Below are 111813 nucleotides of genomic sequence, written 5' to 3'. Positions count from 1 at the left end.
GATCGTCAAGGGCGAGGATAACTTCGAGGCGGGCGTGCCGGAATCGTTCAACGTTCTGGTGAAAGAAGTCCGCGGCCTCGGCCTGAACATGGAACTCCTGGATGCGGAGGTTGAGGAGTAAGGGCTTCGCGCCCTTCTCCCGCTCCCCCCTTCCGCAAGATTTGAGGTATCAAAATGAACCAGGAAATCACCAACAACCCGTTCAACCCGCTGACCCCGCCGAAGGTCTTTGATGAAATCAAAGTCTCGCTGGCCAGCCCGGAACGGATCCTGTCTTGGTCCTACGGCGAAATCAAAAAGCCCGAGACCATCAACTACCGGACCTTCAAGCCGGAGCGCGACGGCCTGTTCTGCGCCCGCATCTTCGGCCCGATCAAAGACTACGAATGCCTGTGCGGCAAATACAAGCGGATGAAGTACCGCGGCGTCGTCTGTGAAAAATGCGGCGTCGAGGTCACCCTGCAGAAAGTGCGCCGCGAGCGCATGGGTCACATCGAGCTGGCAGCACCTGTCGCGCACATCTGGTTTCTGAAGTCGCTGCCCAGCCGCATCGGCCTGATGCTGGACATGACCCTGCGCGATCTCGAGCGGGTTCTGTACTTCGAAAACTACGTCGTTATCGAGCCGGGCCTCACGGATCTGACCTATGGTCAGATGATGACCGAAGAAGAGTTCATGGACGCCCAGGACGCCTATGGCATGGACGCCTTCACCGCCAATATCGGCGCTGAAGCGATCCGTGACATGCTGGCCCAGATCGACCTGGAATCGGAAGCCGAAACGCTGCGCGCCGAACTGGCCGAAGCGACCGGCGAACTGAAGCCCAAGAAGATCATCAAGCGTCTGAAAGTCGTGGAATCCTTCCTGGAATCGGGCAACCGTCCGGAATGGATGATCATGACCGTGATCCCGGTCATTCCGCCGGAACTGCGCCCGCTGGTTCCGCTGGACGGCGGCCGCTTTGCGACCTCCGACCTCAACGACCTGTACCGCCGCGTGATCAACCGGAACAACCGCCTGAAGCGGCTGATCGAACTGCGCGCGCCGGACATCATCGTCCGCAACGAAAAGCGGATGCTGCAGGAATCCGTGGACGCGCTGTTCGACAACGGCCGCCGCGGCCGCGTCATCACCGGCGCCAACAAGCGCCCGCTGAAGTCGCTCTCCGACATGCTGAAAGGCAAGCAGGGCCGCTTCCGCCAGAACCTTCTGGGTAAACGCGTCGACTTCTCCGGCCGTTCGGTGATCGTGACCGGTCCTGAGCTGAAGCTGCACCAGTGCGGCCTGCCCAAGAAGATGGCGCTCGAGCTGTTCAAGCCGTTCATCTACTCGCGTCTGGAGGCCAAGGGCCTGTCCTCGACCGTGAAGCAGGCGAAGAAGCTGGTCGAAAAAGAGCGTCCCGAAGTGTGGGATATCCTGGACGAGGTGATCCGCGAGCACCCGGTGATGCTGAACCGCGCACCGACGCTGCACCGTCTGGGTATCCAGGCGTTCGAACCCACGCTGATCGAAGGCAAGGCCATCCAGCTGCACCCGCTGGTCTGCTCGGCGTTCAACGCGGACTTCGACGGCGACCAGATGGCTGTGCACGTCCCGCTGAGCCTTGAGGCCCAGCTGGAAGCGCGCGTCCTGATGATGTCCACGAACAACGTTCTGTCGCCCGCCAACGGCGCGCCGATCATCGTTCCCTCGCAGGATATGATCCTGGGTCTCTACTATGTGACCCTGGAACGCGAAGGTATGCCCGGCGAAGGCAAGATCTTTGGCACCATCGACGAGGTTCAGCACGCGCTGGACGCCGGCGAAGTGCACCTGCACACCAAGATCACCGCGCGGATCACCCAGATCGACGAGGAAGGCAACGAGGTTCTCAAGCGTTATGAGACCACCCCGGGCCGTGTCCGCCTGGGCGCGCTGCTGCCGAAAAACGCCAAGGCGCCGTTCGAGCTGGTCAACCGCCTCCTGCGGAAGAAAGAAGTTCAGCAGGTCATCGACACCGTCTACCGCTACTGCGGCCAGAAAGAGTCGGTCATCTTCTGCGACCAGATCATGACCATGGGCTTCCGCGAGGCGTTCAAGGCCGGCATCTCCTTCGGCAAGGACGACATGGTGATCCCCGACACCAAGTGGACCATCGTCGATGACACCCGCGAGCAGGTGAAAGACTTCGAACAGCAGTACATGGACGGCCTGATTACTCAGGGCGAAAAGTACAACAAGGTTGTCGATGCCTGGTCGAAGTGCAACGACAAGGTCACCGAGGCGATGATGAACACCATCTCCGCCGACAAGCGGGATGAGAATGGCGCCGTGATGGAACCGAACTCGGTTTACATGATGGCCCACTCCGGTGCGCGTGGCTCGGTTACGCAGATGAAGCAGCTGGGCGGTATGCGCGGCCTGATGGCCAAGCCGAACGGCGACATCATCGAGACCCCGATCATCTCGAACTTTAAAGAAGGCCTGACCGTTCTCGAGTACTTCAACTCGACCCACGGTGCCCGTAAGGGTCTGTCGGATACCGCGCTGAAGACGGCGAACTCGGGTTACCTGACCCGCCGTCTGGTGGACGTGGCGCAGGACTGCATCGTTCGCGAGATCGATTGCGGCACGGATCGCGCGATCACCGCGGAAGCGGCTGTGAACGACGGCGAGGTCGTGGCGTCTCTGGGCGAGCGCATCCTGGGCCGTGTGGCTGCGGATGACATCCTGCGCCCCGGCACCGAGGAAGTCATCGTGGCCGCGGGCCAGCTGATCGACGAGCGGATGGCGGACGCAGTGGAAGAGGCCGGCGTGCAGTCGACCCGCATCCGCTCGCCGCTGACCTGCGAAAGCGAAGAGGGCGTCTGCGCCATGTGCTACGGCCGTGACCTGGCCCGCGGCACCCGCGTGAACACCGGCGAGGCCGTCGGCATCATCGCGGCGCAGTCGATCGGTGAACCCGGCACCCAGCTGACCATGCGGACCTTTCACATCGGCGGCGTTGCCCAGGGCGGCCAGCAGTCGTTCCTGGAAGCCAGCCAGGAAGGCAAGATCGTCTTCGAGATGCCGCAGACCCTGGAGAACGCCAACGGCGAAACTCTGGTTGTCGGCCGCAACATGAAGCTGATCATCCAGGACGAGCACGGCGAAGAGCGCGCCAGCCACAAGCTGGGCTACGGCTCCAAGCTGTTCGTCAAGGAAGGCCAGCAGGTCAAGCGCGGCGACAAGCTGTTCGAATGGGACCCCTACACCCTGCCGATCATCGCCGAGAAGCCGGGTACCGCCAAGTATGTCGACCTGGTCTCGGGCCTGGCTGTCCGCGACGAGACCGACGAAGCCACCGGCATGACCCAGAAGATCGTGATCGACTGGCGTGCGGCTCCGAAGGGCTCCGAACTGAAGCCGGAGATCATCCTGGTCGACGAGGGCGGCGAGCCGGTGCGCAGCGATGCGGGCAACCCGCTGACCTACCCGATGTCCGTGGACGCCATCCTGTCGGTCGAAGACGGCCAGCAGATCATGGCAGGCGACGTCGTTGCGCGTATCCCGCGTGAAGGCGCCAAGACCAAGGACATCACCGGTGGTCTGCCGCGCGTTGCGGAACTGTTCGAAGCCCGCCGTCCGAAGGATCACGCGATCATCGCCGAAATCGATGGTTACGTGCGCTTCGGCCGCGACTACAAGAACAAGCGCCGCATCTCGATCGAGCCGAGCGACGAGTCGATGGAGCCCGTCGAATACATGGTGCCCAAGGGCAAGCACATTCCGGTTCAGGAAGGTGATTTTGTCCAGAAGGGCGACTACATCATGGACGGCAACCCGGCGCCGCATGACATCCTGTCCATCATGGGTGTCGAGGCACTGGCGAACTACATGATCGACGAGGTCCAGGACGTCTACCGCCTGCAGGGTGTGAAGATCAACGACAAGCACATCGAGGTGATCGTTCGCCAGATGCTGCAGAAGTGGGAGATCTCCGACTCCGGCGACACCACGCTGCTGAAAGGCGAGCACGTGGACAAGCAGGAGTTCGACGCTGCCAACGACAAGGCGATTGCCCGCGGCAAGCGCCCGGCGCAGGGCGAACCGATCCTGCTCGGCATCACCAAGGCGTCGCTGCAGACCCGCTCCTTCATCTCGGCGGCCTCCTTCCAGGAGACCACCCGCGTCCTCACCGAGGCCTCGGTGCAGGGCAAGAGGGACAAGCTGGTCGGCCTCAAGGAGAACGTCATCGTGGGCCGCCTGATCCCGGCCGGCACCGGCGGCGCCACCCAGCGGGTGCGCCAGATCGCCCAGAGCCGCGACAACGTGGTGCTGGAAGCCCGCCGCGAAGAAGCCGAAGCCGCTGCAGCCCTGGCTGCTCCGGTGATGGACGAGGACGCGATGGGCGGCGACGACCTGGATATCCTGGTCGAAACCCCGGAAAGCCGCGACTAAGCCGCGTCATAAGACAGACTGAAAAGCCCCCGCATCCCCGATGCGGGGGCTTTTTCCTGTCCGCGTCCGGGGGTATCTGTTGCCGGGGCAGGGAGGGCGCAGAAATGGACAGCACGCGGCAGGCAACGTTTAAGGCGCGGCGATGACCCCCAATCAGACCGGGGCGCTGCTGATGACCGCGGCGATGGCGGCCTATACCTTCAACGATGCGCTGATAAAGCTGATCGGCGGGGCGCTGCCGCTGCCGCAGATCCTGACCATCCGCGGCATCGCCGCCAGTATCCTGATCTGTCTCCTGGCCCTGCGGCTGGGCGGTCTGCGCCTGCGGCTGCCGGGCCGGGCCTGGGGCATGATCGCACTCCGCTGCGCCTCCGAGGTGGCGGCCACCTATCTGTTCCTGACCGCGCTGATGGTGATGCCGATTGCCAATGTCACGGCGGTTCTGCAGGTGCTGCCGCTGACCGTGACCCTGGGCGCCGCGCTGGTCCTGGCGGAGCCGGTGGGCTGGCGCCGGCTGGCGGCGATTGCCGCCGGCTTTGCGGGGATGCTGCTGATCGTGCGCCCGGGCCCGGACGGGTTCAGCGAGGGCAGCCTTTATGCGCTGGCGTCGGTCGCCTGCATCACCGCCCGCGACCTCGTCACCCGCCGGATGCCGCCCGAGGTGCCGTCGATGACGGTAACCCTCTCCGCTTCGCTGTCGGTGCTGGCCTTCGGGCTGGCGTCCTCCGCCGCGGTGGACTGGCAGCCGATGGGCAGCCGTGAATGGCTGGCCCTGCTGGGCGCGGCGCTGTTCATCTTTGCCGGTTACCTGTGCTCGGTGATGACCATGCGGGTGGGCGAGATCGCGGCAATCGCGCCGTTCCGCTACAGCGGGCTTCTCTGGGCGCTGATCCTGGGCTGGCTGGTGTTCGGCGAATGGCCGGATCTGCTGACAACCGCCGGCGCCGCCATCGTGGCCGCGGCCGGCATCTTCACGCTCTACCGGGAACGCCGGCAGGCCCGCCGGCTGCGCGGCTAGGCGGCCCGGTCTTTGCCAAAGACGTCCCTGACCCGGGCCTCCCGGACCGCAAAGCGCGCTTCGAAGGCCCCCGCCAGCTCCGGCGTCAGCGGCTCCAGCGCCGGGCCGCCTGCCATATCGCGCGAGTCGTTGAACCGGTTGCGGGTGCGCACGAACATCGGCGCGTCGGTCACCGTGACGGTCGGCATGAAGCGGTTGATCTTGTGGTGGGCGAAATTCATGACCGTCAGCGGGCAGCCGCCGCGCACATACATGCCCAGGGCGGCCACCACATAGGGAAAAACGTCCTCCGCCGCGCGGATCCCCTGCGGCCCGGCCTCCGCCAGATAGCCGCGGTTGAAGTCGAACGCCACGCTGCGGTTCTTCCGCAGCAGTCCCTGGCAATCCCCGGCTGCCGCACGCAGCCGTTCGGTGAAATCCACCGAAACGGCATCGTCGTCATCATGGCGGAACTGCAGGCAAGGCTGGTCCGGATCGCGGCGGGCGCTGTTGAGGATCTCTTTCATCACCTCGCGGTGGCGGCGCGGCGGCTCCGCGCGGATCTGGACCTGCGGCATGTCCGCGGTCAGGTCGTGCAGCCGGTCCCGATGGATGCGCGGCAGGCTGTCGCCGGTGACCACGATCAGCGTGAAATCCTGGTCGGTCTGCTCCCGCAGGCAGGGCAGGGCGATGGTTTCCAGCAGCCGGAAACGCTCCTCCATCCGCTCGGCGTCATACAGATAGGCGATGCGCTGTTCGATTGTTTCATGTTCCACCTGAAACCCGCCGATCGCCGGGTAAGAGAACCGGCACAGCCCGATGACCTGCATTCTGAAATCCGTTCGTGACAATGGCGCTGGCGGCAACTATGGCGGGCGCGCGGTACCCTGGCAAGCGCCCGCGCGGCAGCCGCCCCGCTGCGGGCAGGCCGGGACAGGCCGGGGCAGGGGCCTTCCGCCCGGCTGCTGTTGACAACCTGCGCGACTCCCCATATATGCCCGGCTATCCGGCACCCGGAGCATGTCTCCACAAGCCGAATTCAAAATTGCAGTGGCTCAAGGCCTGGGCACTTTTATCACCCTGGCCCTCTGTAAACTCACCGCGTCGTCTCACCTCGGTACGGGAGCGATTGCGGTTTTTGCGCTTGTGGACGCATAAGTGCAGCGAAATCACCCGCACGCGCCGGCGTGCATGACAAGTTGCTAAACGGGGAATACCTGAATGCCAACGATCCAGCAGCTGATCCGCAAGCCGCGTCAGCCGAAACGCAAAGTTTCGAAGTCCCAGCACCTCGAGCAGTGCCCGCAGAAGCGCGGCGTCTGCACCCGCGTGTACACCACCACTCCGAAGAAGCCGAACTCCGCTATGCGGAAAGTTGCGAAGGTCCGCCTGACCAACGGTTTCGAAGTGATCTCCTACATCCCCGGTGAAAGCCACAACCTTCAGGAACACTCTGTGGTTCTGATCCGCGGCGGCCGGGTAAAAGACCTTCCGGGTGTCCGTTACCACATCCTGCGCGGTGTTCTGGATACCCAGGGCGTCAAAGACCGTAAGCAGCGCCGCTCGAAGTACGGCGCGAAGCGTCCTAAGTAAGAAGGAGAGAGCGAGATGTCCCGTCGTCACGCCGCAGAGAAGCGCGAAGTCCTGCCCGACGCCAAGTTCGGCGACCGCGTTCTGACCAAATTCATGAACAACCTGATGATCGACGGCAAGAAGTCGGTCGCAGAGCGTATTGTCTACAACGCGTTTGACCGCGTTGAGAGCAAGATCAAGCGCGCTCCGGTTGAAGTCTTCCACGAAGCGCTGGACAACATCAAACCGTCCGTCGAGGTCCGCTCCCGCCGTGTTGGTGGTGCGACCTACCAGGTTCCGGTTGAAGTCCGCCCCGAGCGCCGCGAAGCGCTGGCCATCCGCTGGCTGATCGCTGCTGCACGCAACCGCAACGAAAACACCATGGAAGAGCGCCTCGCAGGCGAGCTGATGGACGCCGTCCAGTCCCGTGGCACCGCGGTCAAGAAGCGCGAAGACACCCACAAGATGGCCGAGGCGAACAAAGCCTTCAGCCACTATCGCTGGTAAGCTAGAGGACCTAGACCTATGGCACGCGAATATCCCCTCGAACTGTACCGTAACTTCGGTATCATGGCGCACATCGACGCAGGTAAAACCACCTGCTCCGAGCGCATCCTGTATTACACCGGCAAATCCCACAACATCGGTGAGGTGCACGACGGTGCAGCCACCATGGACTGGATGGAGCAGGAGCAGGAACGCGGCATCACCATCACTTCGGCTGCGACCACCACCTTCTGGGAACGCACCGAGGACGGTCAGAACGCCGACACCCCGAAGCACCGCCTGAACATCATCGACACCCCCGGCCACGTTGACTTCACCATCGAAGTCGAGCGTTCGCTGGCGGTTCTCGACGGTGCCGTCTGCGTTCTCGACGCAAACGCCGGTGTTGAGCCCCAGACCGAAACCGTGTGGCGTCAGGCTGACCGCTACAAGGTTCCGCGCATGGTGTTCGTCAACAAGATGGACAAGATCGGCGCCGACTTCTTCAACTGCGTTCGCATGATCGAAGACCGCACCGGCGCCCGCGCCGTTCCCGTCGGTATTCCGATCGGCGCAGAGAACGAGCTGGAAGGCCTGATCGACCTGGTCACCATGAAAGAGTGGCTGTGGAAGGGTGAAGACCTTGGCGCCTCCTGGGAGCAGGTCGAAATCCGCGACAGCCTGAAAGACCTGGCTGACGAATGGCGCGGCAAGATGATCGAAGCGGCCGTCGAAGAAGACGACGACGCCATGGAAGCCTATCTGGAAGGCGAAGAGCCCGACGTGCCGACCCTGCGCAAACTGCTGCGCAAGGGCACCCTGGCGCTGCACTTCGTTCCGGTCCTGGGCGGTTCCGCGTTCAAGAACAAAGGTGTGCAGCCGCTGCTGAACGCCGTGATCGACTACCTGCCCAGCCCGCTGGACGTTGTCGACTACATGGGCTTCAAGCCGGGCGACGAAAACGAAGAGCGTAACATCGCCCGCCGCGCGGACGACAACATGCCCTTCGCGGGCCTGGCGTTCAAAATCATGAACGACCCGTTCGTCGGCTCCCTGACCTTCACCCGGATCTACTCCGGCGTGATGAACAAGGGCGACACCCTGCTGAACTCGACCAAGGGCAAGAAAGAGCGCGTTGGCCGGATGATGATGATGCACTCGAACAACCGTGAGGAAATCACGGAAGCGTTCGCAGGCGACATCATCGCGCTGGCAGGCCTGAAGGACACCACCACCGGTGACACCCTCTGCGCCGTCAACGACCCGGTCGTTCTGGAAACCATGACCTTCCCGGATCCGGTGATCGAGATCGCGGTTGAGCCGAAAACCAAGGCCGACCAGGAGAAGATGTCCCAGGGTCTGGCCCGTCTGGCCGCCGAAGACCCGTCCTTCCGCGTCGAAACCGACATCGAGTCCGGTCAGACCATCATGAAGGGCATGGGCGAACTTCACCTGGACATCCTGGTGGACCGCCTCAAGCGCGAGTTCAAGGTCGAGGCGAACATCGGTGCGCCGCAGGTGGCCTACCGCGAGACCATCTCCAAAGAGGTCGAGCATTCCTACACCCACAAGAAACAGTCGGGTGGTTCGGGCCAGTTCGCCGAGGTGAAACTGATCATCTCTCCGACCGAGCCGGGCGAAGGCTACTCCTTCGAATCCCGTATCGTCGGCGGTGCGGTGCCGAAGGAATACATCCCGGGTGTCGAAAAAGGCATCAAGTCGGTCATGGACTCCGGTCCGCTGGCAGGCTTCCCGGTGATCGACTTCAAGGTTGCCCTGGTCGACGGTAAGTTCCACGACGTGGACTCCAGCGTTCTGGCCTTCGAAATCGCCGCCCGCATGGGTATGCGCGAAGGCATGCGCAAAGCTGGCGCGAAACTGCTCGAGCCGGTGATGAAGGTTGAGGTGATCACCCCGGAAGAATACACCGGCGGCATCATCGGCGACCTGACCTCCCGCCGCGGCCAGGTGTCCGGCCAGGAGAACCGCGGCAACGCCATCGCCATCGACGCCTTCGTGCCGCTGGCCAACATGTTCGGCTACATCAACACTCTGCGCTCGATGAGCTCGGGCCGCGCCCAGTTCACCATGCAGTTCGATCACTACGATCCGGTGCCGCAGAACATCTCGGAAGAGATCCAGGCGAAATACGCGTAAGCGTCAGAAAATAAGGGGGCTCGCAGGTGGTGCGGGCCTCCCTCCAAGCAAAAGGAGGCCATCATGGCTAAGGAAAAGTTTGAACGTAATAAACCGCACGTCAACATCGGCACCATCGGCCACGTTGACCACGGCAAGACCACGCTGACCGCAGCGATCACCAAATACTTCGGTGACTTCAAAGCCTACGACCAGATCGACGGCGCACCGGAAGAAAAAGCGCGCGGCATCACCATCTCCACCGCGCACGTGGAATATGAGACCGAAGCGCGCCACTATGCGCACGTCGACTGCCCCGGCCACGCCGACTACGTGAAGAACATGATCACCGGTGCTGCCCAGATGGACGGCGCGATCCTGGTTGTGAACGCCGCTGACGGCCCGATGCCGCAGACCCGCGAGCACATCCTGCTGGGCCGCCAGGTTGGCATCCCGAAGATGGTCGTGTTCATGAACAAGGTTGACCAGGTCGACGACGAAGAGCTGCTGGAGCTCGTCGAAATGGAAATCCGCGAGCTGCTGTCGTCCTACGACTACCCGGGCGACGATATCCCGATCATCGCGGGCTCCGCGCTGGCGGCGATGGAAGGCCGTGATCCGGAAATCGGCGAAGAGAAGATCAAGGCGCTGATGGCGGCTGTCGACGAGTACATCGACACCCCGGCACGTGCGGTTGACCAGCCGTTCCTGATGCCGATCGAAGACGTGTTCTCGATCTCCGGCCGCGGCACCGTTGTGACCGGCCGTGTGGAGCGTGGCGTGATCAACGTGGGCGACTCGATCGAGATCGTCGGCATCCGCGACACCCAGACCACCACCTGCACCGGTGTGGAAATGTTCCGCAAGCTGCTGGACCGCGGTGAAGCGGGCGACAACATCGGCGCGCTGCTGCGCGGCATCGACCGTGAAGGCGTTGAGCGCGGCCAGGTTCTGTGCGCGCCGAAATCGGTGAAGCCGCACACCAAGTTCGAAGCCGAAGCCTATATCCTGACCAAGGAAGAAGGCGGCCGCCACACCCCGTTCTTCGCGAACTACCGTCCGCAGTTCTACTTCCGCACCACCGACGTGACCGGCACCGTGACCCTGCCGGAAGGCACCGAGATGGTGATGCCGGGCGACAACCTGAAGTTCGGCGTTGAGCTGATCGCGCCGATCGCGATGGAAGACGGCCTGCGCTTCGCCATCCGCGAAGGCGGCCGCACCGTCGGCGCCGGCGTCGTGTCGAAGATCATCGAGTAATTCGCGTCAGCGAATGTTCGAACGGAAAGGGCGCCCTTGCGGCGCCCTTTTTGTTTGAACGCGATGATCCCGAGACGCGCGCACTAAGACTGTTTCCAAAATCATTGAATAATGATTTTGAAACGGTGGGCGGCAGGCGGTTTTCGCTAGGAAACCGCTGAGAGCCCACACGGTTCTGATTACAGAAAGGGCCGCTCGATTGAGCGGCCCTTTTTCTGTGTGGCGCACGGCTCCTGTAGGGGGGCAATCTGCCCACCCTTTTGGAACACTGGACACGCCCACCACCTTGCCTCTTCCCGTAACCTCAGAACAGGGCAGGGACCGGCCAGGGGCCGGAGGCCGTCTTGCAAAAGCTCCAGTGGAGCTTTTGAGGCCGCAGGGAGCGCCAGCTCCGGGTGCGATGCTAATCGCGCCCGCCCTCCGGGCTGGCCGGGCGCGGCCCGAACGCGCGGCGTCCGGGCGGTCTTATCCAGTTTTGGCTTGAATAGTTGCGGTGAATCCCATGACGTTTCACCGGTCAACCTAGCCGGGGAAATCGGATGAATGAAATTACAGTAGGCCTTCTCAGCCTAGTCGTTTCGACCGTTACAGCCATCGTTGCGGTGCCTGCAAACAAAAGAGGCTAAAGAACAGTTGCTTCTCAGGATGCTGAATAGTTGGTTAACTCCAGCTAACCCTGAGTACCAAGCGGCTGTCTCCTCCATAGAGGTAGTTTTCTCTGACAGCCCGAATGTCTTGAGGAAGCGGGATTCTCTGATCGCACATGTAAGTAATGAAGCTGCGGAGCGACAAAACAGCCGCATTTTCGCCCATGCGGCGAGAGAAAAGCAGGCAGAGTTGCTTGCGGCTATGGGCGAAGCATCAGGCATCAAGATGGATGACAAACAACTCTTGCAGGCCGCGTACCTGACGAAGGCATTTGTCCGGCGGGAGGAGTTGCTGCATGAGGCTTTCGCGTCGTGGCCGCGTATCGCGCGATCACTAGAAGAGGCGAATGCAAATACTCAAAGGATTATTGCGGCAGCGAGCGCCGAAGCGGGAAAGAACAATTAACTTCTTGTTCCCAGATGCTATCGAAATTCTGTTCCTTGCTCCCCGACATTCCCTAGCAAGTGTCGGGCAGGCAATCTACCCGCCGTAAGGTACCCTTAACCTCCCCTAACAACCCCCAAACCCGCCGTACGCCCTGAACGCAACCGTTTCGTGGCGAAACCCCTTGCCACTAGGGCCCGCAGGGCGTATAGGGCGCAAGTTCGCTGATGCGAATAGGGGCGGGATGATTCCCGCCTTTTGGGTTCGAAGAGGGATTGCGGTGAGCGCGGGCCCTCCTCTCAACCCCAACGCCTAGAATAAGGCTATACGATGCAAAGCCAAAACATCCGTATCCGGCTGAAGGCATTTGACTACCGCGTGCTGGATGCCAGCACCCAGGAAATCGTCAACACTGCCAAGCGGACCGGCGCCCAAGTGCGCGGCCCGATCCCGCTGCCGAACAAGATCGAGAAATTCACTGTTCTGCGTGGCCCCCACGTTGACAAGAAATCCCGCGACCAGTTCGAGATCCGCACCCACAAGCGCCTTCTCGATATTGTCGACCCGACCCCGCAGACCGTGGACGCGCTGATGAAGCTCGACCTGGCCGCCGGCGTTGACGTCGAAATCAAGCTGCAGTCGTAAGATCGGAGGGTATAGATTATGCGTTCCGGTATTATCGCAAAGAAAGTCGGCATGACCCGGCTGTTCATGGAAGACGGCAAGCAGATCCCGGTGACCGTTCTCCACCTGGACGGCCTGCAGGTTGTTGCGCAGCGCACCGAAGACAAAGACGGCTACACCGCCGTTCAGCTGGGTGCAGGCACCGCCAAGGCAAAGCGCACCTCGCAAGCCATGCGCGGCCATTTCGCAGCAGCCAAGGTTGAGCCCAAGCGCAAGCTGGTTGAATTCCGCGTCCCCGCTGACGCGCTGATCGAAGTCGGTGCCGAAATCTCGGCCGAACACTTCCTGGCTGGCCAGAAAGTGGACGTGACCGGCACCTCGATCGGTAAAGGTTTCGCCGGTGCCATGAAGCGGCACAACTTCGGCGGCCTGCGCGCCTCGCACGGTGTGTCGATCTCGCACCGTTCGCACGGTTCGACCGGTCAGTGTCAGGACCCGGGCAAGGTCTTCAAAGGCAAGAAAATGGCCGGCCACATGGGCGCAGCCCGCGTGACCACCCAGAACCTGGAAGTGGTGAAAACCGACGCCGAGCGCGGCCTGGTATTCATCAAGGGCGCCGTTCCGGGCCCGAAATCCGGCTGGGTTACCGTCAAGGATGCCGTGAAGAAGAAAGCCCCCGAGGGTCTGCCTTTCCCGGCCGCTCTGAAAACTGCGGAAGCTTCCGCGGAAGGTGGTGAAGCATGAAACTTGACGTGATCAAACTCGACGGCGGCAAGGCTGGCGACATCGAGCTGTCCGAAGACCTGTTCGGCCTGGAGCCGCGTGCGGACATCCTGCACCGCGTGGTCCGCTGGCAGCGCAACAACGCGCAGCAGGGCACCCACAAGGTGAAGACCCGCTCGGAGACCTCCTACTCGACCAAGAAGATCTACCGCCAGAAGGGCACCGGCGGCGCACGCCACGGTGACCGCAACGCGCCGATCTTCCGCAAGGGCGGTATCTACAAGGGCCCCGTTGTCCGGTCGCACGGCCACGAGCTGACCAAGAAGTTCCGCAAGCTGGGCCTGCGCCACGCGCTGTCCGCCAAAGCCAAAGCGGGCGAGCTGGTCATCATCGAGGACGCGGCTGCCGAAGGCAAGACCGCAGCTCTGGCCAAGCAGGTGAAAAACCTGGGCTGGAAGCGCGCGCTGATCATCGACGGCGCATCGGTCAACGAAGGCTTCCTGCAAGCGTCGCGCAACATCGAAGGTCTGGACATCCTGCCGACCATCGGTGCCAACGTCTATGACATCCTGAAGCGTGACACCCTGGTGATCACCAAGGCAGGTGTCGAAGCACTGGAGGCTCGTCTGAAATGAGCGTGAAGGCAGAACACTACGACGTGATCCGCAAGCCGATCATCACCGAGAAATCCACCATGGCGTCCGAAAACGGCGCAGTGGTGTTCGAAGTGGCAATCGACTCCAACAAGCCGATGATCAAGGAAGCTGTCGAAGCTCTCTTTGGCGTCAAGGTGAAAGCGGTCAACACCACCGTCACCAAGGGTAAGGTCAAGCGTTTCCGCGGCCAGATCGGCCGCCGCAAGGACGTGAAAAAAGCCTATGTGACCCTGGAAGAAGGCAACACCATCGACGTGTCCACCGGACTCTGAGATTTGCCTTTTTGACAAGATTGAGAGGCCCTCGCGCAAGCGGGGGCCTTTTTCGTTGGGACAGGGGGCTTGTGGGGCTTGTGGGGCATGGCGGGGTCCTTTGGAACAGCTCGGCCTCAAGGTTATAGCCGCTGCCGGTTAAGATCCGCGAAGCCCTGCGTGCGGTGGGTGCGCAACGGCCATCAAAGCACTGAGCTGCGATCTCGCTCCCAGGCGCGGGATCAAGGCCGCAGGCCGCCGCGCCAGCGTCATGCTGAAAGCATGCCTCCGGCATGACCCGCCCCCATGGGGCGGCGCTACTTGGCGGGTGGTGTGCCTGTCGGTGAGCTTCTACGGATTTGGCCGGGATAAACTGACAAACGCCATGGTGAGAGCGCCACCCCTCGAGACAGCGCTGGCGCGCCTCTTGAAAACAGGACGACGTGAACAGGCGCAACCTTGTTCTGTCGGGGAAACGCGGAAGTTCTTAAGCCAGAACATAATTTTGACCATGTTCATAAGTAGTTGGAGAATTGTTTCTGAAGAGTTTTGGAACCTGGATATGAAAAAAAGTTATGTGCCAAAATTGGGTGGCGAATTAGGGATCACGGTTGAGTGGAGATCGTTGGATGAGCGGCCTGATGACATGTTGGCTTTGAATCTGCCTGCTATCGATCGAAAGCTAGCGGGGCTAGTTTCACACGAGTTGGGCGTTGATTTTGAAGAAATGTACCGGTTTCTTAATGGCTTCACGCAGTGTAACGCTGATGTCGATTGGCGACATGGCCTATCTGGATTGTATGACCGGAATTTTGACTTGCTGTCGATGTCGGAGGTCCTTTGCCTTCATCCGGATATGATTTTGCAAGGTCTGATTAACAATGCGTGCATCGGATATTTCCCTCGCAAAACGTTTGTTACAATCGGGCCATACTTTATGGATGAAAACATTGAGGGCGCTTACACCGAAGGTGAGCTCGTCTGTACGTATTTAGCTTTGCAGTTTGTAGGCTGCACCGACGAAGAAGTGCCACGTTACGGGGGGTACTTTGAAATCAGTCGAGAATTGCAAGCTGTTCGTGTAAGTTATCAGGCTGCTCTGGAACGCTATCAGCAAGAAAGGGAAGCTGTTGGGCGTTTGGAGGCAGACATAAGGAAGTATGACGACGAAGATACGCGAAGAGGCATGAAGAAGCCCCGCTGGCGTGATTATCTCTATGCAGTAGAGTAAGGCGCAGCGATGAACTACAACTCTGTCGAATGGCAGTACCCATAACTTGTAGGGTCTTAAGCTAATCGCTCGCTGCAATGATGACAGAAAAGCAGCTAGACTCCCCCAAACACCTCTGCTAAGTCGCACCAATCCTGCAGACCCCGGATTCGTTCCGGGGTCGTTACGTTTGTCAGGATGTTCGAACCTGGGGACCTTCGGGGCCCTATAACTCAGGCACCTCCGGGGGCCTTAAACATAGCGGGTCCAAAGACAAGAACCTAAGGGCCTGCACGCTAAACGGAAGACAGAAAGCATGGCACTCAAGTCGTATAAACCGACGACGCCGGGCCAGCGTGGGCTGGTTCTGATCGACCGTTCGGAGCTTTGGAAAGGGCGTCCGGTCAAATCCCTCACTGAGGGCCTGACCAAAACGGGCGGCCGGAACAACACCGGACGTATCACAATGCGCCGCATGGGTGGCGGTGCAAAGCGCCTGTACCGGATCGTGGACTTCAAACGGAACAAGTTTGATGTCGCCGCAACCGTCGAGCGCATCGAATATGACCCCAACCGGACGGCCTTCATCGCCCTGGTGAAGTATGACGACGGCGAGCTGGCCTACATCCTGGCCCCGCAGCGTCTGGCTGTCGGCGACAAGGTCATCGCCTCCGCAAAGGCAGACATCAAGCCGGGCAACGCAATGCCGTTCTCGGGCATGCCGATCGGTACCATCGTTCACAACATCGAAATGAAGCCCGGCAAAGGCGGCCAGATCGCCCGTGCAGCCGGTACTTACGCTCAGTTCGTTGGCCGTGACGGTGGTTACGCCCAGATCCGCCTGTCCTCGGGCGAACTGCGCCTGGTGCGTCAGGAATGCATGGCCACCGTCGGTGCAGTGTCGAACCCGGACAACTCGAACCAGAACTTCGGTAAAGCCGGCCGTATGCGCCACAAGGGCAAGCGTCCTTCCGTGCGTGGTGTCGTGATGAACCCGATCGACCACCCCCACGGCGGTGGTGAAGGCCGGACCTCCGGCGGGCGCCACCCGGTGACCCCCTGGGGCAAACCGACCAAGGGCAAACGGACCCGCAACAAAAACAAGGCGTCGCAGAAGCTTATCGTCCGCTCGCGCCACGCCAAGAAGAAAGGCCGCTAATCCATGGCACGTTCCGTATGGAAGGGCCCCTTCGTTGATGCTTACGTCCTGAAAAAGGCCGAAGCAGCGCGTGAATCGGGCCGCAATGAAGTGATCAAGATCTGGTCGCGCCGTTCCACCATCCTGCCGCAGTTCGTCGGCCTGACCTTTGGTGTGTACAACGGCCAGAAGCATATCCCCGTCAACGTCTCGGAAGACATGATCGGTCAGAAGTTCGGTGAATACTCGCCGACCCGCACCTATTATGGCCACGCCGCAGACAAAAAAGCGAAGCGGAAGTAAGTCATGGGCAAGGAAAAGAACCCCCGCCGCGTGGCAGACAACGAAGCAATGGCAAAACTGCGCATGCTCCGTACCTCGCCGCAGAAACTGAACCTGGTGGCGCAGATGATCCGCGGCAAGAAAGTCGAAAAGGCGCTGACCGACCTGACCTTCTCCAACAAGCGGATTGCGCAGGACGTGAAGAAATGCCTTCAGTCCGCCATTGCGAACGCTGAGAACAACCACAACCTGGACGTCGATGAACTGATCGTCGCCGAGGCATGGGTTGGCAAGAACCTGACCATGAAGCGCGGCCGTCCGCGTGCCCGTGGCCGGTTCGGCAAAATCCTGAAGCCGTTCGCGGAGATCACCATCAAGGTGCGTCAAGTTGAGGAGCAAGCCTAATGGGTCAGAAAGTCAATCCGATCGGCATGCGCCTTCAGGTGAACCGCACCTGGGACAGCCGCTGGTACGCCGACACCAAAGACTACGGTGATCTGCTGCTCGAGGACATCAAAATCCGCGAGTTCATCAAGGAAGAGTGCAAGCAGGCAGGCATTGCGCGCGTGATCATCGAGCGCCCGCACAAGAAATGCCGCGTCACCATCCACACCGCCCGTCCGGGCGTCATCATCGGCAAGAAAGGCGCGGACATCGAAGTCCTGCGCAAGAAGCTGGCCAAGATGACCGACTCCGAGCTGCACCTCAACATCGTTGAAGTGCGCAAGCCGGAACTGGACGCCCAGCTGGTCGGCGAGTCCATCGCCCAGCAGCTGGAGCGCCGTGTGTCCTTCCGCCGCGCCATGAAGCGTGCGGTTCAGAACGCCATGCGCATGGGCGCCCTGGGTATCCGGGTGAACGTCGCAGGCCGTCTGGGCGGAGCGGAAATCGCGCGTACCGAATGGTACCGTGAGGGCCGCGTGCCGCTGCACACCCTGCGTGCCGACATCGATTACGCACACTCCGAAGCGATGACCCCCTACGGGATCATCGGGATCAAGGTCTGGATCTTCAAAGGCGAGATCATGGAGCACGATCCTTCGGCGCGTGACCGTAAAGCACAAGAAATCCAGGACGGCCCTGCACCCCGTGGTGCCGGTGGCGGCCGTCGCTAAGGAGGATTTGAGATGCTTCAGCCAAAGCGCACTAAATTCCGCAAGATGCATAAGGGCCGGATTCACGGTCTGGCAAAAGGCGGTTCCGACCTGAACTTCGGCACCTATGGCCTGAAGGCAACCCAGCCTGAGCGTGTGACTGCACGCCAGATCGAGGCTGCCCGCCGCGCCATGACCCGCCATATGAAACGTCAGGGCCGTGTTTGGATCCGTATCTTCCCGGACACTCCGGTGACCTCGAAGCCGACCGAAGTCCGTATGGGTAAAGGTAAAGGCTCCGTGGACTACTGGGCAGCCAAGGTTAAGCCTGGCCGCGTGATGTTCGAGATCGACGGCGTCAGCGACGAAGTCGCCCGCGAGGCCCTGCGCCTGGCGGCGATGAAGCTGCCGGTCAAGACCCGCGTCGTGGTCCGCGAAGACTGGTAAGTCTGGCGACTGCCAAGAAATGAAAGCCCCCGCCGGGAGACCGGCGGGGGTTTTTTCGTTGCGGGGGGCTGTGTCGGGGCAGGGGGCCGGGTTTGCCGCGCGGGTTTGGCTGCCTTGCGGCCCCTTGCCGCAAAGCCTTGCCTGATGCACACTTGCACGCGGAGGAGGGATGCCTGTTTCACCGCCGGGTCCAGCGCCGGGTTTCCGGGCAAGCGGGCCGGCGCGGTGCCATGCTTTGGGAGGAGTGTGTCATGACATCCAAGACCGCAGCGCCCCCGCCGCCGGACAAGCTGCAGCCGCCGCCGCAATTCGTGCCAAAGGTCAACAAGGTGACTGCGGGCGATATCGCCGCGGCGCTGAAGGCCGGGGTTTCCGATTTCCGCGCGCACCCCTTCATGAGCGGCTTCTTCGGCCTGTTCTATGCGGTTTTCGGAATCCTGTTTGTCTGGTGCCTGGTCTGGCTCGGCGCGATCTGGATGATCATTCCCGCCGCGGTGGGCTTTCCGCTGGTCGCGCCCTTCGCCGCCGCCGGGCTTTATGAAATGTCGCGCCGGCGGCAGAGGGGAGAAAGCTTCAGCTGGTCCGGTATCCTCACCGTGGCGGCCGATCAGCGCAACCGCGAGCTGGGCTGGATGGCCTTTGTCACCCTGTTCATTTTCTGGGTGTGGATTTACCAGGTCCGGCTGTGGCTGGCGATCCTCCTCAAGGATGCGTCCTTCTCGGATTTCGACGGGTTCATGAACACCGTTTTCTTCACGCCGCAGGGCTGGGCCTTTCTTGCGGTCGGCACCTGCGTGGGCGCCTTCCTGTCGGCAGTCCTGTTCTCGGTGACCGTTGTCGCCATGCCGATGCTGCTGGACCGGGAGACCAATTTCGTGTCTGCGATGATCACCTCCATTCGCGTGGTCACGGAAAACCCGTTGGTCATGCTAGGCTGGGCGGCGATCATTTCAGCCGCCATGCTGGTGTCGCTGGTTCCGGCGTTTCTGGGGCTGATCTTCACCCTGCCCATCCTTGGCCATACCACATGGCATCTCTACCGCCGGGCCGTGCCGCCAGTGGAGGGGTGACCTGTCCAGCCACCCCCTTGCGCGGGCGTTCTATGCGGCCTGTGCAGCGGGTGCGCGTTCCGGTGCCCTGTCCGCACCGGCAGGGGCCGCTGGCTCCAGCCGGAAGCCGGAAATCGCCCGCGCCAGGTTGCCCGCCTCGTCGCGCAGCATCTGGCCGGCCGCTGCGGTTTCCTCCAGCATGGCGGCGCTGCGCTGGGAATCCTTGTCCAGCGCCTCGATCGCCGCGCTGACTTCGGAAATGCCGTTGGCCTGCTCGGTGGTGTTCTCGGCGATCTCGTTCACCTTTTCGGCGGCCCGGGTCACGGTCTCCAGGATCGCGGCCAGCGCTTTGCCTGCCTCATCCACCAGTTCGACGCCGCCGGTCACCTCGCTTTGACTGCTGCTGATCAATGCGCTGATTTCCTGCGCCGCGCTTGAAGACCGCTGCGCCAGCGCCCGCACTTCCGAGGCGACGACCGCAAAGCCGCGCCCGGCTTCGCCCGCGCGCGCGGCCTCCACCCCGGCGTTCAGCGCCAGCAGGTTGGTCTGGAAGGCCACATCGTCGATCAGGCCGGTGATCTTGGAAATCGCGTCCGAGGATTCCTTGATGCGCTGCATGGCGGCGACCGTCTTGTCCGCGACCTCCCGGGTGGCTTCCGCCTTGGTCTGGGCGTCGTTGACGAACTGGCGGGCGTCCTGGGCGCTGGCGGCGGTATCGTGGACCGTGTCGCGGACCGTTTGCAGCGCCGCCGCGGTTTGTTCCAGCGCGGCGGCAGAGGATTCGCCGCGGTGCGAGGCATCGGCGACCGCCGCAGCGATCTCCTGCGAGGTCTCGTTCAGCATCCTGCCGCTGCCGGCCAGCTGCCCGACCACATCCTCAAGGCTGCACGCCAGGTTGTCGATGGCCCCGGCGATATTCTTGAACACGCCCTTCTGGCCTGCCGGCATCCGCCGGGTCAGGTCGCCCTCGGCAAGCGCGTCCAGCACCTTGAGAACATCGCCCAGGCCCTTGCCGGCCACTTCCCCGATGGCGTTCACGCCGCGGCCCAGGCTGCCGTCCTGGCCGCCGTCGCCGGTGTCAGCGATCCGGCGCGAGAAATCGCCCTCGCCGCAGGCGGCGATCACTTCCGTTATCTCCCGGGTGAGCTGCTGCTTGGCGGCCTCTGCCTTGCGGAAGGCGCCGGCGGCCTGGGCAATCGCGGCAATCTCGCGGATGCCGGATTTCGGGATCTCCGGGGTGAAGTCGTTCTGCATCATCTTCTTGAGCACGGTATCGGTCTGCTTAAGCGGCCGGGCGATGCTGCGGGCCAGGAGCAGGGCCACCGCGACAAACAGGAGCGAACCGCCGATGCCCGCCCGCAGCGCGTTGGTCTGCGCCTCGGCGCTGACCGTTTCGCCGCTGGCCCACGCCTCATCCCGCAGGGCGCGCACCTCCTCGTGGATGGCGGCCAGCAGCGGTTCGGCATCCGCATAATGGCCCGACACCTGCTTGCGCAGCTGCTGTTCGTTCAGCGATTCCCCGGCATAGGCGGCAAAGGACGCCTGGTAGGCGCCGATCAGGCCCAGGATTTCCTTCTGCTGGGCGGCGCTGGTGTAATAGCTCGCCGGGAAGGCGCGGAACTCTTCCACGCGGGCGTTCAGCCGGTCCAGGTATTTCGGCGCCTGGCGCATGATGAAGTCCTTCTCGTGCCGCCGCATCATCAGCATTTTCACCTGCATGACCGGCTGATCCAGCGCTTCCAGAGTGGCCTCGGCATTCTTGACCGACGTGCGCAGCTCTCCCTCCAGGCCGCTGTTCTCGTCCAGCCCCAGCCGCCTGTTGCTGCCGGCCAGCGCGATAAAGCTGGCCTCATAGGCGTCAATCGCGGCGCCGATGTCCTTGAGCTGCAGGGCGGCGCCGGACAATTCGGCCACCGCCGGCATCTGACGGCCAAGAGAGCCGTAAGTCTCCTTAATCCGGGTCATCGTTGAGGCGTGGCGGGACAGGTATTTTTCATCCCGGCGCAGCAGGAAATCCTTTTCGGCGCGCCGGGCCTTCAGGAACTCAAGCTCGATCTTGTCGAGGTTCAGATAGATCTCCTCAATCCCGGCAACGCGCCGCTGCATGTCATCGCGCACGGAATGCGAATAGAGCAGCAGGCTGACCAGTGCGGCCATCAGGCCGCCTGCGAGAACGATGATGGAGAGGATGGCCGTGCTGACGGTAAGTTTTGATTTCATAGGACCTGGACCATTTCACTGAGACCTCTTGCAGAGGCGTTTTTGGTCCAAAATGGACTTCATTCGTTAAATCAGCGTGAGCTTCCGCAGGGTAACTTTCACTATTTCAACATGCTGGCGGGTTTGCGGGCCGGGTTAAAACCGGCGGCTGCCGCGCGCCAGGCTCTCGCGCTTGGCTGCGGGTTGCGGTAAGACGCAGCCATGGCCCAGATTGAATCGCTCTTTGTGACCCGCCTTTACCGCGCGCAGCTGTCCGAATTCGGACCATCGGTTGACGCGCAGGAACTGGAAAACTCCTGCCTTGTCATCGCCGGCGATGATGATGCCGGGCAGGACTGGTGCGAGGAGAACGGCTATCCCGGCTATACCTCCTATGCCTCGCTGACGGATCTGCCCTGGCGGTTCCCGATCTTCGCCGATCTGGTGAAGTCGCTGGACCAGCACGTCGCGGCCTTTGCCGAGGATCTGGAGCTGGACCTGGACGGGCGTGCGCTGGTGCTGGAGGATCTGTGGATCAACATCCTGCCGGAAGGCGGCACCCATGCCAGCCACATTCATCCGCATTCGGTGATTTCCGGAACCACCTATGTGTCGATGCCGGACGGCGCCAGCGCGCTGAAGCTGGAGGATCCGCGCCACGCGATGATGATGGCGCACCCGCCGCGCCTGAAGGATTGCCGCCAGGAGCTGAAGACCTTTGTCTATCAGGCCCCCGCCGTTGGCGACGTGCTGCTTTGGGAAAGCTTCATCCGCCACGAGGTGCCTTTGAACATGGCAGAGGAAGAGCGGATTTCTGTGAGCTTCAATTACAAGTGGGAGTGAGCCCGCGGACCGCTCCGCTGCGCTGGGGCGCCGGCGCGGCACAGGCCGCCTGACCTGAACGCGCCGTGCCCGCCAAGGGCGCTTGTCTGACCCAAACCGACTGGAACCCGAAATGCACCCCAAGATCCGAAGCGCGCTTCATGCCATCGGCCTCCACGTGAGCAGTGCGTCCAAGTACAAGGCCCAGCAGAATGAGCTGGAGGAATGCCGCCGCAAGGCCGCTGAGGGCGAAGCGTTCCGGGATTTCCTGCTGGCCAATCTCAACGGCACCAGCGGCGGCTGGCAGTCCCAGGCCAGCCAGGATGTTTTTGCCCTGGTCGCCAATGGCTTTAAGCGGGGCGGGTATTTCGTCGAGTTCGGGGCCACCAACGGCAAATCCATCAGCAACACCTATGTGCTGGAAAAGGAGTTCGGCTGGACCGGCATCGTGGCTGAGCCCGCGAAGTGCTGGCACGAGGATCTGCGCCGGAACCGGTCCTGCGAGGTGGAGTACGATTGCGTCTGGAAGGAAACCGGGGCCGAGCTGGAGTTCAAGGAGACTGGCGCGGCCGAGCTGTCGACGATCTCGGACTTCAGCGAAGCCGACCTGCACTCCAGAAGCCGGCGCAAGGCGGTAAGCTATACCGTCAAGACCGTTTCGCTGCTGGACATGCTCGCCCGGCACGGCGCCCCGCGGGAGATTGATTTCCTGTCGGTCGATACCGAGGGCAGCGAGCTGGACATTCTGCAGGCATTCGATTTCAGCAAGCACCGGTTCAACGCCATCACGGTGGAGCATAATTACACCGAGCAGAGGGCAGCGATCCGGGCGCTGCTGGAGCAGAACGGCTACAGGAACGTGGCCGCCGGGGCGTCCGGCTATGACGACTGGTTCGTGCCGGACGACAGCCCGGTGAAGGCAGGCTGACCAGCCAGGGCCGCAGCCGCCAGAAGGGGCAGCCTGCCCGCGGCCCGCGCCCGGCACGGCGGCCAATCTTTCCCTTGCCCCCGCAGCCCGTCTCCATTATAGGGACCCATCGCCTGTCCCCAATCCGCTTCGGATCCGGGTCGGGTGATTCTTTTTTCCGCGCCTTCCTGCGCGGTTTGACATAACCCACCAGGTTTAAAGGTGACCCATCGGGGCCTTCTGGTGCTTTGGACAAGGAACAAAGGCGATGAACGCCAATGATCTGCGCGAGAAGACCGTGGATGAACTCCGCGATATGCTCGCATCCCTGAAAAAAGAGAGCTTCAACCTGCGCTTTCAGCAGGCAGCCGGTCAGCTGGAAAACACTGCCGGCATCAAAGCGGCCCGCCGCAATGCTGCCAAAGTGAAGACCATCCTGAACGAAAAAGCTGCAGCAGCAGCCGAATAAGGAGCGACACAATGCCCAAACGTATCCTGCAAGGCGTTGTGACCAGCGACGCAAACGCCCAGACCGTCACCGTCTCGGTTGAACGCCGCTTCACGCACCCGGTTCTGAAGAAAACCATCCGTAAGTCCAAGAAATACCGGGCTCACGATGAAAAGAACGCTTTCAAGGTCGGCGATACTGTCCGCATCATCGAATGCGCGCCGAAATCGAAAACGAAACGCTGGGAAGTTCTGGAAGCCTAAGAGTCTCATCCGAGACTCCTGGCGACTGGGCTGAACAGCAAAGTCGAAACCCTGGGGGATCACAGCACGCATCGCTGCCCCAAAGGTCGGGAGAAACCACATGATCCAGATGCAAACAAATCTGGATGTAGCTGACAACTCAGGCGCACGCCGAGTTCAGTGCATCAAGGTTCTGGGTGGCTCCAAGCGTAAATACGCATCCGTTGGCGACATTATCGTCGTCTCGGTCAAGGAAGCCATCCCGCGCGGCCGCGTGAAAAAAGGCGACGTCCGTAAGGCCGTTGTCGTGCGCACCGCCAAAGAAGTCCGCCGCGAAGACGGCACCGCGATCCGTTTTGACCGGAACGCAGCCGTTATCCTGAACAACAACAACGAGCCGGTCGGTACCCGTATCTTTGGCCCGGTTGTTCGTGAACTGCGCGCGAAGAACTTCATGAAGATCATCTCGCTGGCTCCGGAGGTGCTGTAATCATGGCTGCGAAACTCCGTAAAGGCGACAAGGTCGTCGTGCTGGCAGGCCGCGACAAGGGCAAGGAAGGCACCATTGCCTCCGTTGACCCGAAAGCAGGCAAAGCCATCGTCGAAGGCGTGAACATGGCGATCCGCCACACCCGCCAGACCCAGAACAGCCAGGGCGGCCGCCTGTCCAAGGCACTGCCGATCGACCTGTCGAACCTGGCACTGCTGGACAGCAACGGCAAAGCAACCCGCGTCGGCTTCCGCGAGGAAGACGGCAAGAAGGTGCGCTTCGCCAAGACCACCGGGGAGACTGTCTGATGCTTGACGCTGCAACCTACACCCCGCGTCTGAAAGCCCTCTACAAAGAGACCATCCGTGGCGCTCTGAAAGAGGAATTCGGCTACAAGAACGACATGATGCTCCCCAAGCTGGAGAAAATCGTTCTGAACATCGGCTGCGGCCGCGCTGCTGTCAAAGACAGCAAGAAAGCCAAATCCGCTCAGGCCGACCTGACCGCAATCGCGGGCCAGAAGGCTGTCACCACCGTGGCCAAGAACTCCATCGCCGGCTTCCGCGTTCGCGAAGGCATGCCGATGGGCGCCAAGGTGACCCTGCGCGGCGACCGGATGTACGAATTCCTGGATCGTCTGATCACCATTGCGATGCCTCGTATCCGCGACTTCCGCGGCGTTTCGGGCACCTCGTTTGACGGCCGCGGCAACTATGCCATGGGCCTGAAAGAGCACATCGTGTTCCCGGAGATCGACTTCGACAAGATCGACGAAGCCTGGGGCATGGACATCGTGATCGCCACCACCGCGAAAACCGACGCGGAAGCAAAGGCGCTGTTGAAAGCTTTCAACATGCCCTTCAACAGCTAAGCGCGGGAAGGAAGAGACCATGGCTAAGAAAAGCATGATCGAACGCGAAAAGAAGCGCGAGCGCCTGGTGGCACAATACGCCGCAAAGCGTGCCGAGCTGAAAGAAATCGCAAACGACGAATCCCGCCCGATGGAAGAGCGCTTCAAGGCGCGTCTGAAACTGGCGAAACTGCCGCGCAACTCGGCTCCGACCCGTTTGCACAACCGTTGCCAGCTGACCGGCCGTCCCCACGCTTACTACCGTAAGCTGAAGGTAAGCCGTATCATGCTGCGGGAACTGGGCTCCAACGGCCAGATCCCCGGTCTGGTGAAATCGAGCTGGTAAGGGAGAGAGTGATATGAACGATCCTATCGGCGATATGCTCACCCGTATCCGTAACTCTCAGATGCGCGGCAAATCCACCGTCATGACCCCGGCGTCCAAGCTGCGGGCATGGGTGCTGGATGTGCTGGCGGACGAGGGCTACATCCGCGGTTATGAGAAAACCACTGGTGAAAATGGCCACCCGGCCATCGAAATCAGCCTGAAGTACTTCGACGGCGAACCTGTCATTCGCGAGCTCAAGCGGGTCTCCAAGCCCGGCCGCCGCGTTTACATGGGCGTCAATGACATCCCGTCGGTCCGCCAGGGCCTGGGCGTGTCGATTGTCTCCACCCCCAAGGGTGTGATGTCGGACGCAAACGCACGCGCAGCCAACGTTGGCGGCGAAGTGCTTTGCACCGTCTTCTAAGGAGGCCTCGCAATGTCCCGTATTGGTAAGAAACCGGTCGAACTGCCCAGCGGCGTCACCGCCTCTGTGTCCGGCCAGACCATCGAAGTGAAAGGCCCGAAAGGCGCCCGGACCTTCACCGCAACCGACGACGTCACCCTGTCCGTGAACGACAACGTTGTCACCATCGAGCCGCGCGGCAAGTCCAAGCGTGCCCGTCAGCAGTGGGGCATGTCCCGCACTCAGGTGGCAAACCTCGTGACCGGCGTGACCCAGGGCTTCAAGAAAGAACTGGAGATCCAGGGTGTGGGTTACCGGGCTCAGATGCAGGGCAACACCCTGAAGCTGAACCTGGGCTACAGCCACGACGTCGACTTCGTTGCTCCGGAAGGTGTCACCATCACCGCGCCGAAGCAGACCGAAATCGTTGTGGAAGGTATCGACCAGCAGCAGGTGGGCGAAGTGGCGGCGAAAATCCGCGACTGGCGCCGTCCCGAGCCGTACAAAGGCAAGGGCATCCGCTACAAGGGCGAGTTCATCTTCCGCAAGGAAGGCAAGAAGAAGTAAGGACCAGCAAAATGGCAAACAGCAAACGTACCCTGTTTCTGAAGCGCCGGCTGCGCGTCCGGAACAAGCTTCGCAAAGTGAACGCAGGCCGTCCGCGTCTGTCCGTGCACCGTTCGAACAAGAACATCTCTGTTCAGCTGATCGACGACCTGCGCGGCGTGACTCTGGCAGCCGCGTCGACCCTGGAAAAAGATCTGGGCGTTGTCGGCAAGAACAACGTCGAAGCAGCGGCCAAAGTTGGCGCAGCAATCGCCGAGCGCGCAAAAGCGGCTGGCGTGAGCGAAGCCTACTTCGACCGCGGCGGCTTCCTGTTCCACGGCAAGGTGAAGGCTCTGGCCGACGCTGCGCGTGAAGGCGGCCTGAAGATCTAAATCCCATGCGGGCGGCCTCTTGGGGCCGCCCCGATGATCCGGGAGACCGGCCCTTGGGCCGGATCTCACCAAGGATCGGATAAACCGGCGCCTAGCGCCGCACTGAAAGGAATGCCTGATGGCAGAACGTGAAAACCGCCGCGGCCCGCGCCGCGAGCGTGAAGAGACACCGGAATTCGCAGATCGCCTGGTCGCGATCAACCGCGTGTCGAAAACCGTCAAGGGCGGTAAGCGCTTTGGCTTTGCAGCCCTGGTTGTCGTTGGCGACCAGAAAGGCCGCGTCGGCTTTGGCAAGGGCAAGGCGAAAGAAGTGCCCGAGGCGATCCGCAAGGCGACCGAGCAGGCGAAGCGCCAGATGATCCGCGTGCCGCTGAAAGAGGGCCGTACCCTGCACCACGACATGGCTGGCCGTCACGGCGCAGGCAAAGTTGTGATGCGCACCGCGCCGGAAGGTACCGGTATCATCGCAGGTGGTCCGATGCGTGCCGTGTTCGAGATGCTGGGCATCAAGGACGTGGTTTCCAAGTCGATCGGTTCGCAGAACCCCTACAACATGATCCGCGCCACCCTGAACGGCCTGCAGAAAGAGCAGAGCCCGCGTGCGGTGGCTCAGCGCCGCGGCAAAAAAGTTGCTGACATCCTGTCCAAGCGGGAAGATGCACCGGCAGCCGCCGAAGCTGAAGCGTAAGGAGTAGAGAGACATGGCAAAAACCATCGTCGTCAAGCAGATCGGCTCGCCGATCCGCCGCCCCGCCAAACAGCGCGCAACCCTGGTTGGCCTGGGCCTGAACAAGATGCACAAGACCCGTGAGCTGGAGGACACTCCTTCGGTCCGCGGCATGGTCGAATCGATCCCGCACCTGGTTCAGATCATCGAAGAGCGCGGCTAAGCCCTTTTCGGTATCAGACTTTGGAAAACGCCTCCGGTTCGCCGGGGGCGTTTTTCGTTTTCAGGGTGCCGCGGCAGGCCGGGTTTGTCCGGTCCGAGGCAACGCGGGCGTGTTGTGCCGCGGCCTTTGCATGGTATGCGTTTGCGGATGCGATCTGGCAAAGGCAACGAACCAGCAATGACCGACCCCTCCCGCGATGCCCCGATGACACCCGCCCGCACCGCCATTGGGGTGGTGGCGGGCCTGCTGTTTCTGCTGACCGGCGCTCTTGGCCTGTCCGGGCGCAGCGATTGGAACCCGCTTGCCACCGTCCCGGAGCAGACGGCGGAGACCATCGCGGCGTCAGCGGTGACGGTCTATGTGTCGTTGCGGGCAATCAACGCCGCGCTGTCCACGGCGCAGGAGATCGAGGTGGGCGCGTCGGTTGTCGGGCAGGCGAGTCTGCAGCCGCTGAAGGTGCTGGAGCCCGTTGATGACACGGTGGAACGCGTGGCCGATGCCGTGTTCCTCGTCGCGGCTGGTGCCGCGCTGGCCGCCGTGGGTCTCGCGCCGGTGGTGTCGGTTGGCCTCGTTGTGCTCGGCGCCGCGCTGCTGGGCCGGGTCTCCCTCGGCCGCAGTCCCGTTCTTTCCAGGACAATGAAACCGCTCTGCGATAAGGGGATCGCCCTGGGCATTGCGGTCGGCTTTGCCATCCCCTCTGTGTTCGTGCTGGCTGTGTGGGTCGGGGAGCAGGCCACCGCAGCGCAGATGACCGCTGCCATGGCTGAGCTTGATGCCGTCGCGCAGGAGGCGAATTTCCTGATCGGCGCTGAGGCGGATGAGGCGGAGGCCGTGTCGCCGGCAGTGGAGGGCGATGCAGGGGTATTGGGGTGGCTGAGCAGCCGGATCAGCGAGGCCGGCGACAGCGTGAGCGGTGTTTTTGAGCAGAGCGGCCGGTATCTCGACGCCGCGCAGGTCTTTGTGGAGGAAGCCGACACGATCCTGCGCTCCTCCTTGACCATCATCGGCATCTTCACGCTCCGGATGCTTGTGTTGCCGGTTTTCCTGCTGTGGGGCGCCTTGTCGCTGCTCAGGACCGTCTTGCGCCCTTCGGGGGACGGGTGACCCCCTCAGCGCCCCTGACGTAAGAGGCGCCTAGCCTTCTTGGCGGACCGGCCCGCGGTCCGGACGCCCCCTGCGTCTGCAATGGATTGGCCGGGGCAGGGCGGTAATCCGCGCCCAAGGCCCCCTTGCAATGCCTGCATAGCGGGCAGTCCCATCTGGCAATTGTTATCGCCAACGGCGCTTCCTATCTCTGGGCTGTCACAGAAAAGACCAGACAACGGACCGCCGGGAATAGGCCCGGCCCAAGAGACAAGGAACACCAAGATGGCACATGTTATTTCTGCCGCCGCGCCGCTCAGCCTGACCGCCCGCATCCGCCGCACCGTCGAGGGCGTGCTGGAAGCCTGGGCGCTGCACCGCGAATACCAGCGCACCTATAATGAACTGGACTCGCTGACCGATCACGAGCTGGCCGACATCGGCGTGCGCCGCAGCGATATCGCTGACATCGCGCAGCAGCACGTTTACGGCAAATAATTCTCCCGCCCGGGCGCTCTTCTCCTCCTCTTTTAGCCCGGGCCAAAGCGCCTCTGCCCCGTCCGGGGCGGGGGCGTTTTCTTTTGCCAAGCGGGCAGGACCGCTTTTTCGGGCCTGCTATGCGGCGGCTGCATATCCGCCAGACCAAAGCAGCCGTTGTGCCCGCGCGGATGCGTCCTTATGTCCCGTTCACTTCAAACGAACAGATCAAGCACCGCACCGGGAGCCCGTCCCGGCACCGATGTGAAGGAACAAGAATAATGGCTTATTCGACACTCTCCGCCCCTGCCTCCGCCGGCCTCTCCACCCGCCTGCGCGGCATCGCAACCGGCCTGCTGCAGAACTGGAAGCTGCGCCGCGAATACCGGCAGACCGTCCACGCCCTGCGCGCTCTGTCCGCCCGCGACCTGGCCGACATCGGCCTGAGCCGCTGCGCCATCCCCGGCGCCGCCCGCGAGCACGTCTACGGCAAGTGATCTCCACGGCCGGCGGCGGATCCTCCTCCCTCTCCACCGCCTGGCCCAAAAGCGCCCCTGCCATACCGGCGGGGGCGTTTTTGTTTTCTGCACAGAGAAGGCCGCGGCCCTTCGCGGCTTCAGTCCCTGAAGCCGCCGTTGCGCAACCGCCGCACGCACCGCCTACGGCGCTTTAACCCGTCTGTGGCAGTATCATCCCCGGTCATGATCACCCGCCGGGCCTGACACCCCCGGCACCTTGGAACAGGGCTCCGGTCTGGCACCCGGAGCGCGCAGACGCGTTTTCGCATGGGGGCAACCCCATCCCATCTCCACCCCGGCGGCGCCGCCACCCTTTAACGGACGGCCAGCAGCGGAACGGACACAGAGAGACAGACGGAACAGTGAGCAACCGGCAGGGCAGGGGCCTTGGCGGGCGTCCCCGTGTTCTGTTGAACATGGCCTGGCCCGCGGGGCTTGATCCCATCCCCCATCCCGTCTATAGGCACCCGGTGGCGTTCTGCGCCACGGAATCACCAATCAAGAAAAGCCGCGGTCGGGCCATCACGCTTCGGGGCCCGCATCCGGCAAGGAGAAGCGACATGAAACTTCACGAACTGCGCGACAATCCCGGCGCTGCCAAGAAACGCACCCGTGTGGCCCGTGGCCCGGGTTCCGGCAAAGGCAAAATGGGCGGCCGTGGTATCAAGGGTCAGAAATCCCGTTCGGGCGTCTCGATCAATGGCTACGAAGGCGGCCAGATGCCGCTGTACCAGCGTCTGCCCAAGCGCGGCTTCAACAAGCCGAACCGCAAGGCATACGCCGTTGTGAACCTGGGCTTGATCCAGAAGTTCATCGACGCAGGCAAGCTGGACGCAGCCGAAATCACCGAGGATTCGCTGGTCGCATCCGGCCTGGTGCGCCGCAAACTGGACGGCATCCGCGTTCTGGCCAAAGGCGAACTGACCGCCAAAGCCACCATCGCGGTCACCGGCGCGTCGAAAGCCGCTGTTGAGGCCGTTGAAAAAGCTGGCGGCGCTCTGACTGTGGCAACTGCAGCCGCCGCAGAGTAACGGCTTGTGAGCGGCGCCAATGCCGCATACATAGGCCTAAGTTTTCCTAGAACGCCGCCCGAGCCGGAAAACGGTTCCGGGCGGCGTTTCGCTAAAGAAGAGACCTTTTCATGGTATCAGCAGCAGAACAAATGGCGGCGAACACCAGCTGGGCTGCCCTTGGCAAGGCCACGGATCTGCGCAACCGCATCCTGTTCACCATCGGCCTTTTGATTGTCTACCGCCTGGGCACCTTCATTCCGGTTCCCGGCATCGACGCAGCCGCCCTGCGCCAGTTCATGGAGCAGGCAGGCCAGGGCATCGGCGGCATGGTGTCGATGTTCACCGGCGGCGCGCTTGGCCGGATGGGGATTTTTGCCCTTGGCATCATGCCCTACATCTCCGCCTCCATTATCGTTCAGCTTCTGACCTCGATGGTGCCCTCGCTTGAGCAGCTCAAGAAAGAGGGCGAGCAGGGCCGCAAGAAGATCAACCAGTACACCCGCTACGGCACTGTGCTGCTGGCGACCGCGCAGGCCTACGGCCTTGCTGTGTCGCTGGAGCAGGGCGACCTGGCGACCGATCCGGGCATGTATTTCCGCATGGCCTGCATGATCACCCTGGTCGGCGGCACCATGTTCCTGATGTGGCTGGGCGAGCAGATCACCCAGCGCGGCATCGGCAACGGCATCTCTCTGATCATCTTCGTCGGCATCATCGCCGAGGTTCCGGCAGCGATTGCCCAGTTCTTTGCTTCCGGCCGTTCCGGCGCGATCAGCCCGGCGGTGATCATCGGTGTGATCCTGATGGTTGTCGCTGTGATCATGTTCGTGGTGTTCATGGAACGCGCGCTGCGCAAGATCCACATCCAGTATCCGCGCCGCCAGGTCGGCATGAAGGTCTATGACGGCGGCTCGTCGCATCTGCCGGTGAAGGTGAACCCGGCGGGCGTGATCCCGGCGATCTTCGCCTCCTCGCTGCTGCTGCTGCCGACCACCATCTCGGCGTTCTCCTCGGGCGCGGCCACCGGCCCGGTGATGTCCTGGCTGCTGGCGAACTTCGGCCCCGGCCAGCCGCTGTACCTGTTGTTCTTCGTCGCGATGATCGTGTTCTTTGCCTATTTCTACACCTTCAACGTCTCCTTCAAACCGGACGACGTGGCGAATAACCTGAAGAACCAGAACGGCTTTGTCCCCGGCATCCGCCCCGGCAAGAAGACCGCAGAATACATCGAATATGTGGTCAACCGGATCCTGGTTCTGGGCTCGGCCTATCTGGCGCTGGTCTGCCTGCTGCCGGAGGTCCTCCGCGGCCAATTCGCCATCCCGGTATATTTTGGCGGCACGTCCGTTCTGATTGTGGTATCCGTCACCATGGACACAATCCAGCAGGTGCAAAGCCACCTCCTCGCGCATCAGTATGAGGGCCTTATCGAGAAGAGCCAGCTGCGCGGGCGCAACAAGAAACGGACAAAACGGGGACCCTCTCGCCGATGACGAACATTATACTCCTTGGCCCGCCTGGGGCGGGCAAAGGTACGCAGGCGCGCTACCTTGTGGAAAGCCGCGGCATGGTGCAGCTCAGCACCGGTGACATGCTGCGGGAGGCCCAGACCTCGGGCACCGAGATGGGCAAGAAGGTTGCCGCCATCATGGCCGAGGGCAAGCTGGTCACCGACCAGATCGTGATCGGCCTGATCCGCGAGAAGCTGCAGGGCGGCGCCGAGGGCGGCTTTATCTTCGACGGCTTCCCGCGCACCCTGGCCCAGGCCGACGCACTGGCCAAGCTGCTCGATGAGATGGACCTGAAGCTTGACGCGGTGATCGAGATGCAGGTGGATGACGAGGCGCTGGTCGCCCGCATCACCGGCCGCTCCACCTGCGGCGGCTGCGGCGAGGTCTACCACGACCAGACCAAACCCTGGCCCGCGGACGGCAAATGCGCCAACTGCGGCTCCACCGAGGTCAAGCGCCGGGCGGACGACAATGAGGACAGCCTCAAGACCCGCCTGATGGAATACTACAAGAAAACCTCGCCGCTGATCGGCTACTACTACGCCAAGGGCAATCTGCAGCGCATCGACGGCCTCGCCTCGATCGAGGAGGTGCGCAAGAACATGGCCTGGATCATGGGTGAGTAAGCTCCCCCGTTTACCGGATTGAAGTGCCCCGTGCTGCATAAGCGCGGGGCACTTTCATTTCCAGGGGCTCCCATGACCGCTCAATTCCCAAAAGTTCTGGCCGTGCTGGCAGCTGCTGCCCCGGCCGGTCCGCTGTCCGCTCAGCAGCTTTATCTTGATGACGCCGCTGCCTGCGACCGGGTGCTGATGAGCGAAGACGGGATGCTGGATTACGCCGCAGAGGGCGGATTGATCCTGGACAGCAACGGCTTTAACTCGATGGAATACTTCTGCAGCTTCCAGCCGCCCATCCGGTTCGGTCAGCGCGCCTACAGCGCAACCGACCACGCGGGCCGGTGCGAACTGCCCGGCCCGCAGTATTTTCCGCAGCTGTTCACGATTGTCATGGACCCGGAGGAACCCGGCACGGTATCCATCTGGATGGGCGAGCCGGAGCCGCTTCGGTTCTTCGCTTGCAGCAGCTGACGGGGCAGGGGCCGGCGTGCCCCGGGGTTTTCGCAGATCACGGGTTGACCCCCGCAGCAATTCCACATAGGCAAGCCCATCCCTTCTGGGAATGATTCCCGGCGGATGGATTCGTCTGTCTGCTATATCACCTCGAAATGCTGGACCCTCTGGCCACACTGCCACGGTCAAGTGTTGTGAAAAAAGGTTCCGGCGTTACGGAACCGCAACGAAAAGGAAAGTGACACGTGGCACGTATTGCCGGCGTTAACATCCCGACTGCAAAGCGGGTTCCCATCGCCCTCACCTATATCACCGGTATCGGCAACACCTCGGCGAAAGCAATCTGCGACGCCGTTGGCATCGACCCGACCCGCCGGGTGAACGAACTGTCCGACGCTGAAGTTCTGGCCGTGCGCGAGCACATCGACGCCAACTACACCGTCGAAGGCGACCTGCGCCGTGAAGTGCAGATGAACATCAAGCGCCTGATGGACCTCGGCTGCTACCGTGGCCTGCGCCACCGCCGCAACCTGCCGGTCCGCGGTCAGCGTACCCATACCAACGCCCGCACCCGCAAGGGCCCGGCGAAGCCGATCGCCGGCAAGAAGAAGTAAGGGAGGCTTGATCAATGGCACGCGATAAATCCCGCATTAAGCGTAAAGAGCGCAAGAACATCGCCACCGGCGTTGCTCACGTGAACTCTTCGTTCAACAACACCAAAATCCTGATCTCCGACGTGCAGGGCAACGCGATCTCCTGGTCGTCGGCCGGCACCATGGGCTTCAAAGGCTCGCGGAAATCGACCCCCTATGCCGCTCAGATGGCTGCAGAAGATGCAGGCAAGAAGGCACAGGAACACGGTGTGAAGACTCTGGAAGTCGAAGTTCAGGGCCCCGGTTCGGGCCGTGAATCTGCGCTGCGCGCACTGGCCGCTGTCGGCTTCAACATCACCTCGATCCGTGATGTGACCCCGATCGCGCACAACGGCTGCCGCCCGCCGAAGCGCCGCCGCGTCTAATCCGCATTTTTTGCTGGGGCCCCGCTTGATTCGCAGGGCCCCAGTGCGTCATTTAAACCTCGGGCGTCCTTGGCCTTCCGGACATGGGGCAAGGACAGGAATGGAGGGAACGCATGATCCACAAGAACTGGGCAGAGCTGATCAAGCCGGCACAGCTGGAAGTGAAGCCGGGCAACGATCCTGCACGCCAGGCAACCGTTGTCGCAGAGCCGCTGGAACGCGGTTTCGGCCTGACCCTGGGCAACGCGCTGCGCCGCGTGCTGATGAGCTCGCTGCAAGGCGCCGCCATCACCAGCGTGCAGATCGACAACGTGCTGCACGAGTTTTCCAGCGTCGCAGGTGTGCGTGAAGACGTCACCGATATCATCCTTAACCTCAAGCAGGTCTCCCTGCGCATGGAAGTCGAAGGCCCCAAGCGCCTGTCGATCAATGCCAAGGGCCCGGCCGTCGTCACCGCAGGCGACATTGCCGAGACCGCCGGCATCGAGGTTCTGAACCGCGATCACGTGATCTGCCACCTGGACGACGGCGCCGACCTGTTCATGGAACTGACCGTGAACACCGGCAAGGGCTATGTCTCGGCAGACAAGAACAAGCCGGAAGACGCACCGATCGGCCTGATCCCGATCGACGCGATCTACTCGCCGGTCAAGAAGGTCTCCTATGACGTTCAGCCGACCCGTGAGGGCCAGGTGCTGGACTATGACAAGCTGACCATGAAGGTGGAAACCGACGGCTCCATCACCCCCGATGACGCCGTGGCCTTTGCCGCCCGCATCCTGCAGGACCAGCTGGGCATCTTCGTCAACTTCGACGAGCCGGAATCGGCCGGCCGCCAGGACGAGGACGATGGTCTGGAGTTCAACCCGCTTCTGCTGAAGAAAGTGGACGAGCTGGAACTGTCGGTGCGTTCGGCAAACTGCCTGAAGAACGACAACATCGTCTATATCGGCGACCTGATCCAGAAGACCGAAGCGGAGATGCTGCGCACCCCGAACTTCGGCCGCAAGTCGCTGAACGAGATCAAGGAAGTGCTGTCGGGCATGGGCCTGCACCTTGGCATGGACGTCGAGGACTGGCCGCCGGACAACATCGAAGATCTGGCGAAAAAATTCGAAGACAGCTTCTAAGGCATGTCTTTGAGGGGAGGGCCAAGGTCCTCCCCGATACATTCCCGGGTTTGGCCGGGGACAATCGGGCACCTGCCCCAAGGAGAGCAGCTGACACGCATCAGCCGCCTGACAAAGTAAAACGCAAGATAAGGAACTGAAAAATGCGTCACGCACGTGGTTACCGCCGCCTGAACCGTACTCATGAGCACCGCAAGGCCCTGTTCTCCAACATGGCCGGCTCGCTGATCGAGCACGAGCAGATCAAGACCACCCTGCCCAAAGCAAAAGAACTGCGCCCGATCGTTGAAAAACTGATCACTCTGGCGAAGCGCGGCGATCTGCACGCCCGCCGTCAGGCAGCTTCCAAGCTGAAAGAGGACAAGGACGTCGCGAAACTGTTCGAGGTTCTGGGCCCGCGCTACAAGGACCGTCAGGGCGGCTATGTCCGTGTCCTGAAGGCCGGCTTCCGCTATGGCGACATGGCTCCGATGGCGATCATCGAGTTCGTCGACCGCGACGTTTCCGCCAAAGGCGCCGCCGACAAGGCCCGCCTGGCAGCAGAAGAAGCGGCCGCCGACGCTGACGAATAAGACGCGCTGACCCTTTCGGGTTTGACTGTCTGGCCCCCGCTCCCCCGGAGCGGGGGTTTTTCGTGACGCGACGACAATCTGCGGATGTTTTGGATTCATTTTTTGTGCGAAAGAGAATCGTAATTTTATTCTGATTTCACTGCCGTATCCCTTTAGTTCCGGATCGGTCGTGATGAAAAAGAAGAACCCTCCCGCAGCCAGGCGGTTTTCCCTGGCAAACCTCAGTACGAAGACGAAAATCGTTTCGGTGGCCCTGTTTCCGCTGCTGCTGGTGCTTGGCGTCGGTGTGATGGCTGTTCTGGACCTGGGCCGCATGGAGAAGACCTCCAAGGCAGTCGATCACACCGGCCGGATCCTGAGCGAGTCGCAATCGCTGGCGGTGGCTGCGCTGGACATGGAGTCCGGGCTGCGCGGCTACCTGCTGGCGGGGCGGGAAGAGTTTCTGGCGCCCTATGAGGCAGGCCAGGCCGACCTGGCAGAGGCGCTGACGGCGCTGAAGGGTTTGGCGTCGGATGATCCCGAAATGCTGGCGGATTTGCAGGAGGCAGAGGAGATCCTGACCGGCTGGCAGGAGAATGTGGCCGCCGGCGCCATCGAGCTGCGCCGCGAAATCGGCGACGCCATGAGCATGAACGACATGGCCGATGCGGTGAAGAAGTCCAAGGGCCGGATCCTGTTTGACGAGTTCCGCGCCGAGGTCGGCAAGATCATCGAGGACGAGGAGGTGGAGCTTGCCAACCGCCGCAACATCTTCTCCTCGCTGGTCAATGCCGGGATTGCCGATCCGGATTATCTGGGCGCCTCGCTGGAGGAAGTGGAGAAGGCCCATGAGGTGATCAGCACCGCCAAGGACCTGCTGGCCGCCGCCGTCGACATGGAAACCGGCGTGCGCGGCTTCCTGCTGGCGGGCGACCGGGCGTTTCTGGACCCCTACATGGAGGGCAACGAGCGCTTTAACGAGATCCTGGCGGACTTGCGTTTGGCTTTCAGCGACAAGCTGATGCAGACCAACCGCCTGAACACGGTGGCCGAGATCATCGGCAACTGGCGCAATGACGTGGTGGTGCCGATGCTGCAGCTGCGCCGGTTGATCGGCAGCGCCGCCACCATGGATGACATGGCCGACCGGGTGGCCGAGGGGCAGGGCAAGGCGTATTTCGACCGATTCCGCGAAACCCTGGCTTCGCTGCAGGCCCGCGGCACCGAAACCATGGCCGCCCGCCGCGCCGCCAGCGACCGCATCGCGGAGCACACCCGGATCTTGATCCCCGCCGCAATCGGCGCGGCGATCTTGATCGGCGCGGTGATGGCGCTGGTCACCAGCTCCGGCATCGCCTCCGGCATCCGCCGCATCGTGGTGTCGATGCGCGGTCTGGCAGAGGGCGACAACGCCGTCGAGATCCACGGCCAGCACCGGGGCGACGAAATCGGCGACATGGCCCGCGCGCTGGAGAAGTTCCGCGACGAGCTGGTGCGGATGCAGGAAGCCGAACAGCAGAAGGCGCAAAGCAAGGACGCGGAGCTGGCCGGCGTGGTGCAGGAGCTGAGCGAGCGCCTGTCGCGGCTGTCGCACGGCGACCTGACCATCCGCATCGAAGAGCCCTTCCCGGAGGAATACGAGCAGCTGCGGGCAGACTTCAACGGTTCCATCGACAACCTCACCGCCACCGTGCAGGAGGTGATCGGCGCCTCGGCCAGCATCCGCAATGGTGCCGCCGAGATCAGCCAGGCCTCCGACGACCTGTCGCACCGCACCGAAAGCCAGGCCGCGACGCTGGAGGAGACTGCCGCCGCCATCGACGAGCTGACCGCCAGCGTGCGCTCGGCCGCGGAAGGCGCGCGCAACGTCGAGACCACGGTGCGGGAGGCCCGACAGGAGGCCGAAAGCAGCGGCGAGGTGGTGCAGGATGCGGTGACCGCGATGAGCGGCATCGAGGACAGCTCCAACAAGATCTCGCAGATCATCTCGGTGATCGACGACATCGCCTTCCAGACCAACCTGCTGGCGCTGAACGCCGGCGTGGAGGCCGCCCGCGCGGGCGAGGCGGGCCGCGGCTTTGCGGTGGTTGCCTCGGAAGTGCGCGCCCTGGCGCAGCGCTCCTCGGATGCCGCGATGGAGATCAAGACGCTGATCGGCGACAGCTCGCGCCAGGTGGCGGAGGGCGTGGATCTGGTCGGCCGCGCCGGCCAGGCGCTGCGCTCCATCGCCGGCCGGGTCAGCCATATCTCGCAGCTGGTGTCGGAGATCGCCGAAGGCGCGGCGGAGCAATCCACCGGCCTGCTTGAGATCAACACCGGCGTCACCCAGCTGGACCAGGTGACCCAGCAGAACGCGGCGATGGTGGAACAGGCCACCGCCGCGGGCCACATGCTGAACACCGATGCGATCAAGCTGGCCGAGCTGGTGGCGCGCTTCCAGGTCGACGGCAGCGCCGCCGCGCCTGCCGCCCCGGCGGCGCCCGCGCCCTCTGCCCACGGCGGCGATGACTGGGAGATCGAGGCCAGCCCGCTGCCCGCCGCAGCGATGCCTGCGGCAGAGGGCAATGCCGCCCGCGATCTGTGGCAGGATTTCTGACCCGCCCCAGCCCGTAAAGCAGGCCCTCCCGCGCGGAGGGCCTGCTGCCATTTTCCGGGGTGACAGGGGGGCGAATCTCCGCTAGCGTCCGGCCCATGACCCGCACCTACGCCGCATTCTGGTATTTCTTTTATCCGCGCCACATGGCGGACGGAGGGGTCAGCGCATTCTGAACACCAGGATCGGAACGCACCAGGATACCACCAACCGCCCGCAGCCCGCAGGCGGTTTTTTTGTATCCGCCGCAGCGCCCAGGGCCCCCGCCAAGGAAGCAGACCCATGACGCCCCAAACCGAAAACCTCCGCATCACCGGTATGCAGGAACTGATCTCGCCCGAGGATCTTGCAGCACAGCTGCCCTCGGCGGCAGCGGTAACAGACACCGTTCTGGCCAGCCGCACCGCCATTCAGGATGTGCTGCACGGCCGCAGCGACCGGGTGATCGCCATCGTCGGCCCCTGCTCGGTGCATGATCCCAAGGCGGCGATGGACTATGCCCGCCGCCTGGCGCCGCTGCGCGGCCGGCTCGCCGGCGAGCTGGAGATCGTGATGCGGGTCTACTTCGAGAAACCCCGCACCATCAGCGGCTGGAAAGGGCTGATCAACGATCCCGGCCTCGACGGCTCCTTCCGCATCAACGAGGGGCTGGGGCTGGCGCGCCGCCTGTGCCTGGACATCAACGCCCTGGGGCTGCCGGTCGGCACCGAGTTCCTGGACACTGCGGTGCCGCAGTACATCTCCGACCTGGTCGCCTGGGCCGCCATCGGGGCCCGCACCACCGAAAGCCAGATCCACCGCGAGATGGCCTCCGGCCTCAGTTGCCCGGTGGGCTTCAAGAACGGCACCCGCGGCAATGTGCAGATCGCGGTGGACGCGGTGCGCTCGGCCGCCCATCCGCATCATTTCATGGCGCTGGCGAAATCGGGCCGCGCGGCGATTGCGGCCACCAGCGGCAACCCCGACGGCCACTTGATCCTGCGCGGCGGCGGCGGCACCAATTATGACGCGGCTTCGGTCGATGCGGCCTGCAAGCTGGCGGAAAAGGACGGCATCCGCGGCCATGTGATGATCGACGCCAGCCACGCCAACAGCGGCAAGGACCCGATGCGCCAGCCCGCCGTGCTGCGCGATGTGGCGGGCCAGATCGCCGCGGGCGACAGCCGCATCACCGGCGTGATGGTCGAAAGCCACCTGGTGGCGGGCCGTCAGGACCTGGGCACGGGGGAGCTGACCTACGGCCAGTCCATCACCGACGGCTGCCTGGGCTGGGAGGACACCGTGGCGGAGCTGGAGCATCTGGCCGCAGCGGTTGCCAAGCGCCGCGCGGTGGCCGCGCAGCGGGAGCTGGCCGAAGCCTGAGGCCCGCCGCAAGAGAACGCGCCGTGCGGCGCGTGCCTCCGGCGGGGAGTATTTCGGGAAAGAGGAAGGGCCGGCGCCTTGTGCGGCCGCCCGCTTCTCCTGGCCGGAAATATCCCGGGGTGAATTGGCCGTCCGGCCAAGAGGGGCAGCGCCCCTGCTTCCCCTGGCCTGCGGGGCAGCGCGCCCGCGCTCCGCTGCGGCCCGGTCCGCCTCCCGCCTTGCAATCCGCGCGCGCACTCCGCATATCCTTCGGGCAACATCTGCTGGAGTCCACATGATCCGTCCCGCGCTTACTGCCCTTGCCATCATTCTTGCCCTGCCTGCCGCCGCTGAAACCCGGGTGCCGCAAAGCCAGGCGGAGATCGCGCTGGGGTTTGCGCCGCTGGTCAAGGAGGCGGCGCCGGCGGTGGTGAATATCTACGCCAAGGTGGTGCGCCAGGTGCAGCAGCGCCGCCGCTCGCCGTTCATGAACGATCCGTTCTTCGATGACTTCTTCCGCGGCTTTGCCGAGCCGCAGCCGCGGGTGGAAAATTCGCTCGGCTCAGGCGTGATCCTGTCGGCGGACGGCATCGTGGTCTCCAACTACCACGTCGTCGGCAGCGCCACGGAAATCCGCGTGGTGACGGCGGACCGGCGCGAATACAATGCGCGGGTGATCCTGGGCGACAAGGCCAGCGACCTGGCAATCCTGCAGCTGGAAGAGGCCGAAGGCTTGCCGCATCTGGACCTGCGCAACAGCGACGAGGTGCAGGTGGGTGAGCTGGCGCTGGCGATCGGCAACCCGTTCGGGGTCGGCCAGACCGTCAGCAGCGGCATCATCTCGGGGCTGGCGCGCACCGGCATGGGGGCGGGCGACGGTTTTGGCTACTACATCCAGACCGACGCGCCGATCAACCCAGGCAACTCCGGCGGCGCGCTGATCGACGTCAATGGCGACCTCATTGGCATCAATACCCGCATCCTGTCGCGCTCCGGCGGCTCCAACGGCATCGGCTTTGCGATTCCCGCCAACCTGGTGAAGGAATTCGTCGCCCAGGCCCGCAGCGGCGCGGAAGAGTTCCAGCGACCCTGGGCGGGCATGGCGGGCCAGCCGGTGGACGCGGATCTGGCGGCCTCTCTCGGGATGGACCTGCCGGAGGGCATGGTGGTCTCGGATCTGCACGCCGAGAGTCCATTTGCAAAGGCAGGGTTCAGGCCGGGCGACGTGATCACCCATGTGGACGGCGAGGTGGTGAATTCGCCCTCGGAAATGGTGTTCCGCATGTCGGTGGCAGGGCTTGGCGATATGTCGGTCATCACCCGCCTGCGCGGCGGCGAACGGGAGGAGATCGAGGTGCCGATGATCGTGGCGCCCGACCAGCCGCCCGCCAACCCGGTGCAGCTGGATGACAAGACCGCGCTGCCCGGGCTGACCGTGGCGCGGATCAATCCGCAGGTGATTGCCCGCCTCGGCCTGCCCCTGTCGGCGGAGGGCGTGGTGGTCACCGACCCCGGCCCCTATGCCGGGCGCGGCGGGGTGCAGGCGGGCGACCAGCTGCTGGCAGTGAATGGCCAGGCAGTGGCCAGCACCGATGACGTTTATGCAATTCTTGCAGGCAGCGGCCGCTGGATCCAGCTGGACCTGAACCGGCACGGCCGCCGCATGGCGCTGAGGTTCCGGCTCTGATGGCGGATCTGTTCGGCAGCCCCGCGTCTGCGGACGCCGCTGCGCAGCAGCCCGCGCCGAACCGGCCGCTGGCCGACCGGCTGCGGCCGCAGTCCCTGGGCGAGGTGATCGGCCAGGCCCAGGTGCTGGGACCGGAGGCGCCCTTGGGGGTGATGCTGGCGTCCGGCTCGCTGTCGTCGCTGATCTTCTGGGGGCCGCCGGGGGTGGGCAAGACCACGATCGCGCGGCTGCTGGCCAAGGAGACCGACCTGCATTTCGTGCAGATCTCGGCAATCTTCACCGGGGTGCCGGATCTGCGCAAGGTGTTCGAGGCCGCCAAGATCCGCCGCCAGAACGGGCAGGGGACGCTGCTGTTCGTGGATGAGATCCACCGTTTCAACAAGGCCCAGCAGGACGGCTTCCTTCCGCATATGGAGGATGGCACCATCCTGCTGGTGGGGGCGACGACGGAAAACCCCTCGTTCGAGCTGAATGCCGCTGTGCTGAGCCGCAGCCAGGTGCTGGTGCTGGAGCGGCTGTCGCTCGCGGATCTCGAACGCCTGACCCAGCGTGCCGAGAAGGAGCTGGGCCGCGCGCTGCCGCTGTCGGGGGATGCCCGCGATGCGCTGCATGAGATGGCGGACGGCGACGGCCGGGCGCTGCTGAACCTCATCGAGCAGGTCGCTGCGTGGAAGGTGGAGGCACCGCTTGGGCGCGAGGCGCTGTCAAACCGGCTGATGCGCCGGGCGGCCAAGTTCGACAAGTCCGGCGACGAGCATTACAACCTGATCTCCGCCTTGCATAAGTCCATCCGCGGCTCCGATCCGGATGCGGCGCTCTACTGGCTGGCGCGGATGCTGGAGGGCGGTGAGGATCCCCGTTTTCTGGCCCGGCGGCTGACGATGATGTCGACCGAGGACATCGGCATGGCCGACCCGCAGGCCAATACCGTCTGCCTCAATGCCTGGCAGACCTATGAGCGGCTTGGCAGCCCGGAGGGTGAGCTGGCGCTTGCCAATGCTGCGGTCTACCTGGCGCTGGCGCCGAAATCCAACGCGGTTTACGTCGGCATCAAGGCGGCCCGGCGGCTGGCCAAGCAGACCGGCAGCGCGCCGCCGCCCAAGCATATCCTGAACGCGCCGACCAAGCTGATGGCGGAGCAGGGCTACGGCGAGGGCTATGCCTATGACCACGATGCGGAGGACGGGTTCTCCGGCCAGAATTACTTCCCCGACGGGGTGAAGCGCCCGGTGCTGTATCAGCCGGTGGAGCGGGGGTTTGAGCGTGAGCTGAAACGGCGGAATGACTATTTCGCGAATCTCCGGCTGAAGCGGAACAAATAGGGCGGCTTTCCTGCGGGAAATCCGCTGCCTCCGGCGGGAGTATTTCGGGAAAGATGAAGGGGCGGGCGGTGCCGTGGCAGCTCTGCAGCCCTTGCAACGCGGGCAAAACTTGACATCCCTGCCTGCGCCGGCGACAGGACGGGGATGATTTTTTCGGTTTCCATGGTCGCGGTCGGCGGCGCAATCGGGGCGGTGTGCCGCTATCTGGCCGGGCTGGGGATGATCCGCCTGCTGGGGCATCACGATTTCCCGGTGGCGGTGATCACCGTGAATGTGATCGGCTCCTTCCTGATGGGGGTGTTTGTGGTCGCCGCCGCGATGCGCGGGCTGACCCACCTCAGCCCCTTGGTGATGACCGGGCTGTTGGGCGGGTTCACCACCTTTTCGGCGTTCTCGCTGGAGACCGCCAACCTGATCGAGCGCGGCGCCTTCGGGCAGGCGGCGCTGTACGTAGTTTTGTCCGTGGGCCTGTCGGTCGGCGGTTTGTTTCTCGGCCTGATGGCCGCAAGAGGAGTGTTCGCATGAGCGGCGTTCAGATGATTACCGTCAGCGAAGACGATGGCGGCCAGCGCATCGACCGCTGGCTGCGGCGGCTGTTTCCGCATGTGAACCAGGGCCGCATCGAGAAGATGTGCCGCAAGGGCGAGCTGCGGCTGGATGGCGCCCGGGTGAAGGCCAGCAGCCGCGTCGAGGCGGGGCAGGTGGTGCGGGTGCCGCCGCTGGCGGACAGCGACCTGAAACCGGCCGAGCCGCGCGCGATGAAAATCTCGGATGCGGATGCCAAAATGATCCAGTCCTGCGTCATCTACCGCGACGATGACGTGATCGTGCTGAACAAGCCCGCCGGGCTGGCGGTGCAGGGCGGCTCCGGCACCACCAAGCATGTGGACGGTTTGGCCGAGGCGCTGAAGTTCGGGCTGGAGGAAAAGCCCAAGCTGGTGCACCGGATCGACAAGGACACCTCGGGCGTGCTGGTGCTGGCGCGGAACCGCAAGGCGGCGCAGGGGCTGACTGCCGCCTTCCGCCACAAGAACACCCGCAAGATTTACTGGGCCCTGGTGGCCGGCGTGCCGACGCCCTATCTGGGCGAGATCAAGAACGGGCTGGTGAAGGCGCCGGGCCACGGCAAGTCCGGCGAGGGCGAGAAGATGATCAACGTGCATCCGCGCGACATCGACGACACGCCCGGTGCCAAGCGCGCGCATACGCTGTATGCCACGCTCTACCGCGTCGCCAGCCGCGCCGCCTGGGTGGCGATGGAGCCCATTACCGGGCGCACCCACCAGCTGCGGGCGCATATGTCGGGCATGGGCCATCCGATTGCCGGCGACGGCAAATACGGCGGCTCGGGCCAGGAAAACATGGGCGACGGCTGGGGCGCGCAGATCGGCGGGGTGATCTCCAAGAAGCTGCACCTGCACGCGCGCCGGATGGTGTTTGAGCACCCGGTGACGCGCAAGCCGGTTTCGGTGGTGGCACCGCTGCCGGAGCATATGAAGGAAAGCTGGGAGACCTTCGGCTGGAGCGAGGACCTGGCGGCCGACGATCCGTTTGAGGACCTGAAGTGAGCGCACCGCTGCGGCTGATCCTGTTTGATGTCGATGGCACCCTGGCGGACAGCCAGGGCGCGATCACCGGCGCCATGGCGGAGGCGTTTGAGGGCGTCGGCCTGGCGGTGCCGCCGCGCGCGGAGATCCTGTCGATTGTCGGCCTGTCGCTGCCGCTGGCGATGGCGGAGCTGGCACCGGATCAGGACGCCGCCACCGTCGAGGCGCTGGTGGAGGGCTACAAGTCGTCCTACATGCTGGCGCGCGAGGCGGCGGGGGCCGCGCATTCGCCGCTCTATCCCGGCACGCTGGAGATGCTGGCGGAGCTGAACGAGGTGCCGGAATACCTGCTGGGGGTCGCCACCGGCAAATCCCAGCGCGGCGTTGATGCGCTGATCGCTGCGCATGGGCTGAACTGTTTCGTCACCCGGCAGGTGGCCGATCACCATCCGTCGAAACCGCATCCCTCGATGATCCTGACGGCGATGGCGGAGACCGGGGTGGAGCGCGGCAGCACCGTGATGATCGGCGACACGCGGTTTGACATTGAAATGGGGCGCGCAGCGGGGGTCACCACCATCGCCGTGCCCTGGGGTTATCACAAGGCAGAGACATTGGGCGCCGATTACCTGATCCGCGATTTCGCGGAGCTGCGCCCGCTGCTGGCAGAGATCTGGAAAGGCTAAGAGATGAGCGGCTGGGCGCAGAAACGGTTCTGGAAAGCGGTCTCGGTTGCGCAGACCGGTGACGGGTTTGCGGTGGAACTGGACGGCCGCCGGGTCAAGACGCCGGCCAAGGCGCTGCTGGCGGTGCCGACGCGGGAGATGGCCGAGGCGATTGCCGCAGAGTGGGACGCGCAGGCCGAATCAGTCGACCCGTCTGCGATGCCCTGCACCCGGTCCGCCAACGCCGCGATTGACAAGGTGACACATCAGCACAGAGAAGTGGCCGCCATGCTGGCCGAATACGGCGACAGCGATCTGCTGTGCTACCGCGCTGATGCGCCGGTTGAGCTGACGTCGCGTCAGGCGCAGGAATGGGATCCGGCGCTGGACTGGGCGGCAGAGACGCTGGGCGTGCGGCTGCAGCCCCGCACCGGCGTGCTGCACCAGCCGCAGGACGCCGCGGCGCTGGCGGTGCTGGCGGAAAATGTCCGGGAGATGAACCCGTTCCAGTTGGCGGCGTTCCACGATTTGGTAGGGATTTCCGGCTCTTTGATCCTGGGCTTTGCCGCCGCCCATGGCTGGCGCAGCGCCGAGGACATCTGGCTTCTGTCGCGGCTGGACGAGCGCTGGCAGGAAGAGCAGTGGGGCGTCGACGAGGAGGCCGCGGCGGCTGCCGAGGTCAAACGGCAGGAATTCCTGCACGCCAAACGGTTCTTCGATTTTTCCTGAGAACAGAAAATTACCAATTCGGGCCGCGTGGAGTAAAAATGTTTACTCCCGGTGCATTTGTGCGCATCGCGCCCATCGAATTTCCTGATAGCGGCCTTGACGTTTGTTGATGAATGCGCCCACACTCGGGCGCGAAAAAGGGGTAAACCCTTCTTCGGTCTCATTTCCGGCGGGGGATCGCCGGGTAATAAGAACCGCCGCACAGGCGGACTATCAGGAAGAGGTAAAAATGAAAAAAACCGTATTTTTGGGCGCTCTGACCGTTGCCGGTCTGGCGGCTGGCGCAGCTGCTGCCGGCACGCTGGATGACGTGAAAGCCCGCGGCAAGCTGAACTGCGGCGTCACCACCGGCCTGGTCGGATTTGCGGCCCCGAATGCGAATGGCGAATGGGAAGGTTTTGACGTTGCCGTGTGCCGGGCTGTGGCTGCAGCCGTTCTGGGCGACTCGACCGCTGTTGAATTCGTGCCGACCACCGGCAAGACCCGTTTCACCGCGCTGGCTTCCGGCGAGATCGACATGCTGGCGCGCAACACCACCTGGACCTTCTCGCGCGATGTCGACCTGAAGTTCGAATTCGTGGGTGTGAACTACTACGACGGCCAGGGCTTCATGGTCCCGAAAGAGCTGGGCGTGTCTTCCGCCAAGGAACTGGACGGCGCCACCGTTTGCATTCAGACCGGCACCACCACAGAGCTGAACCTGGCGGACTTCTTCCGCTCCAACAACATCAGCTATGAGCCGGTTCCGATCGAAACCAACGCCGAAGCGCAGCAGCAGTACCTGGCGGGTTCCTGCGACGTCTACACCACCGACGCTTCCGGCCTGGCCGCGACCCGCGCGACCTTCGACGATCCGTCGGGCCACGTGATCCTGCCGGAAATCATCTCCAAGGAGCCGCTGGGCCCGCTGGTCCGCCATGGCGACCACGAATGGGGCGACGTTGTCCGCTGGTCCCTGATGGCGCTGATCGCAGCTGAAGAGCTGGGCATCACCTCGGCCAACATCAACGAAATGGCAGCCGGCACCGAAAACCCGGAAATCAACCGTCTGCTGGGCAGCGAAGGCAACCTGGGCGAGATGCTGGGCCTGAATGCTGACTGGGCGATGAAGGCTGTCGCCGCCGGCGGCAACTACGGTGAGATCTTTGCCAAGAACATCGGCGAAGACACCCCGGTCGGCCTGGCCCGCGGCCTGAACGCACAGTGGACCGAAGGCGGCCTGCTGTACGCTCCGCCGTTCCGCTAAACATACCACCGGGAGGGGCGCAGGACATTCCTGCGCCCTTTTCCTATCAGAAAAAAGCTCCGGTCCGCTGCGGAGCGGCGACAAACGCCGCCAGGACAAAGAACCGGAGCCAGGGGATCACAATACATGTCAACGCTTACTGACCCGCCGAACGAAAGTTTTCGGCTGTCTATGCTCATTAACGATACCCGCTATCGTTCCCTGACGTTTCAGGTGATTGCGGCGATCGTTCTGGCCCTGTGTATCTGGTATCTGGGCAACAACCTTATCCAGAACCTGCGGGCTGCGGGGCTCAATATTTCCTACGCTTTCCTTGGCGACTCGGCCGGGTACGACATCAACCAGCGCCTGGTTGAATACGACAGCCAGTCCAGCCACGCCCGCGCGGCGCTGGTCGGTGTTCTGAACACCCTGCTGGTGGCCTTCCTGGCCTGTATCACCGCCACCATCTTCGGGGTGATCGCGGGGGTGCTGAGGCTCTCCAACAACTGGCTCGTCTCCAAGCTGATGGCGGTCTACGTGGAGATCTTCCGCAACATTCCGGTGCTGATCTGGATCATCATCATCTTCACCATCATGACGGCGGTGCTGCCGGGGCCGCGGGAGTTCCGCGGCGACGATGCCACCTCCAGCATGCTGTTCGACGCCTTCGCCTTCACCAACCGCGGGATCTACACGCCGCTGCCCTGGTTCCAGAACGGGATCTTTGAAAGCGCTTCGATGAACTGGCTGCTGGTCCTGGCCGGGCTCGGCCTGTCCTGGGTTGCAGCCCATCAGATCAACGCCTGGGCCAACAACAAGCAGGAAGCCACCGGCGTCCGCCCCAAGACTCTGCTGCCGGTCCTCGCAGCCTGGCTGGTGCCGTTCCTGGCGCTGACCATGATCATGGGGCTGACCTGGGAATATCCTGAGCTGAAGGGCTTCAACTTCACCGGCGGCATCAAGGTCGGCGGCCCGCTGATCGCGCTGTGGTTCGCGCTGTCGATCTACACCGGCGCCTTCATCGCGGAAAACGTCCGGGCCGGCATCCAGGCGGTGTCCAAGGGCCAGACCGAAGCCGCGGCCGCGCTGGGCCTGCGCCCGCGCCGGGTGATGAACCTGGTGGTTCTGCCGCAGGCGATGCGGGTGATCATCCCGCCGCTGATCTCGCAGTTCCTCAACATCACCAAGAACTCCTCGCTCGCCATCGCCGTGGGCTATGCGGATATCACCGCAACCCTTGGCGGCATCACCCTGAACCAGACCGGCCGCGCCATCGAGTGCGTGCTGCTCCTGATGCTGTTCTACCTGACCGCCTCGCTGGTGATCTCGATGGTGATGAACGTCTACAACGCATCTGTGAAGCTGAAGGAGCGCTGAGACATGAGCGATACACACGCACAAACCGTCGCCTTTGTCCGCGAAACCCAGATCCCGCCGGCCCCGCCGCCGGCGTCGGAAACCGGTGTGGTGAAATGGCTGCGCGAGAACCTGTTCTCCAACGCCGCCAACTCCGCCCTGACCATCGCGGCGCTGGCGGTGATCTACATGGTGCTGCAAAACACCCTGCCGTGGATTCTGAACGGGGTCTGGACCACCAGCTCGCTGGCAGAATGCCGCGAAATTCTGCAGGGTAAGACCGGGGCCTGTTTCTCGGTGCTGACCGAACGCTGGAACCAGCTGCTTTACGGCTTCAAATATCCCTCTGATGCCTATTGGCGTCCGAACCTCGCCCTGGTTCTGCTGCTGTTTGCGGCCGCTCCGGTGCTGTTCTTTGACCTGCCGCGCAAGCTGCTGATCTTCACTGCCATCTACCCGTTCCTGGCCTTCTGGCTGATCTGGGGCGGCACGCTGATGGTGCCGGTGGTGGCGCTGCTGGGCTTTGCGGCGGGTGCGGCCGTGTTCCAGACCTTCGGCAAGAGCAGCTTTGCGATCGCCTTCTTCGGCGCAATTGCTGCGGCGTTTGCGGTCTGGATCGCCGGCGGCATGCTGATCCCCGAAGGCGCGTCGGAAAACGCCTGGCTGAGCCCGGTGCCCTCGCGCGATCTGGGCGGCTTCATGCTGAACCTGATGCTGGGCGTGACCTGCGTGTCGCTGTCGCTGCCCCTGGGCATCGCGCTGGCGCTGGGCCGCCAGTCGGACATGCCGCTGATCAAGTGGATGTGCGTCATCTTCATCGAGTTCGTGCGCGGCGTGCCGCTGATCACCCTGCTGTTCGTGGCATCGGTGATGCTGGCCTACTTCTTCCCGCCGGAAAGCACGGTGGACCTGTTCCTGCGCGTGGTGATCATGATCACCATGTTCTCGGCGGCCTATATCGCCGAGGTGATCCGCGGCGGCCTCGCCGCGCTTCCGAAGGGGCAGTATGAAGCGGCCGACAGCCTGGGCCTGGATTATGCGCAGGCAATGCGGCTGATCATCCTGCCGCAGGCGCTGAAGATCTCCATCCCGGGCATCGTGAACGTGGCCGTCGGCCTGTTCAAGGACACCACCCTGGTCTCGGTCATCTCGATGTTCGACCTGGTGGGCATGATCCGCGGCCCGATCCTCGCCTCCACCGAGTGGAACGGGGTGTACTGGGAGCTTCTGGGCTTTGCTGCGCTTCTGTTCTTCGTCGTCTGCTACGGCATTTCTCAATACTCACAGTGGCTTGAGCGCCGTCTCGCCACCGACCACCGTTAAGGAGTTCAACACATGTCTGAACTTATGTCCGACCGCGAAATCGACCGCTCCAAGATGCAGGTGAGCGACGAGGTCGCCATCGAAATCACCAACATGAACAAGTGGTACGGGTCCTTCCACGTGCTGCGCGACATCAACCTGACCGTCAACCAGGGCGAACGGATCGTCATCGCGGGCCCGTCGGGTTCCGGCAAGTCTACCTTGATCCGCTGCCTGAACGCGCTGGAAGAACACCAGCAGGGCAGGATCGTGGTGGATGGCACCGAGCTGTCCAACGACCTCAAGAACATCGACAAGATCCGGTCCGAGGTCGGGATGGTGTTCCAGCACTTCAACCTGTTCCCGCATCTGACGATCCTGGAGAACTGCACCCTGGCGCCGATCTGGGTCCGCAAGACGCCCAAGAAAGAGGCCGAGGCGCGGGCGATGCACTTCCTGGAGAAGGTCAAGATCCCTGAGCAGGCCGACAAGTACCCCGGCCAGCTGTCGGGCGGCCAGCAGCAGCGCGTGGCGATTGCGCGTTCGCTCTGCATGATGCCGCGCATCATGCTGTTCGATGAACCGACCTCGGCGCTCGACCCGGAGATGATCAAGGAGGTGCTGGACACCATGATCGAACTGGCGGAGGAAGGCATGACCATGCTCTGCGTGACCCACGAGATGGGCTTTGCCCGTCAGGTGGCGAACCGGGTGATCTTCATGGACGCAGGCCAGATCGTCGAACAGAACGAGCCGGAAGAGTTCTTCAACAACCCGAAGAGCGACCGCACCAAGCTGTTCCTCAGCCAGATCCTGGGCCACTGAGGGCCGCAGCGGCGGCGGGCGGAACCGCCCGCTCTGCAATACAGAAAGGCCGGGCAATGCGCCCGGCCTTTTTTCGTTCCGGCTGTCCGGATCAGGAATGGCTTGCGAAGACCTCGGTGGTGCCATCGGCGAGGACCAGCAGGGTATCGAACGCCTCGCGCTCGTCCCCCATCTCCATGCCCGGCGAGCCGATCGGCATTCCCGGCACGGTCAGCCCCAGCGCCGCGGGCTGTTCCGCCAGCAGCCGCTGGATGTCCGGAACGGGCACATGGCCCTCGATCACGTAAGACCCGGCCATCGCAGTGTGGCAGGACGCCAGATCGCCGCCGACGCCCAGCCGCGCCTTCATGGCCCACAGCTCCTCGTCGTCCACGTTGCGCACCTCGGTGGTGAAACCGGCGGCGGCCAGGCGGTCGGCCCAGGCGGTGCAGCAGCCGCAGGTGGGCGACTTCATGATGCGGATGGTGGTCTCAGCTTCCGCGGCAAAGCCCGGCAGGGCGGCGAAGGGCAGGGCGGCTGCGGCCAGCAGCAGGGTACGGCGGTGCATGGGTCTTCTCCAATCCTCGCGGGGGCGTGCTTCCGGCCGGAATTATAAAACTGCCCGCGCCGCCGTGCCAGAGGCCTCCGGCGCGGGATGCGCCGGAATGACGCAGGCGCCGGGGGCTGGGAGGCGGGCTACTCGCCCAGCAGTTCCCGCGGGACGGCGAAATCAATGGCCTTGCCGCTGCTCCAGCTCAGATCCTTCCAGGTGCCGATATCGAATTCCGCCACCAGGGTTGCGCCGGTCGGATAGTCGTCAAAGCGGGCATGGTCCGGCGGGTTGTCCACAATGGAATGGGCAAAGGCGGCAATGCCGGGATTATGGGCGATCAGCATCACGCGGGGATGCTCGGCCTGGCTCAGCACCTGGAACAGGATGTCCGAATTGGCGTGGTACAGCCGCTCGGTAAAGGCCGCGGGCACACCCAGCTCCATCAGCTCAAAGGTTTCGCGGGTGCGCCTGGATGAGGAGGAGATGACCTGATCCGGCACGTAGCCGTTGCCGCGCAGCCAGTCGGCAATGGCCGGGGCGGAGCGGCGGCCCCGCTTGTTCAGCGGGCGGGCGTGATCGCTGGGCACACTGGTGTCCCAGGCGGATTTGGCGTGGCGGGTCAGAATAAGGGTGCAGGTCATTGCGGGTGAAAATGCCTCATGTGATGTGCGGTTTGGTCAGCCGCCCGGCCGGCGGTGCGGCTCAGCGGGCAGGCGCGGCGGGCCAGACAGCCGCCGGTCATGCAGCCGGCGCCTGCGCTGGTATCAAGATAGCCGTGGCAGGCCGCCAGATCGTAAGGTCCCCCGTCCGCCAGCGCAGCCGCCGGGCAGGCGGTCAGGCAGGGACGGGAGCGGCAGCTGTGGCAGGGCGACTCTGCCAAAAGCGGAGGGGGGATGTCAAATTCCTGTTCGAATTGAATGGCCCCCCGCAAGGAAATCATCAGTCCGGCCTGATCATGCACCATCATCTGTGACGGTGATGTGAAAAACCGCCCCGTGGCCAGTGCCCAGTTGATGAAGGGCGTATAGGGCGGCCCGCCAAAGGGGTAATGGGCGCAGCCGCCCAGGGTCTCTGCCAGAGATCCGACCACCCGCTGCGACCAGCGGTCCACCGGGTCCGGCCTGCCGTCGCTGTATTCCGGGCTGGCGGTGAAGCGCGGCCAGAACGCCTGGTCCGTGCCGAGCAGCACCAGGGTGCCGCCGGTGATCGCCTTGACCGGCTGGCGGCGCGGATGCAGCGCGCCGTAAACCGCAAGCCCGGCCTGGGCGGCAGCGGCCGCGATCTGCGCATAAAAAGGAGTGTCCCGGTCCGGGGCATCCGGCAGGTCAGTCGGGGTCATGAGCGGCATCCGGTCCGGTGGCATGGGGCGAGCCTAGCAGTGCGGGCGTCCCGTCCAGAGTGCAAAAACGCCGCGCAGCCGCCCGCCGGCGTCTTCCTGCCGCCCGGCTCAGCGGCGGCGGAACGGCAGCAACAGGCTCCAGCCCAGCCGGGCCGGGCGCCCGTCCTGCCACTGCAGCCCCACGGTCATGCCGTCGTGCCCCTGGCCGGGCTGCGCGGTGTAGGTGCCAAAGATCCGGTCCCAGACCGACAGGGCAAAGCCGTAGTTGCTGTCATGCTCGCTGCGGCGGGTGGAATGATGCACCCGGTGCATGTCCGGCGTCACCAGCAGCAGCCGCAGCAGCGCGTCCGCCCTGCGGGGCAGCGCCAGGTTGGCATGGTTGAACAGCGCGGTGCCGTTCAGCAGGATCTCGAACAGCACCACCGCCAGGGCCGAGGGGCCGAGCACATAGACCAGCCCGATCTTCAGCAGCATCGACAGCGCGATCTCGACCGGGTGAAAGCGGACCGCGGTGGTCACATCCATGTCGCGGTCGGCATGATGCACCCGGTGCAGCCGCCACAGCAGCGGCACCTTATGGGTGATCAGATGCTGCAGCCAGATCGCAAAATCCAGCACCAGCACTGCCAGCAGCCCCTCCACCCAGCCGGGCCAGCGCACCGCATTCAGCAGCCCCCAGCCATGTTCTGCCGCATCCATCGCCGCGCCGATGGCGAGCAAGGGCAGCCCCACCGCCAGCGCCCGCAGGGTCAGCGTGTTCAGCACAGAGATCGACAGGTTGGCGGGCCAGCGCCGCCGCCGCGGCAGGCTGCGGGCGCGCCGCGGCGCCCAGGCCTCTGCCGCCGCAAACAGCGCAAACAGGCCCAGGAAGGCCGCAAGGCGGATCAGGGTTTCATGCTCCATGCATTCAGCGATGCGTATGCAGCAGCAAAAATCAACTGTGTTGCACAGATCGGACGCCGTGCAGCACGGATCCCTTGTTCATCTGGCAGAAAATATCCCGGGGTGAATTGGCCCAAGGGGCCAAGAGGGGCAGCGCCCCCCAAGTCCCCTTTCTGCAGACGCCTCAGGCGCGGATCATCGAGCCCGCGCCGTGGTCGGTGTAAAGCTCCAGCAGCACCGCGTTCTGCACCCGCCCGTCGACGATGGTGCAGGCGCGCACGCCGTTCCGCACCGCGTCCAGCGCGGTCTCGGTCTTGGGGATCATGCCGCCCGCGATCACGCCGCTGGCGGTCATCTCCTCGACATCCGCCGCCTTCAGCTCGGTCACCACGTCGCCCTCGGCATTCTTGACGCCCGCCACATCGGTCAGCAGCAGCAGCCGGTCGGCGGTCAGCGCCTTGGCGATGGCGCCGGCGGCGGTGTCGCCGTTGATGTTGTAGGTCTCGCCGTCGCGGCCGCCGCCGATCGGGGCGATAACCGGGATCAGGTTCTTTTCAAACAGGCCGTACAGCACCTTGGGATCCATCTCGGCGGGCGCGCCGACAAAGCCCAGGTCCGGATCGGCCTGATCGCAGATGATGAGGTTCGCATCCTTGCCCGACAGCCCCACCGCGCGGCCGCCCTGGCGGTTGATCGCCTGCACGATGCGCTTGTTGACGACACCGGACAGCACCATCTCCACCACTTCCATGGTGGCGGCGTCGGTGACCCGCTTGCCGTTCACGAACTCCGACTTGATCTGCAGCTTTTCCAGCATCGCGTTGATCATCGGCCCGCCGCCATGCACGATCACCGGATTGACGCCCACCTGGCGCATCAGCACGATGTCGCGGGCGAAGGTGTCCATCGCCTCATCGCTGCCCATGGCGTGGCCGCCCAGCTTGATGACCACAATGGCCCCGGCAAAGCGCTGGAAATAGGGCAGCGCGCTGGAGAGTGTTTCGGCGGTGGCAATCCAATCGCGGTTCATATCTTGTTTCTTCATTGCTGCATCATCCCTTAGCCCCGATGTGTTACGGCGTTCCGGCGCCGCTGCCAAGGGTCGCGTTTGGCGCACCCCATTGCGGATCGCGGCGCGGGTGCTAGGCTCACGCCAGATTCTCACACAAGGAGTGCGCCATGCGCCAGAAGACTTTGCTGCTGACCGGCGCCAGCCGCGGCATCGGCCACGCAACCGTGCGCCGCTTCAACGCCGAGGGCTGGCGGGTGATCACCTGCTCGCGCCAGCCGTTCCCGCAGGAATGCCCCTGGGGCGGCGGCCAGGAGAATCATGTGCAGCTTGACCTGTCGGACCCGTCGGACACGATCAACGCGGTGGGCCAGATCCAGGAGCTGCTGGACGGGCGGCTGGACGCGCTGGTCAACAATGCGGGCATCTCGCCCAAGGGGCCGGAGGGTGAGCGGCTCAATACGCTCAACACCGACCTGATGGACTGGGGCAAGGTGTTTCACGTGAACTTCTTTGCCTCGGTGGTGCTGGCCCGCGGCCTGAAGGAAGAGCTGGCGGCGGCGCAGGGCTCCGTCGTCAATGTGACCTCGATCGCGGGCAGCCGGGTGCATCCCTTTGCCGGTGCCGCCTATGCCACGTCGAAGGCGGCGCTGGCGGCGCTGACGCGGGAGATGGCGCATGACTTCGGGCCGATGGGGGTGCGCGTGAACGCCATTGCGCCGGGGGAGGTCGAGACCTCGATTCTGTCGCCCGGCACCGAGAAGATCGTCGCCAAGCTGCCGATGCAGCGGCTGGGCCAGCCGGAGGAGGTGGCGGCGGCGATCTACTTCCTGTGCTCGCAGGAGAGCTCCTATATCTCCGGCACCGAGATCGAGGTGAACGGCGCGCAGCACGTCTGATGACGGGCATGCCGCCCGGCTGGAAGGCCGGGCGGCGCTCTGTCAGCTCACCGCGCGTTTCAGCAGCGGCAGGTTGCCGAGCAGCAGCACGTCGAACGCCAGCACCGCCAGCAGCGCCAGGCCGGTCAGCGGGAAGGCCAGCGAGACCAGAACGGCAATCAGCGCGGCCCCCTTCCAGAACGGCATCTCTGCCGGTTCCGGCGGCGCGGCGAGGCGGGCGGCACCGGCTGGGCGGCGCTTGACCCACATCACCAGGCCGGAGAGGCAGACAAAGATCACCGCGAGGCAGAACACCACGTTCAGCACGAAGCTCCAGCTGCCCATCAGGCCCATGTGGAAGGGCACGCTGACCGCCATCGCCTTACCGGCCCAGGAGTAGTCTTCGTATTTCACATCCGCCAGGATCCTGCCGCTGTACTGGTCCACATGCACGGTGCGGTCGATGAAGGGGCTGTCGCCGTCGCCGCTCATGCTGTCGCGGTTGAGGGTCCAGACACCGGTTCCGCCGCCGGGGTAGGCGAGACGGAAGCGGCCCTCCAGCCCCAGGGAGCGGCCCAGGGCAATCAGGCTGGCGGCATCCACGGGCGCGCCTTCGGCAACGCCAGTGATCCCGGCGTCAGAGCCGGAGGCGGGCATCGGGGTCTGTTCCAGCGCCCAGGGCACGTCATTGGTGTGCCCGTGGTTCATGGTGGCGTGGATATCGTCAGACAGGGGCACGTTGTCCCATTTCGCCGCCGGGAAAGTGCTCCAGGCCTGCATCATCTGGCCGCCCCAGATGCCGGTCCAGGACAGGCCCGAGATCAGGAAGATGACCAAGAGCGCCGACATCCAGAAACCGGTCACCGCGTGCAGGTTCTTCCACAGCGCCCGGCCCTTGGCGCGGAAGTTGGGGATGAATGCGCTGGCGGCGTTGCCGCGGGGCCACCACAGGTAAAGCCCGGTCAGCACCAGCACGATGCCGAGGCCTGCGGCGATCTCGATCAGCCGGTCGCCGGTGTCGCCGATCAGCAGGGTGGAGTGGATGTTGTCGGCCAGGTCATACCAGCCTGCGCGGCGGTCCCAGACCTCGATCACCTCGCCCGAGTACTGGTTCAGGGCGACCAGGCGCTGACCCGCTTCGGTTTTCACCCGGAACACGGCGGCCAGGTCCGGCGCCTTGGGGCCGATCCATTCGGCGATGGTGCCGGGCTGGGCGGCAAGGACGGCGGCCTCCTGCTCAGGGATGCTCAGCTCGGCGGGGCTTGGGGTGACGGGGATCTTCTCGCCGTCGCGGCCATCGAACTGGGTAATGAACATCATCATCAGGCCGGTCACTGCCAGCATGATCAGGAAGGGGATCACGAACAGGCCGGCGTAGAAGTGCCAGCGCCAGACGGCGAAGTAGAATTTTTCGGTAAGCGGGCGCGATTGGCCCGCGGAATGCGGTTGGCTGGTTGCCATTGGGTCTCTCCATACCGGAACAGGGCCGGACGCGCGGGGCGCCGGCGGAAATGTCAGAATTGTTCAGAAAGTCAGGAGAGCGCGGGCGGGCCGCGGGCATCATAGCGCCAGTGGAAGCCGGCGGTATGATGGGTGAACGCCTCGCGCGACCAGCGGTCTGTCAGCGGGGCCTCAAGGTTCAGATCAATCAGGCTGTCCGGCAGCAGCGCCACCGCGCCAAGGGCGGCAAAGGGGCAGCTGCGGTCCTCCATCTGCTCGGTGGGGGCGTGACCGCCTTCGCCCTCCAGATCGACCCAGGTCTCCACCGTGCCGCTGCCGGTGCAGATCACCAGAAGCACCTTGCCGTCCTGCCCGGTGGCCGGCATCCATCCGGAGGGGATCAGCCCGGCAGCGGCCAGGGCGATCACAACCAGATAGGAGGCGAGGCGGGCAATCACGGATCAGAGGCCGGCGATGATCGACCTGAGGGTCGGGATGCCGTCGCCCTTCTCGGACGAGGTCAGCACGATTTCCGGATAGGCCGCCGGGTGTCTGGCCAGCGCGCCGCGCACCTGCTCCAGCACCTTGGCGCGGTCCTTTTCCTTGACCTTATCGGCCTTGGTCATGACGCACTGGAAGGTGACGGCGGCGCTGTCCAGCAGCTTCATGATGTCCTCGTCCACCTTCTTGACGCCATGGCGGCTGTCGATCAGCACAAAGGCGCGGCGCAGGTTCTGGCGGCCGGACAGGTACTGCTTCAGCAGCTTCTGCCATTTCTCCACCACCGCCAGCGGCGCGTTGGCATAACCGTAGCCGGGCAGGTCGACCAGATAGAGGTCGGGGCCTTGGGTGAAGAAGTTGATCTCCTGCGTGCGGCCCGGCGTGTTGGAGGCGCGCGCGATGCCCTTGGTGCCGGTCAGCGCGTTGATCAGGCTCGACTTGCCGACATTGGAGCGGCCGGCAAAGCAGACCTCCACCCGGTCGGCGTCCGGCAGGCCGTTCATCGCGACCACGCCCTTCAGGAATTCGGTTTCACCCGCAAACAGCTTGCGGCCTTTTTCCAGGGAAATCTCGTCCGGCGCTTCGGCCAGGGAAAATTGCATCTGCATCACAGTACCTTCACCGCATCGCCGATGCGGACAGGGCCGCCGCGGATCACCTCGGCATAGACCGAGAAATCCTGGTGGCCCCAATTGTCTTTCAGGGTTTTCAGCGTGTCGGCGTCGCGTTCGCCGGTTTCGGGGTTGGCGGTGGTCGCCAGGCAGCGCACAACGCGCTCGCGGACGGCAAGGACTGCGCCGCCGATCTGCACCTCGCGGCCCAGCCAATCGTTTTCGGCCCAAGGGTCATCCAGGTCGAACCAGATGTTGCCGCGCCAGCGCAGCGGCGACAGCGGGTGGCCGATGGCCTGTTCCACCGCGCGGTGGGAGGCCCGGTTGCACAGCGTGATCGAGGGGAACGCGCTGTCGGTCAGGCCGCGGCCCGGCACCCGCACAATGCGGGCCGAGCCGGCCCGGTTTGCAGGCAGCAGCGGTTTTTCCCAGTCCAGGAACCGCGGCAGATCCGCGGGGTTTTCCGGGTCGAAGGTCAGATCGGGGCGGTCCGGGTGGGTCAGCGTCAGCTGGCCGGCGGCGTCGTCCAGCCGGGCATTGACCGCCATCAGCGCGGGCGCCTTGGCGACGCGGGTGAAGTTCTGGCAGGGCACCCATTCGGAGCCATCCGCCTTGGAGGCCTCATGCGCGACCGCCCAAACGCGGTCGCCGGGCATGGTCTGCCCGGCGCTCAGAGTTACGGCTTCCAGTGCCTCCCGCCCGTGTGATTTGAGCGGGTGGCGCCAGATGTCTGTGACCTCAGCGGGCCTCACTTCTCAGCCTTCGGCTTCTTCTTGAAGCTCGACTTGATGTTGCCGAACACGTCCGGCGAATAGCCATGGCTGCGCATGATCAGATACTGCTGGGTGAAGGTGATCGTGTTGTTGGCAATCCAGTAGACCACCAGGCCGGAGGCGAAGCCGCCGAGCATGAACATGAACACCCAGGGCATCCAGGCAAAGATCATCTGCTGGGTCGGGTCGGTGGGCGCCGGGTTCAGCTTCTGCTGCAGCCACATCGACACACCCAGCAGGATCGGCAGGATGCCGATGAAGACCAGCGCCAGGATGCTTTCCGGGGCCGGGGCTGCCCAGGGCAGCAGGCCGAACAGGTTGAAGATCGAGGTCGGATCCGGCGCGCTGAGGTCCTGGAAGGGCCCGAAGAAGGGCGCGTGGCGCAGTTCCAGGGTGACGAAGATCACCTTGTAGAGCGAGAAGAAGATCGGGATCTGGATCAGGATCGGCAGGCAGCCCGCGGCGGGGTTCACCTTCTCCCGCTTGTAGAGCTCCATCATCTCCTTCTGCATCTTCTGGCGGTCGTCGCCGGCGCGCTCCTTGAGCTTCTCCATCTCCGGCTGAAGCTCTTTCATCTTCGCCATGGAGGCATAGGATTTATAGGCCAGCGGGAATACCAGGATCTTGATCACCACGGTCAGGCCGATGATCGCCCATCCCATGTTGCCGATTAGGACGTTCAGGTTGTGCAGGAGCCAGAACATCGGCTTGGTCAGGAAGAAGAACCAGCCCCAGTCGATCACGTCCAGGAAACCCTGGATGCCTGCCTTCTGGTAGCCGCGGATGGTTTCCCATTCCTTGGCGCCGGCAAACAGCTGGGTGGTCACTTCGGAGGACTGGCCGTCGGCAACGGTCACGGTCGGCAGCACGATGTCGGTCTGGTAGATATCGCGGCGCTCGTCGAATTTGGCGATCGAGCGGAAGGCCTGGCCCGGCGCGGGGACCAGGGTCGACATCCAGTAATGGTCGGTGAAGCCGATCCAGCCGTTCTCTGCGACCTGGCGGACCTCTGCCTTGGAGCCGTCGCGCGCATCGGCTTCGAAATCGGCCATGTCGTCATAGTCGATTTCGGCCAGCTCGCCGTCGGACATGCCAACCAGGCCTTCGTGCAGGATGAAGAAGTTCTTCAGATCGGCCGGCTGGCTGTGGCGGGCCAGGGTGCCGTAGGGCGCCAGCGACACGGTGCCGCCGGAGGCGTTGGCAACCGACTGGGTGATCGAGAACATGTAATCCTCGTCGACCGAGATGGTGCGGCTGAAGGTCAGGCCCTTGCCGTTGTCCCAGGTCAGGGTGACGGGGCTGTCCGGGGTCAGGGTGGCGTCTGCCCCGGCGCTCCAGACGGTGTTGGCGCCCGGCACGTCATCCAGCGACAGGCCGGCGCCCGGAGCCCAGCCATAGAGCGCGTAATAGGCCTGGGCCTCGCCCACCGGCTTCAGCAGTTTGACGATCGGGGAATTCGCGTCCAGCGTCTCGCGGTAGTCCTTCAGCGACAGATCGTCGATCCGGCCGCCCTGCAGCGAGATGCTGCCGGTCACCCGCGGCGTGTCGATGGCCAGGCGCGCGGCCTGCGGCGCTTCGGCCTGGGCCGGGGCGCTGCTGTCCACCGCCTCAGCCGCGGCGCTGGGCGCCAGTGCGGTATTGCCTGCGGGAGCGGTTTCGCTGACCGCGGTTTCCGGCGCCTGTTCCGGTTCCGGCGGCGGGAATAAGGTATACCACCCGAGGATCACCAGAAAGCTGAGTACGGTTGCGAGAATAAGATTTTTGTTCTGATCGTCCATTGGGGACTGCCACCTCGTGTAGGGAAGGACACGTGGGGTTCAACAGAGGTGGGCCGCAAAGGTCAAGCAGAATCGGGCCGCGCCGGGGCGGCAGAGCGCCCCGGCGCGGTATAAAGTGCCCGGAAGCGAGCGGTCAGGGGGTCTGGCGGCCGATCACAGGCGTGTTCTGCAGTTTCGCCTCATGGGCGGCGATCCAGTCCAGCGTCTGCTCAAACGGCATCGGGCGGCCGATGCCGAAGCCCTGCACGTGGCCGCAGCCCAGCTGCGCCAGCAGCGCGTGCTCGCCCGCGGTTTCCACCCCTTCGGCCAGGGTGTCCAGATCCAGCCGCTCTGCCATCGTCAGGATCGCCGAGATCAGTTTCTGCTGTTCCGGGTCCTGATCAGCCTTCATCACAAAGGAGCGGTCGATCTTGATGCGGGAGATGTTGAAACGGCGCACCGCGGCGATCGAGGCGTGGCCGGTGCCGAAATCGTCAAGGTCGATGTGGCAGCCCAGGTCGCTGAGGGCGAGGATGTTGCGGGTGACCACGCCGTCGGGCTGGTCGGTCATCACGGTTTCCAGGATCTCGACACACAGGCGGCTGGGGGGCAGTTCAAACCGCTCCAGCTCCCATTTGACGCGCCCGGCCAGCCCGGGGTTGCGCAGCTCCTGGGTGGCGAAGTTTACCCCGACGCAAGGGACGTTCACCCCGGCTGCGTCCCAGGCCTTGACCGCCACCAGGGCGTTGTAGAGCATCACCTGGCTGAGCCGGTCCATCAGCCCGGCTTCTTCCAGCGCGGGCAGGAAGGTGGAGGGCGGGATCAGCCCCTGCACCGGATGCGACCAGCGCGCCAGCGCTTCGAATCCCGAGACCCGGCCGGTGTCGGTGCAGATCTGCGGCTGGAACCAGGCCTGAATCTGGCCGTTCTCCAGCGCCGCCGCGGCTTCCTCGCGCAGGTTGGAGCGGGAGTTGCCGCGGCCCGACATATCCGCCGAATAGGCGCGGATTCCGCCGGGTCCGTTGCTTTGCGCCTCGGCCAGGGCGGCGATCGCGGCGCCGGTCCAGTCGGCGCCGGTTTTGCCCGGCGCCCGGTTGCGCTGGCAGAAGCCGATGGAGGAGGTCATGTAAACCGTGGTGCCGTCCAGCGGCACCGGTTCCTCCGCGGCGGATTGAATCCGGCCCGCCAGCTGAATGCACAGTTCCAGGTCCAGCTGCAGGGTAGGAGCCAGGCAGATCGCGAAGCGGCTGTCGCCGAGCCGGGCCACGACATCGTTCTGGCGCAGGGCGGAGGCGATCTGCGCGCCGCACTGCTGCATGATCCGGTCGCCCGCGTCCTGGCCGTGCCGGTCGGCCAGCTCCTTATAGTCGTCGAGGTCCACGATGAAGACGGCCGAGCGCAGATCGGTATCGGCGCATTCGGCGTAGATGCGGGCAGTCTCCTCCTCGAACCCGTCGCGCAGCATCATGCCGGTGATGCTGTCGCGGGCACGGCCGCGGCCGCCGAGCTTGCTGAAGCCGCCGGTGGCGGCGAGCAGCACCGGAAGGCCAAGCGCCATCGACAGCAGCGCCACCTCGCCGCCGAGCCAGTAGGTGGCCAGCGTCAGCGCGGGCAGGAAAGCGAGCACGGGCGGCCCGAAAAGTGCGGGGGCAAGGGTTTGCCGGAGCCGTGCCAGGAGACCTGAACCCGTGTTCATCATTCTCAGACCTTTCGTCTGCAGCCAGTCATTCCGGCCTGAGACTAAGGTGCTGATCTAACCCGGGAGTTAACGCAGCTTGGGAATTCCGGAATTTTCCTGCTCATCGCCGGATTTCTTCAGTTCCAGGCCAGCAAAATCGAACAGTTTCGGGTCCAGCAGATGCGAGGGGCGCGCATTCATCAGCGCCCGGAACATCACCTGGCGGCGTCCGGGCGAATTTGATTCCCACTGGTCCAGGATCTGTTTCACCTGCTGGCGCTGCAGGCCGTCCTGGCTGCCGCAGAGGTCGCAGGGAATGATCGGATAGTTCATTGCGCGGGCGAATTTCTCGCAGTCGGCTTCTGCCACATGGGCCAGCGGGCGGAACACGAACAGATCGCCCTCCTCATTGACCAGCTTGGGCGGCATGGTCGCCAGACGGCCGCCGTGAAACAGGTTCATGAAGAAGGTTTCCAGGATGTCATCCCGGTGATGGCCCAGAACCACCGCCGAGCAGCCTTCCTCGCGCGCGATGCGGTAGAGGTTGCCGCGGCGCAGGCGCGAGCACAGCGCGCAATAGGTGCGCCCCTGCGGCACCTTGTCGACCACGATGGAATAGGTGTCCTGATACTCGATCCGGTGCGGCACGCCCATCTTTTCCAGGAACTCCGGCAGCACGGTGGCTGGAAAGCCCGGCTGGCCCTGGTCCAGGTTGCAGGCCAAGAGATCCACCGGCAAGAGGCCGCGCCATTTCAGCTCATAGAGCACAGCCAGCAGGGTATAGCTGTCCTTGCCGCCCGACAGGCAGACCAGCCATTTCGGCGTGCTGCCGTCCTCGCGGCGCTCGACCATGCCGTATTGGTCGATGGCCTCACGCGCATAGCGCACGATGCGCTTCCTGAGCTTCTTGAACTCAGTGGTTGCGGGGGCGCCGGCAAACAGCGGATGGATTTCGTCCAGATCATCATCAAGCATGCGCGCGCCCTAGCCGAGCACGGGCGTTTTGCCAAGGAAAAAAGGTGTGCAGCGCTAGGGGGCGGCGGTAAGGCGCGCTAAGCTGGAGCGGTAAAGCGATTTGATCAGTGAGGGCATTTTATGAGCGAAGACAGCAAGGAGGCGCGGATTGTCCGCAAGGCCGTGGGCGAGGCGGAGGCCGGCCTGAAAGGGCTGGAGAAAGAGCTGCGCGGTGTGGTCAAGCAGTTCGAGAAGGGCGCGATGACGCCCGCCAAGGGCAAGGCCGCGGCGCAGAAGGTCACCGCTTTCATGAAGAAGCAGTCGCAGGTCACCAAGCTGCAGAACGCGCCGTTCTTTGGCGAGCTGCCCTTGGATGTGCAGGACGGCGTGACCTGGCTCGACAGCGTGGTGAATGAGCTGAACAACGTGCTGGGGCGGCTCGCCAGCGCGCTGAAGCTGATGCAGAAAAAGCCGGATAAGGACTACGGCATTCTGGTCAAGGCGTCCAAGGAACTGGAGAGCTATATCAGCCAGCCGCCCAAGGGTGTGGGCACGCTCTTGAAAGCGGCCAAGGCCGGGAAGGCGGCGGGCGATCCGATGATGGCTTTCCTGCCGTTCATCATCCTGATGTGGATGATCATCGACACCATCGCGCGCGGGCTGAACCGGAAGAAGTGAGATCAGTCCTTGCGGTCCGGCACCGGGTCATAGCCATCGCCGCCGAAGGGGTGGCAGCGGCCGATGCGGCGGAGGGTGAGCCAGGCGCCTTTGATGGCGCCGTGTTTCTCCAGCGCTTCCAAAGCGTAGGCCGAGCAGGTGGGCTGGTACCGGCAGTTGAAGCCGACCCAGGGGCTGAGCAGCAGCCGGTAGGCGCGCACGGGGAGTGCGAGGATATGGGCCAGCGGGGTCATGGCGGATAGATAGGTGCAGCCGCGCAGTAAGGCAATGAGGGCAGCGCCCGAGACCGGAAGGGGCGAAAGCGTCCTCCCGCGCGGAGGAGCGGACGCTGTCCGGCCTGCCGGCCGGACGAGTCGCGTTCAGACAGCCGGGAGCCGGTTGCTGCCCTACTGGCCGTGGATCTTTTTCAGCGCATAGATCAGGTCGCGCTTCAGCTCCTCGAACGGGCGCTGGGCGGTCTCATCGGCGCGGCCGATCAGCACGTAATCCCAGCCCGGGCGGCCATGCACAGGCAGGATCATCCGCGCGGCCTCGCGCAAGCGGCGCTTGGCGCGGTTGCGGGCCACCGCGTTGCCGACTTTCTTGGAGCAGGTGAAGCCCATGCGGATGCCGCCGTCATCCTGTCGGTTGCGGCCCTGGACCATCATGCCCTTGGTGCCCTGCTTCAGGGCAGGGGGGCGGGCGCAGGCGAGGAAATCACGGCGCTTGGCCATGACCTCAAGCTTGGGCGCATCCGATGCGCAAACGGACACCGCCGGAGGCGTATCCCCGCGGGCAGCGTTGCCGTCCTTGGGGGCCTCCGGCGGTGTCATGTCCGTCAGAACGGGAACTGAGCTTATGCGCTCAGTTCTTTGCGGCCGCGGGCGCGGCGTGCGTTCAGGATCTTGCGGCCTGCTTTGGTGGCCATGCGCGCACGGAAGCCGTGGCGGCGTTTGCGAACCAGGTTCGAAGGCTGATAGGTGCGTTTCATCGCTCCGGTCTCCACATTTATGTCTACGGGTACGGCGCGGAATCGCCCGCCCGGGGTCTATCTCGAAGCCCGGTCTTTAGGAGGGAATGACGGCCAAGTCAAACCCTGCAGGCCGCCTTTTCCGGGCAATATGCAACATTTCTGCCAAAAACTGCCCTGGAACGGCCGGTCCGGACGCTGCGGCTGTAACATGGGGCTGGTGATTCTGCCACAAAGCTCACGAAATCCGGAACTGTGTTCAAGCACCTGTGAAGCGGGGCTGCTTGGCCTCGCACAGCGGCCATTTAACACGTAGCAACAGACCCTGCAGCAACCACGGACCCGAAACCGACATGACCGAGACCCCCAATTCCGACCCGCAAGCTGGATCAAAGCCTGGCCTGGCGCGCCACCTGCCGCTGATTGCGGTGGCGGCTGTGGCGCTGATCGGGGCGGTGACGCTGAAGGATTACCTGACGTTTGACACGCTGCGCGACAACCGCGAGGCGCTGATGGCGTTCCGGGATCAGAACTATCTGGGGCTGGTGGCGCTGTTCATGGGGCTTTACATTGTCATCGTGGTGTTTTCGCTGCCCGGTGCGGCGGTGGCCTCGGTGACCGGCGGCTTTCTGTTCGGGCTGGCTGCGGGCACCTTGTTCAACGTGGTTTCTGCCACCATCGGCGCGGCGGGCATCTTTCTGGCCGCGCGCATGGGGCTTGGGGCGATGCTGACCGCCAGGATCGAAGCCGCCGAGGGCCGGGTGCAGATGCTGAAACAGGCGCTGCGGGAGAATGAGATCGAGGTGCTGCTGCTGCTGCGGCTGGTGCCGGCGGTGCCGTTCTTTGTCGCCAACCTGCTGCCGGCGCTGGTGGGGGTGACGTTCCGCAACTTCCTGTGGACCACCGCGGCGGGCATCATCCCTGGTGCCATCGTCTTTACCTGGATCGGGGTGGGCGTCGGCTCTGTCTTTGACCGCGGCGAGGATCCGGACCTGAGCCTGCTGTGGGAGCCGCATGTGATCGGGCCGATCCTGGGGCTGTGCGTGCTGGCGGCGATGCCGATCCTGGTCAAGGCCGTGCGCGGCAACCTGCGCGGCCGCAAGAATAAGGACAGCTGAACATGAACCGTATTGAATGCGATCTTCTGGTTATTGGCGCCGGATCGGGGGGCTTGTCGGTGGCCGCAGGGGCCAGCCAGATGGGCGCCGATGTGGTGCTGCTGGAAGGGCACAAGATGGGCGGAGACTGTCTGAATTACGGCTGTGTCCCCTCCAAGGCGCTGCTGGCCAGCGCCAAGGCCGCCTATGGCCAGGCGCATACCGCGGCGTTCGGCGTGGCGGATCAGCACCCGCAGCCGGACTATGCCGCGGCCAAGGATCATGTGCATCAGGTGATCGGAACCATCGCGCCGGTCGACAGCCAGGAGCGGTTCGAGGGCCTGGGCGTGCGGGTGATCCGGGAGTTCGGCCATTTCACCTCTGACACCGAGGTGGAGGCCGGGCCGTACCGCATCACCGCGCGCCGCATTGTTATCGCCACCGGTTCCTCGCCGCTGGTGCCGCCGCTCCCGGGGCTGGAGAAGGTGCCGTTCGAGACCAACGAGACCCTGTTCGATCTGCGCGAAAAGCCCGCGCACCTGCTGATCATCGGCGGCGGGCCGATCGGCATGGAAATGGCGCAGGCGCATGTGCGGCTGGGGTGCAAGGTTACCGTGATCGAGGGGCAGAAGGCGCTGGGCAAGGATGATCCGGAGGCCGCGGCGCTGGTGCTTGACGCCCTGCGCGCAGAGGGCGTGGAGATTGCCGAGGGCGCCATGGTGTCCCGCGTAAGCGGGCAGGCAGGCGCGATTGAGGTCGAAACCAGGGACGGCAGCAGATTCCACGGCACCCATCTGCTGATGGCGGTGGGGCGCAAGGCCAACACGGAGCGGCTGAACCTGGAGGCTGCGGGGATCGAGACCCGGGGCAGGGGCATCAAGGTGGACGAGAGCCTGCTGACCACCAACAAACGCGTCTATGCCATTGGCGACGTGGCTGGCGGGCTGCAATTCACCCATGTGGCGGGCTACCACGCCAGCGTCATCATCCGCTCGGCGCTGTTCGGGCTGCCGTCCAAGGCCAAGACCAGCCATATCCCCTGGGCGACCTACACCGACCCGGAGCTGGCGCAGGCGGGGCTGAGCGAAACCCAGGCGCGCGACCGCTATGGCGTGAAGCTGGAGGTGGTGCGGTTCAGCTATGAGCACAACGACCGCGCCATCGCCGAACGCAAGGCCAAGGGCTTTATCAAGGTGATGGTCGTTGGCGGGCGTCCCGTGGGGGCCACCATCGCGGGGCATCAGGCCGGAGAGCTGATCAGCCTGTGGTCCATGGCACTGGCCAACCGCCTGAAAATGAGCCAGATTGCAGCCATGGTTGCACCTTACCCCTCCTTTGGCGAGATCAACAAACGGGCGGCAGGCGCGTATTTTTCCCCGCGGCTATTTGAAAGCAGTCTGGTGAAACGCGCGGTGCGCCTGGTTCAGCGCTGGATTCCATGAGGTAAGGGCGGCGGGATGCTCAACACGCTTTCGGGCAGATTTCTGGTCCTGACCACGGTGTTCGTGATGCTGGCCGAAGTGCTGATCTTCGTCCCGTCGATCGCCCGGTTCCGCGTGGACTACCTGTCCGACCGGCTGGAGCGGGCGCAGATCGCCTCGCTGGCGCTGCTGGCGGACGACATGCTGGAAACCGAGCTGGAAGCGGAGCTTTTGGAAAACGCGGGCGTCTTCAACGTGGTGCTGCGCCGCGACGAGATCCGCCAGCTGATGCTGGCCTCGCCGATCCCGCGGCAGATCTCCGGCACCTACGATCTGCGCATGGCCGGGGCGCTGACGCTGATCAAGGATGCGGTGCTGCGGCTGGCCACGCCGGAAAACGAGATCATCCGGGTGATCGGCGCGCCGGTGCGCGATGCCGGCCTGCTGATCGAGGTCACCATGGAGACCGCGCCCCTGCGCCAGGCCATGCTGGACTACGGGGTGCGGATCCTGATCCTGTCGGCGGTGATTTCCATCTTCACCGCGCTTTTGCTGTTTGTCGCGGTGCGGATCGTGCTGGTGAAGCCGATCAAGAGCGTGGTCGGGTACATGCAGCGCTATGCGGCCGCGCCAGAGGATGCGCGCGGCATCATCCATCCCAGCTCCGGCGTGGTGGAGCTGCGCGAGGCGGAGGAGGCGCTGATGCAGCTGCAGACCGAGCTGACCCACGCGCTGAAGCAGCGCGAGCGCCTGGCGCAGCTGGGCGGCGCGGTGGCTAAGGTGAGCCATGATCTGCGCAACATCCTGACTTCGGCGCAGCTGTTCACCGACCGCATCGAGCGCAGCGAAGACCCGCTGGTGCGCCGCCTGGCGCCGAAGCTGGTGAATTCGATCACCCGTGCGGTCTCGCTGTGCGAGGGCACGCTGGCCTTTGGCCGCGCCGAGGAGCCGTCGCCGACCTTTGCGCTGGTCTGCCTGCATGAAATCGTCGGTGACATCGCCGAAAGCGAGCTGCTGGCGGCCGGCAGCGCCAAGATCGGGATCATCAACACCGTGCCCGCGCCGATGATGCTGCGCGCCGATCCGGAGCAACTGTTCCGCATCATCATGAACCTGGTGCGCAACGCCCGCCAGGCGATTGCCGCAACCGGGCAGGCCGGCACGGTGACGGTGGCCGCCCGCGAGACGGAAGGCGCCTGGTACATCACGGTGGCGGACACCGGTCCCGGCCTGCCGAAAAAGGCGCAGGACAATCTGTTCACCCCGTTCCAGGGCGGCGCCCGCAAGGGCGGCACCGGGCTGGGGCTGGCGATTGCCGGCGAGCTGGCCCGCGGCCACGGCGGCTCGGTGACGCTGACGCAGACCGGCCCCGGCGGCACGGTCTTCGAGATCCGGCTGCCGAAGGGCGATGGCACGATCTGAGCCGCGGGCGGGGCCAGGCGGTAATATGACAGGCGGATGAAACTATTTTTGTTTTTGGGGTTGCGCCTTTTCAATGCTATGGATAAACCCCGCCGCAGTGGACCGATAGCTCAGCTGGATAGAGTACTTGACTACGAATCAAGGGGTCGGGGGTTCGAATCCTCCTCGGTCCGCCACTTCCTTCTTGTCGGGCGACACATAGTTTTGCCATTTGCGGCAGAACCTTTCCTTTTTTGTGTCTCCAGCATCCCCGCTCGCACCTCCTGTTCCGCCAGTGGCGAAGCCTTCACTGATTTTCACTTCGGAAGACCTCGTGTTTTCCGGAGGGCAAAGCAGGGTGGGCGCAGCCCGGACTGCGGCCGGGCGGTGATCTGACACACGGGGCCGGAGCGGTGAAATTGGGAGGGGCCCGCGCCTGGCGCGGGAGGAACCGGATTTCTCCGTGGAGGCTGACGCGCGAGCCACATCAGAACCCGTGTTCAGATTGCCGGCCGGATGGCAGGCGGACCAATCAAACGGAAAATGCCGTGGCAGGGGGGAGCGGGCGCAGCCCGTCGATGCCCTGCCACGACTCCTGGGATATGCAATCCGCGCGCGCCGCGCGGATTTCTACTGTCTCTTACAGAAGGCGCAGTTGCCCCGGCAAAACAGCCCAGTTCTGCTCCTGCAAAAGGGATCGTTACCTTCTGAGGCGGAAACTGGGTACTTCAAACGACTTGTGGCCGCGGTGGAAAGTGGCTCGGAACGAGACGCGTTCCGCCGCTCCCGGGCCGCAGGGAGTTTGAGCTATTCAGGTTCCGTCCGGATGCCGATGCAGTCGGTATCCGGATAGAGCCCGTTCACGAGCTGAAAGCTCGGGATTTGCCCACCCAAGAAGGGGCGTTCAAGACGAGCGCAGCCAAGTCCAGGAACCAGCCCGAATGGCAGGAGGAAAGCAGCCGACGAGATCTTCCTTTGCCATTCGCCACGCGGATCGTGAACTCACATATCGCCGGACTTTGCTGCTATTCGCCGCACATGCTGCCATCGACAGCCAAAGTGGCGATTTTGCGCAGTAACGGGAGTTGAACGGCCGTAGCGCAAAACTGCGGAACAGTCCGTTTGATTGCCTGCAGCAAACCGCATTGCAGCCTTGCTGCAGGCTCTGCCTCTCAGCCATCCAGGAAGTCGGAAATGGTCGCAGCGGCCTGTTCCGGCATTTCCCAGAACATATTATGCCCAGCCCCTTCGAAGGTTTCGAAACGAGCATTTGGATAGGCCTGTTTCAAGTTCTCCTGATGCGCTGCATCAAAGAGCTGGTCCTGATCTCCCCAGACAATCAGCATGGGGGCTTCAACGAGGCCAGTGAAGGCGGAAAGACTCCCGAGCGCTGTTCCCCAAAGCACACCCCTCCAAACATGGATCGGCATCGCCGCGCTTTCCGTTCTTTCTGCGCTGACAAAATCCTGGTCCACGGGGTTGGGGTTCCAGTACCAGTCCATCATGAACTGGCCGTTCGGGTCGATCGGCGGCTGAAGCGGCATAATGTTGCCCCAGAGCCAGCTGCCTGGCCCGCTGCCTGTCTCGACGGTGGAGGAAAGCAAGACCGCCTTTTTCACCTGCTCAGGATGTTGGGCCGACAACAGCTGAGTCGTGAGTGACCCAAGGGAATGGCCCACGATGTCCGCTTTCGCGATGTCCAGCGCCTCGAGAAACAGATGCACGTCATATGCCAAGTCAGTATAGGCATAGCAGCATTCCGGCGCGCTGGACTTGCCGTGGCCGCGCAGGTCGATCGCGTAGATGTGGCGCTCCGTCAGATAGGGCGCGAGGAGCGACCAGCTGCGGCTGTTGTCAGAGTACCCGTGGATCAGAACAAGCGGATCGCCTTCTGAGTCGCCCATTTCCGAATAGGCCATCGTGATGCCATTCGGCAGGTTCACCGTCTTCTTTGCGCCGGCCCATCCTGCCTGGCTGGGCACCGGGATGTCTTCCGCCCACAGGTTGGACGCGCTCAGAAGCAGGCCCAATGCTGCGCCGAGCGGAGCAAGTTTTCTGAACATGGTTCTCCTCCTCGATGAAAATTGTTCTATTGGTCTATTTGCTGACCAACGGGTCAACACTTGAACCTTCCTTGCAGTTTGTCAATAAGAAGCTGAGGAGAGGATCGCATGGCACTCAGCAAGATCAGTGATATCCGGCGCAGTGAACTTCGGCAGGCGGCCTTTGCTGTGATGCAGCGGGAAGGCGCTTCGGCGACGACGCTGGAAAAGGTTGCAAAGGAAGCCGGAGCCTCGAAAAGCATTGTGCTGCATTACTTTCGCAACAAGCAGGAGCTGTTCGAGGAAGCTATGCGCGAAGGCAATGCGACTCTGCGCCTTGCGGTGGTGAAGCGGCTGAACACGGCGGCCTCGCCGTTTCAGCGCATCTGGGCCGTTGTCGAGGCAAATCTGAGCGAAGAGTTCTTTTCGCCGCCGAATGGCAATGCCTGGCTATCGCTCTGCGCCGAGGCCCCCAAAGCGCCGCGTCTTGCGCGCCTCCAGACGATTATCCACGCCCGCATGCACTCGAACCTTTTGTCCGGGTTGAGGCCGCTTGTGCCGGAAGCGGAGGCCCAGAAAATCGCGGTGACGCTTTCTGCGCTGATTGACGGGTTCTGGGTCCGGCTGGCGCTGGGAGACAAATCCCTGACTTCCAGGATGGCGCTGCAGCTTGCCTATGACCACCTCGCCGCGGTGCTTCCCGGCACCTCGCTGGAGAACGTTATGCTTGCCGATCCGAAGGAATCGTCTGGAAGCTGAGCACCCTCTCCAGTGCGCGGGTGCGCGACGCTGGCACAACGGTTCAGGACCTGTTGCGGGCGCTGCTGAACGACGGCGGAGAATACTTCGTCCCCAATGGCCGGGACATCACCGGCAGGATGGATCATTTCGATATCTTCAAGGCTCTGCTGTGCGAATAGCGCAGCGGGGCTTCCTGGCGAACCCGGTTATTACTTAGGAAAAACAAAGCCATGGCGTAAAGGCCCTTCCTTTTCTTGCATGAGCGCCTTGAATTACCACTATGTAGGGATAATTACCGTGGCATGAAACGAGACCCACATAACCGCGAAAACATGGCCCTGGTTCTGGCCCTCCTGCGCAGTGCCCAGCTGTTCCATCGGGCGATTGGCCCGGCGTTCCGGGCCGCAGGGCTGACCGCATCGCAATGGGACGTGTTGGAAACCCTCAGCAACAAGGGCCCAATGACGGTGAATGCGCTGCTGGAAAGGGCACTTGGAACCTCCGGCAACATGGACGTTGTGATCAAGAACCTGGTCCGCTCCGGGCTAGTCGAAAAAACGGTCAGCGACACGGACCGGCGCAGCCGCGTTCTATCTCTGACAGCGGAAGGCAGGTCAAAGGTCGAGACCTTCCTGCCCGTCCACAACGCCGCGCTGGCGGAGATCTTTGAAGGACTGCCTGCCGACGGCAAGCGCCAGACCATCCGAACGCTGAACCGGCTTCGCCGCAGCATGACCCCCCCCCGAAAGGACCAATTCGATGAGTAACCGCACCTTTCTGACAACGCACAGCGTGATCTACGCGTTCTTCGCTCTGGCGCTGTTCTTTGCGCCCGGGCTGCTGTGGCCCAACTACGGCGTCGAGCTGAACGACCGCTACGCCTGGTTCCTGTCGCAGCACAACAGTATCTTTCTTGGCGGCATCTCCGTCATCAGCTTCCTGTTCCGCGATGCGCCCTCCGGCAGCAAAGAGGGCCGCAAGATCCTGACCGGCCTGATGTGGACCAACCTCCTGGGGCTGGCAGTCACATTTTATGCTGGCGTCACCGGCATCTTCACCGGCTTCGGCTGGTCGGACCCCGCCTTCTTCGCCCTGCTTTCGGTTCTCTGCTTCCTGCAGCTTCGCAAGGGCTGACCCGCGACAGCACTATCGCCGCTGCCCGCGCGGTCACAGCTTCCAAAAGGACAAACTAATGAGCACTCAGAAAATCTGGGACATCCACCTCACCTATGATGGCCCCGTCACCGAAGAATTCCTCCAAGGCGCCAAACAGCTTGCCGAAAGCATTGCCCAGGAACCGGGTGTTGTCTGGAAAATCTGGACCCATGAGGCCAGCACTAATCACTTTGGCTCCACCTATCTGTTCAAGGATCTTGAGCATCTGGAGGCCTACAAGGCCATGCATATCCCGCGCCTGAACGCGATCGGCATCAAGGTCGTCAGCGATCACGTGTTTGACGTGATGGAAGAACTTAGCCAGATCAACCGCGCGCCAGTTGGAACAAGTTCGTAGATTGGGCCGTTTCGTGTTCACGCCTCTCCTGTGGAGCTCAGGGGATGCGTCCTCTACAAGTAGATCAATGTCTGCACTGGAGAAGCGGCAATGCAGTAGGTCCCAAAAGTTGACGGCAGCTATCGTCCGCATCTTTCTCTCACGATTTCGCTGCCGCTGCGAAATTCTGCAACTGCTCGCTCGGTAAATTGGGCTCGAAGCCCGATTTCGCCGCGCGCGGCATGAATGTCTGCTTCATCCGAAGGAAAATCTATGAGTCGCTAAAGGTAACTTTGCTGCGTCGGATTAAAATATTTCCCTTTAAAATCAAACACCCAAGTTTCCCAAAAAGGAAAAACTATGTGTCGCCCGACACTTCTTGTCGCGCGGCACATAGTTTTGCCATTTGCGGCAGAACCTTTCCCCTTTTCGTGTCTCCAGCATCCCCGCTCGCGCCTCCTGTTCCGCCAGTGGCGAAGCCTTCCTGATTTTCATTTCGGAAGACCTCGTGTCTTCCGGAGGGCAGTCGGACCAATCAAACGGAAGATGCCAGGCGCGCTAGAGCGGAGCGGAGGCGCGGCTGTCCGGAAACCGGCTGTCTTGAATGCAGGCTGCATGTGCAGCCGGGGCGCTGAGGGCGCCCCGGCTGGCGGTGTTACTCTCCCGGAACGGCCTGAAGCTCCGGGTCGTCATGGTGGTGGTGCTCCTTCACCGGGCGCATGAAGAGGTTGGCGAAGAAGGCCACCGCCAGCAGCGCCGCCATGCAATACATCGTTGTATTATACAGGCTGGGGGTCGGGTCCACGGTGCCGGCTGGCGCGATTTCCATCAGCTTGGCAATGGTCACGGTCTTGGCCGCCACCAGCTGGTCCAGCTGCGCGACAGGCGCGCCGAATTTGGCGGCGAAGGCGGCAGGATCCACCTTGGCGGCCAGGTCCTGGACCGCGCTGGTCACCGACATCTGGCGCAGCGAGGTAATCGCCAGCGGCCCAAGCACGCCCGCAGTCGACCAGGCGGTCAGCAGGCGGCCATGGATGCCGCCGACATGCATGGTGCCGAACATGTCGGCGAGATAGGCCGGGATCGTGGCGAAACCGCCGCCGTACATCGAGAAGATCAGCATCGTCGCCAGGTAGAAGCCCATCAGATAGACCAGCGAGGGGTTGGCCGCGGCGGCAGAGGCAAAGTAGGGGATCGACAGGTAGAGCGCGGTGCCCAGAACGAAGAAGCACATGTAGGTCGCCTTGCGCCCGATGTAATCCGAGGCAGAGGCCCAGAAGAACCGGCCGATCATGTTGAAGACCGAAATCATCAGGACATAAGTCGAGGCAAAGGCAGCGGTTGCCACCAAGGGCATCACCGAGCCGAAGATCTCGGACATCATTGTCTTGGCGACCCCGATCACGCCGATGCCTGCGGTCACGTTGAAGCACAGCATCACCCACAGCTGCCAGAACTGCGGTGTCTTCAGTGCCTGGTCGATATGCACGTCGTTCTGCGTTACCAGCCCCGAGGCGGCGGGTTTAGGCTCCCAGCCCTCAGGTTTCCAGTTCTTGGCCGGGACCCGGTACTGGAAAGCGGCCAGGATCATCACCACGAAATACACGATCCCCAAGGTCATGAAGGTCTGGGCCGCGCCGGTATTGCCGGTTCCCACCACATAAGCGCCGGCCTCACCGCCGAACTCGGCGGCCTGGGCTGCGCTGGCGATCACCACCTCGATCTTGCCTTGCGCGGTTTCCGCAAAGACCCGTCCGTTTTCGACCACGGTCTGCACCGCGTCCCTGGCGCCAAGATAGGTGGGGGCCGTTTCATAGAGGTCCAGCAGCCAGCCCTTGACCGGAGCGGCGATCATCGCGCCGCCGCCAAAGCCCATGATCGCCATGCCGGTTGCCATGCCGCGCCGGTCCGGAAACCAGCGGATCAGCGTTGACACCGGCGAGACATAGCCCAGTCCCAGCCCGCAGCCGCCAAGCACGCCGTAACCCAGATAGACCAGCCACAGCTGATGGCTGGAGATGCCGAATGAGCCGACAATGAAGCCGCCGCCCCACAGCAGGGCGGCCACGACACCGACCATGCGCGGGCCGACTTCCTCCAGCCATTTGCCGGCAAAGGCGGCAGCCAGCCCGAGGAAGACGATAGCCACCGAAAAGATCCAGACAACAGAGCTGAGGCTCCAGTCGTCGGCGCTGGAGGCGACCACCCCCAGCTCGCGGGTCAGCGGCGGGTTGAACACCGACCAGGCATAAACCGAGCCGATGCAGAGGTGGATGGCGATGGAAGCCGGCGGCACCCGCCAGCGGTTGAAGCCGGGTTCGGCGGTGATGTGTTCCTTGTGCAGAAAGCTCAGCGCGCCGGATGATGGCGTACTCATGTGGTGTCCTCCCTAGTGCTTTTCCGGCGGCTGCAACCTCCTATTGCGGCCGTCCCGAATGGCCCGCGGCAATGTGCCGTAGCTTGACAAAGGCGGAGAGATAACCCAGCTGTCAAATAAATAATTGTTCAATAACAATGCCTTATCAGGTCATTTTGTCTGTGCTGTCGCATGTCCGCAATGACGTTCGGGACATTCTGTCCGCAGGGGGAAACGGGTACCTGCCATTTTGCGCCAATTTGTCCGGATCAGGCGGCGGCCGGCGAGGGCAGAAAAATTTCGAACCGGGTGCCCCGTCCGGGTTCTGACTGCACGGTGATGCGCCCGCCGGCGCGACTCACCAGCTGGTGGCTGATCGACAAGCCCAGCCCGGTGCCCTGGGCCTGCTTGGTGGTGAAGAATGGATCGAAAATGCGGTTCAGCAGATCCGCGGGGATGCCGGTGCCGGTATCCTCGGCGGCCAGCAGCACGCCGTCCGGGGTATCCTCAGCGGTCAGGGTGAGGCGTCCGCCGCCGGGCATCGCCTGCACGGCATTCAGAATGAGATTGACGATCACCTGCTGCAATTCCGTGCGCGATATCCTGACCTGGCCTGTACTGGCCAGATGCGCTTCTGCCTCGATCCCCGTGGCCTCGATCTGATGGCGGGTGAGAACCAGGCAGTCCGCCACAACCTCGGCCGGGGAAATCAGCCCGGCGGCGCCGGAGTATTCCTCAGGGCGGGCGAATTGCAGCAGCTTGGAGACGATCACGCTGATGCGGTAGACCTGATCGTCGATCAGCCGGAACTCCTCCTCTACCGGCTCCGCATGGCGGCCCAGCACCGTGCGGGCCAGGTCCAGATTGCCCTGGATCACCGCCACCGGGTTGTTGATCTCATGCGCGACGGAGGCCGTGATCTCGCCCACCGCGGCAAGTTTCTCGGACACGATCAGCCGCTCTGTGGTCCGTTCCAGCCGCTGGGTTGCCTCGCGCAGATCGGCGGTGCGCTCCTCGACCTTGGCCTCCAGGCTTTCGCCCCAGCCGCGCAGCTGCCGGTCGCGCTCCTGCAGCTGGTCCAGCAGGCTGTCCAAATGCGCCGCCACCCGGGCAATCTCGCCGCCGTCTTTCTGCGGCTGGTTGCGGGCGGCCAGATCGCCCTGCTCGACCCGGGCGATGGTCTGGGTCATGCCCTCCAGCGGACGGAATATGCGCCCGGCCCATTGCAGGAAAATCGGCACCGACATTGCTGCAATCAGCAGGAACGCCCCGCCGAGCGTCAGCACCGTGCTGCGCTTGGCCTGGCGGAACGGGGTTTCCAGAAAACCGACATAGAGCATTCCGGCCCGGTTGCCGCGGCTGTCGAGGATCGGCTCGTAGGCGGAGATGTACCAGTCGTTCACGACAAAAGCCCGGTCCAGCCAGACGTCGCCGCGCCCCAGCACCTGGCCGCGCACCTCTGCAGAGACCCGGGTGCCAAGCGCGCGCACGTTTTCAAACAGACGCACATTGGTGGAGATCCGCACGTCCTCCAGAAACAGCGTGGCAGTGCCTTGGCTGCCCTCCGGCAGGCTTTGCTCGCGGTAGACCAGCGCGTTGATGGTGTCGATGAAATCCAGGTTGCGGTTCAGCAGCCGCCCGCCCGCCAGCACCGCCGTCTGGCCGTTTGGCAGGGCAACCGGTGCGGCGGAATGGATGATCATGCCGCGGGTCTCGGCGGTGCGGTCGGTGGGCACAGCCGCTTCGGTCGCCACCAGCGGGATGGCGGCGCGGGCGGCAAGGCCGGGGGCCAGCGCGTCCAGCTGGGCAGCGTCCAGAATGTCGACCGCGCTTTGCCATTGGCCCTGCAGCGCGCCGCGCAGGACGGGCCAGTCCGAGGGCGAGAACCCGGCACGGCCTTCAGGGCCGGCCAGATAGAGGAAATCAAGACCGAGCCGGGCCTGTTCCTGTGCCAGGAAATCCGCGGTGCTGCCCGCCGCAAGCGCGCTGCGGAAGCGGACCGATTGCGCCACCGCATCCAGCAGCTCGCCCGAGGTGGCGGTCAGCCTGGCCAGATACTGGTCGGCGATGGTCAGATCACCGTTCACCTTGCTGATCAGAAGGCCGTCAGTCTTTTCCGACCAGCGCCAGGTGGCAAGGCCCAGCAGCAAGGGCATCAGCACCAGCATCGGCAGCAGCGCGATCAGCAGCAGCCGGACCCGGACTGACCGCATCAAAGAGCGCAGCCTGCGCACGGCTCAGAGCCCCCAGGCCGCGCATTTGCGGTCAATGGTCTTACGCGAGACCCCCAGCCGCCGCGCCGCTTCGCTGCGGTTGCCGCCGGCGGCCTCCAGCGCGTGCAGGATCTCGCGGCGCTCCACCTCTTCCAGCGGCAGAATGTCAGCGGCGGGACGGGCAGGTGCCAAGGTATCCATGGAAAAGCTGCCGAAGATCAGCGAGCGTTCAATGAAATTCCGCAGCTCGCGGATATTGCCGGGCCAGTCGTGGCGCAGCAGGGCGGATTTGACGTTTGCGGGCAGCTCCAGCGGCGGCAGTTGCAGCTGGGCAGAGATTTCGTCGAGGAACAGCCCGGCAAGCTCAACAATGTCGGTGCCGCGTTCGCGCAACGGCGGCATTGCCACTTCGATCACGTTGATGCGGAACAGCAGATCCTCGCGGAACTGTCCCGCGGCCACCGCTTCCGCCAGCGCGCGGCTGGAGCTCATGACGAAGCGGACATCAAGCTGCACCGTCCGTTCCGTGCCGATCGGCCGGATGCGGCCATCCTCCAGCACTCTGAGCAGCGCGTTCTGCGCCGACGGGGTGAGTTCGCCGATCTCATCAAGGAAGACGGTGCCGCCCTGAGCCGAGGCCAGCAGGCCTTCGCGGCCCGCGGGCGCGCCGGGAAACGCCCCGGGGGCGTGGCCGAACAGCTCGTATTCTATGACATCCGCCGGAATGGCGCCGCATTGGACCGGCACGAAAGGTGCCCCCGCGCGGCTGGAACGGGCGTGCAGATGGCGTGCGGCGACCTCCTTGCCGGTGCCGGAGGCGCCGGTGATCAGCACCGGGGTGGAGACCTGTGCCACCCGGTCGAGCAGGGCGCGCACCTGGCTGATGGCGGGCGATGCGCCGACCAGTTCGCGGCGGCGGCGGCGACCGACACCGGTGCTTTCCAGCTCCCGCCGCAGCAGCATGTTTTCGCGCTTCAGCCGGGCGGTCTCGATGCAGCGGCGCAGGGCATTGAGGATCTGGTTGGAGCGGAAAGGCTTCAGAACGAAATCCGACGCACCGGCCCGCAGAGCGTCTATCGCCGTTTGCAGGTCGGCGTAGGCGGTGATCAGGATGGTATCGGTGAAACCGCCCGCGCGCCGCTGCTCCTCCAGCCAGTCCAGGCCTTTCTGGCCGGGCATGATGTTGTCGAGGATCATCACGTCATATTGCCGCGTGCTGAGCAGTGCGGCGGCGGCTTCGGTGTTTTCGGCCTCATCCGCCAGCTGGCACAGAGGCCGCAGGGTTTTCACCAGGAAATTGCGCATGCCCGGCTCATCGTCCACGATGAGAATGCTTGCTTGCCCCAGCGGGTCGGCCAGCCTTGCCATGTCTGTATTTGTCATACCTGCCGCTCTTCCATGGGCGCGGTCTTGGACTATTGTCGCTTTCCGGCGCTTTGTCGAGAGATCAGGGCCTGTGTGTTCCGCTGCGGGGATGCGCTAGTCAGGACATCAGCAATTGACCTGCCACCCGGTGCCGCCGGCAAAAAATGCCCGGGCCCTTCTAGGTGCCCGGGCGTTGCCCAAGTCGGGTCCGGCTGGAGCTGAGGCACTCCCTTATTCTGGAGCGCGCTGGTCTACTTGAGCTTGGGGCTGTCTGCCAGCTTCAGCCAGACCACCCCCGCGATGATGACCGCCAGCCAGCACGATTGCGCCAGGGTCAAGGGCTGGTCCAGCAGCACGGCGCCCAGCACCGCGGCGCCGATCGAGCCGATCCCGGCCCAGACCGCGTAGCCGATGCCGACGTCGATTGTTTTCAGCGCGACGCTGAGGAAATAGAGCGTCAGCAGGAAAAACACGATGGCCGAGACCGACCAGGTCAGCACGGTGAAGGCTTGGCTGCCGCCCACGCTCAGCGCGTAGCCAACCTCGAAAGCCCCGGCCAGCAGCAGTGCGCCCCAGGCGCCTTTGTTGCCGGTCTCTGCCGCGGGGAACGCAGAAGTTTGAGTGTCAGTCATGACTTATTCCTTTGAAACTGTTCAGGACATTTAAGGGGTTTCGGGTCACGCGGCGCCGCTCATTCGCAGGCCGACAACACCACCGATGACGATCAGGATGCCGACACCCTTGGAGAAGCTCAGGCGCTGGTTGAAGAACAACGCGCCAAGCGCGACGATCCCGACCCCGGCGAGCGCGGTCCACATCGAGTAGCCGACGCCCACATCAAAGGTCAGCAGCGCGAGGCTGAGGAAAATGGTTGCGAACACGCCGCTGACCAGCGTGATCGTGGTCCATTTGACGTTCTTGAAACCTTCTGATTTTCCGGCGGCGATGGCCACGGTGATTTCAAAGACGACAGCGATCATCAGATAAACCCAGTGCATAACTATTCCTTTCGGGTTGTTCCCCTGCGCGCGGGGCGGGGGCAATTTCGGGTGGGCCCGTCCGTGGAAATGGAGGGCGGGATATATTTACTTGCACATACAACATAGTGACCGGCGGTAGCGCCTGTCAATAAACATATTTGTGCATGCATCTACTTTGGAGGGGCTGCTTCTTCGGTTGAAGACCGGCGGAGGATGCGCTCCGCCGGATGTTTCATCAGGCTTCGGTCAGGACGCACAGAGCGCGGGCAGTCTCCCGGGCTTCTTTTTGCTCGAAGGTCTTTTTCAGCACGCGCTCCAGGCAGTCCTGGAATACCGGGGCGGCTTCCTCGATGTATTTTTTGCCGTGCTCGTTCAGGACACAGTATTTACCCCGTTTGTCGGAGGGGCAGCTGTCGCGGAAAACAAACCCCCGCTTTTCCAGCCGCTCCACCACCCGGGTGGTGGAGCTTTGGGTCAGCATCAAAAATTCCGCCAGTTCCTGCATGCGAAGCTCAAGGTCAGGCTGTTCTGACAGATGTTTGAGGGTCCGGAATTCGCTGAGGCCAAGGTCGCTGGACCTGCGCAGCTCTTCCGTGAGCTGCTTTTCGATCCCGTAGAACAAGGCCGTTATCTGATCCCAAACATCTAGCTTCATTGTGTGGCTCCTTTGTCCTGCTGGTGGCGCGCAGTACACGTTTGCTTTTGCAAGCAAAGATATTGCTTCTGCGCGCCACTTGCCAGACGTGAAGTCACACAGGCGCTGCATTCTTAGAAAAAAGTGTTCCGTATCCCTCAACAGACGGCTGAACGCCGGCTGCCTGCAGGGCGCCCCAGAACAGAACCTGGTTTGCGGTCAGCATTTTGAGTCCCAACTGGCTTTCGACGGCATCAATAACGCCAATGGCCCGCTGCCCGTTGCCGCCCGCAAACACGGCGTCTGCGCTGGAAGGGGCCACCGAGGTCTTGATCCAGTCGTAAAGCGCGGGCGGGGAGACGTATTTCTGACCGCTTTTCAGGCCGCAGGGCGCGCGGTGGCCGACCATCCGTCGGGCGGAAAATCTTGTCTTGAATCGTCATTTTTCAACTCTCCTGAACTGAGAGGATTGGTTTTCAAAAGGGGTGAGGGCGCCGGGCACCGCCAGATGGCGCGTTGGCAGGGGGAAATGCTCGGGGAAGCCAGACAGCAGCCGGTAGGACGTGCCATAGCCATAGCCGTAGCGGGCCGCCTCGCTGGCACTGACCGCATAGAGGACTTCGGACACGCCAGCGAATAACGCCGCCATGTAGCACAGTGCGCAAGGCTCGCCGGAGGCCAGCAGCACGGTACCCGCCAGATTGGTGCGGCCGTGGCGGGCGCATCATCGCGGCGATGCGCCCGCGCCGGATATCGTTGGTGCCCGAATAGATCGGCGCGGCCAAGGCTTCCGCGACCCCTTCTCCGAGGCCGGTCTCCACCAGACAGCTAACGCCGCCGTGCAGTTGGACCGCATCGATGGCATTGGCCAGCAGCTCCTCGCAGATGAAGGATTTGATCATCTGTCTCATGGTCATGCGCTTTTCTCCGGTCTGGGGGCATAAAGGCGCTGCACAGCGCCGCGGTTGATTTTGCCGGTTGAGGTCTTGGGCAGCGGCTCCTGCGTCAGCACGTAGTTGGCGCGGCCGATTAGAAGCAGGGACCCGTCGGGTTGCCGCTGCACCCGGTCGCCGGGACGGAAATAGGTGACCAAGCGTTCGTTCTCCAGCCGGGGCAGGAAGGCGTTGAGCGTCTGTTCGGGGTCGGTATAGCCGGTGGCGGCGAACGGGGTCGCGGTTAACAGCTCGCCGGTTCCCGGCTCGCCCGGGTCTTCGGTGATGTAATAGTCCGTGCCTGCGATCGGTCTGCCGATCCCCAGCTTTTCCGCCGCGGCGAAGTCTTCGGCGCCCAGCGTCAGGATGAAACTGTCGTTGGTTTCGGTGCTGCCGTAGATGTTGTGGAAGACCGCGGAGGGGAACTGCCTGGCCATCTGCCGGCGCAGGACGCGGGGCGCCGCTTCGCCGGTCACGATGACATGGCGCGGGGAAAACCCCGGGTCAGCCCGCCCCGCGGCGCAGAGGCGCTCTTGAAACAGGGAAACTGCCTGGACAATCTCCAGTCTGGCCTCGGCGCAGAGCTCCGCAAGGTATCCGGGTTCCGCCGACCGCTCGGGGTCGGCGAGAATGACTTCGGCTCCCGCGTCCAGGCCCGCCCAGAGCTCCAGCAGGCTCAGATCGAAGTTGAATGGGGCGATGCTGAGGATCCTGGTGCCGGGCTGGATTGAAAAACAGCCCTGTGCCCAGTCAAAGAACGTGTTCACCCCGGTCTTGCTGAGCACCACCACTTTCGGCACCCCGGTGGATCCCGAGGTTGTCAGGCAGAGCGGGACCGGCTCGCCGACGGGCAGCTTCGGGACCTGCCCGGTCTCCGCAACCCGCAGACTTCCGGCATCCGTTAAGCTGGCGATGTGGCTGGCGCCTGAGCGGGCGATCAGCTTGTCCTTCAACTCACCGCCAAGCCGGTCCGGGACCACAAGCGGGGTGGCGCCGCGCAATCCAAGGGAAATCATGAGCGCGGCGAAGCGGGGGGCTTCCTGCTTTCGACCAGCACAAGGCTTCCGGCCGATACGCTTTCCGGAAATTGCCAAGCCAGATCCTGAGCCATGCTCCAGAGGCCGCTGTAGCTCCTTTCATTGCCCGGCCAGGAAAGAGCTGTTCGGGACGGCTCCTTCTGGGCAAACGACCTCAACGAGTCCGATAGTCGCAGTAAATGCACTGGAACCTCCACCTGAATGCATGTGCAAGCAATCTGCAGGTGCGAGGATGGGGCAGCGGGTGACGGTTTGACAACTTGCCTGCGCAACTAAATTTAAGAGAGGAGCAGGATTGTGCTGAACGTCTCCACCCCGGTTGTTTGGCGGAAGCCTGAAGAGGGAGACTGTGGCGCGCGCCAACGGAAGTATTTTACGGGCAGCGCGGCAGCTTCACGGTCGCCTGCTGGCGTCCATCGCCCTGATCCAGCGGTACTGCGAAATCAAGCGCTTCGCGGACCGCAAATGAACCTGCGTTGCAGGTCTGATCAGTGCCCGAATCACCAGCTCTCGTCCGCTGCGACCCTCCTGCGCGGGAGGGTTTGCGGGGCGGTGCGGGCGCTTGCGATCAGCCCGGGAATACCGGGGAAAACACCCCAGAAAACCGCAAATTTGTGCGCTGAATGCATCATTGGCGTCTTGACGCGGGCCGGTCCTGTCAGGAGAAATACCGGCATGGCGTTTCTGGCACATATCTTCCGGCTGATCAGGGTGGCTGCTGCATGTGCGGTGATCCTTGTGCTGGGCTTTTCGCTGCCATCTGCCGCGCATGCCGTTGCGGGGCATCACGGCAACACGCCGGCCGCGCACAGTGGAAGCAATCATGACGGCGCTGCCGGGACCGCTGCGGCGCAAGACGTTTCCGAGGCCGGGGCGCATGAGCGCCAGGGGGCGCCGCAACAAGCCGCGGACACTGGAAACTGCTGCTCAGGCGCCTGTATGGCGGTTGCGGTGATCTCCTTGCAGCCGGCGGAAATCGCCCTCAAGCGACCCGTGCGCTGGAGGCAAGAGGCTTCGCAGCTGCCGTCCCGGCAACAGAATTCCCTGCTGCGCCCGCCAAAAGCCTGAGACATCTGAACCGTTTTTGACGGCCGCTAATCACTCCTGCACCTCTATGCAGGAGCCGCGCAGATATTTCTCAGGAAAAACACATGAAATCTCTCTTACTGGCCGGGGCGGGCGCCCTGCTGCTGGGGGCGTGCGCCAAGTCACCGGCGGCGCTGCCCGATACCGCCGCCTTGCAAGGTGCTGTGGCGCCATCCGGCCCCTACCGGTCCCTGAATTACCAGTCTCCCTTCAGGGGATTTGAAAACCACACGCCCCGCGGCCCTGTGTCCTGGCGCGGTGTCAACGAGCAGCAGGAGCGCCACTGATGACAGCGAAAACTTGGCGCGTTCTTTTGGCGTCGCCCCTGGTGCTGGCTGCCTGTTCGGCGGCGGTGCCGGAGAAATACACCAGCCCGCAGGCCGGGTTTCAGGAGGTCGCCAGCCAGACCACGGCCGCGATCGGCAAGCGCACGGCCTTTGCCCGGACCCAGGCCCAGAACGACGCGCTGGCGAAAGAGGTCCGGCAGCTGGTGCAGGGCAAGACAATCTCTGCCGATACCGCGGTGCAAGCTGCGCTTCTGAACAACAAGGGGCTGCAGGCGTCTTATGCCGCGGTCGGCCTGTCGGCGGCAGAGGCCTGGCAGCAGATGACACCGGAGAACCCGGTGGTCTCGATCGGCCTGATGGGCATCGGTGCACCGGAGCTGGGCCTGTACCGCGCCCTGGAATCCACCATCGCCGTGAACCTTCTGGACGTGAAGACCCGCAAGCAGCGCATCGCCGTGGCTGAAACGCAGTTCCAGCAGGCGCAGCTGAACGCGGTGAACGACACGCTGGCGCTGGCCGGGCAGACCCGGCAGGCCTGGATCAACGCCGTCGCGGCCTTTGAGCGGCTGAGCTATCTGCGCCAGGCCGGTGAGACAGCCGCGGCGGGGGCAGAGCTGGCCAGCCAGCTGGGCAAGACCGGCGCGCTGAACAAGGCAGGCCAGGCGCGGGAGTTTGCCTTTAACGCGGAGCTTGCAGGGCAGGTGGCCCGGGCTCAGCTGGAGGCAAAGCTCGCCAAGGAGGAGCTGACCCGCCTGATGGGGCTGTGGGGCAGCGATGCCAATTACTATGTGCCCGATGCGCTGCCGCCGCTGCCCAAGTCGCTGAGCAAAGTGCCGGCCATCGAAAAGGCGGCGCTGCAGAACCGGGTGGACCTGCAGGTGGCCAAGCTGGGGCTGGAAGCGCAGGCCCGTGCCTTTGGCCTCACAGACCGGACCCGGCTGGTCACTGACCTGGAACTGATTGCCGGGGTGGAGTCCGAGCGCGAGCGTGAGGACGGGGAGACGGAGACCGAAACCCTGCCGCAGCTGGAACTGGAGTTCGCCATCCCGGTGTTCGACACCGGCAAGGCGCGGATGCGCAAGGCGGAGCTGTCCTACATGCAGGCGGCCAATGCGCTGGCGGAACGGGCGGTCAATGTCCGCTCAGAGGCCCGCAGCGCAGAGCTGGCCTACTACTCCTCATACGAAATCGCCCGCCACTACCGTGACGTGCTGGTGCCGTTGCGCCGGACAATCGAGGAGGAAGGGCTGCTTAGCTACAACGGCATGATCACCAGCACCTTCGAACTGCTGACCGATGTGCGCGAAAAGCTGGCAGGCTCGCTGGAAGCGGCCAACGCCAAACGCGATTTCTGGCTGGCTCAGGCCAATGTCAGCGCCGCGATCTATGGCGGCGGCGCAGGGTCGGCCCCGCAGGGCGGCAGCGCCGAGATCGCCGCCGGCGGCGGCGCAGGCCATTGAAAGGATCAAAGGACATGATGAACAGACGTCAAATGCTTGGCGCCGGCGCCGCGGGGGCTGCGCTGGTGTCCAGCCAGGCCTGGGGCAAGACCGTGAACATGGGCCTGCCCGAGGCTGCCAGCATGGACAGCGCGGCGACCCAGCCGCCGCTGGCCCCTAGCACCGGGCCGGACTACAACCCGGTGGTCACCCTGAACGGCTGGACCCTGCCGTTCCGGATGAACAACGGGGTGAAGGAGTTCCACCTGGTCGCCGAGCCGGTCGAGCGCGAGCTGGCCGATGGCATGACCGCCCACCTGTGGGGTTACAACGGCCAGTCCACCGGCCCCACCATCGAGGCGGTAGAGGGCGACCGGGTGCGGATTTTCGTCACCAACAAGCTGCCCGAACATACCACGGTGCATTGGCACGGGCTGATCCTGCCCTCCGGCATGGACGGGGTTGCCGGGCTCAGCCATCCGGGCATCCCGCCCGGCAAGACCTTTGTCTATGAGTTCGACCTGATCAAATCCGGCACCTTCATGTACCACCCGCATGGCGATGAGATGGTGCAGATGGCGATGGGCATGATGGGCATGTTTATCGTGCATCCCAAGGACCCCGCCTTCATGCCCGTCGACCGGGACTTCCTGATCATGCTGAACGCCTTTGACATCGACCCCGGCTCCTATGTGCCGCGGGTGATGGAGATGACGGACTTCAACCTGTGGTGCTGGAACAGCCGGATCTTCCCGGACATCGACCCGCTGGTGGTCAATCAGGGCGACCGGGTGCGGGTCAGGACCGGCAACCTGACCATGACCAACCACCCGATCCACATGCACGGCTACGACTTCCAGGTCACCTGCACCGATGGCGGCTGGGTGCCGGAAAGCGCCCGCTGGCCGGAGGTGTCGATCGACATTCCCGTCGGCGCCATGCGTGCCTATGAGTTCGACGCTGTGCATCCGGGCGACTGGGCGATCCACTGCCACAAGTCGCACCACACGATGAACGCCATGGGCCACGACATTCCAACCTTCATCGGTGCCGACAAGCGCAAGCTGACCGGCCAGATGCGCAAATTGCAGCCCGAATACATGCCGATGGGCACTGCCGGCATGGCCGATATGGCCGAAATGTCGATGCCACTGCCGGACAACACCGTGCCGATGATGGCTGGCTGGGGCCCCTACGGGCCGCTGGAAATGGGCGGCATGTTCTCGGTTGTGAAGGTGCGCGAGGGCATCGCCGCAGACGACTACAGCGATCCCGGCTGGTACGAGAACCCGCCCGGCACACAGGCTTACGAGTGGACCGGCGAGTTGCCGGACTTTGCCCGCGTGGAAGATGCGCAAACCCGAATTACCCCGAAACCAACCGCCAAGGGCTGAGCCCTGGCTTTCTACCAAACCTAACGAGGAGTCAGACATGAACAAGATCCTTTCCGCAGCCTTCATCGGCGCTCTTTCCGCTGCCCCGGCCTTTGCCGACGGCGGCCATGACGGCGGCATGGAGGTCGGCAAACCCGGCAAGGCCGCGCACGCGGACCGCGAGGTCGCCGTCACCATGAAGGAAACCGATGACGGCGAAATGCTGTTCGAGCCTTCCAGCTTTTCCTTTGCCAAGGATGAGACGGTGAAATTCGTGATCACCAACGCGGGCGAGCTGGAGCATGAGTTCGTGCTGGATACGGCAGAGCGCAATGTCCACCACAAAGCGATGATGGCCAAAATGGAGATGGAGCATGACGATCCGAACTCGGTGCGCCTGGAGCCGGGTAAATCGGGGGAGGTGGTCTGGACCTTCTCCAATGCCGGCACTTTTGAGTTCGCCTGCCTGATCCCCGGCCATTACGAATCCGGCATGCACGGGCCGATCGCCGTGCTTGACGGCAACGGCGGGAGCTTCACCAAGGGCACGGTCAAGAAAGTCGATGCGGCGTCCGGCAAGGTCACCATCATCCATGAGGAGCTGGTAAACCTGGAGATGCCCGCGATGACCATGGTGTTCCGGGTGGCGGATGACGCGATGCTGGACCAGCTGAAGGCCGGCGATGCCATTGAATTCGTTGCCGATCGGATCAAGGGCAGGCTGACCCTGACCGCGCTGAAGTAAGCCCGCGGCGGAAGGCGGGCCCGCCTGCCTTCCGCTGACCGGAACAGGGATAACCGATGCCGGAATTCCACTCTCTTGCGCATGACGCGGCGGCGGCGCTGGGCTTCAGCTATGACAGCACGGCACCGGCCTGGCTGCACCCGATGATGCATCTGGTGCTGGTGCTGGCCCCGGCGCTGCTGGCTGTGACCCTGGCAGTCCAGGCTGCCTGGATGCTGCGGCGCAGGCTGCGCGCTGCACGGGCAGCCGGTGCTGCTGAGCAAGACCAAGATGGCGGTGCATGGGCCGGTCTGCCGCGCCAGATCCTGCGCACGACAGGGCGGCAGCAGATGTTCCTGGTCCTGCTCAGCCTGACCGCGATGCCGATCCTCTACCTCACCTTGGAACTGCCCAAGCAGATTGTGAACCGTGTCTTTGAAAGCCAGGATATCGCGGTGCCGGTTCTGGGATTTGAGCTCTCGCAGGTCTCTCTGCTGTTTTTGCTGTGCGGCGCCTATCTGGCGGCCATCTCGCTTAACGGACTCAACAAATACTGGCTGAACATCAGCAAGGGCCGGGTTGCCGAACGCTTTGTGCGCCGCCTCCGTCTTACCGTTTACCGCCAGTGGCGGCGGGACCGGCCTGCGCGGCGCAAGCTTGCCATCATGCCGGTTCTGGGCCCCGAGGTCGAACCTGTCGGCGGCTTTGCCTCGGAAATGCTGACCGTGCCGCTGCTGCAAGGTGGGACGCTGGCGACGATCCTTCTGTTCATGTTTGTGCAGGACCCGATCCTGGCCGCGGCCGCGCTGACGGTGCTGCCCTTGCAGCTGATCATCGTGCCGCGGCTGCAGCGGCGGGTGAACACGGTGTCCCGCAAACGGATCCGCGAAATGCGCCAGCTGGGGGAAATCCTGGACCAGGACATGCGGGGACCGGGGCAGGGCGCGCTGCCGGCCGCGCGCAGTTTCCGGCAGTTGCAGCACCTGCGCCTGCAGATCCACCGCCTCAAATTTCTGGCCAAGGCGATCAACAACTTCCTGACCGCCCTGACGCCGTTCCTGTTCTACTCCCTGGGCGGCTATTTCGTGCTGCAGGAGCGGGTTTCGCTAGGGGCGCTCGTCGCGATGCTGTCGGCGCACAAGGAATTTTCCTCGCCGCTGAAGGATCTGTTCCGGTTTTATCAGCAAAGCGAAGACGTGCGGATCCGCTATCAGGAAATCCGCGCCTTTGCCGCCCCCGCGGGCGCGGCGGCTGGATTTTCACAAGCTGCGGGCCGCCGCTGCTACACCCCGGTCCCTGCCCAATGCGGCGCGTCATTCACCCATCAAAGAAAGACGACCTCATGAGAAAGATCTTTGCCATTACAGCCGCCGCTGCCGTGGCAGCCGCTGCGGCCTATTTCGTCTACAGCGGCGCAGGCAGAGACGGCGCAACCGCGCAGCGCGAGGTGCTGGCGCACGGTGCCCCGCTTGCTGCGGTTCAGCTGCCGCCGGAATTGAGTGATACCGCAAAGATCGGAAAGCGCGCCTTCGATGCGGTCTGCGCCGAGTGCCACGGCGGTAATGCCGCGGGCCGCAACGGCATCGCGCCGCCGCTGGTCCACAAGATCTATGAACCTTCGCACCATGGCGATGCTGCCTTCATGCTTGCGGTCCGCAACGGCGTGCGCGCGCACCACTGGAAGTTCGGCAACATGCCTGCGCAGCAGGGGCTGACCGATGCCGACGTCAAGGGCATTACCCTCTACGTGCGGGAGTTGCAGCGGGCCAACGGGATCAACTAGCCGCGATGCGGCCTGTGCCCCGGCTGCGCTTTCAAACCAGCAGCACGTCGCCTGTTTGCGGCGCGGAGACGGCCCCCCAGCTGTCGGCGGCCTGGAACCAGTCAAAGCCGTCCAACTGGGCGGCAATGCTGCTGCGGCCGTCGATGGCGCGGATGAATTCGATCCCGAAAACGGTGATGCCGAGGCTGCTCAGCACAGCGCCCGTGCCGCCGGCGCTGAAGTCTGCGAAATTCGCATTGTCCAGCACGAGGTAGAGCGTGTCCGTGCCTGCTCCGCCCCGGAAGGTGTCCGCAGAGGCGCCGCCGCCGCCAGCCAGCGCGGCTTCGGTGAAAATGAAGGTGTCGTTGCCCCGGCCGCCAAGAACCAAATCGCTGCCGCGGCCATCCGCGATCACATCGTTGCCGCTGCCGCCGCGCAGCACGTCATCGCCATCGCCGCCGCTGATGATGTCGTCGTCCCGGTTGCCATTCACGGTGTCATTGCCGCTGCCGCCCAGGATCACGTCGTTGCCGCTGCCGCCCCGGACGTCATCGTTTCCGCTGCCGCCGGCCACGGCATCGCTGCCCCCTCCGGCACGGATGATATCATCGCCGCCAAGCGCGAAAATGGCGTTGTCCTTGGATCCCCAGCCCTGGTCCGTTGCGCCGTTGTCGAGCAGCGCGGTCTTGCCGCCCCCCATGACGAATTCGCTGTAGGCGCCCCACAGCTGATGCGCGGTCTCGGCCGGGTGGATTGCGTCCCAGGCCAGAATCTGGTCGCTGTCAAAGGCGCTGCCGTCGATCAGGTAATCGGTCCGCTCCGCCAGGATGCCGAAACCTGCCGGATCCTCGGTCAGGGCTTCCGAGACGGCCGAGAGGTCAACCGCCCGGGCGTCGGTCCCGGCGCTGCGCAGGCCGGAAATTGCATCCGCAATCAAGCTGTTAAAGGTAGTGATGAGGAGATCGGCAAAGCCGGTGTACAAGGGGGCGAGCGTGTCGAATTCCGGATAAAACCCTGCCCGCGGCTGGGTAGCCAGGAAGACCGTCCCGACACCTGCGGCGCCGAGCGTGTTCGCTGCCGCGGTGATCTGCGCGATCAGACCTTCCATCACCGGGGTTGCCAGGGCCAGGAAACCGGCCTCGGTGGTGATCTGCTGTTCCTGCACGGTGTCCAGCAGGGCGGTGAAATCATTGCCGCCGATCAGCAGAAACGCCGCGGAGTCCGCCGGCACGCCGCCAGCGGCATCTTCTGCGAAACCGGAAATCTGCGCTTCCAGATCAATCATGTCCTCAAGCAGCCCGTCGCCCAGGGCCGTCGCCGTCGCGACCGCATAGTTCTGAACCTCGAACCCGCCCAAAGCAGCGGCATAGCTGGCATGGGTCAGCGCGTTGGTAACAGCGCCCGCGGGCCCGATTTCGGAAAAGCTGGCAATCACGGTCTGTCTGGCCTCGGTCTTGGCCTGGGCGCGCAGCGCGTCCAGTTCCTCCGCCGATGGGATGCTGCCGAAAGCAAGGATCAGACCGGACAGAATAACCGGCTCGATCACCGCAGCCAGAAGGTCTACGGCGTTGCCCTCATCCGTCAGGCTGTCGCCGAAATAATAGACTCGTGAAAATGGGGTCATGATCCTGCACTCCCGGCGCCGCCGGGGCTGCGCCCGTTACTGATAACCTGAAAACTGGAAGAGGCGCTGCCGTCCCGGTGGCGTGCGAACCCGGTTTCGCTGCCCGCGCGCGTTCCAGTTTTTATGCTGCCATTGCGGGCGATCCAAAGCAAGGTCTTCGGGTAAGGACTGTCCGCGGGCCGAGTGCGCGCGTTGCGCAAAACCGCCTGCCGCAGCAGGCGGGCAGCAACTGCCATCAGGCGGATGGGTCTTGGTTGCGCACTGCCGCCCTCACGGTTTGCAGGATGCCGGCGAGGCTGGCCTTTGGCACACCGCCAAAGGCCAGCCGCAGGGCCTGCGGCGCGGCTGCGGTGACCGCAAACGGTTCCGCGCCCGAAACGGAGATCGCCTTCTCCCTCAGCTCTGTCACAATGGGCTGCGCGCGCACGCCCTTGCCAAGCGGCAGCCAGGCAAAGCCCGCGTTCCGGTGCGCAATGAGGGGCCTGTCTGCAAAGACGCTTCGAAGGATCGACTGGCGCTCGGCCCCGTCGCGCCTGCGGTTTTCTTCGCACTGGCTGAGCGTGCCGTCTTCGATCCATCCGGTCACCAGCGCGGAGACCAGCGCCGGGGCGTTCCAGGTGGTGGCGCGGATCACCTCAACCAGCGGCGCGGTCTGCATGGGCGGCGCAATCATATATCCCAGCCGCAGCCCCGTCGCGAGGTTCTTGGAAAACCCGCCGATGTGCACAGTCCGGTCCGGCGCCAGCGCCAGGAAGCTGGGCGGCGGGTCAGGCTCCAGAAAGGCGTAGGGGGCGTCTTCGATGATGAGGAGGCTGTGGCGCTCGGCAACGGCAAGCAGACGGCGGCGCGCCGCCTCATCCATGACCGCCCCAAGCGGGCTGTGGACCGTCGGCATCAGGTAAACCGCGCGGACCGTTCGCTCGCGGCAGTGCCGGTCCAGATCGTCCGGATCCATCACGCCGTCCGGTGAGCTGACGGGCACAAGCTCAAGGCCGCGCAGGGCCGCGGCCGATTTGAAGCCGGGGTAGGTGAGGGTATCTGCGGCAATGGCATCGCCGGGCCGGAACAGCCCCAGGCAGACGGCGGCCAGGCCGTGCTGGCTGCCCGATGTGACCAGAAGCCGGTCCGCGCCGATGGGGCCAAGGCGCGGGGAGAGATGCCCGGCAATGATCCGGCGTTCATGCATCCGCCCGCCGTGGGGCTGATAGCGCAGCATCGCCTCCAGGTCGCCCGCGGCAGCCAGCCGCCGCAGCCCGGCGCGCAACATGGCGGCGTCGTCCGGATCGCCGGGCATGTTGAACACCAGGTCAGTGATCCCTTCAGCCGCGGACTGGTGAACGCCAAGCATCATGGGCAGGCCGGGGTCGCGCACAAACGTGCCGCGGCCGGTTTCGCCTGCGACCAGCCCCCGGTTCTCAAGCTCCTTGTAGACCCGCGTCGCGGTGGCCAGGGCAACGCCGGAAGCCTCGGCAAAGGCCCGGTGCGTCGGCAGTCTGGACCCGGGCGCGAGCTTTCCTTCGCGGATCGCCTTGGACATCAGATCGGCAAGCCGGGTGTATCTGGCTTTGCTCATCGGGGCGCTGTCCTTAGTACAATGGAAAAATTGTCATAGATTGAGCCTCGTGGCATCCCGGTCTCAAGTCAACCTTGAGGTTTGCGTCATGCCCCGTTTCCTGTCTGCGTCTTTGCTGGCCCTGTGCCTGTTCACGGTGACCTTTGCCGTCAATCTTCAGGCTCCGCTGTATGAGGTCTATGCGGCTGGCAGCAGCCTTGGGGCAACGGCGGTGACAGTGGCCTTCGCGGCCTATGCCGCGGGGCTGATGCCGGCCCTGCTGCTGCTAGGCGGGCTGTCGGACCGGATCGGGCGCCGCATTCCGGTGGCGCTGGCGCTGATCCTCGGCTGTGCGGCCACCGGATTGCTGGTTCTGGCCCCGGGCTGGCCCAGCCTGGTTGCCGCGCGGGTTTTGCTGGGGGCCGGGACAGCGCTGGCGACAACCGCCGGAACTGCCTGGATGGCGGAGATCCTGGGGGAAGGCCGTGCCCGGACGGCAGCTTTGACCGTGACATCGGCGACGTCACTGGGGTTCGGCGGCGGCGCGCTGGCAACCGGGATATCCCTGGCGGTGCAGGGGGCGGTGCTGGTCCCGGGCAGCTATGTTGCCTTGCTCGCCGCCGCGCCGGTCCTGGCCACGCTGATCTTTGCCCTGCCACAGGCCGACCGGCCGCGGCGGGTGTCCTTGCTGCGCCTGCCGGTGTTTCCGTCCGGAACCTGGGTCTATGGCGCCGCGATGGCGCTGGCGTGGTCGGCAACCGGCATGACCATTGCCGTGGTGCCCTTGCAACTGGCGGCGCACGGCCTTGGCGGCTGGACCGGACTGGTGATCTTTCTGGCGATCTTCACCGGCTTCCTGTGCCAGCCGGTTGCCCGCCGCCTGTCCAACAGCCAGGCGCTTGCCGCCGGATTTCTTCTGGTTCCGCTTGGGTTTCTGGCGCTGCTGGCGGGTGTTTGGCTGCAGGCGCTGGTCCTTGTGCTGGCCGGAACCTGCATCACCAGCGCGGCGAGTTACGGGTTCACGTATCTGGCGTCCCTGGCAGAGGTGTCGCAGCGCGCACCGGAAGACCGCGCCCGCGCCACGGCAGGCCTGTTTGTCTATGCCTACAGCGGGTTCTCGCTGCCGGTGATCGCCAGTGGTGCGCTGGCGGACATGCTGGGGCTGTTGCCCGCGCTGGCGGTCTTTGCCGCTGCGCTGGTGGCGGCGGCGCTGATGATCGCTGGCCTGTGGCGGCGGCAATCCGGGCCGCGCCGCGGCAGCTTGGGCGTGTTCCGTTTGAGGAAAATCTTTAGCGGGTCCTGAGCGGGAATATGCTGGAGCCGCAGAGGGAAAGTGTTCACGGACCGCGTACTGCGCGGCCTTCCCGGTTCCCTTTTGCAGCAGGGTTATACAGGGGCTGCGGACCCGGCAGTCTGCCTTGCGGGGGCGGAGTCCCTGCAGGACAGCCTGAGTAAGCCATTGCTCAGGCTCAGCTATTCCTGTCGTGCATAGCCCTGATGTGAGTCCTGCATACCCTATGCGATATAGGCATTTCACAGTTCCCCCCGCGCAGGCTAGCGTTTGCGGCATAATCACAGGGGAGTATGCCTAATGACGAAATTTGTCAGAAGCCTGGCGGCTGCTGCGGTGGTGGCGATGGCACCGGTTGCCTATGCCGAAACCACCGTGCGCGTTGCCTATGACGCTGACCCGGTCTCGCTGGATCCGCACGAGCAGCTGTCCGGCGGCACGCTGCAGCTGTCGCACATGGTCTTTGACCCGCTGGTGCGCTGGACCCAGGACCTGCAGTTCGAACCGCGCCTGGCCGAAAGCTGGGAGCAGATCGACGAGACCACCATGCGCTTCAAGCTGCGCAGCGGCGTGACCTTCCACAGCGGCAATGCGCTGACCGCCAAGGACGTCGACTGGACCTTTGACCGTCTGAAGCAAAGTGACGATTTCAAGGGCATCTTCGCCCCCTTCACCGATGTCGAAGTCGTTGACGACATGACCTTCGACCTCAAGACCTCGGAGCCGTATCCGCTGGTCCTGCACACCGCGACCTACATCTTCCCGATGGACAGCGCTTTCTATTCCGGCACCACCGCTGACGGCATGGACAAGGCCGAAGTGGTCAAGCACGGCGACAGCTTTGCTTCGCGCAATGTCTCTGGCACCGGCCCCTTCATCGTCTCCGAGCGTGAGCAGGGCGTGCGCGTCGTGTTCGACCGCTATGCTGACTACTGGGACACCGAAAGCGGCGGCAATGTCGACAAGATCGTGCTGACCCCGATCAAGGAAGACCCGACCCGCGTGGCAGCCCTGCTGTCGGGCGACGTGGATTTCATCGCGCCGGTTCCGCCGACCGACCTGAAGCGCGTGGAAGAGGCCGAGGGCGTTGACCTGATCACTATGCCCGGCACCCGCATCATCACCTTCCAGATGAACCAGAACCGTGTCGAGGCCTTCAAGGACGCCCGCGTCCGCCAGGCGATCGACTATGCTGTGAACAACGCAGGCATCGTTGACCGCATCATGCGCGGCTTCGGCACCGTCGGCGCGCAGGCCAGCCCGGCCGGTTACCTGGGCTATGATGAGGCGCTGGCACCGCGTTTCGACCTGGAAAAAGCCAAGGCGCTGATGGCCGAGGCAGGCTACGCCGATGGCTTCTCGATCACCATGATGGCGCCGAACAACCGCTATGTGAACGACGACAAGATCGCGCAGGCGGTGGCTTCGATGCTGGCACAGATCAACATCAAGGTTGACCTGCAGACCATGCCCAAGGCGCAGTACTGGCCGGCGTTCGATGAGCGCGCAGCAGACATGATGATGATCGGCTGGCACGCAGACACCGAAGATTCCGCAAACTTCCATCAGTTCCTGACCGCCTGCCCGGATGAAGCAACCGGCAACGGCCAGTACAACTCCGGCAACTACTGCAACGAAGAAGCCGACAAGCTGATGAACCAGTCCAACGCGGAAACCGATCCGGAGAAGCGTGCGGTCCTGCTGAAGAAGCTGGAAGGCATCCTGTACGACGAAGCGGCCTTTATCCCGCTGCACTGGCAGAACCTTGCATGGGGCGCCAAGTCCGGCATGAACGCGGCAGAGATCGTGAATGCGCTGGACTTCCCCTATTTCGGTGACCTGGTTGTCGAAACCGGCAGCTAAGCCACTGAAACGACTCGGGCCGGTCTCCCCCGGCCGGCCCGGGCCACCCCTATAACAAGCGGCCGCCAAGGCTGCGATTGCAGGCTCCGCCGATCCCTTCGGCACTACCGCCTGCGCTGTCATCGAACTCTACAAAGGTCAGGAAGATGTTTGCCTATCTCGCAAAGCGAGTGATTCAGGCGATTGCGGTGATGTTCGTCATCTCGCTGATTGCTTTTGCCATCCAGGGCAACCTGGGCGACCCGCTGCGCGAGCTGGTCGGCCAGTCGGTGTCCGAAGAAGTGCGCCAGCAGCTGCGCGATGAACTGGGGCTGAACGACAGCTTCGTGACCCAATACCTGCGCTTTGCCGGCAATGCGCTGCAGGGCGATCTGGGCACCTCCTATTTCTTCAAGGAACCGGCGCTGGACGTGATCCTGAAAAAGCTGCCCGCGACGCTGGAGCTGGTGTTCGGGGCCACCCTGATCATCATCGGCTTCTCGGTGCCGCTGGGCGTCTATACCGCGATCAAGCCGGACAGCATCCTGAGCCGCATCATCATGGGCCTGTCGATTGTCGGCATCTCGATCCCGGTGTTCCTGACCGCCATCCTGATGATCTTTGTCTTCTCGGTGGAATACGGCTGGTTCCCCTCCTACGGGCGCGGCGATACCGTGCACGTCTGGGGGTATTGGGAGACCAACTTTGCCACCGCCGACGGCTGGATGCACATTATCCTGCCTTCCGTTGCGCTGGCGTCGATCATGCTGCCGCTGTTCGTCCGCCTGATCCGGGCCGAGATGATGGAAGTGCTGCAGTCGGAATACGTGAAATACGCCAAGGCCAAAGGCATCAATCCTTGGCGCATCTACTTTGTGCACGCGCTGAAGAACACGCTTCTGCCGGTGATCACCGTGGGCGGCGTGCAGATCGGCACCATGGTGGCCTACACCATCCTGACCGAGACGGTGTTTCAGTGGCCGGGCATGGGCTTCATGTTCCTTGAGGCCGTGAACCGCGTCGATACCCCGCTGATCGTGGCCTACCTGATTGTTGTCGGCTTCATCTTTGTGGTCACCAACACCATCGTCGACCTGATCTATGGCCTGGTGAACCCGACCGTGAATATTGCGAGGATGGGCGCATGAGCACCGAAACGCTGAACCCGAAATCCGAACCGTCGCGCTGGTCCAAGGTCTGGAACTCAAACATGGGCTACAGCTTCCGCCGCAACCCGGTGGCGGTGGTCAGCATGGTTGTTTTCCTGGTGATTGCGGTGGCGTCCTTCCTGGCGCCGGTGATCGCGCCCTATGATCCCTATGATCCGGGGTCGATTGACATCATGAACTCCGAATACCCGCCGGTCTGGATCGACGGCGCGCTGCCGGAGTTCATGCTGGGCACGGATGATCAGGGCCGCGATCTGTGGTCGACGATCCTGTACGGCACCCGCCTGTCGCTGCTGATCGGTATCTGTGCGGTGGCGCTGCAAGCCTTTCTGGGCATCTCCATCGGGCTGCTGGCCGGCTATGTCGGCGGCCGCCTGGACAGCCTGCTGATGCGGCTTGCCGACATCCAGCTGTCGTTCTCGACCCTGATGGTGGCGATCATCTTTCTGGCGGTCACGCAGGCGATGTTCGGCTCTGACACCTTCAACCGCTATGCCGTTGTCTTTCTGATTGCGGTGATCGGGGTGGCGGAATGGCCGCAGTACGCCCGCACCGTGCGTGCCACCGTGCTGGCCGAGAAGAAGAAGGAATATGTCGACAGCGCCCGCGTTCTGGGCTTTGGCCCGATGCGGATCATGGTGCGTCACATCCTGCCGAACTCGCTGTCGCCGATCTTCGTGATCTCCACCGTGCAGGTCGCCAATGCCATCATCTCCGAGGCCTCGCTCAGCTTCCTGGGGCTGGGAATGCCGCCGAGCCAGCCGTCGCTGGGCTCGCTGATCTCTTCCGGCTTCGACTACATCTTCTCCGGCAGCTGGTGGATCACCGCCATTCCCGGCGTGGTGCTGGTGGTGCTGGTTCTTGTCATCAACCTGCTGGGCGACTGGATGCGCGACGTCCTGAACCCGAAACTCTACAAGGGGTAACGCGATGAGCCTTCTTTCCGTTCGCGACCTCACCGTCAAATTCGCCATGCGCGACCAGACGGTCACCGCCCTCAACGGCATTTCCTTCGACCTGGCCAAGGGCGAGCGACTGGGCATCGTCGGCGAAAGCGGCGCCGGCAAGTCGATCACCGGCTTTTCGCTGATGAACCTGCTGAGCCGCCCGGGCTACATCGACAGCGGCCAGATCCTGTTTGACGGCGAGGATGTCGTTCAGATGAACGACAAGCGCCTGCGCAATCTGCGCGGCAACCGGATGGCGATGATCTTCCAGGACCCGATGGTGACGCTGAACCCGGTGCTGACCATCGGCCAGCAGATGATCGAAACCCTGATGGCGCACCGCCGGCTCAGCCGCGAGGAAGCGCGCCAGATCGCCATCGTCAAGCTGCGCGAGGTCTATATCCCGTCACCTGAGGAGCGGCTGGAGCAGTACCCGCACGAGCTGTCGGGCGGTATGCGCCAGCGCATCATCATCGCGATTGCGCTGCTGCTTGATCCGCAGCTGATCATCGCGGATGAACCGACCACCGCGCTGGACGTGACCATCCAAGCCGACATCATGGAGCTGATGCTGGAGCTGTGCCAGTCCAACCAGGTGGGGCTGATCCTGATCACCCACGACCTGGGCGTGGTCAGCCAGATGACAGAGCGCACGCTGGTGATGTATGCGGGCCGGATTATCGAAGCTGGCCGTACCCGCGAGATCATCAACGACCCGCAGCACCCCTATACCCAAGGCCTCATCAATGCGCTGCCGCAGCAGACGGTGCCGGGCCAGCGGCTGAAGCAGATCCCGGGCAACATGCCGGGGCTGGCCAGCATTCCCCAGGGCTGCGCCTTCAACCCGCGCTGCAAATACGCCACCGACCTGTGCCGCAGCCGGGTGCCGGAAATCGTGCAATACGGTGAGGTCGCAGTGGCCTGCCATGAGGTGCAGCGCCTGCACAGCGATGAAGACCGTCAGGAGGCACGGGCATGAAGGACGTAAACACTGACCGCCCGCTGCTGGAGATCCAGAACCTGGAAAAGCGGTTCGATCTCGATCATGGGTTCCTGGAGACGCTGAAGTTCAAACAGGGAAAATTCGTGCGGGAGACCCGCTCGGTCCATGCGGTGAACAACATCACTCTGGAAGCCAACCGCGGCGAAGCGCTTTGCGTTGTGGGCGAATCGGGCTGCGGCAAGTCGACCGTGGCGCGGCTGGTGGCGGGGCTGCTGACTCCGACCGCGGGCGAGATCCGCTATGACGGGCAGCGCATCGATAACCTGTCGCGTGCCGCCATGCAGCCTCTGCGCAAGAAGATCCAGATGATCTTCCAGAACCCCTATGCCTCGCTCAACCCGCGCATGACCATCCGCCAGGCGCTGGAAGAACCGGTGCGCCATCACTTTCCCAACGCCTCGGCGGCCGAAGTGCGCGACAAGGTGACAGAGGTGATGCTGTCGGTGGGCGTCGATCCCAGCTGGGCCAAGCGCTACCCGCATGAGTTTTCCGGCGGCCAGCGGCAGCGGATCGCCATTGCCCGCGCCCTGACGGTGGACCCGGAGTTCATCATCGCCGACGAGCCAATCAGCGCGCTGGACGTGTCGATCCAGGCGCAGGTGCTGAACCTGATGCTGGAAGCCAAGGAAAGCCGCGGCCTGACCTATCTGTTCATCACTCATGATCTGAGTGTGGTGGAGCATTTCGGCACCCGTGTTGCGGTTCTTTACCTCGGGTCGGTTTGCGAAGTTGCCGACACCGCGACATTGTTCTCCAGCCCCAAACACCCTTATACTCGGGCCTTGCTGTCCGCGGTGCCGCAGCTGAAGGACGACCGGCCGAACCATATCCGCCTCAAGGGCGAGATTCCGACGCCGATCAACCTGCCGACAGGCTGCCCGTTCCAAAGCCGTTGCGCCTTTGCGGACGCACGATGCAAGAGTGAAAAGCCGAAAGCCATTCACCAGCCCGATGGCAGCCTTGTAGCCTGCCACGCTGTCGAAGAAGACAGGTTGGACGCGGTGGCCGCCGGCTAGGACGGGACGCTAGTTGGACATCATCTGGCTTAAGGACTTCGAGGCTTTGGTCGCGTGCAAGAACTTCTCGCGCGCGGCCGAAGAGCGTAATGTCAGCCAGCCGGCCTTCTCCCGCCGCATCCGGGCGCTGGAAAATGAGATCGGCGTGCGGCTGATCAACCGCGAGACGCTGCCGCTGACCCTGACCCCGGCAGGGGAGGTCTTCCTGTCCCAGTCGCGCATCATGCTGCGCACCTACGAGGAGACCATCGAGCGCTGCCAGACCATCGATGCGGCGGGCGAAAACGTGATCCGCTTCGCGGCCTCGCAGTCGCTGTATATGACCCACTACAAGACCCTGATTGCGCCCTTGGCGAGCGAGGGCGGGGTGGATACCGACCTCAACTCCACCTCTTGGGCCGCCGATCAGTTCGTGAGCGCGTTGCAGCAGGGCTATTGCGACGTGATCCTGACCTACTGGCATCCGTCGATGGATTTCCTGGGGCCGCTGGAGGTCGCCAATTTCGAATACCTGACCCTGTCGACCGACCGCTATGTGCCGGTCTCGCGCACTGCTGCGGACGGCGCGCCGGAGTTTGGCTTCGCGCCCGGCAGCAAGGACGCGGTGCCGCTGCTGTCCTATGGCGCGGTGTCCGCCCTGCGCTCGGTGCAGGAGTTCGCGCTGACCCAGCTCTTGCCCACGCAAAAGGTCTTTGTCGTCAATCAGAACGCGCTGGCCAACAGCGTCAAGGCGATGATCCAGGAGGGGTTCGGCATGGGCTGGCTGCCGCTGAGCCTATGCCGCCAGGAGATCGCCTCCGGCCGCTTTACCATCGTCGACGAGCGGTTGGGCACCGACCTGGAAATCCGTCTCTACCGGGATCCGCGCAGCACCAAGCAGACGCTGGATGTGCTCTGGAAGCAGCTGAAACGCTCCGCAATGAAAGCCGCCTGAGCGCCGATCCAGGCGCCCGCCTGGGCTGGGAGTTCACATTCGCGGTGTGCTAAAAACAAAAAAGGCGCCCTGAGGCGCCTTGTTTTATTGGTCGGAGTGAGAGGATTCGAACCTCCGACCCCTGCCTCCCGAAGACAGTGCTCTACCAGGCTGAGCTACACTCCGACCGTGGGGGCGAAATAGCCCAGGGCGCGGGGTTTGACAAGGGCGATTCCACAGAAAGATGCGGTTTTTGAGAATTCTTTTTAGCGGCTCGGGACAGCGTGCCGGCAGGCATGAAAAAGCCCCGCGCGGACTACCGGGCGGGGCTTGGAGTGATCCTGAGAATGTTCAGGAAATCAGAGGCTTGCGTCCAGCGCAGCGACCACGGCGTCGCCCATCTGGCTGGTGGAAACCGGCTCTACGCCTTCGCTGGCCAGAAGGTCAGCGGTGCGTACGCCGTCGGCCAGAACCTTCTCGACCGCGGCTTCCAGGCGGTCGGCTTCGGCGCCCTGGTCGAAGCTGTAGCGCAGCGCCATCGCAAAGCTCAGGATGCAGGCGATCGGGTTGGCCTTGCCCTGGCCCGCGATGTCGGGGGCAGAGCCGTGCACCGGCTCATAGAGCGCCTTGGGGCGGCCGTTTTCCATCGGTGCGCCGAGGGAGGCGGAGGGCAGCATGCCCAGCGAGCCGGTCAGCATTGCGGCGCAGTCGGACAGGATATCGCCGAACAGGTTGTCGGTCAGAATGACGTCGAACTGCTTGGGCGCGCGCACCAGCTGCATGGCGCCGTTGTCGGCGTACATGTGGCTGAGCTCGACCTCGGGGTAGTCGGCGGCAACGCGGGTCACAACCTCGCGCCACAGGATGCCGGATTCCATCACGTTGGCCTTCTCCATCGAGCAGACCTTCTTATTGCGGCGCATCGCCAGCTCGAACGCGGACCGGGCGGCGCGCTCGATCTCGCTCTCGGTGTAGCGCTGGGTGTTGATGCCGACGCGCTCGTTGCCTTCCTCGAAGATGCCGCGCGGCTCGCCAAAATAGACGCCGGAGGTCAGTTCGCGCACGATCATGATGTCGAGGCCTGCGACGATGTCCTTCTTCAGTGAGGAGAAATCCGCCAGCGCGTCAAAGCACTGCGCCGGGCGCAGGTTGGAGTAGAGGTCCATTTCCTTGCGCAGGCGCAAGAGGCCGCGCTCGGGCTTCACCGAGAAGTCCAGGTTGTCATAGGCCGGGCCGCCGACCGCGCCCAGCAGCACCGCGTCGACTTCCTGGGCCTTGGCCATGGTTTCATCCGCCAGCGGCTTGCCATGCTTGTCATAGGCCGCACCGCCGACCAGATCCTCGCTCACATCGAACTGCAGGCCGCGCTTGTCGCCAAACCAGGTGATGATCTTGCGCACCTCGGCCATGACTTCGGGGCCGATCCCGTCGCCGGGCAGAATCAGAATCGATGGGTTGGGCATGGGGATCCTCCTAAAAACAGCTGGCAAGGGCGTAGCGGGACAGCGGGGCAGGGTCAATAACGGCCCTGGGAAATAAAGGGGCTGAGGAGGATTTGCCTGCGCAATGAAGCTGTGGCGCTGCGGGTCAGTCCAGCAATAAATCCACCCAGACCAGCCGGTGGCGGCTGGCGATGGCTGCGGCATCGTCCGGGCCATCGGGCCAGGCAATGCCGCTGCCGGCAACCGTCAGCCCGGCGGAGGGCAGCACATAGTCCACCCGCATCTGCCCGGCGCCCTGCCAGGCCACCGTTGCGGTGCCCTGCGGGCTGTGCGGCTGCGGGTCCTGCAGACGGGGATCTGCCAGCAGGCTGCGGATGGCTTGTTTGCGGCCTTCGCCTTGGCCGGGGTCAAGGTTGGCGTCGCCGGCAATGACAAAGGGCGCTTCGGGCACCGGCCCCAGCCGGCCGTCCAGCAGCAGCTGCCACAGGCGGATTTCGTCGTGATTGCGCCGCCCGTTGCGGTCTTCCGGCCCGTCAAAGACCGGCGGGGCGGCATGGAAGGTCATCACATTCAGCCTGCGCCCATCCGGCAGTTCCACCGGCACCAGCCAATGCCCGGTGGAGGACAGCCGCTGCACGGCCTGCGCTTCTGGCGAGGGGAAGGGGCGGCCGTCCGCGTGCCGCGGCAGCAGCGCGCCCGGCAGCTCGCGCCAAAGCAGGGCGGAGAAGTCGCGTATCCCCTCGTGGCTGACGGGCAGACGCGACAGCAGTGCAATGCCTCCCTGGCCGCGAAACCGGCCATAGCCCTGGTTGTCGCGCGGCCCGCCTGCCCGGCCGTCGCCGTCCAGATCCAGCGGGGCAGGGGGCGGCAGCCCTGCATTGGGCCGCAATGCCACGCGGTAGGGAAAGCTCAGGCCCTGATCCGCCAGCAGTCCGGCCAGCGCGGCGAGCGCCCGTCCCTCAAAGTCCCAGTCTATTCCTTGCAGCGCCAGCACATCCGGCCGCGCGGCAGTGATGACCTCCGCAGCCGCGGCAACCCGCGGGTCGGTGCCGCGCTCGATATCGCGCAGCAGAAGCCCTGGCCCGTCGCGTGACAGTTCCGTGTTGAAGGTCGCGATGCGCAGGGTTTCAGCTTGGCCTGAGGCGGCGGCGAGTGTCAGAAGGAGGCCCGCTGCCAGCTGCCTCATGCAGTTTGCATCGCCGCATCAGCATCGCGGCCGGCAGCGCGGCGCTTTTGCGCGATCAGGCCGGAAATGCGCAGCATCGCCATGCCGCGCATGATCATCGAGGCCGGCACCAGCGCCCAGGCGCTGATTACCCAGATCAGGACATGCGGTGCGGCCAGCATTCCGGGGTCGACCAGACCCGAGGCGAGCTTGACCGCGGCGGGCATTGCAAAGGGCAGCAGGATGCCGGCGACGATATTTATCCGCCCGTCGCGCTGAAGCCGCTGCACCACATCGCCGCCAGTGGTGGGGTCGAACAGGGGCAAGTTGACCCAGACATTGAAGGCGCCGTTACCCACCGGCCAGTTACCGACCCGGATCACCAGCGCAAAGACGGCAATCGCCGCGCCGGCAATCGCACAGGCCAGCCCGGCGGCATCGCGCACCATCAGCACCGTAGCATCGGGCGCCTGTTGCGGCATCATCAGCACGGCCAGCTGCACCGGCGAGTAGGCAAAGTCCAGCTGGCTGCCCAGCCAGCCGCCCAGCCGCTGCACCAGCGCCGTCAGCCCTGTCGGGGCCTGCGGATGCGCTGCCAGCAGGCTCAGCGCGCCAACGGTGAGGGCTGCAGCGGCAAAGCGCATCCGGTTGATCGGCGGTGCGTTGCGGAATTCCACGAAGCTGGGGAAATGCGAGACGTATTCGCTGAAGGCCATGGCCGAGCCCAGCAAGGCAATGAACAGAACGATCTCAGGCGACTCGGTCGCGGCTGCCGGCAGAATCAGCGTCGGCATCGCAAACAGCATGGCCACCAGTATGCCGCGGATCGCCGCGCCTGTGATGCGTGCAAACACGTCTTCGTTTCCCTTCAAACCGGCGCGGGCGTTTTCGCCTCTGGGTCCGGATTTGAAGCCCCCCGGTAGGGTCCGGGGTGCTCTGCCTCATTATTGCCCTGATGGTGCCGGTTGGCGGTATTCCGCTCAAGGCCCGGCGGTGCGGCAGGGGGCACTTTGATTGCGGGACTGGTGCGGGATTGCATCAGCGCATTGGCACAGAGCTCGAAGGTCCGCGGGCGTGCTACCAGATGGTGTAGTTCCGCGATTTGGGGGCACAAGAGCAGCAAGACTGTTGATACGGCTTTTGACGCAGGGAGCGATTCTAGAGCGCGGCAAAAGAAAGAGCCGCCCGGGCGGGCGGCTCCAATGAGACTCAGGTATTGCAGCGGGAATCAGACCCAGGGGCGCTCCTGTGCCGCCTTTGCCTCGAAGGTCTTGATCGAGTCGGCTTTTTCCAGGGTCAGGCCGATATCGTCCAGCCCGTTCAGCAGGCAATGCTTCTTGAAGGGATCCACGTCAAATTTGATCACGTCGCCGTCGGAGGTGGTGATCTCCTGCGCTTCCAGATCCACCGTCATGCGGGCGTTCTCGCCCTTCTCCGCGTCGGCCATCAGGATGTCGACCTGCTCCTGCGGCAGCACGATCGGCAGGATGCCGTTCTTGAAGCTGTTGTTGAAGAAGATGTCGGCGAAGGAGGTGGACACGATGCACTTGATCCCGAAATCGGCAATCGCCCAGGGCGCATGCTCGCGCGAGGAGCCGCAGCCGAAGTTGTCGCCTGCAATCAGGATCTCGGCGTTGCGGTACTGCGGCTTGTTCAGCACGAAATCATCGATCTCGGTGCCGTCGCGGTTATAGCGCATCTCGTCGAACAGGTTCTTGCCGAAGCCGGTGCGCTGAATGGACTTCAGGAACACCTTGGGGATGATCATGTCGGTGTCGATGTTGACCAGCGGCATCGGTGCGGCAACGCCTTGGATCTTTGTGAACTTTTCCATGCTTCTGGCTCCTTACATCAGCTCGCGCACGTCGGTCAGCTTGCCGGTCAGGGCAGCGGCGGCGGCCATGGCAGGGGACACCAGGTGGGTGCGGCCCTTATAGCCCTGGCGGCCTTCGAAGTTCCGGTTCGAGGTTGCGGCGCAACGCTCGCCCGGGGCCAGCTGGTCGGGGTTCATCGCCAGGCACATGGAGCAGCCCGCAAGGCGCCACTCGAAACCGGCGTCCTGAAAGATCTCGGCCAGGCCTTCTTCTTCGGCCTGCGCCCGCACCAGGCCGGAGCCGGGAACGATCATCGCCCGCATGCCGTCCTTGATCTTCTTGCCTTTCACAACTTCCGCCACGGCGCGCAGATCCTCGATACGGCCGTTGGTGCAGGAGCCGATGAACACGGTGTCGATCTCGATGTCGGTCAGCTTCTGGCCCGGGGTGAGGCCCATGTACTCGATCGAGCGGCGCGCCGCCTCGACCTTGCCGCCGGTGAAGTCCTCGGGGTGCGGCACGACGCCGGTGATCGGCAGCACGTCCTCGGGCGAGGTGCCCCAGGTCACGACCGGCTGGATGTCTTCAGCCTTCAGGGTGACCACCTTGTCGAAATGGGCGCCTTCGTCGGTGTAAAGCGTCTTCCACCAGTTCAGCGCGGCTTCCCACTGGGCGCCCTTCGGGGCGTGCGGGCGGCCTTTGACGTATTCAAAGGTGGTCTCATCCGGCGCGATCAGGCCTGCGCGGGCGCCGCCTTCGATCGCCATGTTGCAGACGGTCATGCGGCCTTCCATCGACAGATCGCGGATCGCTTCGCCGCAGTATTCGATGACATAGCCGGTGCCGCCGGCAGTGCCGGTCTCGCCGATCACCGCCAGGGTGATGTCCTTGGCGGTGACGCCCGGCTTCAGCTTGCCGGTGATCTCCACCTTCATGTTCTTGGACTTCTTCTGGATCAGCGTCTGGGTGGCCAGCACGTGTTCCACCTCGGAGGTGCCGATGCCATGCGCCAGCGCGCCGAAGGCGCCATGGGTGGCGGTGTGGCTGTCGCCGCAGACCACGGTCATGCCGGGCAGGGTCCAGCCCTGTTCCGGGCCGACGATGTGCACGATGCCCTGGCGGACGTCATCCACCGGGTAATAATGCACGCCGAATTCCTTGGCGTTCTTGTCGAGCGCCTCAACCTGGATGCGGCTTTCCTCGTTTTCGATGCCTTTGGCGCGGTCCAGCGTGGTCGGCACGTTGTGGTCCGGCACCGCAATGGTCTTTTCGGGCGCGTGCACTTTGCGTCCGGCCATGCGCAGGCCTTCGAACGCCTGCGGGCTGGTCACTTCGTGAACCAGGTGGCGGTCGATATAGAGCAGGCAGGTGCCGTCCTCTGCTTCATGCGCAACATGCGCATCCCAGATCTTGTCATAAAGTGTCTTGGGGGACATGGGTCCTCTCCCGTGATGTATTGGGTATGCTGGCTTAGGACTGGGCAGGCGCCTTATAGGCGCGCCAGGACCGTGCGGGCGGCGCCAAAGAAACGCTCGCGCAGGCGGGCGCGGTCTTGCAGCTGGATCTTTTGGGCCAATACGAGGGTCATGGCTGTCAGATACATCCGCAAGCTCCGGCAATCAAGATTCGTTCTCTCGAGCCCGGCTTGCGGGAGCGGCCGGACCGGTGCCGCCCGGCAGCCGCCCGGCAGCCGCCAGGGAGGGGCGCGGTCCCGCCCCAGGTTTGCGGCGTCTCTGCTTGATCGAAACCGGCGGGAACGGCAGACTGGTGAAAAAAACAGGGGGGCTTGATGGAGCCGGAGGAGCAGACCCAACCGAAGGATGCGCTGGCAGAAGGCGCCGCTGAAGCGATCGAGCTTGGCCAGCAATTGTGGGAGTTCGCAGCCGGCGGTGCCGAACTGCTGCTGCGGCCCTGGAACGCCTATCAGGTCGGGATCGGGCTGGCGCTCTTTATCCTGGCGACCGTGATCGCGCGGCCCATCAGCCAGGCGTTTCACAACTGGCTGCGCGGGCGCGAAGGCTGGCCGCGCTGGCGGATGCGCCTGGGGCTGGTGGTGCACAAGCGGATCCGCGGGCTGGTGTTCGTGGTGCTGATCTGGACGGTTGTGCTGATCATGCAGGAGACCACCTGGCCCAGCCGCTCGCGCCTGCTGCTGGTGGCTGCCAACCTGTCTCTGGCCTGGCTGATCGTCTCCTTCGCCACCCGGCTGGTCGGCAACCCGCTGCTTCGCAATTTGGTGAAATACGGCGCCTGGGCATGGATTACCCTGCGCATCCTGGGGATCACGCAGGAGGCCACGGCGCTTCTGGACAGCGTTGCCATAGACTTCGGCGACCTGAGGATTTCGCTGTTTCTGGTGGTGCAGGCTGTCGTCATCCTGGGTGTGATGCTGACCCTGGCGCGGGTGATTTCGCAGGTTGCGGCAAACCGGATCCGCTCCAACTCCGAGATTTCGCCGTCGATGCAGGTGCTGGGGGCAAAGCTGGCCCAGATCCTGCTGTTCGGCGGCGCGTTCTTCATCGGTCTCAAGGCGATCGGCATCGACCTTACCGGTCTGGCGGTGCTGTCTGGCGCCATTGGTGTGGGCCTCGGCTTTGGCCTGCAGAAGGTGGTGTCGAACCTGGTGTCCGGCCTGATCATCCTGTTGGACAAGTCGATCAAGCCTGGCGATGTGATCTCGCTGGGTGACACCTTTGGCTGGATCAACGCGCTGGGCGCCCGGTACGTTTCTGTCGTGACCCGCGACGGGCGGGAGTATCTGATCCCGAACGAGGATCTGATCACCACGCAAGTCGTGAACTGGTCGCACTCGGACAAGTTCGTCCGCTTGGATTTGACCTTCGGAACCGCCTATGGCGATGATCCGCACAAGGTCCGCAAGATAGCGGTCGAGGCGGCTTCCAGCGTGAACCGGGTGCTGCAGTACGGCAGCAAGAAGCCGGTCTGCCACATCACCGGTTTCGGCGACAGCAGCGTTGATTACGTGCTGCGGTTCTGGATCGACGACCCTACCGGCGGGCTGACCAATATCCGCGGCAACGTCTTTCTGGCGTTGTGGGATGCGTTTCAGGCCCAGGGCATTTCAATCCCCTTCCCGCAGCGCGAAGTGCGGATGCTGAATGACCCGCTGCCGGTCAGGGTTGCACCTGAGGGAAATGAGGAGTAAAGCCCATTGCTTGCATCGCCGGGACGGGTTTCATTGAAAATTTACCCGCTGGTTGCTACATTATTAACAGGCCCGGCGCCGGGGCTTGGCGGCGCGTTGCAAGGAGGACTATGTCCTGTCACCCGTACCTCATGCGGCGGATGCCGCTGTTAATGGGGCAGCCGTGATGGCCGCCCAGTCCCAGCCCACCAGCGAACAGCTGCTGGAGCGGATTCTTTCCTCACTCAGCGATGACAAAGCCGAAGATGTTGTGCAGATCGACCTGCGCGGCAAAACCTCGATTGGCGACTATATGGTGCTGGCTTCCGGCCGCTCCACCCGCCAGGTTGCAGCGATGTCGGAAAAACTGATGGACCGGCTCAAACAGGAGTACCGGATCAACTGCAAGGTCGAAGGCAAGGATACAGGCGACTGGGTGCTGATCGACACCGGCGATGTGATTGTCCATCTTTTCCGCCCGGAAGTGCGCGAGTTCTACCAGCTCGAAAAGATGTGGATGCCCGCAGGTGCCGCGCCGGCGCCGGCAGCTCCGGCGGCCGAGGATTGATCCCAGGCTGAACGACTGCAGGCCCGCGCACAGGGTGCGGGCCGGATTGCTTCAGGCCCGGTATCATCAGGCCCGGTAACATCAGGACTGTCATGCGCCTGCATATCTGCGCGGCCGGACGCTTGCGGTCCGGCCCGGAAAAATCCCTCATCGACGACTATCTTGCCCGGTTTGACCGGACCGGCCGCGCGCTGGGCCTGGGGCCTGCGCGGGTGGTGGAGATTGAGGACAAGAAAAACGCAGGCATGGTGGCCGAGGCCGCGCTGTTGCGCAAGGCGCTGCCCAAGGGCGCGGTGATCTGCACCCTGGACGAGCGCGGCAAGCTGCTGTCCTCGCCGGATTTCGCGGACAAGCTGGCCGGCTGGCGCGACAGCGGCCGCCAGGACCTGGCGCTGATCATCGGCGGTGCGGACGGGATTGATCCCAGCCTGCGGGCAGAAGCCGATTTTTCGATCTCTTTCGGTAAGATGGTCTGGCCCCACATGCTGGTGCGGGTGATGCTGGCGGAGCAGATCTACCGGGCTGCGACCATCCTGGCGGGCAGCCCCTATCACCGGGTGTGAATGCGCCTTTGGGCGCATGCCTGCGGCGCGAGTATTTCTCAGAAAGATGAAGTCAGGGCAGGGTGAGGGCGTATGTTTCCGTGCCCCAGCCATCCACCAGGCAGCGTGCCTGGATCTGCACTTGGGCTGTGCCTTCCGGGATCTGCACGCCGCTGAGCGAGCGGGTAAAGGGTTGCTCCTGCTCATGCGGATGCGCCAGCACGCGCAGGCCCAGTTCGGTACCGTCCATTCCGAGCACCCGCCAGCCGTCGGCGTAATGCGCCCAGCCCGTGTCCGGGTGAGACAGCGTCACGCTGAAGGTCCAGCCGCCGCCGGATTGGCGGGCCGTGGCGCCTTCAATCACCGGGTCATCCGCGCGGGCGGGCAGGGCGGCAGCGCAGAGCGCGCCAGTCAGCAGCAGGGGTTTCATTCCCGCACCATAGCGGCGGCTGCGCGGCGGCGCGGTCACGAAACCGTGTCCCCGTCGCTCTCTGGCGGGATGCGCATCAGGATCGTGCGCGAATGCGAGGCAAACTCGCGCCGGTAGAGGACGGCAAACGTGATCATTGCCGCACCGGCCAGCGGCAGCGCGCCGGCCAGCCAGGCCACCGCGGCGAGGGCGAAATAGGTTGCCCGCATGCCGCGGTTGAAGCTGCGCGCCGCGGTGATGCTGATCTCGGCGGCCTGCGCGGCGCGCGGATAGGCCAGCGGGTCTGCACGGTCGTTCGGCACCGCTGCCATCAGTACCGCGCAGTAGCCGAACAGCCGGTGGGACCAGACGAATTTCAGAAACGCATTCGACAGAAACAGCACCACCACCAGGATCTTCACCTCCCAGACAAAGGCCGGGGCGCTGTCCTGGATCAGGTCTTCGGCAACGCCCGCCAGCTGCTCTGTATTGCCGATCAGCGCCAGCCCGCCGCCGATGGCGATCATCGCGGCAGAGGCGAAAAAGGCGGTGGCCTGGCGCAGGTTGCCGACTAGCTGAGCGTCAAAGATCCGCGGGTCGCGCTCCACCATCCGTTTCATCCAGTCGCGCCGGAAATCCGCCATCAGCCAGGACACCGACGGCCGCCCGGCAGGCGGGTTCTCGATCCGCCAGCCGATCCACAGCCAGCTGGCGATCAGCAGGGTCACGGCGGCGAGGTCGAACAGGGAAAACTGCGCAAGGAGGGTGGTCCAGATCATGGCCCGACCCTAGCGCGGCAATCCGCCCCTTGCCAGATGCGATAAATTGGTAATATTATTTTACCAAAGAGGAGAGCCCTATGGAGATGCCATCCCCGAACCCCGCCATTCTGGCCCGCAAGGCGCGGCTTGCCGCGCGGCTGCTGACTGTGCTGCCCGCCGATGCTGTGATCCAGGACGAGGCGGAGACCCGCGCCTATGAGTGCGATGCGCTGACCGCCTACAAATGCCCGCCGCTGCTGGCAGTGCTGCCGAGGTCGACGCAGGAGGTCTCGGATATCTTGCGCATCTGCCACGAGGAAGGCGTGCCGGTGGTGCCGCGCGGGGCGGGCACGTCGCTGGCGGGCGGGGCGCTGCCGACCGCGGATTGCGTGATCCTGGGCGTGGCGCGGATGAACGAGGTTCTGGAGACCGACTACGAGAACCGCATCATCCGGGTGCAGTCCGGGCGCACCAACCTCAGCGTCTCCGGCGCGGTGGAGGAGGAGGCGTTCTTTTACGCGCCCGATCCTTCTTCGCAGCTGGCCTGTGCCATTGCCGGCAATATCGCCATGAACTCCGGCGGCGCGCATTGCCTGAAATACGGCGTCACCACCAACAATCTGCTTGGCGTGACAATGGTGATGATGGATGGCACCGTGGTTGAAATAGGCGGCGCCCATCTGGACGCCGGCGGGCTGGACCTGCTGGGCGTGATCTGCGGCAGCGAGGGGCAGTTGGGGGTCGTGACCGAAGCCACCCTGCGCATCCTGCGCAAGCCGGAGGGCGCCCGGCCGGTGCTGATCGGCTATGACAGCAATGAGGTGGCCGGTGCCTGTGTCTCCGACATCATCAAGGCGGGCGTGCTGCCGGTCGCCATCGAGTTCATGGACCGCCCCTGCATCGAGGCTTGCGAGGCCTTTGCCAAGGCAGGTTACCCGATGTGCGAGGCGCTTCTGATCATCGAGGTGGAGGGCAGCCCGGCGGAGATTGATCACCAGCTTGGATTGATCACGGAGATTGCCCGCTCCCATAACCCTGTGGAGCTGCGCGAAGCCGGCGATGCGGAAGAGGCCGCCCGCATCTGGCTGGGCCGCAAATCCGCCTTCGGGGCCATGGGGCAGATCAACGATTACATGTGCCTGGACGGGACCATCCCGGTGTCCTCGCTGCCGTTCGTGCTGCGCCGGATCGGCGAGATGAGCCAGGAATTCGGTCTGAACGTGGCCAATGTCTTTCACGCGGGCGATGGCAACATGCATCCGCTGATCCTGTTTGATGCCAACAAGCCGGGCGACCTGGAGACCTGCGAGGCCTTTGGCGCCGAGATCCTGAAGCTGTGCGTCGAGGCGGGCGGCTGCCTGACCGGCGAGCATGGGGTGGGGATC

General features: G+C 63.9%; 119 protein-coding genes, 2 tRNA genes and 1 pseudogene (2 of these 122 only partly in view). 83 read left to right on the top strand and 39 right to left on the bottom strand.

Features of this window, described 5'->3' with window-relative positions:
- From rpoB to DAEP_RS0112720, 3 genes are all read left to right on the top strand, one after another.
- On the top strand, positions 1-121 hold the end of the coding sequence (gene rpoB, locus DAEP_RS0112730) for a DNA-directed RNA polymerase subunit beta (protein ID WP_027244912.1). Its footprint begins 4016 nt before the window's first position; 121 of the gene's 4137 nt are visible here — the last part of the coding sequence; its start codon lies off the left edge, out of view; it ends in the stop codon at positions 119-121.
- Between the two features lie 53 nt (positions 122-174).
- Entirely contained in the window at positions 175-4419 is a 4245-nt protein-coding gene (gene rpoC / locus DAEP_RS0112725) for a DNA-directed RNA polymerase subunit beta' (protein WP_008557437.1), read from the top strand.
- Positions 4420-4561: 142 nt separating this feature from the next.
- Positions 4562-5437: a DMT family transporter gene (locus DAEP_RS0112720; RefSeq protein ID WP_027244911.1), complete on the top strand. Its 876-nt coding sequence runs from the start codon at positions 4562-4564 to the stop codon at positions 5435-5437.
- Here the strand turns inward: DAEP_RS0112720 and DAEP_RS0112715 are convergent.
- Positions 5434-6246, bottom strand: coding sequence for a putative rhamnosyl transferase (locus DAEP_RS0112715; RefSeq protein ID WP_027244910.1), 813 nt, complete (start codon positions 6244-6246; stop codon positions 5434-5436). The two genes, DAEP_RS0112720 and DAEP_RS0112715, sit on opposite strands and share 4 nt — an antisense overlap.
- 391 nt (positions 6247-6637) lie before the next feature.
- On the opposite strand from DAEP_RS0112715, the gene rpsL reads away from it, so the two are divergent.
- From rpsL to DAEP_RS0112635, 16 genes are all read left to right on the top strand, one after another.
- Entirely contained in the window at positions 6638-7009 is a 372-nt protein-coding gene (gene rpsL, locus DAEP_RS0112710; RefSeq protein WP_008204009.1) for a 30S ribosomal protein S12, read from the top strand.
- A 15-nt stretch (positions 7010-7024) separates the two neighbouring features.
- The gene (rpsG, locus tag DAEP_RS0112705; protein ID WP_008553314.1) at positions 7025-7495 is read left to right on the top strand and encodes a 30S ribosomal protein S7; all 471 of its coding nucleotides are present in this window, start codon (positions 7025-7027) and stop codon (positions 7493-7495) included.
- A gap of 18 nt (positions 7496-7513) precedes the next feature.
- A complete protein-coding gene (gene fusA, locus DAEP_RS0112700) occupies positions 7514-9631 on the top strand; it encodes an elongation factor G (RefSeq protein ID WP_008556057.1) in 2118 nt (705 codons plus the stop codon).
- Positions 9632-9694: 63 nt separating this feature from the next.
- Complete coding sequence (tuf, locus tag DAEP_RS0112695) at positions 9695-10870, top strand: elongation factor Tu (RefSeq protein ID WP_008555140.1); 1176 nt, start codon at positions 9695-9697, stop codon at positions 10868-10870.
- A 597-nt stretch (positions 10871-11467) separates the two neighbouring features.
- A complete protein-coding gene (locus DAEP_RS0112690; protein WP_342665823.1) occupies positions 11468-11923 on the top strand; it encodes a DUF6680 family protein in 456 nt (151 codons plus the stop codon).
- Between the two features lie 309 nt (positions 11924-12232).
- The gene (gene rpsJ, locus DAEP_RS0112685; protein ID WP_005621947.1) at positions 12233-12547 is read left to right on the top strand and encodes a 30S ribosomal protein S10; all 315 of its coding nucleotides are present in this window, start codon (positions 12233-12235) and stop codon (positions 12545-12547) included.
- Between the two features lie 18 nt (positions 12548-12565).
- Positions 12566-13270 carry a 50S ribosomal protein L3 gene (gene rplC, locus DAEP_RS0112680; RefSeq protein WP_008557460.1) on the top strand — a complete coding sequence of 235 codons (705 nt, stop codon included), beginning with the start codon at positions 12566-12568 and terminating at the stop codon, positions 13268-13270.
- The gene (rplD, locus tag DAEP_RS0112675) at positions 13267-13884 is read left to right on the top strand and encodes a 50S ribosomal protein L4 (protein ID WP_008553333.1); all 618 of its coding nucleotides are present in this window, start codon (positions 13267-13269) and stop codon (positions 13882-13884) included. Before rplC ends, rplD begins: the two co-directional genes overlap by 4 nt.
- Positions 13881-14177, top strand: a complete 297-nt coding sequence (locus DAEP_RS0112670; protein ID WP_008554554.1) for a 50S ribosomal protein L23 — start codon at positions 13881-13883, stop codon at positions 14175-14177. Before rplD ends, DAEP_RS0112670 begins: the two co-directional genes overlap by 4 nt.
- Before the next feature lie 322 nt (positions 14178-14499).
- Complete coding sequence (locus DAEP_RS0112665; protein WP_154665056.1) at positions 14500-15387, top strand: hypothetical protein; 888 nt, start codon at positions 14500-14502, stop codon at positions 15385-15387.
- A 295-nt stretch (positions 15388-15682) separates the two neighbouring features.
- Positions 15683-16525, top strand: coding sequence for a 50S ribosomal protein L2 (gene rplB / locus DAEP_RS0112660; protein ID WP_008557344.1), 843 nt, complete (start codon positions 15683-15685; stop codon positions 16523-16525).
- 3 nt (positions 16526-16528) lie between these two features.
- Positions 16529-16807 (top strand): 30S ribosomal protein S19, encoded by a 279-nt coding sequence (gene rpsS / locus DAEP_RS0112655; RefSeq protein WP_008554066.1) that lies wholly within the window; start codon positions 16529-16531, stop codon positions 16805-16807.
- A gap of 3 nt (positions 16808-16810) precedes the next feature.
- Positions 16811-17191 (top strand): 50S ribosomal protein L22, encoded by a 381-nt coding sequence (gene rplV, locus DAEP_RS0112650; protein WP_008557868.1) that lies wholly within the window; start codon positions 16811-16813, stop codon positions 17189-17191.
- Positions 17191-17901 (top strand): 30S ribosomal protein S3, encoded by a 711-nt coding sequence (gene rpsC, locus DAEP_RS0112645; RefSeq protein ID WP_008557825.1) that lies wholly within the window; start codon positions 17191-17193, stop codon positions 17899-17901. Before rplV ends, rpsC begins: the two co-directional genes overlap by 1 nt.
- A 12-nt stretch (positions 17902-17913) precedes the next feature.
- Complete coding sequence (gene rplP / locus DAEP_RS0112640) at positions 17914-18327, top strand: 50S ribosomal protein L16 (protein WP_008556156.1); 414 nt, start codon at positions 17914-17916, stop codon at positions 18325-18327.
- Between the two features lie 251 nt (positions 18328-18578).
- A complete protein-coding gene (locus DAEP_RS0112635; RefSeq protein ID WP_008554877.1) occupies positions 18579-19397 on the top strand; it encodes a DUF2189 domain-containing protein in 819 nt (272 codons plus the stop codon).
- A gap of 30 nt (positions 19398-19427) precedes the next feature.
- Here DAEP_RS0112635 and DAEP_RS0112630 read toward each other — a convergent pair whose 3' ends face one another.
- A complete protein-coding gene (locus DAEP_RS0112630) occupies positions 19428-21596 on the bottom strand; it encodes a methyl-accepting chemotaxis protein (protein WP_027244907.1) in 2169 nt (722 codons plus the stop codon).
- A gap of 201 nt (positions 21597-21797) precedes the next feature.
- Here DAEP_RS0112630 and DAEP_RS0112625 point away from each other — a divergent pair, with 201 nt between their 5' ends.
- From DAEP_RS0112625 to DAEP_RS0112450, 36 genes are all read left to right on the top strand, one after another.
- Entirely contained in the window at positions 21798-22418 is a 621-nt protein-coding gene (locus tag DAEP_RS0112625; RefSeq protein WP_008554902.1) for a TIGR02466 family protein, read from the top strand.
- A gap of 112 nt (positions 22419-22530) precedes the next feature.
- Positions 22531-23325, top strand: a complete 795-nt coding sequence (locus tag DAEP_RS22700) for an FkbM family methyltransferase (RefSeq protein ID WP_036760650.1) — start codon at positions 22531-22533, stop codon at positions 23323-23325.
- A gap of 247 nt (positions 23326-23572) precedes the next feature.
- Positions 23573-23773: a 50S ribosomal protein L29 gene (gene rpmC / locus DAEP_RS0112615; RefSeq protein ID WP_027244906.1), complete on the top strand. Its 201-nt coding sequence runs from the start codon at positions 23573-23575 to the stop codon at positions 23771-23773.
- Positions 23774-23784: 11 nt separating this feature from the next.
- On the top strand, positions 23785-24015 hold the full coding sequence (gene rpsQ, locus DAEP_RS0112610) for a 30S ribosomal protein S17 (protein WP_008555996.1): 231 nt from the start codon (positions 23785-23787) through the stop codon (positions 24013-24015).
- Positions 24016-24115: 100 nt separating this feature from the next.
- A complete protein-coding gene (rplN, locus tag DAEP_RS0112605; RefSeq protein WP_005621870.1) occupies positions 24116-24484 on the top strand; it encodes a 50S ribosomal protein L14 in 369 nt (122 codons plus the stop codon).
- A gap of 2 nt (positions 24485-24486) precedes the next feature.
- On the top strand, positions 24487-24792 hold the full coding sequence (rplX, locus tag DAEP_RS0112600; protein WP_008556125.1) for a 50S ribosomal protein L24: 306 nt from the start codon (positions 24487-24489) through the stop codon (positions 24790-24792).
- Positions 24792-25355: a 50S ribosomal protein L5 gene (rplE, locus tag DAEP_RS0112595; RefSeq protein ID WP_008556610.1), complete on the top strand. Its 564-nt coding sequence runs from the start codon at positions 24792-24794 to the stop codon at positions 25353-25355. The genes rplX and rplE overlap by 1 nt, the downstream gene beginning before the upstream one ends.
- A gap of 19 nt (positions 25356-25374) precedes the next feature.
- Positions 25375-25680, top strand: a complete 306-nt coding sequence (gene rpsN, locus DAEP_RS0112590) for a 30S ribosomal protein S14 (RefSeq protein WP_008555500.1) — start codon at positions 25375-25377, stop codon at positions 25678-25680.
- Positions 25681-25693: 13 nt separating this feature from the next.
- Positions 25694-26086: a 30S ribosomal protein S8 gene (rpsH, locus tag DAEP_RS0112585; RefSeq protein WP_008554600.1), complete on the top strand. Its 393-nt coding sequence runs from the start codon at positions 25694-25696 to the stop codon at positions 26084-26086.
- 12 nt (positions 26087-26098) lie between these two features.
- Positions 26099-26632 carry a 50S ribosomal protein L6 gene (gene rplF / locus DAEP_RS0112580; protein WP_008556724.1) on the top strand — a complete coding sequence of 178 codons (534 nt, stop codon included), beginning with the start codon at positions 26099-26101 and terminating at the stop codon, positions 26630-26632.
- 11 nt (positions 26633-26643) lie between these two features.
- Positions 26644-27003: a 50S ribosomal protein L18 gene (gene rplR / locus DAEP_RS0112575; RefSeq protein WP_008554704.1), complete on the top strand. Its 360-nt coding sequence runs from the start codon at positions 26644-26646 to the stop codon at positions 27001-27003.
- A 118-nt stretch (positions 27004-27121) separates the two neighbouring features.
- Positions 27122-27691 (top strand): 30S ribosomal protein S5, encoded by a 570-nt coding sequence (gene rpsE / locus DAEP_RS0112570; protein ID WP_008556972.1) that lies wholly within the window; start codon positions 27122-27124, stop codon positions 27689-27691.
- Positions 27692-27704: 13 nt separating this feature from the next.
- Positions 27705-27893 (top strand): 50S ribosomal protein L30, encoded by a 189-nt coding sequence (gene rpmD, locus DAEP_RS0112565; RefSeq protein ID WP_008554849.1) that lies wholly within the window; start codon positions 27705-27707, stop codon positions 27891-27893.
- A gap of 177 nt (positions 27894-28070) precedes the next feature.
- Positions 28071-28997, top strand: coding sequence for a hypothetical protein (locus DAEP_RS0112560; protein ID WP_027244904.1), 927 nt, complete (start codon positions 28071-28073; stop codon positions 28995-28997).
- A gap of 264 nt (positions 28998-29261) precedes the next feature.
- The gene (locus DAEP_RS0112555) at positions 29262-29474 is read left to right on the top strand and encodes a DUF1127 domain-containing protein (protein WP_008553228.1); all 213 of its coding nucleotides are present in this window, start codon (positions 29262-29264) and stop codon (positions 29472-29474) included.
- Positions 29475-29734: 260 nt separating this feature from the next.
- Positions 29735-29950: a DUF1127 domain-containing protein gene (locus DAEP_RS0112550; RefSeq protein ID WP_027244903.1), complete on the top strand. Its 216-nt coding sequence runs from the start codon at positions 29735-29737 to the stop codon at positions 29948-29950.
- 581 nt (positions 29951-30531) lie between these two features.
- Positions 30532-31002 carry a 50S ribosomal protein L15 gene (rplO, locus tag DAEP_RS0112545; protein ID WP_008554905.1) on the top strand — a complete coding sequence of 157 codons (471 nt, stop codon included), beginning with the start codon at positions 30532-30534 and terminating at the stop codon, positions 31000-31002.
- A 110-nt stretch (positions 31003-31112) separates the two neighbouring features.
- Positions 31113-32477 (top strand): preprotein translocase subunit SecY, encoded by a 1365-nt coding sequence (secY, locus tag DAEP_RS0112540; protein WP_008553959.1) that lies wholly within the window; start codon positions 31113-31115, stop codon positions 32475-32477.
- Positions 32474-33121 carry an adenylate kinase gene (locus DAEP_RS0112535; RefSeq protein WP_027244902.1) on the top strand — a complete coding sequence of 216 codons (648 nt, stop codon included), beginning with the start codon at positions 32474-32476 and terminating at the stop codon, positions 33119-33121. Before secY ends, DAEP_RS0112535 begins: the two co-directional genes overlap by 4 nt.
- Positions 33122-33193: 72 nt before the next feature.
- Positions 33194-33586 carry a hypothetical protein gene (locus DAEP_RS0112530; RefSeq protein WP_027244901.1) on the top strand — a complete coding sequence of 131 codons (393 nt, stop codon included), beginning with the start codon at positions 33194-33196 and terminating at the stop codon, positions 33584-33586.
- A 227-nt stretch (positions 33587-33813) separates the two neighbouring features.
- Positions 33814-34182: a 30S ribosomal protein S13 gene (rpsM, locus tag DAEP_RS0112525; RefSeq protein ID WP_008557298.1), complete on the top strand. Its 369-nt coding sequence runs from the start codon at positions 33814-33816 to the stop codon at positions 34180-34182.
- 14 nt (positions 34183-34196) lie between these two features.
- A complete protein-coding gene (gene rpsK / locus DAEP_RS0112520; RefSeq protein WP_008553560.1) occupies positions 34197-34586 on the top strand; it encodes a 30S ribosomal protein S11 in 390 nt (129 codons plus the stop codon).
- A 113-nt stretch (positions 34587-34699) separates the two neighbouring features.
- A complete protein-coding gene (locus DAEP_RS0112515) occupies positions 34700-35716 on the top strand; it encodes a DNA-directed RNA polymerase subunit alpha (protein ID WP_008553505.1) in 1017 nt (338 codons plus the stop codon).
- 143 nt (positions 35717-35859) lie between these two features.
- Positions 35860-36288 (top strand): 50S ribosomal protein L17, encoded by a 429-nt coding sequence (gene rplQ, locus DAEP_RS0112510; RefSeq protein WP_027244900.1) that lies wholly within the window; start codon positions 35860-35862, stop codon positions 36286-36288.
- Positions 36289-36460: 172 nt separating this feature from the next.
- A complete protein-coding gene (locus DAEP_RS0112505; protein ID WP_036760645.1) occupies positions 36461-38863 on the top strand; it encodes a CHASE3 domain-containing protein in 2403 nt (800 codons plus the stop codon).
- Positions 38864-39142: 279 nt separating this feature from the next.
- Complete coding sequence (locus DAEP_RS0112500) at positions 39143-40222, top strand: 3-deoxy-7-phosphoheptulonate synthase (protein WP_027244898.1); 1080 nt, start codon at positions 39143-39145, stop codon at positions 40220-40222.
- A gap of 274 nt (positions 40223-40496) precedes the next feature.
- The gene (locus tag DAEP_RS0112495; RefSeq protein WP_027244897.1) at positions 40497-41888 is read left to right on the top strand and encodes a trypsin-like peptidase domain-containing protein; all 1392 of its coding nucleotides are present in this window, start codon (positions 40497-40499) and stop codon (positions 41886-41888) included.
- Entirely contained in the window at positions 41888-43210 is a 1323-nt protein-coding gene (locus tag DAEP_RS0112490) for a replication-associated recombination protein A (protein ID WP_027244896.1), read from the top strand. The genes DAEP_RS0112495 and DAEP_RS0112490 overlap by 1 nt, the downstream gene beginning before the upstream one ends.
- A 144-nt stretch (positions 43211-43354) precedes the next feature.
- A complete protein-coding gene (gene crcB, locus DAEP_RS0112485; protein ID WP_008555259.1) occupies positions 43355-43735 on the top strand; it encodes a fluoride efflux transporter CrcB in 381 nt (126 codons plus the stop codon).
- Entirely contained in the window at positions 43732-44778 is a 1047-nt protein-coding gene (locus DAEP_RS0112480) for an RluA family pseudouridine synthase (protein ID WP_008556469.1), read from the top strand. Before crcB ends, DAEP_RS0112480 begins: the two co-directional genes overlap by 4 nt.
- Entirely contained in the window at positions 44775-45443 is a 669-nt protein-coding gene (locus tag DAEP_RS0112475; protein ID WP_027244895.1) for an HAD family hydrolase, read from the top strand. Before DAEP_RS0112480 ends, DAEP_RS0112475 begins: the two co-directional genes overlap by 4 nt.
- A 3-nt stretch (positions 45444-45446) precedes the next feature.
- A complete protein-coding gene (locus tag DAEP_RS0112470) occupies positions 45447-46151 on the top strand; it encodes an ATP12 family chaperone protein (RefSeq protein WP_027244894.1) in 705 nt (234 codons plus the stop codon).
- Positions 46152-46380: 229 nt separating this feature from the next.
- Positions 46381-47397: an amino acid ABC transporter substrate-binding protein gene (locus DAEP_RS0112465; protein WP_008553252.1), complete on the top strand. Its 1017-nt coding sequence runs from the start codon at positions 46381-46383 to the stop codon at positions 47395-47397.
- Between the two features lie 126 nt (positions 47398-47523).
- On the top strand, positions 47524-48756 hold the full coding sequence (locus tag DAEP_RS0112460; RefSeq protein ID WP_027244893.1) for an amino acid ABC transporter permease: 1233 nt from the start codon (positions 47524-47526) through the stop codon (positions 48754-48756).
- A gap of 3 nt (positions 48757-48759) precedes the next feature.
- Positions 48760-50058: an amino acid ABC transporter permease gene (locus DAEP_RS0112455; RefSeq protein ID WP_027244892.1), complete on the top strand. Its 1299-nt coding sequence runs from the start codon at positions 48760-48762 to the stop codon at positions 50056-50058.
- A 12-nt stretch (positions 50059-50070) separates the two neighbouring features.
- A complete protein-coding gene (locus DAEP_RS0112450) occupies positions 50071-50862 on the top strand; it encodes an amino acid ABC transporter ATP-binding protein (protein ID WP_008556507.1) in 792 nt (263 codons plus the stop codon).
- A 91-nt stretch (positions 50863-50953) separates the two neighbouring features.
- Here DAEP_RS0112450 and DAEP_RS0112445 read toward each other — a convergent pair whose 3' ends face one another.
- The 5 genes from DAEP_RS0112445 to argB all read right to left on the bottom strand — a co-directional run bounded on the left by DAEP_RS0112445 (position 50954) and on the right by argB (position 54660).
- Entirely contained in the window at positions 50954-51409 is a 456-nt protein-coding gene (locus DAEP_RS0112445) for a DUF411 domain-containing protein (protein WP_027244891.1), read from the bottom strand.
- Between the two features lie 128 nt (positions 51410-51537).
- Entirely contained in the window at positions 51538-52035 is a 498-nt protein-coding gene (locus DAEP_RS0112440) for a SixA phosphatase family protein (RefSeq protein WP_008555729.1), read from the bottom strand.
- Positions 52032-52742 carry a ferredoxin gene (locus DAEP_RS0112435; protein ID WP_154665106.1) on the bottom strand — a complete coding sequence of 237 codons (711 nt, stop codon included), beginning with the start codon at positions 52740-52742 and terminating at the stop codon, positions 52032-52034. Before DAEP_RS0112435 ends, DAEP_RS0112440 begins: the two co-directional genes overlap by 4 nt.
- A gap of 99 nt (positions 52743-52841) precedes the next feature.
- Positions 52842-53636, bottom strand: coding sequence for a sterol desaturase family protein (locus DAEP_RS0112430; protein WP_027244889.1), 795 nt, complete (start codon positions 53634-53636; stop codon positions 52842-52844).
- Positions 53637-53799: 163 nt separating this feature from the next.
- On the bottom strand, positions 53800-54660 hold the full coding sequence (gene argB, locus DAEP_RS0112425; protein WP_008556475.1) for an acetylglutamate kinase: 861 nt from the start codon (positions 54658-54660) through the stop codon (positions 53800-53802).
- Positions 54661-54794: 134 nt separating this feature from the next.
- On the opposite strand from argB, the gene DAEP_RS0112420 reads away from it, so the two are divergent.
- Positions 54795-55523: an SDR family NAD(P)-dependent oxidoreductase gene (locus DAEP_RS0112420; RefSeq protein ID WP_008554434.1), complete on the top strand. Its 729-nt coding sequence runs from the start codon at positions 54795-54797 to the stop codon at positions 55521-55523.
- 42 nt (positions 55524-55565) lie between these two features.
- Here the strand turns inward: DAEP_RS0112420 and DAEP_RS0112415 are convergent, their stop codons facing one another.
- The 7 genes from DAEP_RS0112415 to ttcA all read right to left on the bottom strand — a co-directional run bounded on the left by DAEP_RS0112415 (position 55566) and on the right by ttcA (position 63237).
- Positions 55566-56963, bottom strand: coding sequence for a PepSY-associated TM helix domain-containing protein (locus tag DAEP_RS0112415; protein ID WP_027244888.1), 1398 nt, complete (start codon positions 56961-56963; stop codon positions 55566-55568).
- A gap of 71 nt (positions 56964-57034) precedes the next feature.
- Complete coding sequence (locus DAEP_RS0112410) at positions 57035-57400, bottom strand: DUF2946 family protein (protein WP_008555724.1); 366 nt, start codon at positions 57398-57400, stop codon at positions 57035-57037.
- A 3-nt stretch (positions 57401-57403) separates the two neighbouring features.
- The gene (gene yihA / locus DAEP_RS0112405; RefSeq protein ID WP_027244887.1) at positions 57404-58051 is read right to left on the bottom strand and encodes a ribosome biogenesis GTP-binding protein YihA/YsxC; all 648 of its coding nucleotides are present in this window, start codon (positions 58049-58051) and stop codon (positions 57404-57406) included.
- On the bottom strand, positions 58051-58806 hold the full coding sequence (locus DAEP_RS0112400; RefSeq protein WP_027244886.1) for an MOSC domain-containing protein: 756 nt from the start codon (positions 58804-58806) through the stop codon (positions 58051-58053). Before DAEP_RS0112400 ends, yihA begins: the two co-directional genes overlap by 1 nt.
- Positions 58803-60605 (bottom strand): membrane protein insertase YidC, encoded by a 1803-nt coding sequence (gene yidC / locus DAEP_RS0112395; protein WP_008554625.1) that lies wholly within the window; start codon positions 60603-60605, stop codon positions 58803-58805. The genes DAEP_RS0112400 and yidC overlap by 4 nt, the downstream gene beginning before the upstream one ends.
- A gap of 133 nt (positions 60606-60738) precedes the next feature.
- Complete coding sequence (locus tag DAEP_RS0112390) at positions 60739-62283, bottom strand: putative bifunctional diguanylate cyclase/phosphodiesterase (RefSeq protein ID WP_027244885.1); 1545 nt, start codon at positions 62281-62283, stop codon at positions 60739-60741.
- Between the two features lie 66 nt (positions 62284-62349).
- A complete protein-coding gene (gene ttcA, locus DAEP_RS0112385; protein ID WP_027244884.1) occupies positions 62350-63237 on the bottom strand; it encodes a tRNA 2-thiocytidine(32) synthetase TtcA in 888 nt (295 codons plus the stop codon).
- Between the two features lie 120 nt (positions 63238-63357).
- On the opposite strand from ttcA, the gene DAEP_RS0112380 reads away from it, so the two are divergent.
- Entirely contained in the window at positions 63358-63894 is a 537-nt protein-coding gene (locus DAEP_RS0112380; protein WP_027244883.1) for a hypothetical protein, read from the top strand.
- A 2-nt stretch (positions 63895-63896) separates the two neighbouring features.
- On the opposite strand, the gene yidD is transcribed toward DAEP_RS0112380, so the two are convergent.
- The 3 genes from yidD to rpmH all read right to left on the bottom strand — a co-directional run bounded on the left by yidD (position 63897) and on the right by rpmH (position 64864).
- Positions 63897-64127 carry a membrane protein insertion efficiency factor YidD gene (yidD, locus tag DAEP_RS0112375; RefSeq protein WP_027244882.1) on the bottom strand — a complete coding sequence of 77 codons (231 nt, stop codon included), beginning with the start codon at positions 64125-64127 and terminating at the stop codon, positions 63897-63899.
- A 153-nt stretch (positions 64128-64280) separates the two neighbouring features.
- Positions 64281-64706 carry a ribonuclease P protein component gene (gene rnpA, locus DAEP_RS0112370; protein WP_008557908.1) on the bottom strand — a complete coding sequence of 142 codons (426 nt, stop codon included), beginning with the start codon at positions 64704-64706 and terminating at the stop codon, positions 64281-64283.
- Between the two features lie 23 nt (positions 64707-64729).
- A complete protein-coding gene (gene rpmH, locus DAEP_RS0112365; protein ID WP_008554144.1) occupies positions 64730-64864 on the bottom strand; it encodes a 50S ribosomal protein L34 in 135 nt (44 codons plus the stop codon).
- 332 nt (positions 64865-65196) lie between these two features.
- Here rpmH and DAEP_RS0112360 point away from each other — a divergent pair, with 332 nt between their 5' ends.
- The 4 genes from DAEP_RS0112360 to DAEP_RS0112345 all read left to right on the top strand — a co-directional run bounded on the left by DAEP_RS0112360 (position 65197) and on the right by DAEP_RS0112345 (position 68959).
- Complete coding sequence (locus tag DAEP_RS0112360; protein WP_027244881.1) at positions 65197-65961, top strand: TVP38/TMEM64 family protein; 765 nt, start codon at positions 65197-65199, stop codon at positions 65959-65961.
- Between the two features lie 2 nt (positions 65962-65963).
- A complete protein-coding gene (locus DAEP_RS0112355; protein WP_027244880.1) occupies positions 65964-67382 on the top strand; it encodes a dihydrolipoyl dehydrogenase family protein in 1419 nt (472 codons plus the stop codon).
- 15 nt (positions 67383-67397) lie between these two features.
- Positions 67398-68783, top strand: coding sequence for a sensor histidine kinase (locus DAEP_RS0112350; RefSeq protein WP_027244879.1), 1386 nt, complete (start codon positions 67398-67400; stop codon positions 68781-68783).
- Positions 68784-68882: 99 nt separating this feature from the next.
- A tRNA-Arg gene (locus DAEP_RS0112345) sits at positions 68883-68959 on the top strand.
- A 975-nt stretch (positions 68960-69934) separates the two neighbouring features.
- Here DAEP_RS0112345 and DAEP_RS0112340 read toward each other — a convergent pair.
- Complete coding sequence (locus DAEP_RS0112340; protein WP_027244878.1) at positions 69935-70825, bottom strand: alpha/beta fold hydrolase; 891 nt, start codon at positions 70823-70825, stop codon at positions 69935-69937.
- A 108-nt stretch (positions 70826-70933) separates the two neighbouring features.
- Here DAEP_RS0112340 and betI point away from each other — a divergent pair, with 108 nt between their 5' ends.
- The 5 genes from betI to DAEP_RS0112315 all read left to right on the top strand — a co-directional run bounded on the left by betI (position 70934) and on the right by DAEP_RS0112315 (position 73058).
- On the top strand, positions 70934-71563 hold the full coding sequence (betI, locus tag DAEP_RS0112335; protein ID WP_027244877.1) for a choline-binding transcriptional repressor BetI: 630 nt from the start codon (positions 70934-70936) through the stop codon (positions 71561-71563).
- A 20-nt stretch (positions 71564-71583) separates the two neighbouring features.
- Entirely contained in the window at positions 71584-71724 is a 141-nt protein-coding gene (locus DAEP_RS23960; RefSeq protein ID WP_154665055.1) for a hypothetical protein, read from the top strand.
- A 123-nt stretch (positions 71725-71847) separates the two neighbouring features.
- Entirely contained in the window at positions 71848-72312 is a 465-nt protein-coding gene (locus DAEP_RS22695) for a MarR family winged helix-turn-helix transcriptional regulator (protein ID WP_084204426.1), read from the top strand.
- Positions 72305-72679, top strand: coding sequence for a hypothetical protein (locus DAEP_RS0112320; protein WP_027244876.1), 375 nt, complete (start codon positions 72305-72307; stop codon positions 72677-72679). The genes DAEP_RS22695 and DAEP_RS0112320 overlap by 8 nt, the downstream gene beginning before the upstream one ends.
- A 58-nt stretch (positions 72680-72737) precedes the next feature.
- Positions 72738-73058: a monooxygenase gene (locus DAEP_RS0112315; protein WP_051337388.1), complete on the top strand. Its 321-nt coding sequence runs from the start codon at positions 72738-72740 to the stop codon at positions 73056-73058.
- Between the two features lie 634 nt (positions 73059-73692).
- Here DAEP_RS0112315 and DAEP_RS0112310 read toward each other — a convergent pair.
- From DAEP_RS0112310 to DAEP_RS22680, 10 genes and pseudogenes are all read right to left on the bottom strand, one after another.
- Complete coding sequence (locus DAEP_RS0112310; RefSeq protein WP_008555771.1) at positions 73693-75414, bottom strand: OFA family MFS transporter; 1722 nt, start codon at positions 75412-75414, stop codon at positions 73693-73695.
- A 248-nt stretch (positions 75415-75662) separates the two neighbouring features.
- Positions 75663-77606: a sensor histidine kinase gene (locus DAEP_RS0112305; RefSeq protein ID WP_036760641.1), complete on the bottom strand. Its 1944-nt coding sequence runs from the start codon at positions 77604-77606 to the stop codon at positions 75663-75665.
- A 24-nt stretch (positions 77607-77630) separates the two neighbouring features.
- Complete coding sequence (locus tag DAEP_RS0112300; RefSeq protein ID WP_027244873.1) at positions 77631-78989, bottom strand: sigma-54-dependent transcriptional regulator; 1359 nt, start codon at positions 78987-78989, stop codon at positions 77631-77633.
- 233 nt (positions 78990-79222) lie between these two features.
- Entirely contained in the window at positions 79223-79603 is a 381-nt protein-coding gene (locus DAEP_RS0112295; RefSeq protein WP_008557863.1) for a DMT family transporter, read from the bottom strand.
- Between the two features lie 45 nt (positions 79604-79648).
- Positions 79649-79969: a DMT family transporter gene (locus DAEP_RS0112290; protein WP_027244872.1), complete on the bottom strand. Its 321-nt coding sequence runs from the start codon at positions 79967-79969 to the stop codon at positions 79649-79651.
- Positions 79970-80186: 217 nt separating this feature from the next.
- Complete coding sequence (locus tag DAEP_RS22690) at positions 80187-80606, bottom strand: MarR family winged helix-turn-helix transcriptional regulator (protein WP_051337386.1); 420 nt, start codon at positions 80604-80606, stop codon at positions 80187-80189.
- Positions 80607-80700: 94 nt separating this feature from the next.
- The gene (locus DAEP_RS0112280) at positions 80701-80994 is read right to left on the bottom strand and encodes a hypothetical protein (protein WP_027244871.1); all 294 of its coding nucleotides are present in this window, start codon (positions 80992-80994) and stop codon (positions 80701-80703) included.
- A 30-nt stretch (positions 80995-81024) separates the two neighbouring features.
- Positions 81025-81273, bottom strand: coding sequence for a cytidine/deoxycytidylate deaminase family protein (locus DAEP_RS24370; protein WP_051337384.1), 249 nt, complete (start codon positions 81271-81273; stop codon positions 81025-81027).
- A 52-nt stretch (positions 81274-81325) separates the two neighbouring features.
- A pseudogene (locus DAEP_RS24545) lies at positions 81326-81487 on the bottom strand (acyl-CoA dehydrogenase family protein); the annotation flags it as partial.
- Positions 81488-81498: 11 nt separating this feature from the next.
- Entirely contained in the window at positions 81499-82533 is a 1035-nt protein-coding gene (locus tag DAEP_RS22680) for an AMP-binding protein (RefSeq protein ID WP_051337382.1), read from the bottom strand.
- Between the two features lie 1172 nt (positions 82534-83705).
- Between DAEP_RS22680 and DAEP_RS22675 the strand changes: the two genes are divergently transcribed.
- Genes DAEP_RS22675 through DAEP_RS0112225 form a run of 6 tightly spaced genes read left to right on the top strand, consistent with a single transcriptional unit; the run spans position 83706 to position 89246 of the window.
- Positions 83706-83927, top strand: a complete 222-nt coding sequence (locus tag DAEP_RS22675; RefSeq protein WP_051337380.1) for a hypothetical protein — start codon at positions 83706-83708, stop codon at positions 83925-83927.
- Positions 83927-85387, top strand: a complete 1461-nt coding sequence (locus DAEP_RS0112245; protein ID WP_027244869.1) for a TolC family protein — start codon at positions 83927-83929, stop codon at positions 85385-85387. The genes DAEP_RS22675 and DAEP_RS0112245 overlap by 1 nt, the downstream gene beginning before the upstream one ends.
- 14 nt (positions 85388-85401) lie before the next feature.
- On the top strand, positions 85402-86760 hold the full coding sequence (locus tag DAEP_RS0112240) for a multicopper oxidase family protein (RefSeq protein ID WP_027244868.1): 1359 nt from the start codon (positions 85402-85404) through the stop codon (positions 86758-86760).
- A 37-nt stretch (positions 86761-86797) separates the two neighbouring features.
- Positions 86798-87484, top strand: coding sequence for a copper-binding protein (locus tag DAEP_RS0112235; RefSeq protein ID WP_027244867.1), 687 nt, complete (start codon positions 86798-86800; stop codon positions 87482-87484).
- A gap of 56 nt (positions 87485-87540) precedes the next feature.
- Positions 87541-88809, top strand: a complete 1269-nt coding sequence (locus tag DAEP_RS22670; protein WP_245595087.1) for a 6TM ABC transporter family protein — start codon at positions 87541-87543, stop codon at positions 88807-88809.
- A complete protein-coding gene (locus tag DAEP_RS0112225; protein ID WP_008556570.1) occupies positions 88806-89246 on the top strand; it encodes a c-type cytochrome in 441 nt (146 codons plus the stop codon). The genes DAEP_RS22670 and DAEP_RS0112225 overlap by 4 nt, the downstream gene beginning before the upstream one ends.
- A gap of 31 nt (positions 89247-89277) precedes the next feature.
- On the opposite strand, the gene DAEP_RS23340 is transcribed toward DAEP_RS0112225, so the two are convergent.
- Together DAEP_RS23340 and DAEP_RS0112215 are read right to left on the bottom strand one after the other, a co-directional pair.
- Positions 89278-90849: an SGNH/GDSL hydrolase family protein gene (locus DAEP_RS23340; protein ID WP_027244866.1), complete on the bottom strand. Its 1572-nt coding sequence runs from the start codon at positions 90847-90849 to the stop codon at positions 89278-89280.
- A 235-nt stretch (positions 90850-91084) separates the two neighbouring features.
- Positions 91085-92422 (bottom strand): aminotransferase-like domain-containing protein, encoded by a 1338-nt coding sequence (locus tag DAEP_RS0112215; protein ID WP_027244865.1) that lies wholly within the window; start codon positions 92420-92422, stop codon positions 91085-91087.
- Between the two features lie 88 nt (positions 92423-92510).
- On the opposite strand from DAEP_RS0112215, the gene DAEP_RS0112210 reads away from it, so the two are divergent.
- The 7 genes from DAEP_RS0112210 (at position 92511) to DAEP_RS0112180 (ending at position 100603) form a co-directional block, all read left to right on the top strand.
- Positions 92511-93704, top strand: coding sequence for an MFS transporter (locus DAEP_RS0112210; protein WP_027244864.1), 1194 nt, complete (start codon positions 92511-92513; stop codon positions 93702-93704).
- Between the two features lie 288 nt (positions 93705-93992).
- Positions 93993-95555, top strand: a complete 1563-nt coding sequence (locus DAEP_RS0112205; RefSeq protein WP_027244863.1) for an ABC transporter substrate-binding protein — start codon at positions 93993-93995, stop codon at positions 95553-95555.
- Between the two features lie 146 nt (positions 95556-95701).
- The gene (locus DAEP_RS0112200; protein WP_008554032.1) at positions 95702-96682 is read left to right on the top strand and encodes an ABC transporter permease; all 981 of its coding nucleotides are present in this window, start codon (positions 95702-95704) and stop codon (positions 96680-96682) included.
- The gene (locus DAEP_RS0112195) at positions 96679-97629 is read left to right on the top strand and encodes an ABC transporter permease (protein ID WP_008558084.1); all 951 of its coding nucleotides are present in this window, start codon (positions 96679-96681) and stop codon (positions 97627-97629) included. The genes DAEP_RS0112200 and DAEP_RS0112195 overlap by 4 nt, the downstream gene beginning before the upstream one ends.
- A 4-nt stretch (positions 97630-97633) precedes the next feature.
- Positions 97634-98629 carry an ABC transporter ATP-binding protein gene (locus DAEP_RS0112190; protein ID WP_008557089.1) on the top strand — a complete coding sequence of 332 codons (996 nt, stop codon included), beginning with the start codon at positions 97634-97636 and terminating at the stop codon, positions 98627-98629.
- Positions 98626-99669, top strand: a complete 1044-nt coding sequence (locus DAEP_RS0112185) for an ABC transporter ATP-binding protein (RefSeq protein ID WP_027244862.1) — start codon at positions 98626-98628, stop codon at positions 99667-99669. Before DAEP_RS0112190 ends, DAEP_RS0112185 begins: the two co-directional genes overlap by 4 nt.
- Positions 99670-99682: 13 nt before the next feature.
- Entirely contained in the window at positions 99683-100603 is a 921-nt protein-coding gene (locus DAEP_RS0112180) for a LysR family transcriptional regulator (RefSeq protein ID WP_027244861.1), read from the top strand.
- Positions 100604-100691: 88 nt separating this feature from the next.
- Here DAEP_RS0112180 and DAEP_RS0112175 read toward each other — a convergent pair.
- The 7 genes from DAEP_RS0112175 to DAEP_RS0112145 form a co-directional block, all read right to left on the bottom strand.
- Positions 100692-100768, bottom strand: a tRNA-Pro gene (locus DAEP_RS0112175).
- Between the two features lie 173 nt (positions 100769-100941).
- Complete coding sequence (gene leuB, locus DAEP_RS0112170; protein WP_008555152.1) at positions 100942-102045, bottom strand: 3-isopropylmalate dehydrogenase; 1104 nt, start codon at positions 102043-102045, stop codon at positions 100942-100944.
- Positions 102046-102169: 124 nt separating this feature from the next.
- Positions 102170-103210 carry an endonuclease/exonuclease/phosphatase family protein gene (locus tag DAEP_RS0112165; protein WP_027244860.1) on the bottom strand — a complete coding sequence of 347 codons (1041 nt, stop codon included), beginning with the start codon at positions 103208-103210 and terminating at the stop codon, positions 102170-102172.
- Positions 103207-104043 (bottom strand): hypothetical protein, encoded by an 837-nt coding sequence (locus DAEP_RS0112160; protein ID WP_027244859.1) that lies wholly within the window; start codon positions 104041-104043, stop codon positions 103207-103209. Before DAEP_RS0112160 ends, DAEP_RS0112165 begins: the two co-directional genes overlap by 4 nt.
- 374 nt (positions 104044-104417) lie before the next feature.
- The gene (gene leuD, locus DAEP_RS0112155; RefSeq protein ID WP_027244858.1) at positions 104418-105023 is read right to left on the bottom strand and encodes a 3-isopropylmalate dehydratase small subunit; all 606 of its coding nucleotides are present in this window, start codon (positions 105021-105023) and stop codon (positions 104418-104420) included.
- Between the two features lie 12 nt (positions 105024-105035).
- Positions 105036-106439, bottom strand: a complete 1404-nt coding sequence (leuC, locus tag DAEP_RS0112150) for a 3-isopropylmalate dehydratase large subunit (protein ID WP_027244857.1) — start codon at positions 106437-106439, stop codon at positions 105036-105038.
- A 53-nt stretch (positions 106440-106492) separates the two neighbouring features.
- The gene (locus tag DAEP_RS0112145; protein WP_244270149.1) at positions 106493-106591 is read right to left on the bottom strand and encodes an isopropylmalate isomerase; all 99 of its coding nucleotides are present in this window, start codon (positions 106589-106591) and stop codon (positions 106493-106495) included.
- Positions 106592-106792: 201 nt separating this feature from the next.
- On the opposite strand from DAEP_RS0112145, the gene DAEP_RS0112140 reads away from it, so the two are divergent.
- From DAEP_RS0112140 to rlmH, 3 genes are all read left to right on the top strand, one after another.
- Complete coding sequence (locus DAEP_RS0112140) at positions 106793-108169, top strand: mechanosensitive ion channel family protein (RefSeq protein ID WP_027244856.1); 1377 nt, start codon at positions 106793-106795, stop codon at positions 108167-108169.
- Between the two features lie 166 nt (positions 108170-108335).
- Positions 108336-108716, top strand: coding sequence for a ribosome silencing factor (gene rsfS, locus DAEP_RS0112135; protein WP_027244855.1), 381 nt, complete (start codon positions 108336-108338; stop codon positions 108714-108716).
- A gap of 92 nt (positions 108717-108808) precedes the next feature.
- Positions 108809-109279: a 23S rRNA (pseudouridine(1915)-N(3))-methyltransferase RlmH gene (gene rlmH, locus DAEP_RS0112130; RefSeq protein ID WP_027244854.1), complete on the top strand. Its 471-nt coding sequence runs from the start codon at positions 108809-108811 to the stop codon at positions 109277-109279.
- Positions 109280-109331: 52 nt separating this feature from the next.
- Here the strand turns inward: rlmH and DAEP_RS0112125 are convergent, their stop codons facing one another.
- The gene (locus DAEP_RS0112125) at positions 109332-109688 is read right to left on the bottom strand and encodes a hypothetical protein (RefSeq protein ID WP_027244853.1); all 357 of its coding nucleotides are present in this window, start codon (positions 109686-109688) and stop codon (positions 109332-109334) included.
- Between the two features lie 35 nt (positions 109689-109723).
- Positions 109724-110446: a DUF599 domain-containing protein gene (locus tag DAEP_RS0112120; RefSeq protein WP_027244852.1), complete on the bottom strand. Its 723-nt coding sequence runs from the start codon at positions 110444-110446 to the stop codon at positions 109724-109726.
- An 80-nt stretch (positions 110447-110526) separates the two neighbouring features.
- Between DAEP_RS0112120 and DAEP_RS0112115 the strand changes: the two genes are divergently transcribed.
- Positions 110527-111813 carry the 5' portion of an FAD-linked oxidase C-terminal domain-containing protein gene (locus DAEP_RS0112115; RefSeq protein WP_027244851.1) on the top strand. The gene runs 159 nt beyond the window's last position, so the window shows 1287 of its 1446 coding nt (coding positions 1-1287); it begins with the start codon at positions 110527-110529; its stop codon lies off the right edge, out of view.

The organism is Leisingera daeponensis DSM 23529 (assembly GCF_000473145.1).
GTDB classification, from domain to species: Bacteria; Pseudomonadota; Alphaproteobacteria; order Rhodobacterales; family Rhodobacteraceae; genus Leisingera; species Leisingera daeponensis.
Note: the sequence above shows the minus strand (reverse complement) of the source record. Positions and strands in the feature narration are given on the sequence as shown.

Bases quoted from the DNA above. Each gene is read 5' to 3' on its own strand.
- DAEP_RS0112290 (WP_027244872.1), bottom strand. From the start codon at position 79,969: ATGCACTGGGTTTATCTGATGATCGCTGTCGTCTTTGAAATCACCGTG.
- DAEP_RS0112120 (WP_027244852.1), bottom strand. From the start codon at position 110,446: ATGATCTGGACCACCCTCCTTGCGCAGTTTTCCCTGTTCGACCTCGCC.
- rpmD (WP_008554849.1), top strand. From the start codon at position 27,705: ATGGCAAAAACCATCGTCGTCAAGCAGATCGGCTCGCCGATCCGCCGC.
- DAEP_RS0112515 (WP_008553505.1), top strand. From the start codon at position 34,700: ATGATCCACAAGAACTGGGCAGAGCTGATCAAGCCGGCACAGCTGGAA.
- DAEP_RS0112235 (WP_027244867.1), top strand. From the start codon at position 86,798: ATGAACAAGATCCTTTCCGCAGCCTTCATCGGCGCTCTTTCCGCTGCC.
- rlmH (WP_027244854.1), top strand. From the start codon at position 108,809: ATGCGCCTGCATATCTGCGCGGCCGGACGCTTGCGGTCCGGCCCGGAA.
- DAEP_RS0112445 (WP_027244891.1), bottom strand. From the start codon at position 51,409: ATGCACCGCCGTACCCTGCTGCTGGCCGCAGCCGCCCTGCCCTTCGCC.
- rplD (WP_008553333.1), top strand. From the start codon at position 13,267: ATGAAACTTGACGTGATCAAACTCGACGGCGGCAAGGCTGGCGACATC.
- DAEP_RS0112360 (WP_027244881.1), top strand. From the start codon at position 65,197: ATGACCGAGACCCCCAATTCCGACCCGCAAGCTGGATCAAAGCCTGGC.
- DAEP_RS0112535 (WP_027244902.1), top strand. From the start codon at position 32,474: ATGACGAACATTATACTCCTTGGCCCGCCTGGGGCGGGCAAAGGTACG.
- DAEP_RS0112225 (WP_008556570.1), top strand. From the start codon at position 88,806: ATGAGAAAGATCTTTGCCATTACAGCCGCCGCTGCCGTGGCAGCCGCT.
- rplE (WP_008556610.1), top strand. From the start codon at position 24,792: ATGCTTGACGCTGCAACCTACACCCCGCGTCTGAAAGCCCTCTACAAA.
- DAEP_RS0112455 (WP_027244892.1), top strand. From the start codon at position 48,760: ATGAGCGATACACACGCACAAACCGTCGCCTTTGTCCGCGAAACCCAG.
- leuD (WP_027244858.1), bottom strand. From the start codon at position 105,023: ATGGAAAAGTTCACAAAGATCCAAGGCGTTGCCGCACCGATGCCGCTG.
- rplO (WP_008554905.1), top strand. From the start codon at position 30,532: ATGAAACTTCACGAACTGCGCGACAATCCCGGCGCTGCCAAGAAACGC.
- DAEP_RS0112500 (WP_027244898.1), top strand. From the start codon at position 39,143: ATGACGCCCCAAACCGAAAACCTCCGCATCACCGGTATGCAGGAACTG.
- DAEP_RS0112490 (WP_027244896.1), top strand. From the start codon at position 41,888: ATGGCGGATCTGTTCGGCAGCCCCGCGTCTGCGGACGCCGCTGCGCAG.
- rplB (WP_008557344.1), top strand. From the start codon at position 15,683: ATGGCACTCAAGTCGTATAAACCGACGACGCCGGGCCAGCGTGGGCTG.
- secY (WP_008553959.1), top strand. From the start codon at position 31,113: ATGGTATCAGCAGCAGAACAAATGGCGGCGAACACCAGCTGGGCTGCC.
- rpsQ (WP_008555996.1), top strand. From the start codon at position 23,785: ATGCCCAAACGTATCCTGCAAGGCGTTGTGACCAGCGACGCAAACGCC.
- rplV (WP_008557868.1), top strand. From the start codon at position 16,811: ATGGGCAAGGAAAAGAACCCCCGCCGCGTGGCAGACAACGAAGCAATG.
- DAEP_RS0112355 (WP_027244880.1), top strand. From the start codon at position 65,964: ATGAACCGTATTGAATGCGATCTTCTGGTTATTGGCGCCGGATCGGGG.
- DAEP_RS0112460 (WP_027244893.1), top strand. From the start codon at position 47,524: ATGTCAACGCTTACTGACCCGCCGAACGAAAGTTTTCGGCTGTCTATG.
- DAEP_RS0112320 (WP_027244876.1), top strand. From the start codon at position 72,305: ATGAGTAACCGCACCTTTCTGACAACGCACAGCGTGATCTACGCGTTC.
- rnpA (WP_008557908.1), bottom strand. From the start codon at position 64,706: ATGACACCGCCGGAGGCCCCCAAGGACGGCAACGCTGCCCGCGGGGAT.
- DAEP_RS0112165 (WP_027244860.1), bottom strand. From the start codon at position 103,210: ATGAGGCAGCTGGCAGCGGGCCTCCTTCTGACACTCGCCGCCGCCTCA.
- yidD (WP_027244882.1), bottom strand. From the start codon at position 64,127: ATGACCCCGCTGGCCCATATCCTCGCACTCCCCGTGCGCGCCTACCGG.
- DAEP_RS22670 (WP_245595087.1), top strand. From the start codon at position 87,541: ATGCCGGAATTCCACTCTCTTGCGCATGACGCGGCGGCGGCGCTGGGC.
- DAEP_RS0112310 (WP_008555771.1), bottom strand. From the start codon at position 75,414: ATGAGTACGCCATCATCCGGCGCGCTGAGCTTTCTGCACAAGGAACAC.
- argB (WP_008556475.1), bottom strand. From the start codon at position 54,660: ATGAAGAAACAAGATATGAACCGCGATTGGATTGCCACCGCCGAAACA.
- leuC (WP_027244857.1), bottom strand. From the start codon at position 106,439: ATGTCCCCCAAGACACTTTATGACAAGATCTGGGATGCGCATGTTGCG.
- rpmC (WP_027244906.1), top strand. From the start codon at position 23,573: ATGAACGCCAATGATCTGCGCGAGAAGACCGTGGATGAACTCCGCGAT.
- DAEP_RS0112670 (WP_008554554.1), top strand. From the start codon at position 13,881: ATGAGCGTGAAGGCAGAACACTACGACGTGATCCGCAAGCCGATCATC.
- rplN (WP_005621870.1), top strand. From the start codon at position 24,116: ATGATCCAGATGCAAACAAATCTGGATGTAGCTGACAACTCAGGCGCA.
- DAEP_RS0112440 (WP_008555729.1), bottom strand. From the start codon at position 52,035: ATGACCTGCACCCTTATTCTGACCCGCCACGCCAAATCCGCCTGGGAC.
- rplF (WP_008556724.1), top strand. From the start codon at position 26,099: ATGTCCCGTATTGGTAAGAAACCGGTCGAACTGCCCAGCGGCGTCACC.
- DAEP_RS0112435 (WP_154665106.1), bottom strand. From the start codon at position 52,742: ATGCCGCTCATGACCCCGACTGACCTGCCGGATGCCCCGGACCGGGAC.
- DAEP_RS0112635 (WP_008554877.1), top strand. From the start codon at position 18,579: ATGACATCCAAGACCGCAGCGCCCCCGCCGCCGGACAAGCTGCAGCCG.
- rpsC (WP_008557825.1), top strand. From the start codon at position 17,191: ATGGGTCAGAAAGTCAATCCGATCGGCATGCGCCTTCAGGTGAACCGC.
- yihA (WP_027244887.1), bottom strand. From the start codon at position 58,051: ATGCAGATGCAATTTTCCCTGGCCGAAGCGCCGGACGAGATTTCCCTG.
- DAEP_RS0112450 (WP_008556507.1), top strand. From the start codon at position 50,071: ATGTCTGAACTTATGTCCGACCGCGAAATCGACCGCTCCAAGATGCAG.
- fusA (WP_008556057.1), top strand. From the start codon at position 7,514: ATGGCACGCGAATATCCCCTCGAACTGTACCGTAACTTCGGTATCATG.
- DAEP_RS0112245 (WP_027244869.1), top strand. From the start codon at position 83,927: ATGACAGCGAAAACTTGGCGCGTTCTTTTGGCGTCGCCCCTGGTGCTG.
- rpoC (WP_008557437.1), top strand. From the start codon at position 175: ATGAACCAGGAAATCACCAACAACCCGTTCAACCCGCTGACCCCGCCG.
- DAEP_RS22675 (WP_051337380.1), top strand. From the start codon at position 83,706: ATGAAATCTCTCTTACTGGCCGGGGCGGGCGCCCTGCTGCTGGGGGCG.
- betI (WP_027244877.1), top strand. From the start codon at position 70,934: ATGGCACTCAGCAAGATCAGTGATATCCGGCGCAGTGAACTTCGGCAG.
- DAEP_RS0112470 (WP_027244894.1), top strand. From the start codon at position 45,447: ATGAGCGGCTGGGCGCAGAAACGGTTCTGGAAAGCGGTCTCGGTTGCG.
- rpsE (WP_008556972.1), top strand. From the start codon at position 27,122: ATGGCAGAACGTGAAAACCGCCGCGGCCCGCGCCGCGAGCGTGAAGAG.
- DAEP_RS0112210 (WP_027244864.1), top strand. From the start codon at position 92,511: ATGCCCCGTTTCCTGTCTGCGTCTTTGCTGGCCCTGTGCCTGTTCACG.
- DAEP_RS0112505 (WP_036760645.1), top strand. From the start codon at position 36,461: ATGAAAAAGAAGAACCCTCCCGCAGCCAGGCGGTTTTCCCTGGCAAAC.
- crcB (WP_008555259.1), top strand. From the start codon at position 43,355: ATGATTTTTTCGGTTTCCATGGTCGCGGTCGGCGGCGCAATCGGGGCG.
- rplQ (WP_027244900.1), top strand. From the start codon at position 35,860: ATGCGTCACGCACGTGGTTACCGCCGCCTGAACCGTACTCATGAGCAC.
- leuB (WP_008555152.1), bottom strand. From the start codon at position 102,045: ATGCCCAACCCATCGATTCTGATTCTGCCCGGCGACGGGATCGGCCCC.
- DAEP_RS0112195 (WP_008558084.1), top strand. From the start codon at position 96,679: ATGAGCACCGAAACGCTGAACCCGAAATCCGAACCGTCGCGCTGGTCC.
- ttcA (WP_027244884.1), bottom strand. From the start codon at position 63,237: ATGCTTGATGATGATCTGGACGAAATCCATCCGCTGTTTGCCGGCGCC.
- rpmH (WP_008554144.1), bottom strand. From the start codon at position 64,864: ATGAAACGCACCTATCAGCCTTCGAACCTGGTTCGCAAACGCCGCCAC.
- DAEP_RS0112420 (WP_008554434.1), top strand. From the start codon at position 54,795: ATGCGCCAGAAGACTTTGCTGCTGACCGGCGCCAGCCGCGGCATCGGC.
- DAEP_RS22690 (WP_051337386.1), bottom strand. From the start codon at position 80,606: ATGAAGCTAGATGTTTGGGATCAGATAACGGCCTTGTTCTACGGGATC.
- rpsJ (WP_005621947.1), top strand. From the start codon at position 12,233: ATGCAAAGCCAAAACATCCGTATCCGGCTGAAGGCATTTGACTACCGC.
- DAEP_RS0112205 (WP_027244863.1), top strand. From the start codon at position 93,993: ATGACGAAATTTGTCAGAAGCCTGGCGGCTGCTGCGGTGGTGGCGATG.
- DAEP_RS0112530 (WP_027244901.1), top strand. From the start codon at position 33,194: ATGACCGCTCAATTCCCAAAAGTTCTGGCCGTGCTGGCAGCTGCTGCC.
- DAEP_RS0112185 (WP_027244862.1), top strand. From the start codon at position 98,626: ATGAAGGACGTAAACACTGACCGCCCGCTGCTGGAGATCCAGAACCTG.
- DAEP_RS0112380 (WP_027244883.1), top strand. From the start codon at position 63,358: ATGAGCGAAGACAGCAAGGAGGCGCGGATTGTCCGCAAGGCCGTGGGC.
- rpsL (WP_008204009.1), top strand. From the start codon at position 6,638: ATGCCAACGATCCAGCAGCTGATCCGCAAGCCGCGTCAGCCGAAACGC.
- DAEP_RS0112480 (WP_008556469.1), top strand. From the start codon at position 43,732: ATGAGCGGCGTTCAGATGATTACCGTCAGCGAAGACGATGGCGGCCAG.
- DAEP_RS0112215 (WP_027244865.1), bottom strand. From the start codon at position 92,422: ATGAGCAAAGCCAGATACACCCGGCTTGCCGATCTGATGTCCAAGGCG.
- rpsS (WP_008554066.1), top strand. From the start codon at position 16,529: ATGGCACGTTCCGTATGGAAGGGCCCCTTCGTTGATGCTTACGTCCTG.
- rplR (WP_008554704.1), top strand. From the start codon at position 26,644: ATGGCAAACAGCAAACGTACCCTGTTTCTGAAGCGCCGGCTGCGCGTC.
- DAEP_RS0112430 (WP_027244889.1), bottom strand. From the start codon at position 53,636: ATGGAGCATGAAACCCTGATCCGCCTTGCGGCCTTCCTGGGCCTGTTT.
- yidC (WP_008554625.1), bottom strand. From the start codon at position 60,605: ATGGACGATCAGAACAAAAATCTTATTCTCGCAACCGTACTCAGCTTT.
- DAEP_RS0112280 (WP_027244871.1), bottom strand. From the start codon at position 80,994: ATGGTCGGCCACCGCGCGCCCTGCGGCCTGAAAAGCGGTCAGAAATAC.
- rsfS (WP_027244855.1), top strand. From the start codon at position 108,336: ATGGCCGCCCAGTCCCAGCCCACCAGCGAACAGCTGCTGGAGCGGATT.
- DAEP_RS22680 (WP_051337382.1), bottom strand. From the start codon at position 82,533: ATGATTTCCCTTGGATTGCGCGGCGCCACCCCGCTTGTGGTCCCGGAC.
- rplX (WP_008556125.1), top strand. From the start codon at position 24,487: ATGGCTGCGAAACTCCGTAAAGGCGACAAGGTCGTCGTGCTGGCAGGC.
- DAEP_RS0112315 (WP_051337388.1), top strand. From the start codon at position 72,738: ATGAGCACTCAGAAAATCTGGGACATCCACCTCACCTATGATGGCCCC.
- DAEP_RS0112305 (WP_036760641.1), bottom strand. From the start codon at position 77,606: ATGCGGTCAGTCCGGGTCCGGCTGCTGCTGATCGCGCTGCTGCCGATG.
- DAEP_RS0112555 (WP_008553228.1), top strand. From the start codon at position 29,262: ATGGCACATGTTATTTCTGCCGCCGCGCCGCTCAGCCTGACCGCCCGC.
- rpsH (WP_008554600.1), top strand. From the start codon at position 25,694: ATGAACGATCCTATCGGCGATATGCTCACCCGTATCCGTAACTCTCAG.
- rplC (WP_008557460.1), top strand. From the start codon at position 12,566: ATGCGTTCCGGTATTATCGCAAAGAAAGTCGGCATGACCCGGCTGTTC.
- DAEP_RS0112715 (WP_027244910.1), bottom strand. From the start codon at position 6,246: ATGCAGGTCATCGGGCTGTGCCGGTTCTCTTACCCGGCGATCGGCGGG.
- DAEP_RS0112145 (WP_244270149.1), bottom strand. From the start codon at position 106,591: ATGACCCTCGTATTGGCCCAAAAGATCCAGCTGCAAGACCGCGCCCGC.
- DAEP_RS0112295 (WP_008557863.1), bottom strand. From the start codon at position 79,603: ATGACTGACACTCAAACTTCTGCGTTCCCCGCGGCAGAGACCGGCAAC.
- DAEP_RS0112350 (WP_027244879.1), top strand. From the start codon at position 67,398: ATGCTCAACACGCTTTCGGGCAGATTTCTGGTCCTGACCACGGTGTTC.
- DAEP_RS0112550 (WP_027244903.1), top strand. From the start codon at position 29,735: ATGGCTTATTCGACACTCTCCGCCCCTGCCTCCGCCGGCCTCTCCACC.
- rplP (WP_008556156.1), top strand. From the start codon at position 17,914: ATGCTTCAGCCAAAGCGCACTAAATTCCGCAAGATGCATAAGGGCCGG.
- DAEP_RS0112140 (WP_027244856.1), top strand. From the start codon at position 106,793: ATGGAGCCGGAGGAGCAGACCCAACCGAAGGATGCGCTGGCAGAAGGC.
- rpsK (WP_008553560.1), top strand. From the start codon at position 34,197: ATGGCACGCGATAAATCCCGCATTAAGCGTAAAGAGCGCAAGAACATC.
- DAEP_RS0112240 (WP_027244868.1), top strand. From the start codon at position 85,402: ATGATGAACAGACGTCAAATGCTTGGCGCCGGCGCCGCGGGGGCTGCG.
- DAEP_RS0112390 (WP_027244885.1), bottom strand. From the start codon at position 62,283: ATGATGAACACGGGTTCAGGTCTCCTGGCACGGCTCCGGCAAACCCTT.
- tuf (WP_008555140.1), top strand. From the start codon at position 9,695: ATGGCTAAGGAAAAGTTTGAACGTAATAAACCGCACGTCAACATCGGC.
- DAEP_RS0112200 (WP_008554032.1), top strand. From the start codon at position 95,702: ATGTTTGCCTATCTCGCAAAGCGAGTGATTCAGGCGATTGCGGTGATG.
- DAEP_RS0112560 (WP_027244904.1), top strand. From the start codon at position 28,071: ATGACCGACCCCTCCCGCGATGCCCCGATGACACCCGCCCGCACCGCC.
- DAEP_RS0112300 (WP_027244873.1), bottom strand. From the start codon at position 78,989: ATGACAAATACAGACATGGCAAGGCTGGCCGACCCGCTGGGGCAAGCA.
- DAEP_RS0112495 (WP_027244897.1), top strand. From the start codon at position 40,497: ATGATCCGTCCCGCGCTTACTGCCCTTGCCATCATTCTTGCCCTGCCT.
- DAEP_RS0112625 (WP_008554902.1), top strand. From the start codon at position 21,798: ATGGCCCAGATTGAATCGCTCTTTGTGACCCGCCTTTACCGCGCGCAG.
- rpsN (WP_008555500.1), top strand. From the start codon at position 25,375: ATGGCTAAGAAAAGCATGATCGAACGCGAAAAGAAGCGCGAGCGCCTG.
- DAEP_RS0112340 (WP_027244878.1), bottom strand. From the start codon at position 70,825: ATGTTCAGAAAACTTGCTCCGCTCGGCGCAGCATTGGGCCTGCTTCTG.
- DAEP_RS0112465 (WP_008553252.1), top strand. From the start codon at position 46,381: ATGAAAAAAACCGTATTTTTGGGCGCTCTGACCGTTGCCGGTCTGGCG.
- DAEP_RS0112190 (WP_008557089.1), top strand. From the start codon at position 97,634: ATGAGCCTTCTTTCCGTTCGCGACCTCACCGTCAAATTCGCCATGCGC.
- rpsG (WP_008553314.1), top strand. From the start codon at position 7,025: ATGTCCCGTCGTCACGCCGCAGAGAAGCGCGAAGTCCTGCCCGACGCC.
- DAEP_RS22700 (WP_036760650.1), top strand. From the start codon at position 22,531: ATGCACCCCAAGATCCGAAGCGCGCTTCATGCCATCGGCCTCCACGTG.
- DAEP_RS0112720 (WP_027244911.1), top strand. From the start codon at position 4,562: ATGACCCCCAATCAGACCGGGGCGCTGCTGATGACCGCGGCGATGGCG.
- DAEP_RS0112415 (WP_027244888.1), bottom strand. From the start codon at position 56,963: ATGGCAACCAGCCAACCGCATTCCGCGGGCCAATCGCGCCCGCTTACC.
- DAEP_RS0112125 (WP_027244853.1), bottom strand. From the start codon at position 109,688: ATGAAACCCCTGCTGCTGACTGGCGCGCTCTGCGCTGCCGCCCTGCCC.
- DAEP_RS22695 (WP_084204426.1), top strand. From the start codon at position 71,848: ATGAAACGAGACCCACATAACCGCGAAAACATGGCCCTGGTTCTGGCC.
- DAEP_RS23340 (WP_027244866.1), bottom strand. From the start codon at position 90,849: ATGACCCCATTTTCACGAGTCTATTATTTCGGCGACAGCCTGACGGAT.
- DAEP_RS0112630 (WP_027244907.1), bottom strand. From the start codon at position 21,596: ATGAAATCAAAACTTACCGTCAGCACGGCCATCCTCTCCATCATCGTT.